Source organism: Parvimonas parva (assembly GCF_045866535.1).
Lineage (GTDB): Bacteria > Bacillota > Clostridia > Tissierellales > Peptoniphilaceae > Parvimonas > Parvimonas parva.
This window is the reverse complement of record NZ_AP038371.1, coordinates 749,728-865,070: the sequence shown is the minus strand read 5'-3', so window position 1 is coordinate 865,070 and position 115,343 is coordinate 749,728. Positions and strand designations below refer to the sequence as shown.

Below are 115,343 nucleotides of genomic sequence, written 5' to 3'. Positions count from 1 at the left end.
CTTTTATTTTCTGTATTAATAGGATTTATAGTAGGGTCTATTGTTATTATGGTAGCAGGTTTTAACCCTATTAAATATTATAAAATAATGATAGAAACAACTTTTTCAAGACCAAAATTCTTTGCAAGAACTTTGGTAGATGCAGTACCACTTATCATAGGTAGTATTGGGGTTTCATTGGCATTTAAGACAGGAGCTTTCAATATTGGTGCTGAAGGACAATTTATAATCGGTTCTTTAACTGCTGCATTTTTTGGGTACTTTTTAAAATTACCACCAATAATTCACCCGATAGTTTGTATCTTATTAGCCGCTTTAGCTGGAATGGCTTGGGGTGGATTTGCAGGTTGGGTTAAATCAAAATTTGGTGTTCACGAAGTAATTACTACAATTATGTTGAACTGGATAGCGCTTTATTTTTCAAATTTAGTTGTAACTTTTGGTAAATTTTACAACGAAACAGGACAAACATCAAACGATATTCAATCAACTGCTAGCATAAAAATGTTTGGAGGATTGAGAAATTCTTCAATTCCATTTGTTAAAGATTTCTTTTCAGCTGATATAAACTTTGGTATTATTCTTGCTATTGTTTTAGCATTTGCAGTTTATTATTTATTAAATAAAACTTCAAAAGGTTATGAATTAAAAGCAGTAGGACTAAATCCTTATGCTGCCGAATTTGGTGGAATAAATGTTGGAAGTAATTTAGTTTTATCTATGGGATTGTCAGGTGCTTTATGTGCTGTTGCTGGTGCTGTTAAAGTTCTTGGATTTGCAGGAAATGTTGCAAGACTTACTGTTGCTGAAGGTAATGGTTTTGACTCAATGTCTGTTGCGCTTTTAGCAAATAGCCATCCAATAGGCTCAATATTCTCAGGTTTCTTCTTTAGTGTTCTAAAAAGAGGAGGATTTAGAGTTCAACAATTATTAGGCGTTCCTTACGAAGTTGTACAAATTATTATAGGTATTATAGTTTTATTCATTTCAATGCCTTTAGTTATAAAAATTATTTCAAAAAAATTCAAAAAAGTTGGAGGTAAAAAGTAATGAGTTTATTAAAAATAGCTTTATTTATATCTGATACATTATTATTTGCAACTCCATTATTATTTGCTGCTTTGGGTGGTATGTTCACAGAAAAAGCAGGTGTTACAAATATCGGTTTAGAAGGAATGATGACAATAGGAGCTTTCTTTGGCGCTGCTGTTGGATATTTTACAAAGAGTGCATTGTTAGGATTTTTAGCAGGTGGATTGGCAGCATCTTTAGTTGCTCTTATTCACGCGATTGTTAGTATAACATTTGGTGCAGACCAAATTGTTTCCGGTATAGCTATAAACTTTATAGGACCTGGTGTTTCATTGTTTGTATGTTCATTATTCTTTGACGGTGCAAAACAAACAATACCTGTATCATCTGGTGCCGGTAAAATGGCTAAAATTTTTGATAATTTAACAGGTGTTGAAATTATTGATAAAATTTTAGGACAATATGTTACTACTTATGTAGCGATAGCTTTTGTAGTATTGATGTCAATATATTTATATAAAACTAAATTTGGATTAAGACTAATTGCTGTTGGAGAACATCCAAAGGCTGCTGAAACATTAAATGTTAATATATATTTATATAGATATTTTGCAGTTGTAGTTTCAGGATTATTAGCTGGATTTGGTGGAGCTACTATGAGTTTAGCGACAGTTTCCAACTTTTCACAATCACTTGTTTCAGGACATGGTTTCATAGCTTTGGTTGCTGTAATCTTTGGTAAGTGGAAACCTTACGGAGTTTTAGGAGCTTGTTTATTCTTTGGAGCTGCACAAGAATTGGCGATTTTATTACCTGGATTGGGTGTTAATATACCAGAATCTATATTACCAATGGTTCCATATATTAGTACATTGTTAGTACTTATTTTCTTTGTTGGAAAATCAAAAGGACCTTCTTCAGCAGGAGTTCCATATATAAAATTGGAAGATTAAATGAAAAAGGCATACTATTTTGGTATGTCTTTTTGTTGAATATTTTGAAATTTGGAGGGGATAATATGATAACTATAAAAAGTAAAAAAGAAATTGAAGGAATGAAAAAATCTGCAGAGATTTTATCAAAAATTCATATAGGATTGAGAGATTTTATAAAACCCGGAGTTACTACTTTAGAAGTAAATAAATTTTGTCATGACTTTATGTTAAAGCATGGAGCTACACCTAAGCAAATAGGATATCATGGATATCCTTATGCAACTTGTACTTCTGTAAATGATGTAATTTGCCATGGCTTTCCGAGTAAACAAAAATTAAAATCCGGAGATTTAATTACAGTTGATATGGTTGTAGATTTAGATGGATATTTATCAGATAGTGCTTGGAGTTATGCAGTAGGTGAAGTTTCAGATGAAGTTAAAAATCTTATGGAAGTAACAAAAGAGGCTATGTATAAGGGAATAGAGGCAGCGGTTATTGGAAACAGAATTGTTGATATTGGAAAGGCGATTCAAAATTTTGTTGAGCCAAAAGGCTATTCAATAGTTAGAGATTTTTGTGGTCATGGGATTGGTGTTGAAATGCATGAAGACCCACAAGTTCCACATTATATTACTGCAACAAGAGGTGTTAGACTTGTTGAAGGTATGGTAATAACTGTTGAACCTATGATAAATACAGGAGATTGGAGATGTACTATTGATGATGACGGTTGGACTGCAAGAACAATAGATGGGGGACTTTCATGTCAATACGAACATACATTTGTAATTACAAAAGATGGTCCTTTGATTTTAACAGACCAATCATTATATGAATAAAAATAGGTTGATTTTTAACTAACATTGAAGTATAATCTAGGTATGTGATTTTTTTAATAATTTTTTATTATTTAATTAATCTATTTTAAAAAAATTCTTTTATAAAAATTTAAGGAGGAATCAAGATGAGAGTTGCGATTAATGGATTCGGAAGAATAGGTAGATTGGCATTTAGATTAATGCATGATTTAGAAGGAGTTGAAGTAGTTGCTATAAATGACTTAACAGATGCAAATATGTTAGCTCATTTGTTAAAATATGATTCAACTCAAGGAAGATTTGAAAAGGAAGTTATCGTAAATGAAGGTAGCTTTGTAATCGACGGAAGAGAAGTTAAAGTATTTTCTGATGCAGACCCTAAAAATTTGCCTTGGAAAGAATTAGATATAGATGTTGTATTAGAATGTACTGGTTTCTTTGTAGCAAAAGAAAAAGCACAATTTCATATAGATGCTGGAGCTAAGAGAGTTATTATTTCTGCGCCGGGAAAAGGAGATATGAAAACTGTCGTTTATGGAGTAAACCATGATATACTAGACGGTTCTGAACAAATTTTATCAGGTGCTTCTTGTACTACTAACTGTTTAGCTCCAATGGCTAAAGTTTTACAAGATAAATTTGGTATTGTTCAAGGTATAATGACTACTATTCACGCTTATACAGGAGATCAAAACACTTTAGATGCACCACATAGAAAAGGTGATATGAGAAGAGCTAGATCAGCTGCTATAAATATTGTTCCAAATACAACAGGAGCTGCTAAAGCTATCGGTCTTGTTATTCCTGAATTAAAAGGGAAATTAGATGGTTCTGCTCAAAGAGTTCCGGTTGCTACCGGCTCATTAACAGAATTAGTAACAGTTTTAGAAAAGAATGTTACAGTTGAAGAAATTAATAATGCGATGAAAGAGGCATCAAGTGAATCTTTCGGATATACTGAAGACCCAATTGTTTCAACAGATGTAATTGGAATTAAATATGGTTCTTTATTTGATGCTACTCAAACTAGAATTGTTGAAGTTGATGGAAAACAATTAGTTAAAACAGTTGCTTGGTATGATAATGAAATGTCATATACTGCAAATTTAATCCGTACTTTCCAATATTTAGTTAATCTTTCAAAATAGTATGCAAATAGATGATATGAGGTGAAGATTTTCACCTCATATTGTATAGTAAGGAGTAATTATGAATAAAAAAGTTATTACTGATTTAGATGTTAGCTCAAAAAGAGTTATTGTAAGAGTTGATTTTAATGTTCCCATGTCAAAAACTGAAATGGGAAAAATTACAGATAATGCTAGGATTGTAGCAGCTTTACCTACAATAAAGTATTTAATTGAAAACAATGCAAAAGTAATTTTATTATCTCACTTAGGCAGACCAAAGGGAGAGGCTAAAAAAGAATTTTCTTTAGAACCTGTTGCTAAAGAATTGTCAACTCTTTTAAATAAAGAAGTTAAATTTTTACAAAGCGATATAGTTGTAGATGAAAATGTTAAAAATGAAGTTTTAAATCTAAAAGATGGAGAAGTTGTTTTATTAGAAAATACAAGATTTAGAGCTGAAGAAACTAAGAATATTGATGAATTTTCTAAAGAATTAGCAGAACTTGGAGAAGTATATATTAATGATGCTTTTGGAACAAGTCATAGAGCACATTGTTCAAACGCAGGTCTTTGTAAATTTTTACCATCAGCAGTTGGATTTTTAGTTGAAAAAGAGATTTCTATTATGGGAAAAGCTCTTTCTAATCCTGAAAGACCTTTTGTTGCAATTTTAGGTGGAGCAAAAGTTTCTGATAAGATTACTGTAATTGAAAATTTAATAGAAAAAGTTGATACTATTATAATCGGTGGTGGAATGGCATTTACTTTCTTGAAATCTCAAGGATATTCAGTAGGTAAAAGTTTATTGGAAGAAGATAAAATTGATTTAGCTAAGGAATTATTGGAAAAAGCTAAATCTAAAAATGTTAAGATGTTGTTACCTGTTGATGTAGTTATAAGTAAAGAGTTCTCTAATGATTCTGAATTTAAAACTGTTAATGTGAATTCAATTCCAAAAGATTATATGGGACTTGATATTGGAGAAGAAACTGTTAAATTGTTTGAAACTGAAATAGCAAATGCTAAAACTGTTGTTTGGAATGGACCTATGGGAGTTTTTGAAATGTCAAACTTTGCAAAAGGTACATTTGCAATGGCAAAAGCAATTGCAGAAACTGATGCTATAAGTATCATAGGTGGTGGAGATAGTGCATCTGCAGCTGAAAAATCAGGTTATAAAGATAAAATAACTCATATTTCAACTGGTGGAGGTGCATCTTTAGAATTTTTAGAAGGAAAAATTTTACCTGGAATTGATGCTATAGATAATAAATAATGGAGGTAATATGAGAAAACCTGTTATTATTGGAAATTGGAAAATGAATAAGAGTTTAGATGATGCTAAACTTTTAATTAAAAATATTTCATCAGAAAATTTGGATATTAATGTAGAAAAAGTTGTATGTGTTCCTTTTGTATATGTTACTGAAGTAAAAAAACTTTTAGAAGAAACTGATATAGGACTTGGTGTTCAAAATATGTATTTTGAAAATAGTGGTGCATTTACCGGAGAAATTTCTCCAATGATGTTAAAAAGTTGTGGGGTTTCTTATGTCATATTAGGACACTCAGAAAGAAGAACTATTTTTAAAGAAACTGATGAAATGATAAATAAAAAAGTTAAATCTGCATTACAAAATGATTTGATTCCTATATTATGTTGTGGAGAAACACTTGAAGAAAGAAATTCTAAAGTTGAAAAAGAAATCGTTGAAAAACAAATAAGAAGTGCTTTAGAGGAAATTGACAAAAATGATATTGAAAAAGTTATTATTGCCTATGAGCCTATTTGGGCAATTGGAACTGGTCTTACTGCATCTTCTGATGATGCTGAAGATATGATTAAATTCATAAGAAATATACTAAATGATATTTATGGTGATTTATCTCAAAAAGTAAGAATTCAATATGGTGGAAGTGTTAAACCGAATAATATAAAAGAATTGATGGGAAAAGAAAATGTAGATGGAGCTTTGGTTGGTGGAGCTTGTTTAGAAAGTACAAGTTTTTGTGCTTTAGTAAATTATAATTTATAAGGAGAATGTTATGAGCTTAATAGTTGATATTTATGCAAGAGAAGTTTTAGATTCAAGGGGAAATCCTACTGTTGAAGTTGAAGTTACAACTGAAGAAGGTACAATGGGTAGTGCTATTGTTCCATCAGGAGCATCAACTGGTATTCATGAGGCTGTTGAACTTAGAGATGGAGATAAGAGTAGATATCTAGGAAAAGGAACTTTAACTGCTGTTAATAATGTTAATGAAATTATTTCTGAGGCATTAATCGGATTTGATGTTTTTGACCAAGTTGGTATTGATAAAGCATTAATTCAATTAGACGGAACAGAAAATAAATCTAAATTAGGAGCTAATGCTATTTTAGGGGTTTCAATGGCTGTTGCTAGAACTGCGTCAATAGAATCATGCACACCACTTTATGAGTATATAGGAGGAGTGAATGCAAAAACTTTACCTGTTCCTATGATGAATATTTTAAATGGTGGAGAACATGCAGATAACAATGTAGATATTCAAGAATTTATGGTTATGCCTGCAGGAGCGTGTTCATTTAAAGAGGCTCTTAGAATGGGAACAGAAGTTTTCCATAATTTAAAGGCTGTTTTAAAATCAAAGGGATATAATACTGCAGTTGGAGATGAAGGTGGTTTTGCACCTAATTTGAACTCTAACGAAGAGGCGTTACAAACAATTATGGAGGCGATTGAAAAAGCTGGTTATGTAGCTGGAAAAGATATTTTCTTAGCGCTAGATGTTGCATCAAGTGAAATGTATGAAAACGGAAAATATAATTTCAAAGGTGAAGGAAAAGTATATTCTTCAGAAGAATTAGTAAATTATTATTGTGAATTAGTAGAAAAATATCCAATTATTTCTATTGAAGATGGATTGGCAGAAGATGATTGGGACGGTTGGAAACTTATAACTGAAAAAATCGGAAATAAAGTTCAATTAGTTGGAGATGATTTATTTGTTACTAACTATTCAAGATTAGCTATGGGAATTGAAAAGGGTATTGCTAATTCAATTTTGATAAAACTAAACCAAATTGGAACAATTACAGAAACTTTAGATGCGATAGAACTTGCTAAAACTCATGGATATACTTGTGTAATTTCACATAGATCAGGAGAAACAGAAGATACAACTATTGCCGATTTAGCAGTTGCAGTAAATGCCGGACAAATCAAAACTGGTTCTGCATCAAGAACAGATAGAATTTGTAAATACAATCAATTACTAAGAATAGAAGATAGATTATGTGAAGATTCAAAATTTTTAGGATTATCAGCATTCTACAATATAGACAAAAAATAAAAATAAAAAATTAAATTTTTGTTAGCCCATTTTTCGTGTGAGCAAAAATATTATAAAAATTATTTTAAATTAATTAAACATTTTATTTAAAATATGATATAATAATAGTGTATGGCTTATATGAATATATGGGCTAATCTTTTAATTATTTTTGAATGATTTTGGAGGCATTATGTCAATCATTATTTCGGTTTTAGGTGGATTAGGTTTGTTTTTATACGGAATGAATCTAATGGGGGCAGGACTTCAAAAGTCTTGTGGAGAAAAATTAAAAGGAATAATCGCTGCAATAACTAAAAATAGAATCTATGCAGTTTTAGTAGGTATATTTGTTACTATGATTATCCAATCAAGTTCAGCTACTACTGTAATGGCTATCGGTTTTGTAAATGCCGGATTTATGACTTTAGCACAATCAGTTGGAATAATAATAGGAGCTAATGTTGGTACTACTGTTACAGCTCAGATTATTGCGTTTGATATTTCAAAATATGCTCCATTGGTTATATCAGTCGGAGTTTTTTTATGGATGAGAGCTAAAAATGATAGGAAGAAAGATATTGCTGAAATTTTAATCGGTTTTGGTATTTTATTTTTAGGTATGTCCATTATGAGTAATGGTTTAGCACCATTATCTAAAGAACAATGGTTTAAAGATATACTTATAAAATTAAATAATCCTTTTGTAGGAGTTTTAGCCGGTATTTTCTTAACAACTATTTTACAATCATCATCAGCCTCAATAGGTTTGTTAGAGGCGCTTGGAGTGCAAGGTGCAATTAATATAAATCAAGCATTTGGTATTTTGTTTGGTGATAATATAGGAACAACTACAACAGCTATGATTTCAAGTATAGGTGCAAGTAAAAATGCAAAGAGAGCTGCGTTTATACATTTCTTATTTAACTTAATTGGTACTATATTATTTATGACTATATTGAGAGTACCTGTTCAATATTTGGTAGAGTACATATCTCCGGGAAATGTTCAAAGACAAATTGCGAATGCTCATACATTATTTAATGTAATTAATGTTTTTGTTCAGTTACCATTTGCTAATTTCTTAGTAAAAATTTCTCAAGCGGTTATTAAAGGAGAAGATAATCTTGAAGAACGTTATTCTGAACATTTAGATAAGAGAATTTTGGAAACTCCAAGTATAGCTATTATTCAAGCTCAAAAAGAGGTTATCAGAATGGGTGAGGTAGTAATTGAATCTCTTGAAAAGACAATAGAAGCATTCAAAACAAAGAGTAGTAAAAATATATCATTTGTATTTGAAAGAGAAAAAATGATTAACGGTTTGGAAAAAGAAATAATTGATTATTTAGTTCCTTTAGCTGATAAAAATTTATCTGATGAAGAAAAACATAAGGTCTTTGTAATGATGTATTCTATAAATGATTATGAAAGAATAGGAGACCATTGTGAAAATATAATTGAGTTAATTCAAGAAATAAAGGATGAAAACTCTGTTTTTAGTAAGACAGCTTTTGATGAATACGAAAAAATTTCATCAGATATTATAAAAATTGTTAGAGATACAACTAATGCATATAAAAATAATGACTTGGATTTGGCCAAGAATTGTATTAGCATTGAAGAGGAAGTTGACATTTTAGAAGAAACATATAGAAGAAATCACATGGATAGAATTAACAGAGGAATTTGTGAAACAAATGCCGGAGTTAAATTCTTAGATATTATTTCTAATTTTGAAAGAATTGCTGACCATAGCGTAAACATTGCAAATTACACATTGGGAAAGGAATTGTAAAACATTGTTAATTTAATATACAAATACTTAAAGTTATAAAAAAGTTTTATTAGGAATTTATCAAAAAAGACTTTACAATTGGGTAAACTTAAGATATAATAATAAACGGTTAATGATTTGGTACAGTTTATTATTCTAATATTGTAATTGGAGGTAAATTATGTACGATTGTATAATAATTGGAGCTGGCCCTGCCGGTATAAGTGCAGGGATATATGCTGCAAGATCAAGTATGAAAACTATAATAATTGAAAAAGGAACACCGGGTGGATTGATTGCTAAGACTGATGAAATAGCAAACTATCCTGGAGCAGAAGATGTTCCAACTGGTCCTGCATTAATAGAAAGAATGGTTAAACAAGCAAAATCATTTGGTGCGGAATTTATTACGGATACTGTTGTTGATGTAGATTTTTCAAATGCTACAAAAGTAGTTGTTGGAGAAAATAATACTTATGAAGGAAAATCAGTTATTATAGCTACAGGATCAAATCCAAGATTATTAGACGTTCCGGGAGAAAAGGAATTTACAGGTAAAGGAATAGCTTATTGTGCCACTTGTGATGCACCATTTTTCCAAGGTTTGGATATTTATGTTGTAGGTTCTGGAGAGGCTGCAGTTGAAGAGGCTATGTATCTTACTAAATTTGGTAGAAGTGTAACACTATTAGTTAGAAAAGATAAGTTATCAGTTGCTAAATCAATAGAAGAAAAGGCATTTAAATGTGAAAACTTAAATATTATGTGGAATGTCGAAGTTGAAAGTTTTGAAGGAGCAGGAATATTAGGTGCTATGAATATAGTAAATAATAAAACTGGAGAAAAAACTAAAATTGTTCCAAGAGAAGGAGATATGATATTTGGAGTATTTATCTTTATAGGATATGTTCCGGAAAGTAGTATCTTTGAAGGAAAGATTGAAACAAATAGAAATTATGTTGTTTCAGATGGATCTATGAAAACTAATGTTGAAGGTGTATTTGTTGCTGGAGATGTTAGAGTAAAAGAACTAAGACAAGTTGTTACAGCTGTTAATGACGGTGCGATTGCTGCTGTTAATGCTGGAAAATATGTTGAAAGTTTAAATTAATTGAATTTAATTCTGAAAGGATTAAATATATAAATTTTAAGGAGGTGAGTATATGCGTCTAGAATTAGGAAAAATCTTAATTAACGATGTTCAATTTTGTTCAGAAACAAAAGTTGACAAAGGTGTTTTATACATTAATAAAGAAGAATTAATCGCTCATTTAATGGATGATGAACACTTAAAATCAGTAGACGTAGATCTTGCAAAACCAGGTGAAAGTGTAAGAATTACTCCAATTAAGGATGTTGTAGAACCAAGAGTAAAGGTTAATGGACAAGGTGGAGTATTCCCTGGAATGATTTCAAAAGTTGATGTAGTTGGTTCAGGAAGAACTCATGTTCTTAAGGGAGCTGCAGTAATGACAGTTGGTAAAATAGTAGGTTTCCAAGAAGGTATTGTTGATATGCAAGGACCAGGAGCTGAATATACTCCATTCTCAAAAACTAATAACATAGTTTTAATCGTGGAACCAGCTGAAGGAGTTGCAACTCATGCTTATGAAAAGGCTGTTAGAATGGCTGGCTTAAAAGCTGCTACTTATTTAGGATTAGCTGGTAAAGAAGTTGAACCAGATGAAGTAGAAGTATTCGAAACTAAACCATTATTCGAACAAGCTGAAGAATTAAAACATTTACCAAAAGTAGCTTATGTACAAATGTTACAATCTCAAGGATTATTACATGATACATATGTATATGGTGTAGATGCTAAACAAATAGTTCCAACACTATTATATCCAACTGAATTAATGGACGGAGCTATCTTAAGTGGTAACTGTGTATCTTCTTGTGATAAGAATACAACTTACCATCACTTAAACAACCCAGTTGTTAGAGCAATGTACGAACAACACGGAAAAGAAATCAACTTTGTTGGTGTTATTATCACTAACGAAAATGTATACTTAGCAGATAAAGAAAGATCATCAAACTGGACTGCTAAATTATGTGAATTCTTAAATCTTGACGGAGCTATCGTATCACAAGAAGGATTCGGTAACCCAGATACAGACTTAATAATGAACTGTAAGAAAATCGAAGGTAAAGGCGTTAAAACAGTTATCATCACTGATGAATATGCTGGTAGAGACGGTGCGAGCCAATCTTTAGCAGATGCTGACGTTGCTGCAAATGCAGTAGTAACTGGTGGTAATGCTAACGAAACTATCGTATTACCTAAGATGGATAAAGTTATTGGAACTTTAGATTATGTTGACATTATTGCAGGTGGATTCGACGGATCATTAAGAGAAGATGGTTCAATTATGGTTGAATTACAAGCAATCACTGGAGCAACTAACGAATTAGGATTTAATAGATTATCAGCTACTGGCTATTAGAATTTATTAATCAAACGGAATATTATATAAAATAAAACGAAAATAAAAATTAAAGAAAGGAAGTGTAAGCGATATGGCACTTTTTACAGAAAACACAAAAGTAATCATAATCGGCGATAGAGATGGTATACCAGGACCAGCTATGGAAGAATGTGTCGCTACAACTCCTGCAGAAATAGTATTTTCAGCAACTGAATGTTTTGTCTGAACTGCAGCAGGAGCAATGGACTTAGAAAATCAAAGAAGGGTAAAAGAATTAGCAGAAAAATACGGAGTAGAAAACTGTGTAGTTCTTTTAGGAGCATCTGAAGCAGAATCAGCAGCATTAGCTGGTGAAACTGTTACAACAGGAGACCCTACTTATGCAGGTCCATTAGCAGGAGTTCAGTTAGGACTTAAAGTTTATCACGCAGTTGAACCTGAATTTAAAGCAGAAGTTGATGAATCAGTTTACGATGACCAAATTGGTATGATGGAAATGGTTCTTGACTGTGATGCTATCATTGAAGCTGTAAGTGAAATTAGAAACTCATTATAATTAATTAAGATAAAATCATATATAAATATATGATAGAGAGGTGATTAGTGTGGAAAAATTAAGAGTAGTTCACTATATAAACCAATTCTTTGCTGGTATCGGTGGAGAAGAAAAAGCAGATTACAAACCAGAAGTTAGAGAAGAAAAAATTGGACCTGGTTTAGCATTAAACGCTGGTTTTAAGGGTGAAGCTGAAATAGTTGCTACAGTTATCTGTGGAGATAGCTATTTTGGTGAAAATATGGACCAAGCTAAAGCAGAAGTTTTAGAAATGGTTAAAAAATACAATCCAGATTTATTCATAGCAGGACCTGCATTCAATGCTGGACGTTATGGAGTTGCTGCTGGTACAATTACTGAAGCTGTTCAAAACGAATTAGGAATTCCAGCTTTAACTGGTATGTATATTGAAAACCCAGGTGCAGATATGTTCAAGAAGAGCGTATATGTAGTTTCAACTAAAAATAGCGCTGCGGGTATGAAAGATGCTGTAAGCAAAATGGTTCCACTTGCAATGAAACTTGTTAGAGGAGAAGAAATTGGTTCTCCGGCTGAAGAAGGATACATTGAAAGAGGAGTTAGAAAAAATATATTTAGAGAAGATTTCGGTGGTAAGAGAGCTGTAACTATGATGATCAAAAAGTTAAAGGGTGAAGAATTCGAAACTGAATTCCCAATGCCAAACTTTGACAGAGTAGATCCAAATCCAGCTGTTAAGGACATTAAGAAGGCTAAAATTGCTTTAGTAACTTCAGGTGGTATAGTTCCTCATGGCAACCCAGATCATATTGAATCATCTTCTGCTTCAAAATATGGAAAATATGACATTGAAGGTGTTATGGATCTTAAAGAAGGCGAATGGGAAACAGCTCACGGTGGTTATGACCCAGTTTATGCTAACCAAGATTCAGACAGAGTTTTACCAGTTGACGTTTTAAGAGAATTAGAAAAAGCTGGCGAAATCGGAAGTCTTCATAGATATTTCTATACAACAGTAGGAAATGGTACAGCAGTAGCTTCTGCAAAAGCATTTGCTGAAGAATACAGTAAAGAATTAGTAGCTGATGGTGTAGATGCAGTTATATTAACATCTACTTGAGGTACTTGTACACGTTGCGGAGCAACGATGGTTAAAGAAATTGAAAGAGCTGGAATTCCAGTAGTACACGTATGTACTGTAACTCCAATTTCAATGACAGTAGGAGCTAACAGAATTGTTCCTGCTATAGCAATTCCTCACCCATTAGGAAATCCTAAATTAACTGCTGAAGAAGAATATGCATTAAGAATGAAAATTGTTAAAAAAGCATTAAATGCTTTAGCAACTGAAGTTGAAGGACAAACAATATTCGAATAATTTTTAAATAAAAAGGGTGTCAGGTATTGACACCTTTTTAATTTAATGGTATTCTATTACATAAGGGTAGTTGGCTTATATGGAATACATACTATGCTATCTGTTTTTTATATTAAAGGAGGTAATTAAGATGAATTTTCCTGTATTAAAAGGAACTTCTTACGTATTAGTTCATGCACCAGACATGATAATCCAAAATGGAACAACTCAAACTACTGAAAAGGCTTTAAATCCTGATTCAGAATATTTAAAGGAAATACCAAATCATATTAGAAAATATGAAGAAGTATTAAATTATTTACCAAATCAAGTTTACATTGGAAACAAAAGACCAGAAGATTTAAAAGCTGTACCACAACCATGGTCAGATGCTGATAAATATTTATCAGGAGCTCCAAGAGATGGTAAATATGGTGAAATAATGCCAGAACATGAATTCATTGGACTTATGAAAATCTGTGACGCTTTTGATTTAGTTTCACTTAATAAAGAATTTACTGAATCTGTTAAAGCTGATTTAGAAAAACACCCATTAATTAGTGATGCATTAGTTGCTAGATTAAAAGAAGGTGTTGAACAATCTGTTCTTGAAGGACATATGGAAAACCATGCTGAAGGTTTATATTTTGAAGATAAATTAGTAGGGGTTGTTACTAGAGCTCATGATGTTGATGTTAACTTATCAGCTCATGTTATGTTAGAAAACTTAGTTACTAAAGCATCAGGATTATTAGCTGCTTTACATTTAGTTGCTAAAAATGATTTAAATCCTAATGATGTTGAATATGTTATTGAATGTTCAGAAGAAGCTTGTGGAGATATGAACCAAAGAGGTGGTGGTAACTTCGCTAAATCTATCGCTGAATTAGCTGGATTTGACAATGCTTCAGGATCTGACTTAAGAGGATTCTGTGCTGCTCCAACTCATACATTAATTGCTGCATCTTCTCATGTTCATTCTGGAACTTTTAAACATGTTGTTATAGTTGCAGGTGGATGTACTGCTAAATTAGGTATGAATGGTAAAGACCACTTAAAGAAAGGCTTACCAATATTAGAAGATTGTATCGGTGGATTTGCTGCATTAATTTCTGAAAATGATGGAGTTAACCCAGTATTAAGAACTGATATAGTTGGAAGACATACAGTAGGAACTGGTTCTTCACCACAAGCTGTAATGTCAGCATTAGTTACTGCTCCATTAGAAAAAGCTAATTTAACAGTTAAAGATGTTGATAAATATTCAGCTGAAATGCAAAACCCAGATATTACTAAACCAGCTGGAGCTGGAGATGTTCCAAATGCAAACTTCAAGATGATTGGTGCATTAGGAGTAATGAAAAAACAATTAGAAAAAGCTGAAATTGCAAGCTTTATTGAAGATCATGGTATGGAAGGTTGGGCTCCAACTCAAGGACATATTCCTTCAGGTGTTCCTTACTTAGGATTCTGTCGTGAAGATTTAACTTCTGGAGAATTAAATAGAGCTATGATTATTGGTAAAGGTTCTTTATTCTTAGGAAGAATGACTAACTTATTCGACGGTGTATCAATTGTTTTAGAAAGAAATTCAGGTAAAGTTGAAGAAAATTCTGGAGTTTCTAAGGAAGAAGTTAAGAAATTAGTTGCTGAAGCAATGAGAAATTTTGCATCTTCTTTAATTGAAGAATAGAGGTGATTTCATGTCTGATATAAAAAACGTAATTGGTAATATCTTCGAAGAAATCGCTACTGGATTAGAAACAGGTGCTTTTACATCAAGACCAAGAATTGCTGTTACAACTTTAGGCAGTGAACACGGACTAGAAAATGTTGTTAAAGGGGCAGAACTTGCTCAATCAAGAGATAAGAGTGTTGAATATTGTATAATTGGACCGGAAGTAAATACTTCTTTAAAACAATATGTTGTTGAAAATGAAGAAGAAGGCTATAAGAAAATGGAACAACTTTTGGACAGTGGAGAAATTGATGGTTGTGTAACAATGCATTACAGTTTCCCAATTGGAGTTTCTACTGTAGGTAGAGTTGTAACTCCTGCTGCTGCAAAAGAAATGATTATAGCTACAACTACTGGAACTTCTTCTGCACATAGAGTAGAAGGTATGGTTAAAAACGGTATCTATGGTGTTATCGTTGCTAAAGCATTAGGAATTGAAAATCCAACTGTTGGTATTTTAAATGTTGATAATGCAGTTTCTGTTGAAAGAGCATTTAAAGAATTAAAAGAAAATGGATATGATATGAACTTTGCTGAATCAAATAGAGCTGATGGTGGAGTATTAATGAGAGGAAATGACTTATTACAAGGTGTTCCTGATGTTATGGTTAATGATACTTTAACAGGAAATCTTTTAATGAAAGTATTCTCATCATACACTACTGGTGGTGGATTTGAAGCAATGGGTTATGGATATGGTCCTGGAATTGGCGAAGGATATGATAGATTAGTTCTTATCGTATCAAGAGCATCAGGATTCCCTGTAATAGCTAATGCTATGACTTATGCTGGACAATTAGTTAAAGGAAATATTAAAGAAGTTTCTAAGAAAGAATTTGAAAAAGCTAATAAAGCTGGATTAAAAGCTATTTTAGAAAAAATCACTTCTGCTGGAGCTAAAAAAGCTGAACCGGAAGAAGAAATTAAATGTCCTGCTGAAGAACAAGCTACTGCTACTATTGGTGGAATTGATATTCTTGAACTTGAAGATGCTAAGGTTGCTTTATGGAAAAACAATATATTTGCTAAGACTGGAATGGGTTGTACTGGACCTGTTGTAATGGTTAACGATGCAAATCTTGAAAAATCTAAAGAAATTTTAGCTAAAGAAGGATATATTGGTTAATATAAAAAATTAAAGAGAGCTTTTGCTCTCTTTTTTGTTTAGACTTTTTAAAAAGTGGTATAAATATATTGTCTTAATAGAAAGGCAAATATAGGAGGTAAAGAATATGAGTTTAATCGGAAAGAAAATTGAAGAATTTAATGTTCCTGCATATTATGATGGGGATTTAATAACTGTAACAGACAAAGATTTAGAAGGTAAATGGAGTGTTTTCTTCTTCTATCCAGGAGATTTTACATTTGTATGTCCAACTGAATTAGAAGATTTAGCATTAAGCTATGATAAATTTAAAGCAATTGGTTGTGAAATTTATTCAGTATCTACTGACTCTGAATTTGTTCACAAAGCATGGTGGGATGCATCTGAAACTATCAGAAAAATCCAATATCCAATGATTTCAGATAGAGCATTAGCTTTATCAGAACAATTTGGTGTTTTAATTGAAGGAGAAGGACAAGCATTAAGGGGAACTTTCGTAATAAATCCTCAAGGTGAAATAGTTCTTTATGAAGTAAATGCTAACGGAATTGGTAGAAATGCTAAAGAATTATTAAGAAAAGTTCAAGCAGCTCAATTCGTTGCTAAACATGGTGATAAAGTTTGTCCAGCAAGATGGGAACCAGGCGATGACACTTTAACTCCAGGATTAGATTTAGTTGGTAAAATTTAATTAAAGATATTTAGACTAGAAAGAAATTTCTAGTCTTTTTTATAACAAAAGGCTATATTATCATTTTCTAATGAAAATATAGCCTTTTATCTTAAAAGAGCTCTCTTATTGCTTATTTAAAAATTTCTTTACCTTTATCGTTTATATATTTTGAATTTTCACAACCGAAAACATCTAATTGTTGTTGAGCTATTTGTTTTCGTTGTTTTTCTTCAAATAGTTGTTTATCTCTCATGCCTTTAACATACATTTCTAAAAAACATATACATAAAAACGCACAAAAGTAAGAAATATAAAGCAAAGTTTTCTTTTGATTTTTTGTTATTCTATCGTTTTTGATTTAAATTTTGAACGATAAACTAAAAATAATATTATCGCAACAACAAAATAAAATACAGATCCGCAAATGTTATCGGTGTAATTTTCCATAATTAAATCCCCCTAAATTTATTATTATTATGGTATAATTATTTTAATAGTATTTTTAAGGAGTGATTATAATGCCAAGACCAACTGTTAAAAAAGATTTAATTGAACTTGCTAATTCAAATTATGAAAAATTAAATTTATTAATTTCAAATTTAACTGATGAGGAATTAAATACGATTTTTGATTTTTCAAAAGAAGAAAAAAAGAAAGAGGCTCATTGGAAAAGAGATAAAAATCTTAGAGATGTTTTAATTCATCTTTATGAATGGCATAAACTTGTTTTAGACTGGGTTAAATCTAATTTAAATGGAATAGAAAAAACATTTATTCCTGCCCCATATAATTGGAAAACTTATGGAGATATGAATATTGAATTTTGGGAAAAGCATCAAAATACTTCGTTAAAAGATGCAAAGGATATGTTAGATAATTCTCATAAGAAAGTAATTAAATTAGTAGAAAATTTTACCGATGAAGAGTTATTTTATAAAGGCGTGTATAAATGGGTTGGTGGAAGTACACTTGGTTCATATTTTATTAGTTCAACTTCAAGTCATTATGATTGGGCTATTAAGAAATTAAAAGCTCATATAAAAATTTGTAAAAACAAATAATTTCAAGTTGAAAAAGCAATCTTTTTTATTGATATTTAATTGTTTTCGTGATATAATATACCTAATATTTTTATGTAAGTATAAAATTAAATATAGGCGTAGAAAAGAGGAGTAACTTAAAAGAAATTTTTAGAGAGAATTTGTTTGGTGAAAAAATTCAATTTGTTTTTTGTGAAGGTAGCTTTTTAGTTTTGAAAAACGGGTAATTTCGTTATAAATTTAGAGAGTCATTTTTATGAAAATTAGGTGGTACCGCGATAACTTCGTCCTATATGTTGGACGAAGTTTTTTTATAATTAAATTGCTTAGATATATTTAATTTTTACATTATTTTTAGGAGGTTTTATGAAAAATTTAGAAAAAACTTATAATCCAAAAGATTTTGAAAAGAAAATTTATGATAATTGGATAAAAGATGAAGATTTTACTGCAAGAATAAATCCGGATAAAAAACCATATACTATTGTTATGCCACCTCCAAATGTAACTGGAAATTTACATTTAGGACATGCTCTTAACAATACTATTCAAGATATTTTGATTCGTTGGAAGAGAATGAGTGGATATGAATCACTTTGGGTTCCGGGAACTGACCATGCGTCTATTTCAACTGAGGCAAAAGTTGTTGAAAAAATTAAAAAAGATGGAAATTCCAAAGAAAAATTAGGAAGAGATGGTTTCTTAAAAGAGGCTTGGGATTGGACTGAAAAATATGGTGGAAATATTAAGAACCAATTAAAAACTTTAGGTGTTTCTTGTGATTGGTCAAGAGATGCATTCACTCTAGATGATAATTTATCAAAGGCTGTTGAAGAAGTTTTTATAAAAATGTATGATGCAGGATTGATTTATAGAGGAGATAGAATTGTAAACTGGTGTTGTAATTGTGGAACTGCCATTTCAGATGCTGAGGTTGAACATGTTGATGAAGATGGACATTTTTATCATATTAAATATTTCTTTAAGGATAGTGATGAATATTTAACTATTGCTACTACAAGACCTGAAACTATGCTTGGAGACCTTGCCGTTGCAGTTCATCCTGATGATGAAAGATATAAGGATAAAGTTGGTAAGACTTTAATTTTACCTATTTTAAATATAGAAATTCCTTTGATTGCAGATGAATATGTTGATATGGAATTTGGAACTGGTTGTGTAAAGATTACTCCTTCTCATGACCCTAATGACTTTGAAGTTGGTAGTAGGCATAATTTAGGACAAAAACTTATAATGGACTATGACGGAAAGATTGCTCAAGGTTTTGGAAAATTTTCCGGTATGGAAAGAAAGCTTGCAAGAAAAGAAATTGTAAAAGAACTTGAAGAACGAGGATATTTAATTAAAATAGAGCCACATAATCATGCTGTTGGGCATTGTGAAAGATGTAAAACTACTATTGAACCGATTATCTCAAAGCAATGGTTTGTCAAAATGGAAGAATTGGCAAAGCCAGCTAAACAAGCATATTTAGACGGAAAATTAAATATAATTCCTGAGAGATTTGGAAAAGTTTATATAAATTGGTTAGATAATATCAAAGATTGGTGTATTTCTCGTCAATTGTGGTGGGGACATAGACTTCCTGTGTATTATTGTAAGGAAAGTGGAGATGTTGTTGTAAGTAGAACTGAACCGAAAGAAGAAGGAAAAACTTTTGTTAGAGATGAAGATACTTTAGATACTTGGTTTTCATCAGCGTTATGGCCATTTTCAACTTTGGGTTGGCCTAATGAAACTGAGGACTTAAAATATTTCTTCCCAACAAATACTTTAGTTACCGGTTATGATATTTTATTCTTCTGGGTTATTAGAATGGTGTTCTCAAGTTTATATAATCTTGATGAAGTTCCATTTGAAAATGTGTATTTCACAGGATTGATTAGAGATGAGCTTGGAAGAAAGATGAGCAAGTCTTTAGGTAATGGAATTGACCCACTTGAAATAATTGATAAATATGGTGCTGACGCTTTAAGATTTACATTGGTTGGTGGTAATACTCCGGGTAATGATATGAGATTCTACGAAAAGAGAGTTGAGGCTAATAGAAATTTTGCTAATAAACTTTGGAATGCATCAAGATTTGTTCTTATGAATCTAAATGATGATGAAGAATACAGTATTGATTTTGAAAAATTAGAAATTGAAGATAAATGGATTTTAACAAGATTAAATAGAGCTGTTAAAGAACTAACTGAAAATCTTGAAAAATTTGAATTTGGGTTGGCATCAGCTAAAATTTACGATTTTATATGGAATGAATTCTGTGATTGGTATATTGAATTTTCTAAGACTAGATTATATGGAGATAATGTTGATAAAAAACTTGTTGCTAAATCAGTTTTAGTATATGTTTTAAGTAATATTTTAAAATTATTACACCCATTTATGCCATTTATAACTGAAGAAATTTATTCATTTATGCCTAATGTAAATGAAAAATTAATCAATGCAAGTTTTCCTGTATATGATGAAAAAAGTATGTTTGTACAAGAAGAAACAGAAATCGAAAATTTAATTGAAACAGTTACAGCTATTAGAAATAAGAGAAGTGAAAAGAATATTCCACCTTCAAAGAAATCTGATTTATATTTTGTTTCAAGTAATGAACTTACTAAAGAATACACTAATTCTTTGGAACATTTATATAGATTTTTAGCATCTTGTTCTAAAGTTATAGTAATGGATAAAGATGAAGAAATTGCAAACTCTATGGTTGTAATTTGTAATAATCAAAAGATTTATATTCCTTTAGACGGACTTGTAGATTATGAAAAAGAATTGGAAAAACTAACTGCTGATTTACAAAAATATGAATCTGAAATAAAAAGAGCATCTTCTAAACTTTCAAATGAAAAATTTGTAAATAATGCTCCTGAAAAAGTTGTAAATGAAGAAAAGGAAAAACTTAAAAAGTATCAAAATATATATGATGAAATAAAATCAAGTATTGAAAAAATAAAGAATAATTAGGTGATTTTATGAATATAGATTTTAATGTTATATTTATGACATTTTTAATTGTAATACTCGTTAGTATTCAATACACTTTAAATAAAATATTAATAATTTTAAAAGAAATTAAAGACTCTGAAAAGAAAAAAATCGAATTTGAAAAAAATAATAAAAAAATTCCAAAGGAGGACTATTTTGATGAACAAAAGAGAGGTTACTAGATTTACAAGAGAAGAAATTGCAAGTAAAGTAAAAGAACTTGGAAAACAAATTACAAAAGACTATGAGGGAAAAGAACTTGTTGCTATTGGACTTTTAAGAGGTAGTTTTGTATTTCTTGCAGATTTAGTTAGAGAGATAGATAGACCTATTGTGGTTGATTTTCTAACAACTTCTTCTTATGAAAATTCCGAAATTTCAAGTGGTACAGTTAATATTATTTCAGATATTAGAGAGAATATTGAAGGAAAAGATGTCCTTCTTGTAGATGATATTATGGATTCAGGAAATACTTTAAAAAATGTTAGGGAATATATTTTGACTAAAAAACCGAATAGTGTTAAAACTTGTGTTATGTTGGACAAACCTTGCAGAAGAGAAGTAGATATAGTACCTGATTATTTTGGATATCAAATAGAAGATTGGTTTATAGTTGGATATGGACTTAATTACGGAGATAAGTATAGAAATATTCCATACATTTTTTCTTATGAGGACTAATATGTACGATAAATTTTCTTATATTTATGATGAACTTATGAAAAGGCAAGTGGATTACAATCTACTTGCCTCTAATGTTATCCAAATATGTGATAAGCATAATGTAGAAGTGAAAAATATTTTAGAATGTGGAATGGGTAGTGGGAATTTAACTGAAAAATTTTTAGAAAAAAAAATCTCCGTTGACGGTTTCGATATTTCTGACAATATGTTATCTATTGCTTATGACAAATTGGTTGATTATGAAAATGTTAATATTTTAAAAGGAGATATTAGAACTTTTGTATCAAATAAAAAATATGATTTGATATGTTGCTTTTTTGATGTTTTAAATTATATAAAATCTTTAGATGAAATTGAAATGTTTTTACAAAATTCTAAAAAACAAATGACTGAAGATTCAATTTTAATGTTTGATGTAAATTCAGAATACAAACTAAAAGAATATTTAGCAGATAATACTTTTGTTGTTGAAGAAGATAATGTTTTTTATACTTGGAGAAATTATTTATACAAAAAACATATAGATTTTGAAATAGACTTTTTTGTTAAAAATGAAAAAAATACTTATGAAAGAATAACAGAAAGGCAAAGACAATATATACACTCGGAAAATGATATATCTGAATTAATTAAAAAATGTGGATATGAAATTTTAGAAATTATTGACTTTGAAACTTTTAAAGATATACGTAAAACTTCATATAGAATATTATATGTCTTAAAATTGAAAGATAATGTTAAAAAGTAAGATTTGACAAATAAAACAAATAGGTATATAATGTAGAAGAATGTGAAAAGCATTCCATATATTTTTAAGGAGGTATTTTTATGAGTTTATTCGCTCAAGAAGTGGCAAAACAAAAATATTGGTCACTTATCAAAATCGATAATACTTTAGTATTATTAGCTATTCTATGTGCAATAGCAGCGTTCAGTATTTATCTTGAACAAACTTATAGCTGGGCAGGCAAAATTACAGGTTGTATTTTAGCTTTAGCTTTTACAATGGTTTTATCAAATGCGAAAATTATTCCGGCAGAAGACACAAAGGCATATGATATAGTATGGGGTTGGGTAGTTCCACTTGCTATTCCTATGTTGCTTTTCAAAGCCGATTTAAAGAAGGTTTGGAAAGAGTCTGGTAAAGTATTAGGAATTTATTTACTTAGTGGTCTTGGTACAATCGCTGGTGCATTTGTTGCATTTTTCTTATTAAGGAATTTTATTCCTGAACTTTATAAATTAAGTGCAATGATGGTTGGTACTTATACTGGAGGAAGTCTTAATTTAACTGCTATGGCAGATGCGTTCCCACTAGATGATAAAGGTTTATTAGGTTCTGCAGTTGTAGCTGATAACTTGTTTATGGGAATTTACTTTGTAAGTTTAACAATTATTCCTACAATGAAATTCTTTAGAAAACATTATTCTCACCCTTATGAAGATGAAATGGAAAAATTAGGTACTGCTGGTGAAAATAAAGCTGCTCAATTCTGGGCTAAAAAAGACGTTTCTTTATTAGATGTTGCCAAAGTTATTTCTATTGCATTTGTAATCGTTGCAATTTCAACAGAATTAGGTAATTATATTTCAAGTTTTAAACCTGATACTAAAGAAATGGGAACAGCTATGAAATTCTTTATGGATTTATTCTTTGGTTTGTTAGGAAGTAAATATTTATTAATGACTACAATTACAGTTATTTTAGCAACTTATACTAAGTTTTTAACTAAAGTTTCCGGAGCTGAAGAAATAGGAACATTCTTAATTCACATTTTCTTTGGAGCAATTGGGGCACCTGCATCAATTGAAATTATCTTAAAGAAAGCTCCATGGTTATTAGTATTCTGCGTTATTATCGTAGTTATAAATATGATTATTTCATTTATTTTTGGTAAGATTTTCAGATATTCAATCGAAGAAGTTTGTATTGCTTCAAATGCTAACATAGGTGGACCAACAACAGCTGCCGCACTTGCAATCGCAAGAGGTTGGAATCAATTAGTTGTACCTGCAATGTTAGTTGGTATTTTAGGATATGTTATTGGTAACTACTATGGAGTATTTATCGGTAATATATTAAAATTATTCTAATTATGATTTGTAGTATAAAACTTGAAAAAAATGGAGAAATGATTTTATCTAACAATGGACAAGAGATTATAACTCATAGTACAAAATGTAAAGAAGTAAATTCCGGATATATGACTCCGGGTGCTATGTTTATGGGTGCTCTTGCAGGTTGTAAGGTTTTAACTTTTTCAAAATCTGCAAAATATTATAAAATTGATTTTGAAGATTTGAGCATAGAAGTTGAGGCTGATGTGATAAATACAGATAATATTGGTGATACTCCGTTTAAAAATCAAGAGTATTCAGAAATAAGAACAAAATATTCTTTAAAGACAAAAGCAAGTGTAGAGGAAATTAATAAAGTAATTGAACTTGCTAGTAAGTTCTGTACGGTTAATATTGCAGTAGATAGTAATATTAAACAAACATATACAATAGAATTAAAATAATGTTTAAAAATCACAGATAAAATGTCTGTGATTTTTTTGTGTGTAAAAACTTTACAATAATATCACAAAATGATATAATGATTTATATATACACTGGAGGAAATTATGAAAAATAAATTTTTACTCACATTAACATTATGTAGTTTTTTGCTTGGAAGTACATATAAGGTTAGAGCAGAAGAAAATAATTTGACAGATAATTATAGAATATATGAACCTTTTAATTTATCCGATACAAAAAACTTAGAATTAACCGGAGAATCTACAATAGATTTTTCAAAATCAACGGCGAATGAAAATAAAATAGACGGAATATATAAAGCTAATTATAATTTAAAGAGTACTAACAATGGAAATTCTACTTTAAAAATGGGAATAACTTTTAGTAGTAGTATTGAAAAGTTAAGTAATTTTTCAATTAAATTGGACGGAGCTGATGTTCCATATTCATTTAAGTTCTTGAATGATAAGTTTAAAGCTCCTACGGGAAGTGAGTTTTATAAAGAAATTATTTCAAATATTGATTCACCGATTTATGAACCGGTTAATTTTAAAAAAGAAGATGTTGGAACTCTTAGAAAATTTAACTTAGAGGCAGATAAGGTTGATAATTTAAAATATGAAATTACTATAAAATATTCCACAGATAAGACAAAGTTATTTTTATCAGGTGGTAAAGATATAAAAATTGATGAAAATAAAAATAATAAGACTATAGTATTAACTCATGAACTAAGTGGAAAAAGTAAAACACCTATTTTATATACAATAGGTGATGATGTAAATATAACGACTAAAATATTTTTAGGCGAAAAGGAAATAAATTCAGGATATAAAGAAAATATTGAAAAAGCGTCAGTCAATGTTAAGGACTTTTTGAAAAATATATTTTTAGGTGAAGTTCCTGAAAATGTTCGTCAAAGATTTTCTGAAGATAATTTATATGAAATTTTTGTTGAAAATTTTGATAAAATTTTGGGTGGAAGTGGTTATGATACTTTAGGAATTTTAAAGCCGTTTTCTGATAAACAAATTGTTGCGACTTTTGAATTTCCTATTGAGCCGAAAGTTGAGAAAAAGTTAAATATTAATTATCCAATTTCTGCAACTCTTACTACTGTAAATGATGTGAATATTATGAAATTAAATTTAGAAGCATCTCCTTTTTCAACTTTTGATAATTTTAAAAATTTTAAATATACATTTGTTGGAAATGATGATTATAAATTTATTATAAATTCAAATACAAAGTATAAAAATACTAAAAACGGTTCAGAGATTACATTAACAAAAGCACCTGTTGAGCTTATAACAAATTTAGTTCATAAAGAAAGCTATGTTAAAGGAATTAGTAAAAAAGAGGCAAAATCTTATACTAATTATGCACTTATTGTGTTAGGTATTGCTGAAGTTGTAGGAGTTTTGTATTTAAAAAATGTTTACTTTAAAGGTAAAAAAAGAAATATAAGAAGATAGAAACTAGAATTTTATTCTACTAGAATTTTATTCTAGTTTTTTCTTTTTCTTTTATTTTATTGCATTTGCAACAGAAATATTTTGAAAATTATTATAAAATTAATATACTGTTAGGAGGTAATTATGAGTAAAATAAATTTTGATGATAAATTATATAATATTTTAAATGGAAATGAAAAACTTTTACAGTTTTTTATAAATAATGGTTTTGACCAATTAAAAAATGAAAAAATGCTAAAAACAATGGGTAAAATGGTTTCTTTAAATATGGCTTTAAAAGTTAGAGGAATAAATAAATCTGCTTTTGAAGAAAAATTAGATTTATTTTTAAATGATGAGCATACTTCAGTTGACAAATCTTTAGAAGAAGAAAAAGAAATTACAGGTGATGTCATTGTTAAAGGGGTTTTACCTTGTCCGTTGAAAATTCCTATTTTAGAGGCTTTTGACAAATTTGTTGAGGAAGAAAAAACTAAAGGAATAAATATAGGTTATGAATTAAAATCTGCTAATTTAGGTGTTGATTGGATTGAAAATGATATTAATTCAGGCGATATTGATAAAGTTTCTGATATTATGATTTCAGCCGGTTTTGAATTATTCTTCGATAAAGAGAAATTCGGTAAATTTTTTGAAGAAGAAAAATTTTATATTGAAAATAAGAAAATGAATAAAGATTTTGATAATGAAGAAATTTGTTTGAGAGACCCTAAAAATATTTACAATATTGTTGGAGTAGTGCCTTGTGTATTTTTAGTAAACGAAAATAATTTAAATGGTAAAGAAGTTCCAACTTCTTGGGAAAATTTACTTTTTAGTGGAGATTATACAGATAGTGTTGCAATTCCTTTAGCTGATTTAGATATGTTTAATGCATTAGTTGTAACAATTTATTCAAAATGGGGAGTTGAAGGAATAAAGGCTCTTGCCAGAGTTTATAAAAAAAGTTTACACCCTGCTGAAATGGTTAAGAAAAAAGGAGATTCAAAAAATAATCCGATAGTTAGTATAACTCCATATTTCTTTACGCAAATGGTATCAAGAAGTTCAGCTCTTAAAGTTGTATGGCCAAAAGATGGTTCAATTATCAGTCCGATATTTGTAATGGCTAAGAAAGATAACGAAAAAGCACAAAAAGTTGTTGAATTTTTTAGAGATGAAAATGTTGGAAAATTGCTTTCTTCAAATGGGAAATTCCCTACAACAATTTTTGGGGTTGACAATATGTTAGATGAAAATTCTAAATTTATGTTCTGTGGTTGGGACTATATCCATAACAATGATATAGTGAAGATTATGAAAGAATCAGAAAAGATTTTTAATGAAGAAATTTTAAAATAGAGGTTTATATGAATTTGGTAGTAGTTTCTGGTCCTCCTTCATCGGGAAAGACCAGTGTTATAGTTAAGACAATTGAAAATTTGAAAAAAAGAGGTATTAAAGCAGGAGTTGTAAAGTTTGACTGTTTATATACAGATGATGATTTAATATACAAAAAAAATAATATTTTAGTTAGAAAGGGATTATCCGGTGCTTTGTGTCCTGACCATTTCTTTGTTTCAAACATAGAAGAGGTTGTTCAATGGGGCGTTAGTAATGAATTGGATATTTTAATTACAGAGTCAGCAGGACTTTGTAATAGATGTTCTCCCTACATTAAAGATATAAAAGCTGTATGTGTTATAGATAATTTATCAGGAATAAATACACCTAAAAAGATAGGGCCGATGTTAAAAAGTGCAGATTATGTAGTTATTACAAAGGGGGATATTGTTTCACAAGCTGAAAGAGAAGTTTTTTCTTCAAGAGTTGCATCTGTTAATCCAAGCGCCATTGTAATGAATATAAACGGACTTACAGGACAGGGAACTTTTGAGTTAAGTACATTGTTATATGATGAAAGTAAATCAATCAATACAGTAAATGGTATGGAATTAAAATTTGCTATGCCGACAGCTCTTTGTTCTTATTGTTTAGGAGAAAAGAAAATAGGAGCAAAATATCAAATGGGAAATATTAAAAAGATGAAGTTGGAGGATAAAAATGCGTAATTTAAAAATTGGTAAATTAATTGAAAAATATCCTTTTGCTGAAATGTTTTTTGAAGAAAATAATTTTGATATTTCAAATGTTTTTGATTTATCTTTTGTAGAATTTTTAAATTCTTTTTCAGAAGAAGAAAAAGAGGAGCTTGCAATAGATGAAAATTTGCTTTGTGAATCTTTAGAAATTTATATTGAGCAGATGAAAAATTTCTTTGGAGTTGAAGATAATGAAGTTAATTCGATAACTTTACTTGCAGGGACAGATAAATTTGGCAATAAAGAAAATTACGATGAACTACAAGTAAATAAGTCTGAAATAATTTCAATCGTGGGACCTACCGGAAGTGGAAAGTCAAGACTTTTAGGGGATATTGAATGGGTCGCAGATAGGGATACTCCAACAAATAGAAAAATTTTAATTAATGGAAAAGATGCAGATAAAAAATGGAGATTAAGCGCAAATAACAAATTAGTTTCACAACTTTCTCAAAATATGAATTTTGTTATGGACTTAACTGCTTATGAATTTATAGAACTTCATGCAAAGAGCAGAATGGTTCAAAATGAAGAAGAAGTTATAAATAAAATAATTACAGAGGCAAATAAACTTGCAGGAGAAAAATTTGACCTTTCAACGCCGATTACTTCTTTGAGTGGTGGACAATCAAGAGCGCTTATGATTGCTGATACTGCAATTTTAAGTTCATCACCAATTGTTTTGATTGATGAAATCGAAAATGCAGGAATTGATAGAAAAAAAGCATTAGATTTGTTGGTTAGTGAAAATAAAATAGTTTTAATGGCAACACATGACCCTATACTTGCATTAATTGCCGATAAGAGAATTGTAATAAATAATGGAGCAATAGTTGCGATTCATGAAACAACAGAAAAAGAAAAAGAATTACTTGTAGAACTTGAAAAAATGGATAATGTTATGCAAGACTTAAGAAAAGAATTAAGATATGGTAATTCATTAGACAATTTTGAAATATAATGATATAATAAATATATTAAGTAGGCTACTTCGGTAGCCTTTGTTATTGTGAAACAACAAGGTTTCCGGGTACCCACCCGATGCAAAGCATCGTGGAAGAGTGGAGGTCCTATGTTTAAGGAGAATTTATGCAAAAATTTGAACTTTTGTCTCCTGCCGGGTCTATGGAGGCTTTGAAAGCAGGAATTCAAAATGGTGCAGATGCTATTTACTTAGGTGGTAGCAGTTTTGGGGCAAGAGCCTCTGCAACAAATTTTGATAATGATGAATTGATAGAGGCTGTAAGATATGCAAGTCTTAGAAATGTAAATATTTTTGTTACGGTTAATACTTCTGTAAAGGAAACTGAAATTGAAGAATTAATTTCTTATACAGATTTTTTATATAAAATTGGAGTTAGTGCGATAATTCTTTCTGATATTGGAATGGCAAGTCTTTTAAGAAGTCGTTATCCAAATATGGAATTTCACGCATCAACTCAAATATCTGCTCATTCTTTAAATGATGTTTTAGAATTGAAAAAAGTAGGTTTTGATAGAGTTGTTGTTGCAAGAGAGTTAAGTGTAGAAGAAATTAAAAAAATTTGTGATACTGTAGATATAGATATTGAAGTTTTCATTCATGGGGCAATTTGTGTTAGTTACTCAGGACAATGCCTTATGAGTTCTATGCTTGGGGAACGTTCAGGAAATAGAGGACGTTGTGCTCAACCTTGTAGGCAAAGCTACAAGTTAATAAATAAAACAACTGGAAAAATTATTGATGTAAATGGAAATTATCTTTTAAGTCCGAAAGATTTGTGCAGTATTGATAATATCGAAAAAATTTTGGATACAGGTGTTAAGTCTTTAAAGATTGAAGGAAGAATGAAAAGACCTGAATATGTTGCGGTTGTTACTTCAAGATATAGAAAAGCAATAGATAATTACATCGAAAATAAAGTTACAACGAACAAAAAAGAATTAAAAGATGATTTGGAGGCTATTTTTAATAGAAAATTCACTTCAGGTTATCTTATGAGTAAAAATGGCTCGGATATAATTAATTTAGATAAACCTAATAATATAGGTGTAAAGGTTGGAGAAGTTTTAAGTTTCAATCAAAAGAAAAATAAATTAAAAATAAAATTATGTGGTAAATTGTCTAAGGGAGATGGAATCAATTTAGGTGGAGGAAATATTGGTAGAATAATCAAAAATGGAGAAATTTTTGACTTTGGAGTTTCCGGAGATATTATAGAAATTGATTTTATTAAAAGTGTAAAGCCTAAGACAATAGTTTATAAAACTTCCGATAAGTCATTGGTTGATGATGCTAATAAATCTTTTAGAGAAGGAATCGAGAATAAAAAAATTGACTTAAATTGTGAAATTTTTATTTCCGTTGGAGAAAAAGCGAAATTTACTTTAGAAAATATTGAAGTTTATTCTGATGAAATAATCGAAAAGTCAAATAATAAAAAAATTGAAATTAAAAATGTTTTGGAAAAATTATCTAAAACTGGCAAAACTCCTTTTAATTTTATTTTCAAAAATGTTTTTGTCGATGAAAATGCTTTTGTTCCTGTTTCCGTTTTGAATAATCTTAGAAGATGCGCAATAGAAAAATATGAAAAAGAAAAATTAGATTTTTCAAAAGAAAGAATTATATGTTCCTCTAATGATTTATCATCTTCAAAAACAAAAAAATTTGATAATGGAAAAATTACTTTAAAGGTGCATAAAAATTCTCAGATTGATAATCTTTTAGAAGATTGTAGCATATTAGAATATGTAAAAGAAATTTATACCGAAGATTTTAGTTTGATTGAAAAGTATTATGATAGACTAAAAAGTAAAGGTATAGATTTAATTTATAGTGCTTTAGGGGTTATCAGAAATGAAGAGTATGATACTGTAAAAAAATATTTATCGAAAATAAATAGGGAAATTTTGAAAAAAGTTCAAATATCAACTTGGGGTTCAAAAAACTTTTTTGAATCAAATTTTGGTACTGAAAAATTTAATATAGATACATATTTTAATATATATAACTCTTATTCTGTAAGATTTTTTGAAAAATATTTTAATGCAGAGGATATAACCATTTCTCAGGAGATAAATAAATTTGAAATAAAAAATTTAGTTGAAAACTTAAAAGAAAAAAATATTAACATAGATATGATTGTATATGGACATACAAGGTCAATGCTTACAGAATATTGTGCAATGGGAGTTTTGACAAAAGATTGCCATAAAGATAGACGTTGTGCCGAATGTGCAAGAAGTGATTATGCTTTGAAAGATATGGAAAATAGAGAATTTAGACTTTTTCAAGATATTTTTTGTAGAACGGAAATAAGAAATCACATTCCTCTTGATTTGAGAGAAGATATGAAAGAGATTTTTGACTTGGGTATTGATAGGGTAAGACTTGATTTTACTTATGAAGATAGCGAAAAAGTTTATGAAATTTTAAAAGAATGTATTGATTATCTAAAAAATTCAAAGAGAATAAATTCTCCAAATGCCTTTAAGGGACATTTCATTACTTCAGTTAATTAATTTTTATAAAGCCTTAGGGCTTTATTTTTTTGAAAAAATTTATAAAACATTGAAAAACAAATAATTTTTTGATAAAATTAAAGTTGAATAAAAATGGAGAAGTGTGTATGAAAAAGGGAGATTTTATTTTAATATTTACTTTACTTGTTATTTTTTGTTTTTCTTTTGTTTATATAAACAAGAGTTTTGTATCGACAGAAGATAAATATATAAGTGTTCAAGTGAATGGAGAAGAGATTAAGCAAATAACTTTTGGAAATGAAAAAAAAATTTATCCGATAAGAACGTCTTTTGGACTTAATATTTTAGAAGTTGATAAAGACGGAGTCAGGGTTATTGAGGCAAGCTGTCCTGATAAACTTGATGTTAAGTTTGGAAAAATTAGTAAAGTTGGACAAGCTATTATCTGTATGCCAAATAGACTTGTTATACAGATAAAATCAAGACAAAATAATGATTTGGACGTGGTAAACTAATGAGTGCTAAAAAGACTATGTTGATTTCGTTATTTGTTTCTGTTGCTTTAATTGTATCTCTTTTAGAATATTATATCCCAATACCTATTCCTAATGTTCGATTGGGTTTATCCAATGTTATAATCATAAATGCGATTTTAATTTTTGGTTTTAAAGAAACATTTTTTATTTCATTTTTAAAGGCGATTTTACTGGTAATTATTCTGGGAAATCCAATAAGTTTTATATATAATTTTTCAGCAGGGTTTGCCAGTATAGTTGTTATGTATATAGTAAATAAGTTTTGTAGTAAATTTTTAAGTTTAGTGGGGGTTAGTGTTTTAGGGTCAGTTTCTCATATAATGGTTCAAATATTAATTTCAATGATACTTTTAAATACAAAAACTTTAGTTAATTTTATTCCGTTTTTAGGAATAATAGGGATATTTACAGGAATTTTAGTTGGTATTCTTGCTAATTATATGTATAAAATTTTAAGAGGTAATTATGTCAAATAATGATTATGATGATTTTTTAAAAGAATTACAGATTTATTTAGATAAAAATTATAATGATAATGTTGAAAATAATAAAATCTTTGAAAAAGAATCTAGAGAAGAAAATATATCTTTAGAAGATAAAACGATAAAAGAAGTAAATAGTGTAAAAAATATTGGATATAGAGATGTTGAAATATTTACTACTTCAATAAAAGATTTAAATGATAATGATAAGCCCAGAGAAAAGTTATACAAATTTGGTGCTGATAAATTGAGTGAATATGAGCTTATAGCAATTTTACTTGGAAGTGGTTCAAGAAACGAAGATGTTTTAACACTTTCAAAAAAATTGTGGCAATATATGAATAAATTTCATAGGATAAGTGAACTTGCAATAGATGATTTGATGGAAATAGAAGGTATCGGATTATCTAAAGCTTGTTCAATAATTTCTGCATTGGAGCTTTCTAAGAGAATAAATATTAGAGAGTGTGTTGATAATTTTTCAGTCGGCTCACCTAAGAGTGTTGCAGATATTTTTATGAATATATTAAGAGATGAAATGAAGGAGCATTTTTATGTTCTTCTGTTGGATACAAAGAATAAAATAATTTCTTGGGACGAAATTTCAAAAGGTGATTTAAATTCATCTATCGTTCATCCTAGAGAAGTTTTTAAATATGCTTTAAAATATAGTGCAAATAGTATTATTTGTTTGCACAATCATCCAAGTGGAGACCCGACACCAAGTATGCAGGATATAGAAATTACTAAAAGATTACAAGAAGTTGGAAATTTAGTTGGAATAAAATTGTTAGACCATATTATAATCGGATACAATAAATATATTAGTTTAAGAGAAAAAGGAATAATGAATTAAGAGAGGTAGAAAAAATGAGTTTTTCGTGGATTTTTGGGGAAGATTTAGCCTTAGATTTAGGAACGTCTAATACTTTAATATACTCAAATAAAAAAGACGGTAAGATTATTGAGCCTTCTGTTGTTGCAGTTGATTTGAATAATTATGAGATTGTTGCCGTTGGAGAAAAAGCAAAAAGTATGGAGGGAAAAACTCCAGATAATATAATAACATTGGCACCTATAAAGGGAGGTAAAATTATAAATTTTGAAATTGCTCAAGTAATGTTGACAAATTTATTTAAAAAAGCAAAATCAAGTTTTTCAATTTTTAATCCTAAGGTTTATATTACAATATCAAGTGGAATTTCCGAAGTGGATAAAAGAGCAATAGAAGATTGTGTAATTTATTCCGGAGCAAGAAGTGTTGAATTTATACCAACTGCAGTTGCATCAGCTGTTGGAATGGGACTTCCTGTTTTGGAGCCTTCAGGTAGTATTGTAGTTAATATTGGTGGAGGAACTGTTGATGTTTCTTTGGTAAGTCTTGGAGGAGTTGTTGCCTCTAAATTTGTTGATATTGGTGGAGATTCAATTGATTATGATATTGTAAATATCGTTAAAAACAAATATGATTTGATGATTGACAAGGAAACGGCAGAATATATAAAAATAAATTTGGCATCATTTATTACAAGTAATATCACAAATAATCTTTCTATATTTGGTAGAGATATAAATAGTGGTATGCCTAGAAATGCAATAATCTATGGAAAAGATATAACTTCATCACTATTTCCACTTTTTAATGCAGTTACAGATGCAATAAAAGTAATATTAGAAAAGACACCACCTTCAATGACAGGTAATATTTTAAGAAATGGAATCTTTTTAACAGGGGGCTGTTCTAAGATTAACGGTTGTGTTGAATATTTAGAAAATGAAATAGGGATAGCTGTAAATGTTGTTGAAAATCCATTAACTTGCACATGCGAAGGTGCTAGTAAATTGATTAATAAGATTAAGATTAAAAACAATAGGAGAAAGAATAATGAATAGATTTAGAAATATTAAGTCCCGTAAAAAGAAAATTTCTTTTTTTATGACTGTTATAATTTTAAGTTCTATAATTTTTTTCAGTGCTACTTCTTCTATTATGAATATTGGAGAAAATGCAATTGGAACAGTTACAAGTTCTGTTTCAAGATTAGTTTATTCTTCAATAGCAAGTTCTAAAGAAGTTTTTACAAATATTTTCGGCTCCAAATCTATTAGAGAAGAAAATGAAAAATTGAAGATTGAAAATGCAGAACTTAAAGAAAAAAATATTAATATGGAAAATATAATAGCCAAAGAAGATTTTTTGAAAAATGAATATAATTTATATTTACAAAATAAGGAAAGTCTTATAAGTGCTAATGTTATTGCATTAGATAACAATAATTTATTCATAAGATTTAATATAAATAAGGGAAGTAAAGACGGCGTAAAAGTCGGAGATATTATCGTTCAAGGAACTGCTGGAGATAAAGAAAATACTTATATTAAAGCTGTTGTTGGTAAGGTAATAGAAGTTGGATATAATTGGAGCAAGGTTTCAAGTTTAGTTGACTCTACAAGTAATATTTCATTTAATATAGTTAGAAGTCAATCTTATGGAGCTATAAGTGGACAAGAAAACAATCTTCTTTCAGGTTTTATGTATAAGTCTGATGCTGACGTTGTTGTTGGTGATAGGTTAGTTACTTCAGGTAGAGGTGGAATTTTTCCCAGAGATTTATATATAGGAGAGGTTACAGAAGTTAAGTCTTCAGATAATAATCTTGAAAAGAAAATTAGTGTTAAATCTCCTGTTGATTTTACAACTTTATTTAGAGTTTTTGTATTAAAAGGAAATGGTGGTAGTAATGAATAGATTAAAGGTTGTGTTAATGTTTTTTGCAAGTATAATGATACAAACAGCAATATTACCTAATTTTAGTATATTTAACTCTAAGGCTAATCTAAGTTTGGCTCTTGTAGTTGCAATAGCTATGAATTTTGGTTCTTATCCTGGCGGATATTCTGGAATTGTACTTGGTTTTTTTGAAGATATTTTATTTTCAAGAATAATAGGTGTAAGAGCTCTTATATACTACATTATAGGTTTTATAGTTGGATATAGCGAGGACTCCATAAACAAAGGAGATATACGTTCAGGCTCTATAATTACAGTTGTAGCAACTTTATTTTATTGGGTTATGAATACAATAATTTATATGTTCTTGGAAAGTTCATCATCTTCTGCTCTTTTAAAGTATTTAAAAGGGTCGATAATTATTGAATTGATTTTAAATGTTTTATTGTACTTGGTATGTCATTATACTTTGAAGAAGATGTTTAAAAAGAAAAAATTTAGATTTTAGTAGGTAAGTTTATGAAAATTTTTGATAAAAATAAATTAGAAAAAATTAAAGATAGACAATTAAGATATAAAATAGTTTATTCTGTTTTATTTGTTTTGATGTCATTACTTGTTATAAAATTATTTCATTTAACAATTATAACTGGAGATGATTACAGAAATAAGGCTGATAACAACAGACTTAAAGATGTTAAAATAACAGCTCCAAGGGGAAATATTTATGATAAAAATGGAAATTTGTTAGCAGGGGTTAAGACAAGTCCTGCCGTTCAGATTTTAAAAGATGAATTTAATAGATTAACTAAAGAAGAAAAGATTAAAAAGGTTGATGAATTAATAACTATACTTAATAAAGACGGCGCAAGTTGGGATACCGATGATTATTTTATAGGGGTTAATTACTTTGTATATTCTTCAAAAGTTGATTATTTTACTGAATTAAAAACTCCAAAAGAAAAAGTTTTAGATATAATTATGGAAAATAAATTAGTTGAAGATATTTTGAAATTGAAAATAGAAAAAAATTCCTCTTCAAATTTTTCATACTATATAATAAAAAATGTTATAAGAGATTTGCAACTTAAAGGAATATATATACCTAGTGATTTTTTCGATGTTGATAGTGGAGAAATTGATTTTACTAAAGGAAAAGAATATGATGAATATGCAAAAGATAAAGACCTTTCAAAAGGGATATATTCACATATTGCAGATTTAATAAAAGATGATAAGTCAATTATAAGAAAGATTTTAGAACAACCTCTTTCAAGAAAATTGATTTTTGATGAATTGAAAAGTAAAAATCTTTTAGGAAATATTGAATTAAGTCCTTTAGAAGACTTGAATAATTATAACTTTTTATTGATAAAAGCTGAATTAAATAAACAAAATTCTAAGGTTACATTGGAAACAAGTGCTAAAGATGATTTTTATAATATGGTTAGAAAATTTACTTTGGATAAGTTGTTGTCTTATGTAAAAGTTGATAAAGACGGGAAAAAAATAATTCCTGCCGAAATTTTGCTTAAAAAATTAGAAGAAAAAAAACTTAATGCAAATGTTGAATACACTTTAGTTAAAGATGAAAATGATAAAGAAAAAGTTCAATTTTCTTACAAAAATGAGGGAAATGAAGATGTTGAACCTTTAACATATCTTATTTCCATTGCAGAAGAAAATAATCTACTTTATGATTTTGTTCTATCCGATGATATAAAATTTGTTGCTCAGGAAGTAAATACAGAAAATAATATTATTTTAAAAATTTCTATTACTAAAAAAGATTTTGATTATGTATATAATATTAACAAAAAAGATATAAAAAACAGATACCAAATAAAAGATGATTATACTGCTGAAAGTTTATTTACACTTTTAAAGAAACTTTATTCAATAGAAGAATTGAATGATTATAGTGCATATAGTTATTTGGTATTGAGTAGAAAGGTTGAGTTGCAAGGAGATAAGGCATATATTCCAATTACTCTTACTTATGGAATATCTGAGCCTTGTATATCTAACATAAAAGAAAAATTTGCAAATAATAACGGTATTACTGTTTCAATGGAACCGATAAGATATTATCCTAATGGAGAGTTAGCGTCTCATATATTGGGATATATTGGAAAAATTTCTCAACAAGATGAAATTGAAAAGTATAATAAAGAAAAAGGATATTCTTCTGATAGCTTTATAGGTAAGACAGGAGTAGAGGAAAGTCAAGAAGTTTCTTTAAAAGGAAAAGATGGCTTTAAAAAGGTTATGGTTGATAACAGAGGAAATAGAACAGAAACTATTTCTGAAACTTCAGCAGTTCCAGGAAAAAATGTATATTTATCTTTAGATTTAAATTTACAAAAAACTGCAGAAGAATCTTTAAAGCGTACTTTGGAATCAATTAGAGGTGCTAGTGAATATAAAAGCAAGTGGGGAAGTTATACTCCTCATCAAAGCTATCCTAATGCAACAAGTGGTGCAGTAGTTGTACTTGATGTTAAGACTGGAAAAGTTTTAGCTCTTGCAAGTTATCCTGCTTATGACCCAAATCTTTTTGTAACAGGGATTTCTAATAGTGATTGGATAAGTTTATTTCCTGAAGACCCTAGAGATTTTTTAGCGCCAAGACCATTGTATAATATTGCAACACAAAGTGTTTCACAACCAGGTTCTACTTTTAAATTAGCCACTTCATTGTCAGCGCTTGAAAAGGGATTGGACCCAAGTGAAAATATTAATTGTCAAGGTGTAATGGACGTTGGTGATACAAAGTTTGGTTGTTGGATATGGAATCAATATAAACAAGTTCATGGAAATGAAAATCTTAGAACAGCTTTAAGAGATAGTTGTAACTATTATTTTTATGCCTTAGCTTTAGGAAAAGACCCTAAGTCAAATAAGAAGACGGGTGTTAAAGTTGAGATTGAAGATTTGGTTAAAACTGTTAGTGAATTAGGACTTGGAGAAAGAACTGGAATTGAAATAAACATTCCAAGAGAAAGTAAGGGTGTTATTCCTGATTCAAATACAAAAAAATCTTTAACAAAAATTATGCTTAAACAAAGATTGGAAAAAGAAATTGAAAAATATATTTTAGCTGGAAAAAATAAAGATGATTATGATTTTGCTAAAATAATTGATACAATTGTAAATTGGACTGAAGAAGAAAAAGTTCCATCAAGAACAGAGGTTATTAACAGATTAAAAGAAATGCAATTAAATGCTGAAGAACCTGTTGCAAATTCAAAAGTATCTTTAGCAGATATGATAAAGTTTGACTATTTAAATCAAGCATCTTGGTCTAATGCAGACTCACTAAATACTGTAATCGGACAAGGACAAAATGCATATACTCCTATACAAATGGCAAGATATATGGCGATGATTGCAAATGGTGGACAAAAGTTAAAAACTTCTGTAATTGAAAAAATTGTTAGCTATGATAACAAAATAACTTCATTTCAAAATAACCCTGAAACTGAAAAATCAAGTTTTAATCCTAGAAATTTAAAATATATTTTAGAAGGAATGAATATGGCATCAAAGACTTCTGAAAATGGTAAAATCTTCAAAAATTTACCAATAGAAATTGGTACAAAGACAGGAACTGCACAAAAGAGCGGAGTCAATCCAGTTACCGGTCAAGCTTATGATAACTATGCTTGGAATGTTTCATTTGCACCTTATAATAATCCCGAAATTGCAATAGCAACAGTAATTTTCCAAGGAGGTGCGGGTGCGTTTTGTGGACCTATTGTTAGAGATATAGTTGGTCAATATATTGATAATAAAACAGAATCCGGAGAAAATATACAGTCTGACAAAAAAAATGACGATAATTCAGGAAATGGTGGAAATTTAGTTGGAGATTAGCAAAAAGTATTGAAAATTTAATTATTTTGATATATAATGTAATAGATTAAATAATTTAGGAGGTTTCGTATGAAATTCAAAAAGACTTTCGCAGCGCTTTTAGTTGGTGCTATGATTTTGACAGGTTGTTCTTCTAAACCTGAAGGAAAAAAAGAAACAAAAACAGAAGAAAAGAAAGAAAATACTGGAAAGAAAATTAAGTATGCTATGGTAACTGATACTGGTGGTGTTAATGACCAATCTTTCAACCAATCTGCTTATGAAGGCTTAAAAGATTTAGAAAAAGAAGGATTAGCTACTATTAGCTATGTTGAAAGTAAACAAGCATCTGATTACAAAGGAAACTTAGAAACTTTACTTGACTCTAAAAATGATTTAATTGCAGGTATCGGTTTTGCATTAGCAAAAGATATGGAAGCTGCAGCAAAAGCTAACCCAGACCAAAAATATGTAATTATTGACTCAGCTTTTGAAAACACTCCAAAGAATCTTATCGGAACAATTTTCGCAGATAATGAAAACTCATTCTTAGTTGGATATATCGCTGGAACATTAACTACTTCAAACAAAGTTGGATTTGTTGGTGGAGTTACTTCTCCATTAATCAAAAAATTTGAAGCTGGTTTTAGAGCAGGTGTTGAACTTGCAGCAAAAGATAACAAAAAAACAGTAGAAGTTGTTGCTCAATATGCTGAAAGTTTCGGAGATGCTACAAAAGGTAAAGCAATTGCTAACAGTATGTACACATCTGGAGTTGATATGATTTTCCACGCAGCTGGTGGTACTGGTAATGGTGTTATTGAATCAGCAAAAGAAAATCAAAAATTCGTATTTGGTGTAGATAGAGACCAATCTTACTTAGCTCCTGAATATGTTATAGCTTCTACAATCAAAAAAGTAAATGAAGCCATTAAGAGTGTTGGTAAAGAATTAGCTGAAGGAAAATTCAGAGGTGGAGAAACTATCGAATTTTCATTAAAGACTAATGGTGTTGACGTTGCTTACGGAAAAGAAGACCAATTAAAAATCAAGATTCCTAATGAATTAAAACAAAAAATTGAAGAATTAAAGAAGAGTATTGCTGAAGGTAAAGTTACAGTACCAACAGAAGTAAAATAAATGATTTTATTAGAAGGAAGCGAAAGCTTCCTTTTTTAATTAATTTTATTTGAAATGATATTTACCTTTTTGTGTTAATATTATATAATATTATTAAATATTATTAAATATATTTAAGGAGAGTATTAGATGAAAAACGAATTAGTTCTTGTAGTTGATTTTGGTGGACAATATAATCAGTTAATAGCTAGAAGAGTAAGAGATTTAAATGTATATTGTGAAGTTATACCTTATAACAAGGCTGTTAACGAAGTAAAAAATAAAAAACCTATCGGAATAATTTTTACAGGCGGCCCAAATAGTGTTTATGAGGAAAATGCACCAAAAATTGAAAAAGAAATTTTTGAACTTAATATACCTATTTTAGGATTATGTTATGGGATGCAATTAATATCTCAAACTTTTGGTGGAGTTGTAGAAAAAGCAGATAAAAAAGAATTTGGAAAAACTTTATGTATAAAAGATAAAAATTCAAAATTAGTTTCAAGTATGAAAAATGAAACAATAGTTTGGATGAGTCATCAAGATCAAGTTGTAAAACTACCAGAAGGATTTGATTGTATTCAACATACATCTACTTGTCCTTATGCCGGAATAGAAAATGAAGAAAAGAAAATTTATGCAGTTCAATATCATCCAGAAGTAAATCATTCAGAAGAAGGAAAAGAACTAATAAAATCTTTCTTATATGATATATGTAATGCAAGTGGCGATTGGACAATGCAAAACTTTATGAATGAACAAATATTAAAAATAAGACAAACAGTTGGAGATAAAAAAGTATTGTTAGCTCTTTCAGGTGGAGTAGATTCTTCAGTTTGTGCCAGCTTATTGTCAAAAGCTATTGGAAATCAACTGACTTGTGTTTTCGTAGATACAGGACTTATGAGAAAAAATGAAGGTGATGAAGTAGAAGAAGCCTTCAAAAATGAAGAACTAAATTTTGTTAGAGTAAATGCTAAAGATAGATTTTTAGGTAAATTAAAAGGCGTTACTGACCCTGAACAAAAAAGAAAAATAATCGGAGAAGAATTTATTAGAGTATTCGAAGATGAAGCAAAGAAAATTGGAGCAGTTGACTACTTAGGACAAGGAACAATTTACCCTGACGTAATAGAATCAGGACTTGGCGATGCAAAAGTTATAAAATCACATCATAATGTAGGAGGACTTCCTGACGTAGTAGATTTTAAAGACTTAATCGAACCATTAAGAGATTTATTCAAAGATGAAGTAAGAAGATTAGGACTTGAACTTAAAATGCCTGAATATTTAGTTTATAGACAACCATTCCCTGGTCCAGGACTTGGAATAAGAGTAATGGGCGAAGTAACAGAAGAAAAATTAGAAATCTTAAGAGAGGCAGATGCAATCTTCAGAGAAGAAATTGCAAAAGCCGGAGAAGACAAAAATATAAGCCAATATTTCGCTGTTATAACAAATAACAGAACAGTTGGAGTAATGGGAGACTTTAGAACTTACGATTATACACTAGCCCTAAGAGGAGTTACAACAACCGACTTTATGACAGCCGATTGGGCAAGAATCCCATACGAAGTACTAGACAGAGTTTCAGTAAGAATAGTAAACGAAGTAGGACACATCAACAGAATCGTATATGACATAACAAGCAAACCACCAGCAACGATCGAATGGGAATAATCGCAAAAATTTATAAAACCTTGTAAAATCAATGGTTACAGAAAATGAAAAACTGTAACTGGGATTAAAATGGGAACATTTGTAAAAAAGAATAAACTGAATAATAGTTCCAAGTGGTTTACATTTGGGCAAAAAAAGGCCGTAGTTAAAAGCTGCGGTCTTTTTTCGTTCAATTTATTATTCTTTTTCTCTAGAGAGAGTCAAATTAACTTATTTTCATTTAATTAAAATTTTTAAAGCTAAATGTATATTGCAATAGGTATTACCATTATAACAGGTGCACTTATTACAGTTTTAATTCCGCCTTCACCAACGAATTGAGCTAAAGATGGATCAGAAAAAAACTCTTGAAATTCTTTCATTTTATCTAATTGGAGCTTAGAAAAAACTGTATTTCTAAGTAGGCTTATCTCCCCATCATCCATACAAACTTTAATAACCTTTCCTAATATTTTATAGTTTCCATCGGTAACTTCACTCATATTATTATTTAAAAAGTAATTTTCATTTGTTGGAAGGATGATATTAATTTTATCTGCTTCACAAATTATATCTTTTTTTCCATCTGCTTGAAGCCCTTTAATTAAACCATCTATTTGGGAGTTTAGCCTTTTATCTGTCAACACATTTTCTTTTCTGTTTTTATTATTTTTAGGATTGTTATCAGTAAATAAGTTTGCTAAAGTTATAATTTCTTTGAATCCAGATAACATATCAATAACTGGATTGTTTTTCAGAGTTCCTTGAACTTCAACAAAATCTCCAATATTTAAGTTATTAATGTCACGATTAATAAACTTTGCATTCTCCAATTGTTCTTTTAGTTGCTGGAACAAAGAAACTGGAGTGTGGGTTCTTTCTTCAATAATAGTTTCACCATCATTTGACGTACCTTTATGATTTCCACGAACTCCTATATTCAAAAACGCAAATAGATTGTTAGTGCCTATATTTGATTCTATATCATTTACTTGATTTTTATTTTTTGAAGTTTGAACATTTTTAACATCTGCAAAGCCATCCTCAATTGTAGCTAACATATCAAAAACTATTTTAGTATTAAGATAGATTGGTATTGTAAGCTTATTCTTTTCTATTTTATTCACTACTTTAAATCACCTTTCCTATAAATTGTATGGTTTTCATGTTATTTATCTTATATTCTAGATTTATTATTTTTATTTTAAAAATCTTGATTTTTTAGGGTAAGATAGCTTCCAATCTTCAAATTCTTCGTCTGTTATCTCATCGTTGTAATGCTTTTTTCTCATCTCATTCCATTCTATAAGAAAATTATTGAAGTCTACATCATTTGATAAAAGTCCAGTAATTTCTCCATCATCTGCCAACGGTCTAAACTTCATGTCTTTTTCATAATCAAAAATAATATGCATTATTTCAAAAATAGAATTAGGTTCATGATTAATTAATGCTGATATATCACAATCAAGTGCTTCAGATATTTTTTGTAATTGTTCTTTACTTGGAGATCTATTTCCAAGTTCATAATTTCTTATAGCAGCATCTGTCAAACCAGACTTAATGGCAAGTTCTTTTTGAGTTAAGTTTCTCATAAGTCTTAACTTTTTTAATTTTTCTCCAGAAATCAAACTTACTCCTCCTTATTTCACAATAACTATAAATATTTTATCACAAAATGAACAAAAGCTCAACAAAACTATTCTGTTACAAATATCTGCAAGCATCAGAATATTTTAGAAAAGAATAAATAGAAAAAACTTGGCAGAACAAATATGAACTGTTATTATATATACATACAGTCGATAATGAACGGAAAATGTAAGATATAAAAATTAATGCTCGCCCTTTTGTGGATGTAGAACCTTACAAACTGTAAAAGGAGGACATTATGAAAGGTATTTTTATGAATGCAAAAGATGTACAAGAATTTCTTGATGTAAGCAGGACAACAGCATATCAGATAATAAACGATATGAATCAAGATCTACTTAAATTAGGTTATCGTGTACAAAGAGGAAAGGTAAATAGAGAATACTTTATGGAAAAGTATTGCTATAAACCAACAAATACAAAGGAGGTTTAAAGTGCCGGCATACAGAGATGAAAGTGGAAATAAAACTTGGTATTGCAGGTTTTATTATACCAACTGGAAAGGAGAAAAATTAACTAAGAAAAAACGTGGATTTTCAACAAAAAAAGAAGCTTTAAAATGGGAACAAGAATTTTTAAATCAACATTCTGAATCAATTGAGATGAGCTTTAGGGAGTTTTTTGAACTTTACAAGAGGGATAGAAAACCAAGAATAAGAGAAAATACTTGGAGGACAAAAGAAGCAATTGTAAATCAAAAAATACTTCCCTATATTGGTGATCTAATGCTTAATGAGATTAATAATGTAACCATCATTCAATGGTAAAATGAGCTTATGAAGATTAAGGATAAGAATGGAAAAAACTATTCTCCTACTTATTTGAGAACTATTCATGCCCAGTTATCTAGTATCTTAAATCATGCTTGTAGGTACTACAATTTAAAAACTAATGTTGCTCGTGATGTTGGTTCTATGGGAGAAAAAGAAGCTGATGAAATGCTATTTTGGACTCAAGATGAATATGAGAGATTTATAGAAGCTATTAAAGATAAACCTGAATCATTCTATGCTTTTGAACTTTTATATTGGTGTGGTCTTAGAATGGGAGAATTATTAGCCTTAACAAAAGAGAAATTTGATTTTGAAAGGCATACATTAAAAATTGATGAATCTTTACAAAGGATTGATGGGAAAAATGTAATAACAGCCCCTAAGACTAAAAAAAGCATTAGGACAATAGTTATGCCTGAATTTTTAACGGATGAGATTAAAGAGTATATAGACAGCTTTTATAAGTTAAAACCAAAAGACTTAATATTTAATTTTTCTAAGAGCTACCTCCACCATGAAATGGATAGGGGATCTAAGAAATCTCAAGTAAAAAGAATTAGAATACATGATTTAAGGCATTCTCACGTTTCTCTCTTGATTGAACTTGGATTTTCTGCAACTGCAATAGCTGATAGGGTTGGACATGAATCGATTGACATCACATATAGATATGCTCATCTCTTTCCTAGCAAGCAAAAAGAAATGGCTCTGTCTTTAACACAAGTGAGAAATAATAAGGCAAATGATTGGAAAGATTTATTAGAAGAGGACGATTAAGATGTTTAGAAGACATTCATTAGATGAAATTTCACAAAAAACTAGAAATACAGAGAAAAATAGAAAAAGAAATCGCATTTTAAATTTTAGAGTATCTGAAGAAGAATATGACTTAATAAACAAAAAGATTGAAATAAGCGGACTTAAAAAACAAGATTATTTTCTACAAATGTTATTAAATCACGAAGTTAAGTTAGTAAGTGATTACAGACTTTCTGATAATATAGCCAAGGAAATATTTCAACTAGCAAAAGTTATTAAAAAGTTCGGAAAAATCAATGACAATGAAGCTGATATTTTAATCTATATTTTAGAAATATATGAAGAAATCAAAAAAGAAAAAAGCCCCTACTACAAAGAGTAAAGGCATACACTCCTGTGAGAAGTGTTCTCTAGACAAGTTCATTTTACCACAGGAGTCTTATTTATACCAGACAGGAGGATAAAATGGAAAACAAATATAAAACAAAAAAGAGATTAAATGGTTATAAAAAGAAAAGGAGTGAGACTTATGACAGATATTAAATTAAAATTCCCAGAAATAGATCAGACTTACGCCTTTTTAGACTTACAAACTACGGATAAGGGGACGGTTAGACAAATTACTGGAAATATTGTAACAGCTATTTTAAATCCAAAATATTGTCAAAATCAAAAAATCATTGATGGACAAATATTCTTTGATAAATTTACTAATGAAATAAAATTCCAGGGGAAAATTATCGGAGAAAGAAATATAAAGGAAAATCAAATACGACTTTGGGATGATTCTTTAAATAATAGATTAGGCTTAGAGATAGAAAAACACTTTGGAATTAATTATAATGCCAATAAAATGTGGGAAGCTATTCGTTTTGTAGCTCACCAATATGAAGTGAGTCCGCCAAAGCAATATCTTCAAAATTTAAAATGGAATGGAGATAAAAATGCCATTAGAAAACTATTACCAAAGTATTTGGGAGCAGATGATACAGAGCTTAACAATTGGATAATGGAACATATGATATTGGGCATGATAAAAAGAATTTTTAATCCAGGAGCTAAGTTTGATGAGATGATTGTTTTAGTTGGTGGACAAGGCATAGGCAAATCGACTTTTGCAAGATACTTGTCCATAACAGATGATTGGTTTTGCACAATTGAAAACATTCAAGGCAAGGATGCCGTCATGAACCTTATGGGTAAAACTGTCGTTGAAATCGAAGAATTCGTTGCTTTAAGAAATGCAAAATCGGCTAATGAAGCTAAATCTTTTTTATCAAAATTAAGCGATAGGATAAGAATACCCTACGAAAAATATGCAACAGACGTGCCAAGAACTTGCATCTTTATAGGGACATTAAACGAAAGAACTTTTCTTAATGATCATACTGGAGAAAGAAGATATTTACCTGTTGAATGTAATTCGAATAAAAGAGTAAGGACTATTTTTCCAGATAAAAACAATAAAGAAAAACTTTCAGACAAAGGATATATATCTAGTATAAGAGAAGATTTTAATCAGGCTTTAGCCTTGGGATATGAAATCTTTAAAAACAAGACTCACGCATGGACTATACCAAAAAATCTTTTAAAAGACTTGTATAAGGAACAAGAAAAATTCAAATATCTAAACCCAGATGTGGAAGACATAAGGTATTTCTTAGAAGAATATAAGCCAAAAAGTGCAGATCCTAGTATAACTTGTTTCAAAGAACTAACCATGCAAGGCTACCAAATAAAATCAAAATCTTTTTCAGAGATTATGGATAATTATTTTCAAGAATGGATTCCAGTTAGGTCATCAAAGACCAAGAGAATATCTCCAAGTGGGGTTTCAATTCCAGTAAAACTATATTATGAAAAGAAAACAGAAAACGAAATTGACTTTATAGAAGTTGATAAGAATTTGTTGCCAGAAGAATGGAAAATAGAAAATCAATTAGAAATAGATACAGCAAATCAAGTAAAGATACAAATGTAACTTTGTAACCTGTAACCAATCGTTATAAATCTTCTTAAATTAGGATTACATAATTTAATGGCTTGATAATATGGGATTGACATAGACTCTTAAAACAAGCTCGCCTAATTTTGGAAGTTTTTATTTTGTAAGTTACAGTTACACTTATTAATTCCTATTTAAAAAATATTAAAAAATAAATTTTAGACTTGTTAATAATAGCAAGCACAGTAAGTGAGTACCCACTTACGAAAAAATCAAAAAATCAATAGCTTATAAGGCTATATAATTTTATGATTTTTACCTTGTTAGGGAGAACCCTAAGACCCCAAAAGATATGAGTAAAGGAGAAAAATATGGATAATAGAACAAGAAAAAATCAACTAAAAATATATTTAACAGATGAAGAAAAAGAAATTTTTGAAAAGAAAATGAAACTGGCAAATTGCAAAACAATGTCCCATTTTCTTAGAAAATGTGTATTAGAAAAAGAAATTTATATTGTAGACCTAGAACCATTTAGAGATCTCCAATGGCTACTTTCAAATGCGACAAATAATATAAATCAGATCGCAAAAGCTACTAATACAACTGGTGTTATTTACAAAAATGAAATTGAATCTATGAATAAACAAATAGAAAAATTATCAAAAGAAATATGGCAGATTCATTCACTGTTATTAAGAAAAACGAAATAGAATTTATCCAAAACAAATCTTAGACCTGTAAGAAGTTTTCAAAATATGATATAATATATACAAATGAACTGCCGATTTTTAAAATGACAAGGGAGAGAAATTTATGCAAAACTTTGGGAAAATTATTTTTAAAATAGACCAGGTTTTAGAAGAAAAAAATATAAGCAAAAATAAATTAGAAAAAGAAGCAAATCTTCAAAGGACGCAACTTAATTCTTATTGTAATAACAAAGTTAAAAGAATTGATTTGGAAACTATAGCAAAGATTTGTTGTGTTCTTGAGTGTAAGGTTGAAGATATTATGGATTATGTGAGGTAGCTATGAAATTTTTAGATGAATTAAAAAAGTTTTGAGTTCAGATGAGCGATTTATTGGTGAAAATAACCAGATAATAAAAATAAAAGTATCAGATGCTGCAAGAGCTAACGATGAGAAATTATTAAAGGACTTGATAAATAATGATTTGTTAAAAGAATCTTTTTTTACTAAGGTTGATGACATATATGTTTTTGATAAAAATAAATTTGTATGGGTCCTAGAATCAAAAGAATTTCTTCCGGATTCTTTTACTATGTATAAAAATAAGATAGGACTTGTAGGTTCTAACAATAATTTAATTAGTCAAAAACAAGAAGTTTCTTTGGTGTGGCCTTACAAAGACTGTGTCCTTGAAGGTGGACAAACCAAAGAAGATCAAAAAAGAGAAGAGATTTTTTATAATGAAATTCTTGCTCCAGATGAAATAAATAGATTATTAGCACCTAAGGTATTAGGAAATGCAAAAAGATATGGTGTCAATGGTGTTGAAGAAGATGTTGAGTTTGATAAAAATGATAACTTAATAATTAAGGGGAATAATTTACTTGGTCTTACTTCATTATTGGAAAAATATGAAAACCAAATTCAATTAATTTATATAGATCCGCCTTTTAACACAGGAAAAGACTCTTTTGAGTATAACGACAGATTTAACCATTCAACTTGGCTAACATTTATGAAAAATCGTTTAGTTATAGCTAAACGATTACTAAAACAAGATGGCTCCATTCTTGTACATCTTGACTTTAATGAATCACATTATGCAAAAGTACTTTTAGATGAAGTTTTTGGAAATGAGTGTTTCAAGAATAATATAGTATGGTGCTATACAGGGCCTTCAGGAAGTACAAGGTTTCTACCTAGAAAGCATGATGACATTCTTTTTTATGGAAATAGCGAGAATATAAAATTCAATCAGCCTTATGTTAAACATAAAAGTGGAGTACATAACACTGGACAAGTATTTGGAAAAACAGATTCTTCGGATGATTTTAAAGAAAAGGCGGAGGAGCAAGGGAAAAAATTAGAAGATTGGTGGGATGATATTTACTCTACTGATAGATATCGATCTGAATTACTTGATTTTAGTGGGCAAAAGCCCGAGAAATTACTTCAAAGAATTATAGAAATGACGACAGATGAAGGTGATATAGTATTAGATTATCATCTTGGCTCCGGAACTACTGCAGCTGTTGCTCACAAACTTGGAAGAAGGTATATAGGCATTGAACAAATGGAGGGACAAATAGATATTGAGTTAGATAGATTGCAGAAAGTTATAGATGGATATGAATTCGGGATCTCAAAGGATGTTAATTGGCAAGGAGGAGGTTCTTTTGTCTACTGTGAACTTTTAGAAGACAATGGAAATCTTGTTAATGAATTAGAAAATGCTAAGAACTCAGATTCCGTTAAAAAAATTTTAAATAAGGCCATTGATAATGGAAAATTAATTCCTTCTGTCCTTCATAGTGATTTAAAAGAAAATGAAGATGATTTTGATAAGCTTAGTCTTGATGAGCAAAAGAATCTTGTGATCGAGCTTTTAAATAAAAACCAACTTTATGTAAATTTATCAGATATAGATGATGAAGATTATAAGGTGAGTGAGGCTGACAAGGAATTTACTAGAAGCTTCTATGGCAAGGAGTGATATTATGGCTGACCAATATTTATATCAAGAATTAGATGTTATTAAAAAAATAGGAGCTCTTAAAGAATTACCTTCCTATATAGAGTCGAACCTAAATCCAAATATAATATTGCGTGATTACCAAGATGAGGCTTTCAGGTATTTTATAACCTATGTTGAAAGTGATTTGATTAAAAATAAACAAATCCATAATTTGTTTCATATGGCAACTGGTTCTGGTAAGACTGTTATCATGGCAGGACTTATTCTATATTTATATACCAAGGGATATAGGAAATTCTTGTTTTTTGTAAATCAGAATAATATTATCGAAAAGACTAAAGAAAATTTCCTCAATCAATCTTCTATTAAGTATCTTTTTGCAGACAATATCGAATTGATGGGAGATCAAGTTCAAGTAAAAGAAGTAAACAATTTTGCCTTTTACGATAAAAATTCTATAAACATTTGTTTTACTTCCACACAAAAACTTCACATGGACATGAATTTTCCAAAGGAGAATTCGCCTACTATTGAAGATTTTGAGGATGATAAGATTGTTTTAATATCAGATGAATCCCACCATATAAATACTATTACTAAGGGACTTACAAAGATTGAGAAAATAAACTTAGAAGAAAATGCCAAAAGCTGGGAATATACAATTGAAAAAATATTTAGAGCAAATAGAGATAATGCTTTGTTAGAATTTACGGCAACTGCTGACATGAAAGATCCTAATGTTGAGAAAAAATATTTGGATAAAATCGTATATGATTATACCTTATCTAAATTTAGAGAAAGTGGATACACCAAAGATTTTAATAATATGCAAGGTGATTATGACAGGTGGACAAGAACCTTGCTTGCGCTTGTTATAAGTGAATATAGGAGACATTTGTTTGGGGACAATGGTCAAAATATAAAGCCAGTTGTTTTATTGAAGTCAAAAACTATTAAAGAGTCAAAAGAATTTTATGATGAATTTTATCAAAAATTAAATAATCTTAAGGCTGATGAAATTTTAAAGTATAAGGATTCTGATAATGAGTATTTGACAAATGCAATAGAATATTTTCTTAAAAAAGACCAAAGTTTGAATGCTCTAGTAACTGATATAAAATTAGGATTTTCTGTTGCGAATTCTATACTTTTAGATTCGAAAACAATATCTGAGGATAAACAAATTTATGTAAACTCTCTTGAAGCAAAGGATAATCCATATAGAATAATTTTTACAGTTGATATGTTAAATGAGGGCTGGGATGTATTAAATCTTTTTGATATTGTAAGATTGTATGAAACACGAGATGGAAAAAATGGGAAGCCAGGAAAAACAACTATTAGCGAAGCTCAACTAATTGGTCGTGGAGCCAGGTATTGTCCATTTGAAATTGAAGATGATCAGACAAGAAATAAGCGTAAATATGATTATGATTTAAGTAATCAAAATAGGATATTAGAAACACTCTTATATCACTCAATGCAGGATTCACGATATATTGGTGAGTTGAGGTATGCTCTAAAACAGACAGGTTTATTAGCAGATGCTCCTATGGAAATAAATTATATATTGAAAGATGAATTTAAAAAAACAGATTTTTTCAGAGAAGCCTATGTATTTTCAAATAAAAAAGTTGAAAAGTCAAGAAAGTCAGTTACAGGAATAGATAAAAAAATACGAAATGGCTTTTACCAACATAAAGTATCCACAGGCAGTTCTTTTATATATGGTTTGTTTGATGAGGGAAAAGTAAAGGTTAATGGGATGACCAATACTTTTCAATGTGAATTTAAAAATATACCTTTAAATATTGCTGAAGGTGCAATGTCAAATTTTGAGATTTTAAAATTTAATACACTAAAATCATATTTTCCTAATTTAAAATCAAAGAAAGAGTTTTTACAATCTGAAAATTACTTAGGAAATATAATGTTGCAAATAGAAAGTCCATATGAAAAATTGCAAGCTAAAGATCTTTATGATGGAACAATGAAAGTACTTAAAGAAATATCATTATATCTACAAAAAATAGAGACTGAGTATGAAGGCACTAAGGAATTCTACGCTAAGAGGATTTATGAGGTTATAAAAGATAAAAAAATATATATATCTAATCCTCATGGTGAAGGAGTAGGAGTATCTCAATCCATGATTGCAAATGAAGATGTTTTGGATTTATCATACGAGCCATGGTATGTCTATAATGATAATTATGGAACAGGTGAAGAAAAAGCATTTGTGAAATACTTTAAAGGGATAGTTAAGGATTTAAGAAGTAAATATGATGAAATTTATTTGGTAAGAAATGAGAGAATTCCGTCCTTGGCTATTTATGAATTTGATACAGGAGAAAGATTTGAGCCTGACTTCTTGTTATTCCTACAAAAAAAAGGCACAGATGGATATCTGCAAGAGCAAATCTATATTGAGCCTAAGGGAAGCCATTTACTAGAAAAAGACAAGTGGAAAGAAGATTTTCTGTTGAAAATTGAGGAGCAAGGAATACCAAATAAAACGTATGTGGACGATAATAAATATAGGATAGTAGGACTTCCATTCTTTAATAAGGAATATAAGATGGGAGAGTTTGAAAATGCAGTGTTCGAAAAAATAATTGATTTTTAGGGAGTATAAATTGACAATAACTATTGAAAAAATTAGATTGATAAATTTCAAACGATTTAAGGATTATACAATATGTCCAAACGAAAGATTAAATATATTAGTAGGCGATAATGAAGTCGGAAAAAGTTCCGTGTTAGAAGCTATTGAATTAGTATCATCTGGGAATGTAAGAAGAGTTGAAAATATAGGATTAGATAAACTAATGAATGTTGAATCGATATTGTGCTTCAATAAAAATAGAAAATATGAAAATTTGCCTGAAATGATAATAGAATTATTTTTAAAAGGAAAATTTGATCACACTATGAATGGAAGAAACAATTCATTAGGTGTTATTTCAGACGGTATAAGATTAGTATGTTCTCCGAATGACGATTATAGAAATGAAATAAACGAATTTTTAAAAGAAGAAACTTTGGTATTTCCTTTTGAATACTATAAGATAAGATTTTCTACTTTTTCAGATGAAACTTATAGTGGCTACAAGAAGAAACTTAAAACTGTTTTAATTAATAGCAGTAATGTGGATTCTGAATATGCAACAAATAATTTCATAGAAAAAATGTATCAACGTTATACCGAAGAAAACGAGTTAGAGAGAATAGAACACAGAAGTAAGTTTAGACAAATGAAGTTTAAATTTTGTGAAGAGAATCTTAAACTATTAAATTCAAGAGTTCCTTCCGACAAAAAATATAAATTTGCATTGCAAAACAATTATTCTAAAATATTTAGTAACGAGTTAATGATTTATGAAGACTCAATTGCTTTAAATAATAGAGGAACAGGAGAACAGGTATTAATTAAAACTGATTTCGCTTTAGAGAAAGCGGGTGAAAATATTGATGTTATCTTGTTTGAAGAACCAGAAAATCATTTGAGTCATACAAATTTAAAGAAACTAATATCAAATATAGAGAATAAGCAGACTGGACAAATTTTCGTTACTACACATAGTAGTTTGATAAGTACAGGATTAGATTTATTTAATTTGATTATTTTATAACACAAAAAAAATGATGTTCCACTTTATCTGAAAACTCTAAATAAAGATACTTCAAATTATTTTTTAAAAGCGCCACCAGCAGGTATCTTAGAATTTATATTATCTTCAAAAGTAATTCTAGTGGAAGGCCCGTCAGAGTATATACTTTTTGATAGATTCTATAAAGATATTACAGGCAGACATCTAAACGAAGATAGAATTTATGTTTTAGCTATTAGAGGCTTGAGCTTTAAGAGGTATTTGGATATAGCGAAAATAACAGGATCCAGGGTTGCCGTTATCACTGATAACGACTCAGATTACGAACAAAAGTGTATTAAAAAATATGAGAATTACAATTACGATAATATAGAAATATTTTTTGAAAATGATAATGATAAGCCAACGTTTGAATATTATATATATGATAAAAATAGATCTCTTTGTGAAACTAAATTTGGTGTAAATGCATTAGATCATATGCTGAAAAACAAAACGAATTCTGCTCTTATGTTAGCTGAAAGTGAAAACATAACAACACCAAAGTATATAGAAAGGGCGATTAATTGGATAAGAAAGTAATTTTTGCAGTGGCGGGTTCAGGAAAAACTAGCCATATAGTTGAAAATTTATCGTTAAATAAAAGAAGCTTAATTATAACATATACAACAGCTAATTATGACAACATAAAAGCAAAAATATTAAAGAAGTTCAATAATGAATTTCCAAGTAGTATAACTCTTATGACATATTTTCAGTTTTTATATTCATTTTGTTACAAACCTTTTTTATCCGATAGAATAAAAGCAAAAGGTATCATTTTTGAAAGCAATAAATATAAGTACTCAAAAAAAGAAAACCAGACCTATTATATGACGGATTCAGGATATTTTTATAGTAATAGACTTGCTTTTAGTTTTGAATTTTTTGGGATTCTTGATGATATAAAACAAAGAATAGAAAAATACTTTGATGAATTAGTTATTGATGAAATTCAAGATATATCAGGTAGAGATTTTAATTTTCTATTAAATATAATGAATTCTAGGATCAACATGCTTTTTGTTGGAGATTTTTTTCAGCATACTTTTGACACTAGCAGAGATGGTTCTGTTAATAAAAATTTATTTAATAATTATGAAAGTTACAAAAATAAATTTCTAATTAATGGCTTTACTGTTGATGAAACTACTCTAGATAAAAGTTGGAGATGCAATAATCTTACTTGCGATTTTATTAGAAAGAACTTAAATATAAATATCTTTTCCCATAGTAATTCAAGTGACAATATTAAAATTTCATATATAGATGAAAATAAAGAAATCAAAGAAATTTTAAATAATGACAAAATTATAAAGTTACATTATGAAAATTCTAAAAAGCACGGATATAGTCATAAAAACTGGGGAGAAACCAAAGGGGAAGATCAATACAATGATATTTGTATAATTTTGAATAAAACTACGGAAGAACTATTTTTAAATAATTCACTTAATAAATTAGCTCCATCAACAAAAAATAAATTATATGTAGCCCTCACCAGGGCTAGAAGGAATATATTTTTTATAAGCTATAAAAAATTACAAGATATTTAAAAAAACTGGAACTGGACGGGACTAAAAATTTGAAAACGTCCTATAATTAGGTGGATTTAGTGATATTAGAAAAAATAGAATATAGTATTTTGAATGTTTTTGAATACAGCTAACATTATAAAAAGAAAAGTGGGAGTAGGACTAGTAAATAGAAGAAACTTAGTAAAAAATTATCACCAGTATTTTTATAAAATTGATGGAAATGAAGAGAATAGGAGGATAAAGTTTGAATGTGTATGAACCTTGTGAATGTATGATTTGTAAAAATAATAAAAATTTTGATATGCCTGAAGAGATTATTGAGTCTGTTTTGAAAAATAATTTAGTTCTTTTTTGTGGTGCAGGTATAAGCACAGAGTCAAAATCCGTTTTTCCTGAATCATTTTACACCAATGTTTTACGTGAGATAGAAGATAAGACAAATAAGAAAGTTGATTTAGACACCAGTTTTTCTAGGCTAATGAGTTTATATATTGATACATTTCCCAATGGTCGTAGGAAATTGCTAAATAAAATCAAAGAAAAATTTGATTTTATAGATTCTTTTCCTCAATTATTAAATGCAGCTACTAGTTTTCATAGAGAAGTTGCTGCAAATCCTTTCATTCAAACGATAATTACAACAAATTGGGATACATATTTTGAAGATTATTGTGATTGTACGCCCGTAATTAATGATACTGATGCTACTTTATGGAATGTGTTTAAAAAAAGAGTGTTTAAAATACACGGATCAATTCATAATGTTGGATCAATAGTAGCTACTGAAAAGGATTATCTAGAATCATATAATAGACTTTCTAAGGATTTAATAGGAGATAGACTAAAAACTATTCTGGCGAGTAATACTGTTGTCTTTATTGGTTTTTCCTTTGGAGATGAGGATCTTAATAGGTTGTTAGATATATTGTCTGAAAAAATGGGGGATTTTAGCAATCAATTTTATTTAGTCACAATTGATGAAAAATGGAAAGAAAACGCAGACTCAAGATTAATCCCCATTATTACAGATGGAACTTATTTTATTCACCAATTAAACAATATATTAATAGCAGAAGGAAGGCTTGTTTCAAGTGATATTTATGATTATGCAGAAGAACTTTTGTATTTTATCAAAGAAGAGCATATGAAGCTTTTTGAATCAAATACATATAGAGATGAGATTAAAGCTTTTCCTGAATTACTATTATCAATAGCTTATCAAGATGCATTTATTCATGCTTTAGAAAGATGTGTTGCACATAGAAGCAATGGAGAATATTTGATTCCTGGTTACTTTGAGCCTAGGATTCAATCATACAAGAGTTATTATGATAAGCGTATATTAGAAGAAAATTATGCTCAAGCGTTCTATGATTTGGGATATTGTGATGGCTTAATCTCGCTATTATTATATGCAAATGATCCTGAAGAAGCAGGGATACCTGGATTATTTATATATGAAGAAAACTACTTTGAAACAAAAGATGATTTGTTTAAATATATATCAGAGAATAGAAATAAAAAACAATTTGAATATTGTTCAGACAAAGTGCAAAACATGAATGATGTAGTTCCTCATTTTATGCCTTGGTTTATTTAGCTGAAGATTATTTCAATCATTCTATTCACACCTAAAGGGTGTTGTCGGTATATTAGTGGGGTAAGAATTTTCTTCCGGTACTGGGACTGGGACGGGACTAAAAATTTGAAAATGTTCTATAATTAGGTGGATTTACTGATATAAGAAAAAATAGAATCTAGTATTTTGAATGATCTGGGATATATCGGACGTTTGGAAAAGAAGAATGGGAGTAATCGCAAAATTTTCTAAAATGGCTTAATTACAAACTATATAGAGAATGAAAAATGGCTACTGGTACTTAAATGGTACTGGAATCTAAAAAGAAAAAAGAAGAAAAATAATAATTAGTAATTTTCTTCAAAAACTCTTTAGAAAATAGTTTTTATAAAGAGTTTCGAGAAATCAAAAAGGAGTCAGAAAATTAATTCTGACTCCTTTTAAGTGCATATTTTTACAATAAAATATAGCAAACACGTAAAAAAAAACAATAAACATAGAGTAATAATAACAAGTATAAAGCAGTAACAACAAAACTCATAATAATAATTCATATATATATATATATATAGGTTTCAAATTTACTAAATTAATTTTGTTTAACTTGTAAAATGTGTTATAATAAATATGAATTTACGTTTCTTGTGTAAAAGAATATTTATTTCATCATATTTACCTTTTTAAATTTATTAAAATGGAAATATGTTATAATAACTATGTGAAAAAATAAAAACTTGATTTTAGATTTTAATAAAGCTGAATTTTTATGAACATAACAAGGGAGATGGACAAATGAATAAAAAATTGATGACTATTTTTGTTTCTTTAGTGCTAATATTTACTTTTTTTATGCCTAAAAGTATTTTAGCTAATTCAAACGAAACAATGATAAATCCAGAAACGGATAAAATTCAATTAGAAGAATTATCAGAAAACCATGAAGAAAGTAATGAAGCAAATAATGAAAAAAACGATGAAGTAAGCACCTACAATGATGATAGTGAAAAAACTGCTTGGATAGAATTAGTAGAAAAAATTGCTTCTTCACAAGCTGATGCTTCTATAAATATTGATAAAAATATAGATGCGGATCCAGCTAAGGATAAACAAACAATTTTAATAAAAAACGGACAAAACATAGCCTTAAAGGGAAATGGAAGTCTAAAGGGTTTTGGATTTAATAGTATTAAAATTGAAAAAGGAGGAAGCTTGACTATAGATGGACCTTCTATTTCAAATGCTCAAATTATAGTTGAAGGTAAATTAAATATTAAAAGTGGGAAAATTTCAGATACAAAACTTGAAGGCCCAAACATACTTGTAAAAGGTGGAGACTTCACAATGTCAGGTGGAGAGTTTAGTGGAAATGAAGCGGTTGATAGTCAAAATCCACAACCCGATAATTTGAGAAAGACTGGAAAGTGGTATAGTTATGCTCCTATAACTTTATATGGTGGAGGTTTGAATATTTCAGGAGGAAAAATTTCAAATAATAAAGGTTTCTATAATGGTGGAGCTATAGGTGCTTGGGGAACAGACACATCTAAAATAAATGTAAAAATCTCAGGTGGAGAAATTACAGAAAATGTTGCAAGTCACAATAGTACAAATGCTTGGGGTGGCGCCATTTTTATGGAAAACGCTGAATTTGAAATGACTGCAGGAACGATTTCTAAAAATACTGCCGAATATGGTGGAGGGCTCTTATTGAGTAGATCAAATGCTAAAATTTCAGGTGGGTCTATAAGCGAAAACTCAAACGGTGAATATTCCGGTTTGGGTGGAGGAGTTTTTGGATTAAATTCTGATATCATAATAGAAGCTGGAGATTTCACAAAGAATAAAGCAAATGGTCATGGTGGTGGCCTATTTTTAGATACTTGTAACTTTACAATAAATGGTGGACATTTTGTAGAAAACTCTTCTCTAAAAAGTGGCGGAGCCATAGCAACAGTTGGTACAAGTAAAGGACAAATTAATGCTGGACTATTTGAAAGTAATAATTCAAATGGATTCTGGGGTGGTGGAGCCATTTATAATGATACAAAATGTGAATTGACTATTAACAGAGCCCTAATAAAAAATAATGAAAGTAAGGGACGCTTATTAATTGGAGCTGGCAATAAACCAATATCTCGCCAAGGTGGTGGAGTATGGAACTGTCCGACAGGACATACAATAATTAATATAACCAATGGTGTGGCACTCTTTGATAACATAGCTTCAAACTTGGAATATAGTACTGCGGCTAAAGGTTCAGGAGATGACTTTGAAAATATAACAAAATATGAATTTGGAGAAGCTGTAGGAAGTTCTTCTGTAAAGCTCGCTTCAAGAATGTTAGGTGGTGGTTATAGATTATGGTATCAAGATGGTTCATTCCAAGGTATTCATAATAACTGGCCTGAAGATCAACAAACCCCAAGATATAATCCGGAAAACCCTGGCAAACCACTTCCTTACAATACTGTAATAGAGGAGAAAAAAGGAGCTCAACTTGCTTACAAGTCAGTTCCTACGCAAGAATCAAAAAACCTAGCAGAACAAGTGGCAACTACAATATTTAAAAATAATTTTGCCCAAGGAACCGGCATAAGTGGCGGAGCTATTACAAACAACGGTAAGCTTATATTTGGTGAAGATAAACCATACAAGATACAAATTACAAAGTCTTGGTTTGGGGATGATGAAAAAACAAGACCAGAAGAAATAGTTTTACAAATGTATGTAGGTGAACATTACATACAAGATATTAAACTAACAAAAGAGGGTAACTGGACTGCTACAATTGAAGATTTTCCAGATCCAGATACCTTAATCGACAACAAAACCGGTAAGCTTTTACCTATAAACTTTAAAGAAAAAGATAGTGGTAAATATATCCTATCTGAAGTGAAAAGAGAAAAAGATAGTAAAGAAAGTATTTATACTATTCATTTAGAAAACTCATTAAAAATATCTATCAAGGTTAATAAAATTTGGAATGACAATAATAACCAAGCTGGCTTACGACCAGACAGTATTACTGTAGCCCTACTTGCAAATGGTAAAGAAACTGGAAAAACTATTGAGTTAAATAAAGGCAATGATTGGAAAGGTGAATTTAATGATTTACCATCTCATAATAATGGCGAATTAATTAAATACACTATCAAAGAAGTGAATGTCGCTAATGGTTACACTTCAACTATAGAAGGGGATATTACAAAAGGATATACTATCAAAAATAGCTATATTCCACCACAAACTCCACCAGAAAAGACCGAAGTAGGAGTAGAAAAAATCTGGAAAGACGAAAATAATGCAGACGGCAAGAGACCAGAGGAAATTACAGTCCACTTATATAAAAATGGCAAACTATTCCAAACAAGAAAAATAAGTGGAAAAGATGGTTGGAAAGTGGTATTTAAGGATCTTGACAAGTATGAAGATGGCAAGGAAATTCTTTATACCATAAAAGAAGAAAATGTCGAAGGCTATACAGAGGAAGTAAGTGGAAATGTTAAAGAAGGTTTTGTGTTAACCAACACAAGAAAGCCAGAGATTCCACCACAAACCCCACCAGAAAAGACCGAAGTAGGAGTAGAAAAAATCTGGAAAGATGAAAATAATGCAGACGGCAAGAGACCAGAGGAAATTACAGTCCACTTATATAAAAATGGCAAACTATTCCAAACAAGAAAAATAAGTGGAAAAGATGGTTGGAAAGTGGTATTTAAGGATCTTGACAAGTATGAAGATGGCAAGAAAATTCTTTATACCATAAAAGAAGAAAAGGTCGAAGGTTATACAGGGGAAGTAAGTGGAAATGTTAAAGAAGGTTTTGTGTTAACCAACACAAGAAAGCCAGAAACTCCGCCGGAAGAACCAAAGAAACCAAAAATCCCAAGTACAGGTGATAACATTTCACTTATTCATTATGAAATGTTGGTTTTATCTATAATTAGTCTTGCGTATATTTTTAGAAAAAGAAAAATAAATAGGGACTAAGAAGAGAAAATATATATAAATTAAAAATTTAGCATTAAAGCTGGAGATGATTAAAATAATTATCTCTGGCTTTTTGTTTCCATTAAGCAATTTACTAATTTCTTCGATTTTGCTATTATATTCTCATAAAACAAAACAATTATATAATAGGAGAAAGACTTGAGAATTATATTTTTAATAATAGGAATTATAGGTATTTAATTGCCTCTTATGCCCACAACACCTTTTTTATTAGTGGCTGCATATTGCTTTTCTAAAAGTTCGAAAAAATTTAATGATTATTTTATGTCAACAAAATTATATAAAGAAAATATTCTTCTAATAAAAAATAGAAAGGGAATTACTAAGAAAAAGAAGATTAAGATATTAACTATAATCACAATTTTCATATCAGTTTCATTTTACTTAGTGAATAATCTTCAGGGAAGGATTGCTTTAGTAGTTTTGTTGGTCCACTATTTATATTTTATTTTTAAAGTAAAGACTTTATAGGGTTAAAGATATTCAACAAAAAATTATTTAATGAATTAAAAAACGAAAAAATTTTGCTGGTAATATATATGCAAATGAACTGATATCAATTAAAAATGCTGACAATATAATATTGTGGGAAGATTAAGCTATTAAACAATTAGAAGAAAGTGAACACATGTTCAATATAAGGAGAAACATATAGAATTAATAATGATGAAATTCAAAGTAGATAGAAGTGAAAATAATGAAACTGTTAAATTTTTAATACCAGATTTGGAAAATAGCTCAGTTAATATAACTGACAGCAATACGCAAGATATTTAAAATTTATTTAATTTAATCTTTCAGGAAGTAATTAAAAGAAAAAAACTTATAGAATTTGAGCCGGATGATTCAAACAACGATTTATTTAATGAAGTGGCAAATGATATAGTGCTACAAATAAATAGTGAAATCAAAAATGCAGAATCTGATTTTAAAAAAATAATAGAATTAGATAATGCTTAGAAAAGTTTTGTGCTTGCAATATGCTTGCAAAAAATCAGATAAACAGAAATAAAACGGATAATAAGGCTAAATCTGATAATAAAAACCTTGATTTTATGCCGTTTATATAAAATTATATCAATGGACATATCGGGTTTGAATAGAGCGAAAAAACATAGAAATGGCTTTAAATAAAGCTTTTGAGTCTGTTGAAATGAGTAACTGGGACGAATTTGGTTAAAGATTTCAAAAAGAATAATCTTAATAATTGTTCAAAGTGGTTTACATTTGGACAAAAAATTAGACCGTAGCTTAAGTGTTACGGTCTTTTTGTGCTTCATTAGGAGTATATATAGGGATTAAATTTCTGATAGAACTATATTCATCCAAAAATTCTTTTAATTCTTCTGAGACTGTGTAAAATTTTGTGTATAGAAACCTCCTGATTAGGGTAAAGAAAAACTAATCAGGAGGAATTTTTATGCCAAGAAAGAGATCAGAAACAAAATTAAACAAAATTTCTAAGATGTTAATCGAAGAATATCAACCGGAAACAGTTCAAGATCTACAAGATGCTTTAAAAGACCTTTTAGGTGATACAATGGAGCAATTATTAAAAGCAGAATTAGATGAGCATTTAGATTATGAATATGGAGAAAAACCACTATCATTAAATACTAGAAATGGTTCAAGTAAAAAAACAGTTAAATCATCATATGGAAATATAGATTTAAATATTCCTAGAGATAGAGAAGGATCCTTTGAGCCTCAGGCATTAAAAAAATACGAAAAAGACATATCAAACATAGAAAATCAAATAATATCAATGTATGGAAAAGGTATGACAACAAGAGATATATCAAGTCACATAAAAGATATTTATGGTTTTGGGATATCAGAAACAATGGTGTCAAAAATAACAAATAAAATTCTACCAACAATAGAAGAGTGGCAAAATAGACCATTAGAAAAAGTCTATCCTATGGTGTTCTTAGACGCTATACACTATCATGTAAGAGAAAACAACATAGTAGTCAAAAAGGCAGTATACATTGCCCTAGGCTACAATCTAGAAGGCTTTAAAGAAATACTAGGAATGTGGGTAGGAGAAAATGAATCAAGCAAATACTGGCTCTTAGTATTAAATCAACTAAAAGAAAGAGGTCTTGAAGATATCCTAATAGTTTCAACAGATAACCTACCAGGATTTAGCCAGGCTATAGAAGCAGTATACCCAAAAGCAGAAATTCAAAAATGTATAATCCACCAAATAAGAAACTCAACTAAATATGTGTCATACAAAGACATCAAAGAGCTGATGAAAGACCTAAAAGCAGTATACAAAGCACCAACCGAAGACTTAGCATTAACAAATCTAGGAATCTTTGAAGAAAAATGGGGTAAAAAATACCCAATGTGTGTAAGTTCTTGGAAAAACAACTGGACAGAATTATCAACATATTTCAAGTATCCAGAAGGAATAAGAAAGCTAATATACACAACAAACGCCATGGAAAACTTCAATAGGCAACTAAGAAAAGTAACGAAAAATAAAACCATATTTCCAAATGACTATGCCCTACAAAAAAGTCTGTATTTGGCAATGGTAGATGCCTCAAGCAAGTGGACAAGTAGAATTCGTGGTTGGGATCAAATCTTATCGCAATTATCAATATTTTTTGAGGGGAGGTTTTAGATAAGTTAAAAATAGAGTATAAAATTAGCTGCAAATTTTTAAAAAATTTGACAGTTTATTAAAGTTGTGTTAAATTAAGACAAGCTCCATTCCTATAGGAATGGACAAACATTGATACATATAAAAATGTATCAACCCTTACCCTTGTGTCAGGATTTAGGTTGATACACAAAATTATTTACAGACCCATTCTTCTGGTTGGTTTAGATCTATATTATCTTTATAATGCTTTTGTTTAATAATATACTCATTAGATATAAACGTTGAGTTGTATCCTAACGAATATTATTGAGCCATCTTCTTTTCTTCTAAACTTTCTACTTTTTTCATTCCTTGAATCTTTATCAAAAGCATATAACTCTAGAACATAAATTCCTAGAAAAGAATACAATACATCTGTATATTGCTAACTAAGTTTGTCAGTTATATTTCTAAATAAATATTCTATATTCTTTTTCTTTTCTATAAAATCAATAACTTCCATACTTCTCCTAAACCATCTTAATATTCAAATTTGCTAAATAATAATATTGTACTAATCTGCTTTTTCTAATGTTATATAATCTACGTTTGAAATTATTAATTTCATTCCTTTTTCTAGTTTTATGTTATGAGTTTCTTTTAAATTTATAACTTCAATTTTGTTTTCTTTTGATATTGTTTTTATGATTGTGTTTACTGTTGTGTTGGTTATTTTGTAATTACCTTGTGCTATGTCTTCATTTATACTAAATATACCACTTGGCAGATTTTGGAATTTGTTATAATTTATATTGTCTTTAAAGATAATTCCAATTATATTTCCGTTGAATTCTATGTTTGAATTTTTTGTGATGTTAATTCTAACATATCTTGGTTTTTCGTTTTCAGCTAAAACTTCTTCTACTATTTTTGTGTTGTCTATATAATATGAAAAGATTCCTTTTCCGGTTATTTTTACCAGATAGTTATTGTAATTAAAGTCTTTTTTTGATAATTCTATTTTTGAGTTTTGTTGTAATAATTTTTCTTCAATTTTTACCTCTTTTGAGGATTCATTTTTGAAGTTTATATATTTTTTATCATAGAACGATTCTATTTCTTCCAATTTTTTTAATATTTTTCTTTCAAACGCTATATCTTCTGATGAATTATTTTTAAATTCATTATATTTAACTAAGATTTTATCAAATAATTTTTTGTCATCATCTGTAAAGTCTGAGTAGGGTTTTTCAAGTAAGCTGATTTCTTCTGAATTTAAAGAAAATTGATTTGTAGAATTTTTAAGTTCATTATTTATTTTATCTACATTTTTTTCTCCACTTTTACCACAAGATGATAGTAAAAGTATATATACTAAAATTAAAAAAAGTTTTTTTGATTTTTTAAACATATATTACTCCTTAAATTTATAATTACATTATGTATTATACTATATTTTTGGCTAATATTTCAAATTTTTATTTTGTTTATATTACATTAATCTAGTAATCAAAAAGGAACTATGGTATAATAAATATAATTTCGCTATTCCTGTGCGAAATAATATTTAATTCACCATATTCACCTTTGAAAAAATATCTATATAGGGAATATTGTATAATATGTATTAATTATAAATAAAAATAATTATAAATAAAAATAATTATAAAGAAAAAATAAAGGAGAAAAGATGTATAATTTAGGAGAATTTCAAAAGCTAGTTATAAAGCGTTTTAAAAATAATGGTGCTTATATTGGTATTAAAGAAATTAAAAATGAAAAACTTGATATTTTATTGCCTAAAAAAGAAGTTTTAGAAACTGACAGCGTTGGAGATGAAATTGAAGTTTTTATTTATAAAGACAATCAAGCTAGGTTTGTAGCTACAAGAAAAGTTCCAAAAATTTCTATGGGAAGACTTGAAACTTTAGAGGTAATGGACATTTCAAAGATTGGTGCTTTTTTAGATTGGGGACTTGAAAAGGAATTATTTTTACCTTTTAAAGAACAATCTATGAAACTTGAAAAGGGAAGAAAGTATCTTGTTGCTCTTTATATAGATAAGTCTGAAAGACTTTGTGCTACGATGAAGATAAGAGATTATTTAACTTCTGATTCACCATATAAAGAGGGTGAATGGGTTGATGGTATAATCTATTCAATTCATAAAGATTACGGTGCTTTTGTTGCTGTTGATAAGAAATATGATGCAATGATTGAAAATAAGGATATTGTTGGAGTTTTAGAAATTGGGGAGCCGATTAATTTTAGAATTTCAAAGGTTAAAAAAGACGGTCGTTTGAATTTGGTTTTAAAGAATCTTTCACATTTAGAAATAAATGATAATGCTGATATTCTTTTCAATATCATAAAAGATAAAGGTGGATTTTTAGATTTAAACGATAGAAGTAATCCTGATAAAATTAAAGAGATTTGTGGAATGAGTAAATCATCTTTTAAAAAGGCAGTTGGACGACTTTTAAAAACTAAAAAAATTCAATTTGAAGGAAATGGAATAAAATTAATATAGGGGGAAATTATTATGGAAAAAAATGTAATGGCAGTTGTAAATGGAGTTGAGATTTTAGAAAGTGATGTAGATAGATTTATCGAATTGATGGGAAATAGAGCGTTACCTTATAAATCTCCTGAAGGCAAGAAACAATTATGTGAAGAACTTGTAAAACAGGAGCTTATAATTCAAGATTGCTACAATAGAAAATTAGATGAAAGTGAAGCTTTTGTTAAGGAAATAATTGAAATTAAACGTTCAATTTTAGCAAAACATTTCTTAAGTGAATTGTTTGACGATATTAAGGCTTCTGATGAAGAAATTAAAGAATATTATGAAGAAAACAAAAATTTATTTATGAGTAAATATAGCTTTAAAGCTAAACATATTTTAGTTGAAAGTGAAGAAAAAGCTAATGAATTAAAAAATCTTTGTGAAAATGGTGAATCTTTTGAAGAATTAGCTATGAAACATTCTATGTGTCCATCTAAGGAAGTTGGAGGAGATTTAGGAGAATTTTCACAAGGTCAAATGGTATTAGAGTTTGAAAATGCTTGTATAGATGCAGAGGTTGGAAAAGTTACTGAACCTGTAAAAACACAATTTGGTTATCATTTAATTAAATTAGAATCAAAGACAGATCCTAAAGAATTATCTTTAGAAGAAGTTAGAGATGAAATAGAAAAAACTATTATAAAAGCTAAGGAACAAATAGCTTATGTTCAAAAAATGGACGCTTTAATGAAAGATAGCAAAATAGAAAGAGCATATTAATATGTATTTATTAGGTGGAATATTTAGTATTTTTCTTTTTGTATTTGTTTCATTAATGGATTTGGAAACTTTAAGAAAAGAAGAAAAAATTAAAATTTCATTAAAAAGTTTAAAAAATTATTATAATTTATTACATTTTATATTAATAACTTTTATAAATATGTACTTAATGACTGTATTTTTTGATAATGGCACATTATATACAATAAGTTTATTATGCTTTATGTGTACTTATATTTGTTCTATTACAGATATTTGTTGTAAAAATATATTTTTAAATATAGTTTTTATTTTTGCAATTCTAATTTTCTTTCTTAATATTTATGGAAATTATATTAAAATTTCTGCATTAGGGTTAATTGCTGGTATGCTTTTATATGGTATTATTTATATCTTATCCAGATATTTTTACGGAGCTGAAGTTTTTGGAGTGGGAGATATTTATATTCTTGCTTTGATTGGCTTTTCAACTGATTTGGTTACAGTTTTATATATAGGATTATTCACTTTTGTGGTTGCTGGAATTTTTTATTTTATAAAATTTGTATTTGTTAGAGATTTGGAAAGTTTTAGAAAAGAGGAGATACCATTAGTTCCGTTTATATTAGTTAGTTATTTAGCTTTAATTTATTTTTAAAATCAACTTAAAAATCAACATTTTAAGTTGATTTTTGATTGTAAATGTGTTATTATTAATCGTAGGTTAATTATAAATGTTCGGAGGTGTGTTATGCAAACTTTTATGGAAATAATTTTATTTATTGCTAGTATAGTGATAATAGTGGCAGTTCTTATGCAAGAATCTAAGTCTGACGGTGTGGCATCTTTAACTGGAGAAACTAATATCGCTGGGAAAGGTGGTAAAAAAACTAAAGACGCTTATTTAAGTCAAATTACTATTATAGCATCAGTTGTGTTTTTTATAGTAGCTATTGCTATGGCTGCGATTAAATAAAAAAATTTTAGGAGGAAAAAATGGATACTAATTTAGTTTTTTATTGTGCAATTGCCGTTGGTTTAGTTGCACTAGTATTTGCTTACATTAAATATTTAAGCATTACAAAAATTCAACCTGGTAATGAAAGAATGAAAGAAATATCAGGTTATATTGAAGAAGGAGCGATGGCGTTCTTAGTTCGTGAATATAAGTATTTAGCTATATTCATTGTTGTTGTTGCAATTATTTTAGGTGTAGCCATTAATCCACTTACAGCAGTTTGTTTCTTAGCTGGTTCAATTTGTTCAATTTTAGCTGGATTCTTCGGAATGAAAGCTGCTACAAAAGCAAATGTAAGAACAGCTAATGCTGCTAAAGAATATGGAATGGGAAAAGCCCTTCAAACAGCATTTTCAGGTGGAGCTGTAATGGGACTTTCAGTAGTAGGTTTAGGTATCTTAGGGATGACAGTTTGCTACTTCTTAGTTGGAGATGTTAATATCGTAACTGGATTTAGTTTTGGTGCATCATCTATAGCTTTATTCGGAAGAGTTGGTGGTGGTATCTATACTAAAGCAGCAGACGTAGGTGCTGACCTTGTAGGTAAAGTTGAAGCTGGTATTCCTGAAGACGACCCAAGAAACCCAGCAGTTATTGCTGATAACGTAGGAGATAACGTAGGGGACGTTGCTGGTATGGGAGCTGACCTTTTTGAATCTTATGTAGGTTCAATCCTTTCAGGTATCACTTTAGGTTCACTTGCTTTTGGTAAAGAAGGTATTATTTTTGCTTTAGCTCTTGCTGCAACAGGTATTATAGCATCATTAGTAGGTTTATTCTGTGTTAAAGGAGACAAAGACCCACAAAAATCATTAAATATGGGAACTATTGTAAGTTCAGTTTTAACTATAATAGCAACATATTTCTTAAGTACAAAGATTTTAGGAAACAATTCAGCTTTTATTTCATCAGTTGCTGGTATTTTAGTTGGATTGATTATTTCACAATTTACTGAATATTATACTTCAGGAGATAAAAAACCGGTTCAACATATTGCTGAAGAATCTGAAACAGGTTCATCAACAAATATTATTTCAGGTTTAGCAGTTGGGATGAAATCTACAACTGGTCCAATTGTTATTATAGCTATTGGTATTTTAGTATCATATATGGCATCAAACGGTTTTGCAAATGCAGGACAAGGATTATATGGTATTTCAGTTGCGGCTATTGGTATGCTTTCAACTTGTGGTATGACTATCGCAGTTGATGCTTATGGTCCAATCGCTGATAATGCAGGTGGTATTGCAGAAATGTGTGAATTACCTCATGAAGTTAGAAATATTACTGATAAATTAGATGCAGTTGGTAATACAACAGCAGCTATTGGTAAAGGATTTGCAATTGGTTCAGCAGCTTTAACTGCTTTAGCATTATTTGCATCATATACTCAAGCTGTTGGATTAAAATCAATTGACGTTACTAAGCCACAAGTAGTAGCTGGTATGTTCATTGGTGGTATGTTACCTTTCTTATTCTCAGCTTTAACTATGGAAGCAGTAGGAAATGCAGCAAACGAAATGATTCAAGAAGTTAGAAGACAATTCAAAACAATTCCTGGAATTATGGAAGGAACTGGAACTCCTGACTATAGAAAATGCGTTGACATTTCAACTATGGCAGCATTAAAACAAATGATAGTTCCTGGTTTATTAGCAGTAGCTGTTCCTGTATTAGTTGGTCTTTTAATCGGAGCTGAGGCTCTTGGTGGATTATTAGCAGGTTCATTAGTAACTGGTGTATTAATGGCAATCTTTATGTCTAATGCCGGTGGTGCTTGGGATAATGCTAAGAAGTACATTGAAGAAGGACATCATGGTGGAAAAGGTTCAGATCCACATAAAGCAGCAGTTGTTGGAGATACAGTAGGTGACCCATTCAAAGATACATCAGGACCATCACTTAATATCTTAATTAAATTAATGACAGTTGTAGCTTTAGTATTTGCACAAGTAATATTGAACTATGGTGGAATGTTAATTAAATAGTTAATAAATTTAAATTTAAAAGAAGTCTTAGGACTTCTTTTTTTATGTAATTTATTTGGGAAATATTTATATTTTTGAAAAATTTGCAAAAAATTTTTGTATTTGGTATAATACATTATGATAATTTAAAGAAAATTTTATTTTAATATATTATTGGAATATTTTTTATATTTTAGGAGGCGTATTTATGGATAGTGGACCCGAGGTCTATTTTCAGATTATCATTTTAATTTTATTGACTTTGATTAATGCTTTTTTTGCAGCATCAGAGATGGCAATTGTTTCTATGGATAAGAAAAAATTGTTAACATTATCAGAGCAAGGAGATAAGAGGGCGATTAAGGTTGAAAAACTTTTAAAAGAACCATCTAGATTTTTATCCACAATTCAAGTTGGTATCACTTTTGCAGGTTTTTTTACATCAGCATCTGCTGCTGTTGGACTTTCAGCTAAATTTGGGAACTTTTTAGAAGATTTATCTATTCCTTTTGCACATAGGGTATCTTTTGTATTAATAACTATAATTTTAGCATTTTTTAGTTTGGTTTTTGGGGAGCTTGTTCCTAAAAGAATCGCTTTACAAAATGCAGAAAGATTTGCTTTGTTTTCAGTTGGAACTATAAATTTTGTATATAAAATCATGAGTCCATTTGTTTATTTGCTATCTTTATCTACAAATATTGTTTTAAAAATTTTTTCAATACCTACAACAGGAGTTGAGGCTAAAGTTACTCTTGAAGAGATTAAATCAATTGTAGAAGTTGGGCAAGAGCAAGGGATAATAAATCCAACTGAACGTGAAATGATTGACGGAGTTATTTCTTTTGATGATATTTTAGCAGAAGAAGTTATGACGGCAAGAACAGAAGTATTTATGATTGATATTGACAACCCAGATGAAGATTTTAAAACTTTAATGGAAATGAGATATTCAAGAATTCCTGTTTATGAAGATGATATTGACAATATAATTGGTATTTTATATATTAAAGATTTCTTTTTAGAGGCATATAGGGTTGGTTTTAAAAATGTTAATATAAGAAATATTTTAAGACCTGCATATTTTATTCCTGAAAGAAAAAATATAAATGATTTGTTTATCGAACTTAAAAATTCTAGAAATCAAATGGCTGTATTAATTGATGAATATGGTGGTTTTACCGGTATAGTTACTATGGAAGACTTGATTGAAGAAGTTATGGGCGAGATAGATGATGAATATGATAAAAAAACAAATCCGGCTATTAAGAAAATAGATGATAGACATTTTATTGCAACCGGAGCTTGTGATATTGAAGAGGTTAATGATGTTTGTAATCTAAAGCTTGATGAAAATACTGAAGATTATGATACTTTGGGTGGAATGCTTATGTATCTTTTGGGATACATTCCTAATGATGGAGAAAAACTTACTGTTGAAGATAATGGTGTAGTTTATAATATTTTATCAATTCACGAGCATAGAGTTAAAAAAGTTAGAATAACTCTTCCTAAAGAAGAAGTTGTTGAAACTGATGAAGATGAAGAATAAATTTTTAAAGTAACTTTTAGAAATAGAAGTTGCTTTTTTTATGAAATTAAGTTTTCAATTTGCATTTTTAATCAAATAGTGTATAATAATTATATTAGTATATATAAGGAGAGGGTTATGGATTTTAAAGAAAAATTACAAAAGTATTCAAAAACTGTTATTAGAGTTGGTGCTAATGTTCAAGAAGGACAATTAGTAGTTATAAGAGCAAATATAGATGCAAAGGATTTAGTTCGCAATTTAACTGAAGAGGCATATAAGGCTGGTGCAGGTGATGTTAATGTTGTTTGGAGAGATGATATTATAACAAGACATAAGTTAAAATATGCAAGTGTTGAAACTTTATCTGAAGTGAAACGATGGACTATTGACCAATATGCTGATTATATTGACAGTGATGCTGTTTTTATTTCTGTTGTAGGAAATGACCCAAATAATTTAGAAGGATTAGATATTGAAAAAATTAAAGCAAGTAGTGTTGCAAATTCAAAAGCGATGAAATATTTTTCTACTTCTCTTATGTCAGATAGAAATTCTTGGTGTGTTATTGGTGCATCAACTCCTGCATGGGCAAAAGTTGTATTTCCTGAGCTTGATGAAGAAGATGCTGTTAATAAACTTTGGGAATTAATTTTCTATACTTCAAGAATTGGAGAAGGAGATTCTATTCAAGGTTGGAGAGAACATATTGATGAATTGAGTAGAAGGTCTAATTATTTGAATGAGAAACAATTTAAATATTTAAAATATTCAAGTCAAAAAGGTACTGATTTAACTATTGAGTTGCCAGAAGGACATATTTGGAATGCAGCCGGTAGCGGATTTAATGCTAAGGGTGTAAGTTTTACTGCAAATATGCCAACGGAAGAAGTTTTTACACTTCCACATAAAGATGGTGTAAATGGTGTAATTTATAGTACAAAGGCTTTAAATTATAACGGAAATATAATAGATGAATTTAAGTTAGAATTTGAAAATGGAAAAGTTGTTAATTATGATGCAAAAAAAGGTTATGAAGTTTTAAAATCTTTATTAGAAACTGATGAAGGAGCTTTATCTTTAGGAGAAGTTGCTTTAGTACCTTTTGATTCTCCAATTTCAAATACAAATACAATGTTTTTTGAAACTCTTTATGATGAAAATGCGTCATGCCATTTAGCTTTTGGTAAAGCTTATCCAACTTGTTTGGAAGGTGGAGAAAAAATGACTAATGAAGAGCTTAAAGAAAAAGGAGCTAATGATAGTTTAGTTCATGTTGACTTTATGGTTGGAGATGAAACATTAAATATAGTTGGAATAACTAAAGATGGAGAAGAAATTCCTGTATTTACTAACGGAAATTGGTCAAATTAGAAATTAATTGCAGGGATTTTATCTGCAATTTTTTTATACATATTTATTTTATTTAGGAGGATTTGAAATGAAAAAATTAAAGAAAAAAGCATTTACACTTATCGAACTTTTAGTTGTTATAGCTATACTTGCTATTTTAATTTTAATAGCTGTTCCTAGATATAACAATTCAAGAGTTAAGGCTGATAAAACAGCACATTCTGCAAATGTTAGAGTATTAGAGGTAGCAGGGCTTAGATATTTAACTGAAGAAAAAGTTGAAGGAGATGTTGATATAACTGAAGAATTGGTAAGTAAAAAATATATAAAAGAAATTCCTAAGTTACCTAAATCTATAAAAGGAACAGCTTATAGCGTTCAAGTTAAAAATGGTGATATAGTAGTAACGCCAACAGTTGAAAAAGATGATTAAGAAGAAAGCATTTACTCTTATAGAATTAATAGTATGTTTGGCTATCATATCAGTTATGGTTTTGGTTATTAAGGTTAATTTTGTTAATAATAAAAAAACAATAGCTATTGAGGAGTTGAATTTAATAGCAGAAAGTATTGAAAATGCAAAAGTCTTTTCTATAGAAACAGGCAAAGTTGTTACTTTAAAGACTGATGCTAAAAATGAAGTTTTTAATATTTATTCAAAAGATTATGTTTTTAAAGAAATACATTGTAAAAATTTAAATATATTAAATAGTATTGAATTAAATTTTAATATAAACGGAGTTCCTAGTGAGGGAAAGACTTTTAAATTTTCTTATGAAAAAGAAAATTATGAAATAAGGATAAGGCCTGCAACGGGTTTTGTAAATGTAGTTAAAGATGAAAATTAAATTTTTAAAAAACAGAGCTTTTACTTTAATTGAATGCGTCTTTTCAATTTTAATTTTAGCTATAATTAGCATATATATAATAGCTGGAATTAATAATTTTTTAAATATTCAAAATAAAAATAATAAAGATTTTTTACAATTAACAGATGTTGAAAATACAGTAATACAATTAAAAAGTAATATTAGTGGAAATAAAGATATTTTAACTAACATAGATATAAAAAAGTATGATATTAAAGTTTCAGATTTAGGAGAGTTGTATCATATAAAAATTGTTTTAAAGGATAATATGGAGAAATTTTATGAATTTTATATATCTAAAAAAAGTTAAATCTTTCACTTTGCTAGAACTTTTAATAACTATTGTAATTTCTAGTATAATTATAGTTTGTTGTATGCAAATTTTCTTCGGAACTTATTTTATAAATTTGAATCAAAGAAAAAATTATTCGAAATTAGAACAAATAAATTATGCTATGAGTTATATGGAAAATGAAATTTCTAATTCTATTGATATTAAGGTTAGCTCTGATGAAATAAAGATAAAAAAATATAGTTATAATTCTTTTTTAAGTGAAAATCCTAATCATAGTATCTCAAAAGTAAATGAGATAACATATAAAAAGAAAAAATATAAAGATAAATATTCAATAGATAGAATATCTAAAGACATTTTAAATTCAATTCATTCTGGTAGTAATAAATTGATTGATGATTTAGATTTTTTTGACGTTGAATTTTTTAATGATTGTTTAATTTTAAAAATGTCTTTTAAGAGAAAAGAGTATGTTAAATATATATTTTTGAAAAATTTAGATAAATTTTATTATTTGAGTGAGGAAAATTGATATGAAAAGAAAGTCTTATGTTATGCCAATTGTTTTGTTGATATTTGCTTTGCTAATAATTGCATTTTTTTCTATTTATCATAGAACTATTTCTACTCATAATCATAAAAATTCAAAAGAATTGGAATTTTCTAAAAAAATCGAAAAAATAAATTTTGAGGAAATTTTAAGTACAAAAGCTACTATTAATTTTATTAATAGTAAATTGATTAAGAGAGAAAATTTTAGTTTAAATATAGATATTTATGAGCTGTTAAAATTAAATAATATAACTGATTTTTCTAAAAATTTTGATAAATATAAATTGACTTTGAATAGTCAAAAATCAAAACGAGACATAAATTTTTTTACTAAAAAAAGTAAAAAGCCTAAATTTGTTCGTAAATATGAAATTTTTTTAAAATTAAGTAAAAATGGAGAAACTTTAGAATATAGAATCGTAGATAAAAAAAGAATTGAAAATTATTTACTTGACTTACAACTTAAAAATTTCATTGATAGAAAAGCTAAATTTTTGGGAGATGATTTCTATTTTAGTTTGGATAAAGATTTTTCAAAATTATATGATAGAATTTTTAGTGATGAGATACAAGATACTTACTCGGGTGATTTTAGAATTTATGACTTTAAAGGAAATATTTATTTTATAGATAATTCTCAATATTTAAAATTACAAAAATTTTATTTTTCTAATAAAAAAATAGAGCTTGAAGATTTTGATTTAGATTTATGTGATATTGATAGATTTGTTAAAGAAAATGATTTAAAAGATTTGTCAAGAGATGATTTTATAGAAAAATTATTGTTACAAAGTTCAAAATGTATAAGAGATTATAAAAATTATCTTGTAAATATTGAAGTCGAAGATAAATTGTATTTTGATTTAAATATTTATACAGAAATTTATACAAATTTAAAAATCGGTGGAGATTTAGTTGAAATTATTACTACAAATAAGGTTCCAAAACTTCAAGGGGTATTTGTAAATAATTCTTTAAAAGATAATTTTGATTTTGTTTTTGAAGGTGTTTTATTTTCTAAAAATAAATTAAAAAGTAAATATAAATTTTTACCTGATGTTCTTGATATAACTTCACGTTTTGTCAAAATTAGTGATGATTTTTACTTGGAAAAGATTGAAAAAGGAGATATTAAATAATTTTATTCATTTTTAAAGATTGCTTAAATTATACAAATTTGATATACTATAACTATTGAAATTATTATATCGGAGGATATTATGGATATTAAAATTATAAATAAAAGTAAGAACGAAAATCCTAGTTATGCAACAAAAGGAGCATCTGGATTTGATTTAAGAGCTAATTTAGATGAAGATTTAATTATTAAACCATTTGAAAGAATAGCTGTTCCAACTGGTCTATTTATTGAAATTCCTATGGGGTATGAAGGACAAATTAGAGCTAGAAGCGGAATGAGTTTAAAACATGGAATCACTATGGCAAACGGTGTTGGAACAATAGATAGTGATTATAGAGGAGAAATAAAGGTTTTAATTGTAAATATTTCTGATAAAGAATATGTTATAAAAAATAATGATAGAATTGCTCAGATGATAATTGCAAAATATGAAAAAGTTGATTTTAAACTTGTAGAAGAACTTTCTGATACCGACAGAGATGAAGGTGGATTTGGACATACAGGTTATTAAATTTAGGGGAAAATATGGAAAAAAAGAGAAAAACTAGAACAGGAACTAATAAGAGAAAGCAGGTTAAAGAAGATAAATTTTTAAAGAATACTATTTTAGGATTGTTTTTTTTGAATTCTTTTTTTATTGTATTTTCTTTTTTTGGTAATACAGGTTTTTTAGGAAATTTTATTAAAAATACTTTTCAAAGATTTTTTGGAAATACATATTTTTTATTTTTACTTATAATGGAAATAATTTATCTAGTTGTATTGTTTAATAAAATGAATAAAAAAAATAAAAATCGCTGTATTATGTCTTTGCTATTATTTTTTAATTATATGGCGATAGTAGATTTATCAAACAATTCTTCCAATAATTTATCAATAAAATTGGCAATATCAAAAACATTGTCAGCTGAAGGAAGTGGAAGTGGATATATAGGAGCTATTTTAGGATATTTTTATAATATTATGATTGGAACTATAGGTCTTTATATTTTTACTTTTATGATTGGTCTATTTTTAATTTTATCTTTTTTAGATGTTACATTTATGGACTTTTTAAAAATTATAAAAGGTTATATATTAAAACTTTTTGTTATTATTAATGAAAAATATTCAAAATATAAGGAAAAAAAGGCATTAAAAAAAGAACAAAAGAACGATGAAGAAGTTGAAGTTTTAAATCTTGTTGAAAATGAGGAATTTGTTGAAAAAGTTGATGATTTTGAAGAAAGAGAGATAATTGTTTCAAATCATAATGACAATTTTATAGAAGAAAAGGAAATTGAAAATGAAAAATTAGAAAAAGAAGAACTTTTAGATAGCTTTAACTTATTTCCTGATGATGATATTAAAGAAGATACTAAATTGTCTAACAAAATTTCTAATGAAAAAGAAGAAATTCTGGATATAAAGACAACTACCGAAAAAAAGAAGATAGAATATAAAATTCCATCTTTAAATTTACTTAAAGGTAGTGAAACAAAAGAAACTGAATCAGAATCAACTTTAAAACAAAGAGCAAAAAAAATAGAAACTACTTTAAAAAGTTTTGGAGTAGGAGCTAAGGTTGTTAGGATAAATAAAGGTCCAACAGTTACTTGCTTTGAATTGCAACCGGATATGGGCGTTAAGGTAAATAAAATTGTAAATCTTACAGATGATTTATCTCTTGCTTTAGCCTCACCGGATATAAGAATTGAGGCGCCGATTCCAGGAAAATCTGTAATAGGAATTGAAGTTGCTAATACATTAAAAGAAAATGTATCATTAAAAGAAATATTGTCTTCAAAAGAATATCAAAATTCTGAATCTAAAATGCCAATGGCTTTAGGAAAGACAATTTCAGGAGAAATAATTGTTTCTTCAATAGATAAAATGCCACATATATTAATTGCAGGAGCAACGGGCTCTGGAAAATCTGTTTGTATTAACACGCTTATAATGAGTATTTTATATAAATCTTCTCCTGAAGATGTAAAAATGATTTTAATCGACCCAAAAGTTGTAGAGTTGAAGATATATAATAAAATTCCTCATCTTGCAATACCTGTTGTTACAGATTCTAAAAAGGCAAGTGCTGCTTTAAATTGGGCAGTTAGGGAAATGGAAAGACGTTATACTTTATTCTCCGACAATCAAGTTAGAGATATTAAAGGATATAATGAAAAGCAAAAAACAAATGAATTGGAAAAATTACCATACCTAGTTATAATAATAGACGAGTTATCAGACTTAATGATGGTAAGTGCAAATGAAGTTGAATCATATATTTGCAGACTTGCACAAATGGCAAGAGCTTGTGGTATTCATCTTGTAGTTGCAACACAAAGACCTTCTGTTGATGTTATTACAGGAACTATAAAGGCAAATATTCCGTCAAGAATATCTTTCCAAGTTTCTTCACAAATCGACTCAAGGACTATTTTAGATGCATCAGGCGCAGAAACATTACTTGGGAAAGGCGATATGTTATTTAATCCTTCCGGAGTTTCTAAACCTATTAGAATACAAGGTTGCTTTGTTTCTGATAGTGAAGTTGAAGATGTTGTTGACAGCATTAAAGAGCAAATGCAAGAAGTATTTTATGATGAAGAAATCATAAAAAATATTGAGTCAGAAGTGGCAAATACTGTTGATGAAGAAGACGATGTTGATGATTTATTTTACGATGCAGTTAGAATTGTTTTAGAAGAAAATTCAGCATCAATTTCATTGTTGCAACGTAAAATGAAAATTGGCTATGCTAGAGCAGGTAGAATAATCGATGAAATGGAAAGCAGAATGATTGTTGGAAAACAAGAGGGAAGTAAACCTAGAAAGATTTTAATAGGTTTTGATTATTTTGACAAGCTGAAAGGAGATAATAATGAATATAGCGAATAAATTAACTTTATTTAGAATATTTTTAGTACCAATTTTTATTGCTAGTTTATTAATTTTAGGAATAAATAATATTTTAGGATTTTTAATTTTTGTAGTTGCATCTTTAACGGATATGTTAGATGGACATTTAGCTAGAAGTAGAAATTTAGTTACCACTTTTGGTAAATTTATGGATCCACTTGCCGATAAAATTTTGGCTTGTTCTGCACTTGTTATGTTAGTTCAATTTGGAAAAGTTGAGGCGTGGATGGTTTGCATTGTTTTAGCAAGAGAGTTTATAATCTCCGGATTTAGGTTAGTTGCTGCATCAAATGGAATAGTTATATCAGCAAGTATTTATGGAAAAGTTAAAACTATAACTCAACTTTTTGCTATAAGTTTTATACTTTTAAATTCAACACAAATAATTAAAATTCCGTTTAATATTGATATGATTTTGTGGTATATATCTGTTGTGTTTACAATTATTTCAGCAGTAGATTATATTTGGAAAAATATAAAAGTTTTAGATTTAAAAAATATTTAATTAAAGGAGGAATTTATGGCTACTAAAAAAACTGAAAAGTTTGAAAGAATAGAAGATAAGGACGAAAGAAAAAAAGCATTATCCGTTGCCCTTGAAAAAATTGAAAAAGATTTTGGAAAAGGAATCATAATGAGAATGGGTGATGCCCCAAAAATAAATATAGAATCAATAAGCACTGGTGCTATGAACTTAGACATTGCATTAGGAATTGGTGGGATACCTAAAGGAAGAATTGTAGAAATTTATGGTCCTGAATCTTCCGGTAAAACTACTTTGACTTTACACATAATAGCAGAGGCACAAAAAACTGGTGGAGTTGCTGCATTCATCGATGCAGAACATGCATTAGACCCTGAATATGCAAGAAAATTAGGAGTAGATGTAGATAATTTACTTATATCACAACCTGATACAGGAGAGCAAGCTCTTGCTATTGTTGAGGCATTGGTTAGAAGTTCAGGAATTGATTTAGTTATAGTTGACTCTGTTGCCGCTCTTGTTCCAAGAGCAGAAATTGAAGGAAATATGGGAGATTCTCATATGGGTTTACATGCAAGACTTATGAGTCAAGCATTAAGAAAATTAGCTGGTATAATTTCAAAATCAAACACAACAGTAGTTTTCATCAACCAATTAAGGTCAAATATTTCAACTAATCCTTATGCAGGTGGTGGTCCGGCTGAAACTACAACTGGTGGTAGAGCTTTAAAATTCTATGCAAGTGTTAGAATTGATATAAGACGTGCTGAACAATTAAAACAAGGAGATAATGAACCTTATGGAGCAAAGACAAAGGTAAAAGTTGTTAAAAATAAAATGGCTCCTCCATTTAAAACTTGTGAATTTGATATAATATTTGGCGAAGGAATATCAAAACTTGGAATAATAGTTGATATGGCAGCAGATAAAAATATAATCAAAAAATCAGGTGCTTGGTACAGCTGTGGAGATATAAAACTTGGACAAGGAAAAGAAAAAGCTAAAGTTTATTTAGAAGAACACCCTGCATTTTTAGAAGAAGTAAAAGAAAAAATTTATGCATCTTATGGAATTGATTACGAAAAGAAAGATGTTCCAAAAGAAGTTGAAACAGAAACTTTAGAAGATGAAGAAATAGAAGATGCTGAAGAATTATTATTAGATGATTTAATAATCGAATAATATTTTGAAAAGATGAGATTTTATTCTCATCTTTTTTAGTTTAAATATGTTTGTTGAATGCTATATTATGTGATGTAAATTAAAGGAGAAAATTAGTATGAAATAATTAATTAAAATAATTATGTTTTATTTATGGAGATAAAGATAATTTTATATTACCATCTAATAGCATTGAAATGTTGAAAATTCATTACGAATATAGTCAATGCCATATAATAAAAGGAGCAGGACATGCAGAATCCAGACAAATTTTAGGAAAAGAAAAATATCAAGATATTATAAAAAATTTTTTGAAAGAAATTAATAAATAATATATAACAAAAGGATAGCAATTAGTAGCTATCCTTTTTTCGTATATTATTCTATTCCTAATTTTTCTATTGTTTGAACTAATATGTTACAGTCAACATATCTGAAATCTCTTAATACTCTATCAATCCATAGTGGAGTTTTCATATTGTTTTGGAATTTTTTGTATGTTTCAATTGCCTCGTCAATTATTATAATTCCATTAACGTCTAATTCTTTTGTTTTTGTTATTAATATTGACCTATAAGGTGTTTCATTAGGTTTTATACTTCCACAAAGTGGGTGAGTAGAAAGTTCATATCCGTCTTGTAATTTCTTTTTAACTATGTCTAAAATATCTCCGTATGTATATTTTTCGTCAAATATTATGTCTAAATCATTTTTGTGTTTTACTTTTTCATACAAGTCAATGTTGTTAGTTATTAATGTAAATCTCATATCATTTCTCCCTTCGTACTATAAGATTGTAACATAAAAACATAAAAATATAAAGAGCTTAGATAAATATATTTAAAAAATATTGAAAATATGGTAAAATCTTAGTAGAGGTGATGATTTTGGCTAATGATTTTGTACATTTGAATGTTCATACGGAATATAGTTTGTTAAATAATTATAATCCAATGGAAAAGTTAATAGATAAGGCTAAAAAATTAAATTTTAAAGCTATGGCTATTACTGATTACAATAATATGTATGGTGTTATAGATTTTTATATGAGATGTAAAAAAAATTCTATAAAGCCCATTATTGGTTGTGAGATTACTTTGTCATATCCAAATAATGAATTTTATAATGTGATTTTATTGGCTAAAAATAGTCAAGGATATAAGAATTTATGTAAATTAGTTTCTAATTTATATATTGTTGAAAATAGAAATCGGGAATTTATAACTTTTGATGAGTTAGAAAAATTTTCAAAAAATTTAATTTTAATTGTTGGTTCAAAGAGAAGTTTCATTCGTAAATGTTTATACTCCGGAGATATGTTGAGTGCTAAAAATGAAATGTTAAATTTCAAGAGTATGTTTAACAAAGAAGATTTATTTTTAGAGCTTAATTTTCATTTCGAAGAAAATGATGAATTAATGATTAATAAATATTTAGAATTTGCAAATGAAATTGATGTTAATACCGTTGTAACAAATGATGTTCATTACTTGGAAAATACGGATTTTAATTTGTTTAAAATCGCAAGATGTATTTCTAAGGGTATTTTGTTATCCGAATTGAAAGAAGATGTTTTTGTAGGCGCTGAATATTATTTAAAGAGTGAGGAAGAGATGTTAAAAATATTTTCTTCTTTACAAGATTCAATTTACAATACAAAGATGATTGCTGAGAGATGTAATGTTGAATTTGATTTTTCAACATATCATTTGCCTGAATATAAAATTCCTGATGGATTTAGTACAAAGGAAGATTATTTGTATAGTATAATCATCGAGGGAATGAAAAAAAGATATGAAAATATAACTGATGAGATAAAAAAAAGAGTCGATTATGAATTTTCGGTTATAAATAAAATGGGTTTTACTGATTATTTTCTTATAGTTTGGGACTTTGTAAACTTTGCTAAGAAAAATAAAATTCCGGTAGGTCCAGGAAGAGGTTCGGGTGCCAACTCTATTATCGCATATTGCTTAGAGATTACGGATATTGACCCTATTGAATATGAATTAATTTTTGAAAGATTTTTAAATCCCGAAAGAATTTCTATGCCTGACTTTGATATAGACTTTTGTAATGAAAGACGTGAAGAGGTTATAGATTATGTAATTCAAAAGTATGGTAAAAATCATGTTTCACAAATCGTAACTTTTGGTACAATGAAACCAAGGGCAGGTGTTAGAGATATTGGTAGAGTTTTAGGTTATAAGTTATCACTTGTAGATAAGGTTGCAAAACTTATTCCGAATAATTTAGACGTTACTTTTGAATCTGCGTTAAGAGATAGTGTTGAATTAAAGAGATTGTATGATGAAGATGTCGATATAAAGAAATTGATAAATACTTCTGAAAAATTTGAAAAATTTCATAGACATATTTCAATTCATGCAGCCGGAATTGTAATTACAAAAGAAGAATTAACTGAGTATATTCCACTTTCTAAAAGTGGAGAAAATATTGTAACACAATTTAATATGACAGAACTTGAAAAGTTAGGCCTTTTAAAAATGGATTTTTTAGGTCTTAGAACTCTTACTGTAATTGATGATACTATAAAACTGGTTAAAAAAAATTATAATGTAGATATTGATATTGAAAAAATAAGTTTAAAAGATAAAAATGTTTTAAATTTATTTAGAACGGCTGATACTATTGGTGTGTTCCAGTTTGAAAGTGTTGGAATGAGGCTATTTTTAAAGGATTTAAAAGCTGATAATTTTGATGAATTAGTTGCTGCTAACTCTCTTTTTAGACCGGGTCCTATGAATCAGATACCGAATTATATAAAAAATAAGAAAAATCCTAGAGAAATTAGATATTTAGATAGACGTTTAGAAAAATATTTAAAATCTACTTATGGAATTATTGTTTATCAAGAACAAGTTATGCAAATTGCAAGAGAGCTTGCTGGTTATACTTGGGGGCAAGCCGACAATTTAAGAAAAGCAATCGGAAAAAAACATATGGATATTATGGAGCATAATCGTCAAACATTTATTTATGGTATGGATAATTTAGACGGAAGTGTAAAAATCAAAGGATGTATTAGAAATGGTGTTGATGAAAAACTTGCAAAAAATATTTTTGATTTGATTGTTGAGTTTGGAAATTATGCTTTTAATAAATCACATAGTGCTTGCTATTCTTTAAATGCGTATAGAACTGCCTATTTAAAATATTATTATCCACTTGAGTATATGATTTGCCTACTTAATTCTGTTATAAATTATGAAAAACAATTTTTTACTTATTTTCAAGAAGTAAAACGAATGGGAATAAAAATTTTACTCCCAAGTGTTAATTCAAGTTTTTATAAGATTAGTACGGAAAAAAAATGTATGCTAATAGGCTTTTCACAAATAAAAGGTTTCAATAGACTTTTAGCAAAAGATATTATAGAAGAAAGAAAAAATGGTGCTTTTAAAAGTTTTAAAGAATTTTTAGAAAGATTAAAAGAATCAAAAAATATGAATTTAATGTCTATTGAGAATTTAATAAAAGCTGGTGGCTTTGATGAAATTGAAAAGGATAGAATTGAAATTTTAAATTCTTGCGAAACTTTGTTTACACAAATAGTTTCAAAAAGTAAAAATGAATTGTCGGGTCAGCTTTCGCTAATAGGTTCAGATTTTATGCAAGAAAAATTTGTTAAGTCTGAAAAATTTTCAAAAGATGATATTTTAGAATTTGAAAAAGAAATTTTAGGTTTTTATATTTCTTCACATCCATTAGATGACTATAAAGAATATATAAAGTCTAAAAATTATATGAAGTTAGATGATTTAAAGGTTTTAGATAAAGGTATTTATAAGATAATAACTTATGTAAATTCTGTAAAGACAAGAAGAAATAAGAAAAATAAGATGTTAAAAACTGTAAATGTAGAAGACTTTTCAAGTAGCATCGAGCTTTTAGATGTAAAAGATTTAAATATTTATAAAGGAAATATTTATGAAATATCGGTTAAAGTTAGTGTAAATTCATTTGGTAATACTAATTTTACGATAATCGATGCGAATAAAATTGATGAAATTTATAGTAAAAAGTTGTATATAAAATTGGATAGTTTAGATGATGAATCAAAAAGAAAGCTTGGAGAATTTTCTTTAAAATACAAAGGAATAAATCCTGTTATTATATATATTTCATCTACTAATAAAACTTTAAAATTAGAAAATAGATTTGATTTAAAAAATGAAAGATTAATTGTTGATTTGGAAAATAATTTTGGGAAAGATTGTTTTCGAATTAATTAGGAGGTATATTTTGAAAAAAATTGCTATTCTTACAAGTGGAGGAGATTCTCCGGGAATGAATCCTGTAATAAGAGCTGTCGTAAGAACTTGCATATATCATAATATTAGAATTTATGGTGTAAAGTTTGGTTATGATGGACTTATAAAAGGGGATATTTTTGAAATGAATGTCTCTAGTGTTGCCGATATTATTCAAAAGGGTGGAACAATGTTAGGTAGTGCCAGAAGTAAAGAATTTATGACTGAAGAAGGTCAAGAAAAGGCTATTAAAAATCTATATGATAATGGAATAGAAGGACTTGTTGTACTTGGTGGAGACGGTACTTTTAGAGGAGCTAATATTTTAAGTAAAAGAGGAATAAAGACAATTGCAATACCTTGTACGATTGACAATGATATGGGATATACAGATTATACAATAGGATTTTTTACTTCTGTAAATACTGTTATAGATGCTATTTCAAAACTTCGTGATACTTCTTCTTCTCATGGTAGGGCAAATATTTTGGAAGTTATGGGAAGAAAATGTGGAGATATTGCTTTACATTCAGGACTTGCAGGTGGAGCTGAAAGTATAATTGTTCCTGAAGTTGATTTTGATTTGGATAAAGTTTGTAATAAAATAATTTGTGGTAGAAAAAGAGGAAAACTGCATCATATAATTGTTTTAACTGAAGGAATTTTAAGTCCTTATGAGCTTAAAAGACAAATTCAAGAAAAGACAAATATAGATACAAGAGTAACTGTTCTAGGGCATATCCAAAGGGGTGGAACACCGAGTTCGTTTGATAGAATTATTGCAAGTCAAATGGGAAGTGTTGCTGTTAAATTATTATTAGAAGATAAAACAAATTTAGCATTGGCAGTTAAAAATAATAAGATAGAATATGTTTCTATTGAAGAGGCAGTTGAAAATAAAAAGACATTTAACAAAGATTTATATGATATAGTTGATGAATTATCTATTTAGGAGAAGAGAGATTATGAAAAAGACAAAAATAATATGTACAATTGGACCTGCATCAGATTCAGTTGAAAGTTTAAAAGAATTAATGCTTAATGGAATGAATGTTTGTAGATTAAACTTTTCACATGGAAGTCATGAAGAACATCAAATTAGAATTAATAATATTAAAGAGGCTAGAACACAATTAGATTTACCTATCGCCATAATGCTTGATACTAAAGGTCCTGAGATAAGACTTGGAAAATTTAGTGTTGATGAAGTTAATTTAAAAGCAGGGGATACTTATACTTTTACAACAGAAGAAGTTTTAGGTAATCAAGAAATTTGTTCAGTTTCATATAAACTATTACCTGACGATGTTAAAGTTGGAGGAACAATTTTAGTTGATGACGGTTTAGTTGAAATGGAAGTTATCTCTAAAACAGATAAAGAAATAAAATGTTTAGTAAAAAATAATGGTGTAATTAAAAGCAATAAGGGTGTAAATGTTCCTAATGAAGTAATAAATTTACCATCAATTACAGAAAAAGATAAATCAGATATTTTATTTGCGATACAAAATGATTTAGACTTTATCGCAGCATCTTTTGTTAGAAAACCGGAAGATGTATATGAAATTAGAAAAATTTTAGATGAAAATAATTCTGAAATAAAAATTATTTCAAAAATAGAAAATCAAGAGGGTGTAGAAAATATTGATAAAATTATTGATGCATCTGATGGAATAATGGTAGCAAGAGGAGATTTAGGAGTTGAAATTAAAACAGAATTTATCCCTAAAATTCAAAAAGAAATAATTAGAAAATGTAATTTAATTGGAAAGCCTGTAATAACAGCCACTCAAATGTTAGATTCTATGATTAGAAATCCTAGACCAACTAGAGCAGAAGTTACTGATGTTGCTAATGCAATTATTGACGGAAGTGATTGCGTAATGCTTTCAGGAGAAACTGCCGCGGGTAAATATCCAAAAGATGCAGTTAAAGTTATGAATAATATAGCTATAACAACAGAAAACTCTTTCGATTTTCAAAATAGTATAAAAAATAAAGACAGAGATGATTCATTAAATACAATGAATTCTATTAGTTTATCTACAAAAGAAATTGCTGAAAATTTGAGAGCAAAAGCAATTATATGTGCTACTGCATCAGGAATTACACCAATTTCAATTTCAAAATTTAGACCATTTGTAGATATTATTGCTGTTACTTATTCTGAAAAAGTTAGAAGAAAATTACAGATTTTCTGGGGAGTTTCTACACTTCTTTCTGAAAAATCTGAACATACAGACGAAGTTATTGAACGTTCTATTTCTGCTACATTAAAAGCAAATTATATTAGCGATGGAGATACTGTTGTATTAACAGCCGGAATACCTGTTGGTGTTGCCGGAACAACCAATTTAATTAAGGTTCATACGGTTGGAAAAGTTTTAATAAAAGGATTTGGAATTGGAAAAGAATCTATAACTGCAAAAACTTGTGTAATAAGAACAGAAGAAGATTTAAAAAATAAATTTAAAGATGGAGATATAATTGTTGCTAAATTTACTGATAGAGAATTTGTTGAATATTTAGATAGAGCATCAGGTATTATAGTTGAAACAGGAGGCCTTACTTCTCACGCTGCTATAATTGCATTACATTTTAATATTCCAACAATTATTGGAGCTGAAAATGCAACAAATATAATAAAAGACGAACAACTCGTAACAATAGATACAGCTGGTGGATTAGTATATGATGGAGATGTTAAAGTTCTTTAATTTTACTTTATTTTAAATATATGTTATTATATTACAGATGTTTAATTAAGGAGAAAATATTTTGATAAAATACGAAAATTTACCTACAGAATTTCAAAATGATTCTGTAAAAAAATATTATGAAATAGTTTCAAAAAAAAGTTGTAGTTTGATTTTTAAAAGAATATCAGATATTATTCTTTCTGTTATAATTTTGATAATTTTGTTTATTCCAATAGTTATAATTTCAATTGCGATAAAACTTGATTCAAAAGGAACTGTGTTTTATAGACAGGAAAGAGTTACAACTTATGGTAAAAAGTTTAGAATTTTTAAATTTAGAACAATGGTTTCAAATGCTGACAAAATGGGAACACTTGTAACTGTTAAATCTGATTCAAGAATAACTAAAGTTGGAAAATTTTTAAGAAAATATAGATTAGATGAATTTCCTCAAATTTTTAATATATTTTTAGGAGATATGAGTTTTGTAGGAACAAGACCGGAGGTTACAAAGTATGTTGAAAAGTATTCAGACTATATGTATGCTACATTACTTTTACCTGCAGGACTTACGTCATATTCTAGCATAAATTATAAAGATGAAGATGAAATCATATCAGAGCATTTAAATGAAAATATAAGTGTTGATGATATTTATATAAATTATATTTTGCCGGATAAAATGAAATACAATATAGAATATATTGAAAAATTTTCCTTTTGGTATGATATAAAAATTATGTTTAAAACATTTTTATCTGTATTTTTGGGGAGGTCTAAATAATGAAAGTTAGTATAGGTGTTGTTGCCTTAAATGAAGAAAAAACTTTACCTTCTCTTTTTGAAGATTTTAAATTACAAACATATCCACATAATGAGATTGAAATAATTTTGGTTGACGGTTTATCAACTGATAACACAAAAAATGTTATGCAAGAATTTAAAGAAAACAATGATTTTTTAGATGTTAAAATTTTTGATAATCCTAAAAAAATTCAATCTGCTGGTTGGAATGTTGTTATAAAAAATTTTACTGGAGATGTATTAGTTAGAATTGATGCACATTCTTCCATTCCTAAAGATTTTATTGAAAAAAATGTTAAAAATATAGAATCGGGTGAGGACGTTTCTGGAGGAAGAAGGCCGAATATAATTGATGAAGATACTGCTTATAAAAAAATGCTTTTAGAGGCAGAATCATCAATGTTTGGTAGTGGAATTGCACCTTTTAGAAATGCATCAGGGAAAAAGTATGTAAAATCTATGTTCCATGCTATGTATAAAAGAGAAGTTTTAGAAAAAGTTGGATTTTTTAATGAAAAGCTATTAAGAACAGAGGACAATGAGTTTCATTATAGAATTAGAAAAGCAGGTTATAAACTTTGCTATGATGATAACATTGTTTCATATCAACATACTAGAAATTCACTTTCTAAAATGATTAAGCAAAAAAAGGCTAATGGAATGTGGATAGGACTTACAACAGCTGTTTGTCCGGAATGTTTGAATTTATATCATTATATTCCTTTTGCTTTTTTAGTTTCACTTTTTGTATCAGTTATATCACTATTTTTTACCAAATATTTATTTTTATTAGTATTCGGTTCATATCTTATAGTGAATGTTTTGATGGCTTTATGTTCAATTTTTAGAGGGAAATTCAATGTATATAATTTATTACTTCCAATTGTATTTTTCCTTTTACATATTAGTTATGGATATGGTACATTGATAGGATTTTTGAAAATCCCATCATTTTTAAAAACATATAATAAGGAGGACTAGAAAATGATTTATGCAGGAATTCTTGCAGGTGGAATAGGTAGTAGAATGAATATTTCAAATATGCCAAAACAATTTTTGAATATTGGAGATAAACCTATAATAATTCATACGATTGAAAAATTTTTGTTATGTAATAAAATAGATAAAATTTATGTAGGAGTAAATCCGGACTGGAATTCTTATTTAGTTGATATAATAGAAAAAGATTATAACTATTTGGTTGATAAGATTGTTATTGTTGACGGTGGTAAGGATAGAAATTCTACAATTTTAAATGTAATTTCTGCTATTAATGATGATAACAAAATTACAGATGATGATATTCTTATAACTCATGATGCTGTTAGACCTTTTGTTTCAATCAAGATGATAGAAGAAAATATAGAAAATTGTAAACAATATAATATTGTGGATACAGTTGTTCCTGCGTTTGATACAATTGTTACGTCTGAAGATGGAAAATTTATTTCATCAATTCCAGATAGAAAAACAATGTTTCAGGGACAAACTCCACAAACTTTTAAAATCAATAAATTTATGGAATATTATAGTAAACTAACTGAAGAAGAAAAAAATATTTTGACAGATGCTTGTAAAATATTTGTATTGAATGGAGAAAAAGTATTTTTAGTTAATGGAGATTTTTCAAATATTAAGATTACTACTGTAACAGATTTGAAGATAGCTAAAGCAATGCTTATGGAGAATTAAAATGATAAATAGAATTTTTCAATTAATTAAACCCGGTTTCATTTCAGTAAAATATGTTGATGAAAGTTTTTTAGGAGATAAAGTAATTGTAAAGCCTTTGTATGTGTCCTTATGCCATGCTGACCAAAGATATTATTTAGGAAAAAGAGACCCGAAAGTTTTAGCAAAGAAACTTCCAATGGCTCCAATTCATGAATCATGTGGAGAAGTTGTTTTTGACCCAACGAATATATTTAAAGTAGGGGATAAGGTGTCAATGATACCAAATACTCCACCTTGTAAATTTGACGATAATATATATGAAAACTATGTAAAGGGAGCATACTTCTTATCTAGTGGACATGACGGATTTATGAGAGAATTTGTAAAAATTTCTCCTGATAGACTTGTTAAATTTAATGATATTGAATTGTCAGTTGCATCTATTTTAGAGTTTATTTCAGTTGGTTTTCATGCTTATGATAGATTTGTGAAAAATTCACTTGAAAACAAAGAAACTATAACTATTTTTGGAAATGGAAGTCTAGGTTTTGTTATGGCTAATGTTTTAAAATACAAATTTCCAAAAAGTAAAATAGTTGTAATAGGAAGAAATTTAGAAAAATTAAAAATCTTTTCATTTGTTGATAAAATTTATTCTATCGATGATATACCGGAAGATTTTTCAACTGACCATGCATTTGAATGCGCAGGTGGACTAGGAAGTGAAGATGCAATTAATAATATAATTAAGTATATTAAACCGCAAGGGTCAATTATGCTTATGGGTGTTAGTGAAAATAAGGTTGCTATTAATACAAGAGATATATTAGAGAAAGGATTGACATTAGTTGGTTGTTCCAGATCCGGTAGAATGGATTTTGAAGAAGCAGTTAAAATGCTTGAAAATAAAAAAATTCAAAATAGATTTAAGTCAATAGTTTTTGAAGATGATGAAATAAACAATGTTGATGATATTCATAGATTCTTTAAAACTGATTTGAATACACCATTTAAAACTGTTGCAAAATGGAATATTTAATTAATGTAAATTTTAATATGGAAGAAATAAATTTAAGAGAATTACAACTTAAAAGTTTAGAAATGGGTAGATACTTTGTTTCATTCTGTGAAGAAAATAATTTATTATGTTATCTTTGTGGTGGTGGAGCAATAGGTAGTTTAAGACATTCAGGTTTTATTCCTTGGGATGATGACTTAGACTTTTTTATGCCTAGAGAAGATTATGAAAAATTAGTTTTGTTATGGAATGAAAAAGCAGATACAAAAAAATATTCACTTGTAAAAGCAAATGAAGATTTAGTTGACCACAATCTTTTTATTACTATTAGAGATAATGAAACAACAGCTGTAAAACCATATCAAAAAGGATTAAATATTAGTCATGGAATAGCACTTGATATTTTACCGCTAGATGGTTGTCCAAGTGGAAAAATGCAAAGAAAATTTCAAATAATGTGGGGGCTTATTTATTCTTTATTCTGTGCACAAGTTTTACCGGAAAAGCACGGGGGATTAAAGAAAAAAGTTTCCAAAATATTATTATCAATTTTTAAATCTAAAAAAGTTAGATATAAAATTTGGAAATTAGCTGAAAAGAAAATGACTAAATATAAAATAAAAGATTCAGAATATATAACAGAACTTTGCTCAGGACCATACTATATGAAAAAAGTATATAAAAAAGAGTGGTTTGTAGATAAAAAATATTTTGATTTTGAAGATACAAAAATGCCAATTCCTATTGGATATGACGGCTATTTAAAAACTGCATTTGGAGATTATATGAAATTACCTCCAAAAGAAAAACAAGTACCACATCATGACTTGCTGTTCTTAGATTTGAAAAATAGCTATACAAATTATGAGGAAATTTGGAAATAGGGTGATTATTTGAAAAAAAAGAAAATATTATTTTTTTTGTGGTCTTTTTCTTTAGGAGGAGGGGCAGAAAAAATATTATCAACAATTGTAAATAATCTTGATAGAGAGAAATATGATATTGATATAATTGAGATTGAGCATTTCGATAAGGGTTACGAACCTGTTAATGATAATATAAAAATATTAAAATCATGGCAAGATTATAGACAATCTAAAATAACGAGAGCTATTTTGTGGAGAATAAGAAAATTTTTTCCAAATTTAGTAAGAAAAATAATGGTTAAAGAAAAATATGATATAGAAATTTCATTTACTATAATGAACCCTCCTTTTGAATTTTCAAGAGATGAGAGTGTAAAAAAAATTGCTTGGATTCATGGAAGTATTGAAGATTTTATGAATGATTCTCAAAAGAGAAATAATCATCGAAAGCATTTAGAAGTGGTTGACAAGATAATTTCTGTATCAGAAAAAACGAAAGAGTCCATAATTTCAGTTTATCCTGAATACGAAGACAAAGTCTTAACTATTTATAACGGATATGATTTTGATAGTATTTTGGAAAAATCAAATGAATGGACAGATATTAACATTGAAAAAAATTCAATTTGTGTAATTGGCAGAATTGAAAACTTAAAAGGGTCACTGGAAGTTTATGAAACAATTAAAAAATTACACAAAAATTTAAATAAAAAATATCATTTATATTTTTTAGGTGCCGGAGAATTAGAAAATCATATAAAAGAGTTGGTACAAAAAGACAATTTGCAAGATTATGTTCATTTTTTAGGATATCAAAAAAATCCATATAAATATATCAAAAAAATGGACTTGATGTTTTCAATGTCAAAACAAGAAGGATTTTCCGGTGCCATTGTTGAAGGATTAGCTTTAGGAATTCCTTTTATTTCTACAGACGTTGGAGGAGTAAAGGAACTCTCAAATAATGGTAAATTTGGAAGAGTTATAAACTCTACCGATGAAGCTTGTAAATATATTGTTGATTATTTTGGCAATTCTAGATTAGTGGATAAATCAGAAATGAAAAAATTTATAACAAAATTTACAATTCCTGAACAAATAAAAAATATAAATGAAATATTAAAATAATGGAGATAATTATATGAATATTACTTTTAAAAGATTTTATTCTTTAATTACAGCATTATCTTTTATTTTCACACTATCACTTGGAGTGAAATATATATATACAGAGAGATTGGATATATTACTTTTTACACTATTATCCTTTTTCATTAGCTTGATAATATTTTGTTTTACTGATATAAAATATTATATAATACATTTATTTTTTTATATAACTATTTTTATATTTTTAGTTTCAAGACCTACAATAGATTATTTAAGAAATTATAGTTTTAATACTTATCAAAAAGATGCTTATGTTTTTGCTTTTATTATAGTTATGATTTCACTTTCCGGATTGTTTATTGGAGGAATAATTTCAAAAGCACTATTAAAAACTAAAAATAAGGAAAACTTAGAAAATAAAAGTAATATAATAGAAAATTCTGTTTGGTTAAAAAATGTAAGGATTATTTCGCTTACAGTATATGTATTGACATATCCGTTTTATACTTTAAGGCTTATAGAAAGGTTGATATTTAAGTTAAATACATCATATTACACTTATTATGCATCTTTTAAGAGTAGTTTACCTTACTTTACATATATACTATCAGTTTTTACAGTTTATTCTATGTGTATATATTTGGCTTCTAAACCAAATAAAAGAAATGCTACTATAGTCTTAATCAGTAACTTATTTGCAAATGCTATATATTTAGTTATTGGGACAAGAAATCCATTTATTTTAACTTTAATATTTTCTTTTATATATTACTTTATAAGAGACCAGGAAGATATTAAAAATAAATGGATAGGATTAAAAGAAAGAATTTTAATTTATACCAGCCTTCCAATAATAATAGTTGGAATGGGACTTTTAAATTATGTTAGAGATAATGTTGAGGTTTCGAATTTTAAAATATTTGATATATTCGTTGATTTTATATATAAACAAGGGACAAGTTTTGGTGTTTTAGCAAGAGGTTTTTTGTATAATAGTAATATTGCTGTAAGAAGTTTTACAAATTTTACTTTTGGACCAATTATTGAATACTTTACTCATGGAAATTTTGGTAAGTTTCTATTTGATACAAAGCCATTTACAGCTACAACAAATAGTATTGAGTTAGCAATAAAAAGTAATAGCTACGCTCATAACATTTCTTATATATCAATAAAAGGTGATTATTTAAAAGGACATGGATTAGGAAGTAGTTTTATAATGGAAAATTATACTGATTTTGGATACTTAGGTGTGTTTTTATTTAGTATATTTTTAGGTTTTTTATTTATAAGAATGCTTAATGTTTCTTATAATAATAAAACTTTACCTTTTATTTGTACATTAATAATATTAAATAATTTGTTTTTTATGCCTAGAAGTAGTTTTTCAGAAAGCTTTTCAATATTATTTACATTCCAATTTTGGTTTATAGCGATATTAATATTTGTATCAGCAAAATTAATATCAAAAGATAATTCTTATACAATTTTTAAAACGAAGGAGATATGATATGTTTGAAAATTATTCATTTGGAGATTTATTATCCAATATATATAAAAAGAGAGTTTTAAATTTAGTAGCATTTTTAATACTAAGTGTTGCTTTAGTTTGTCCGTTGGTTTTACAAACGATAAATAAAAAAACAGTAGTAAAAGAAGGAGTGCAATATTCAACTTATGTAGCTTATAAAATAACTGCTCCTGAGAGTGACAATGTAAATGCCTTATACAGTAGAAGAGGATATTCTGATTTTTACGAAAAGTTGTTAATATCTAATTTAAATGGAGCTTATCTATTTAATGATGTGAGTGATAAAGATTTATCACAAATGGCTAAAGAATTGGATACATCAGCTGTTACTTTAAAAAATTCAAATTCAGATTACTGGGATAAGAAAGTAGTAGTAAATTATATTTCAACTAATTTAGGAGTTTCTGCAAAAATATTGACACCAAGTAAATTGGTAAATGATTTGATTGAAAAGAAATTTGATGAATTAATAAATAAATATAAATCAGTTTATAATAATGTTACTATTGAAAAAGTTGAATCTAATTATTCTAAAGAACTTAGTTCTAAAGAAAATATTAATACTGGCTATAGTATGAAAAAATTATTAGTAAAAATTTTTGCAATTGAAATAGCCTTAATAATTTTAGTTGCTATTATAAATTTTATAATGTATATATTTAATCCAACTGTGAATAGAGAGGGAGATTATAGAAAATATAATATAAAATTTGTTCAAGAAATAAAAAATGATAATGATTTGTTTGAAGTTTTGAAATATAAAATTAATAATGAAAATATTGAAGAATTAAGTATACTTAGCTCTAATTCAAATATTATTAAGAAGTTAAATGATTGTAAGATAGATAAAGTTAATATATTAAAAGCAAATGACTTAAATAATATAATGAATTTAAAAAATGTTATATTAGTTGAAGAATATGGAATAACTAGATACTCATCTTTCGAAAAATTATTACAAAATTTAAAAAATTATGAAAAGAATATAATTGGAGTATTATCATATAAATTATAATTTAAAGTTAAAACCGGCTGGAATGAGCCGGTTTTTTAGCTTTTATATATTTATTACTTTTCCTGCATTAAATAGTGTTTCGTAGATTGTGTACATATTACTTATTTCGCCAACTAAAAGTTTTTCTTTAAGTTCATAGTAGTCAAGACAAGTTCCGCAAGAAATAATTTCTACACCTTTTTCTTCCAACTTTTTCAAATCATCAATACAAGGAGAGCCTTCAGAAGTTAATTTAACTCCGGCATTGAAGAACACCATTGTCTTTGGTAATTTTTCATATTCACTAGAAGTGTAAACGAAACCTTTAATTAATAATTTTCCTAATTCTTCTGAACCATTTCCCATAAAGTCTTTTGAAATTGCAATTACTACATCAGATGAGTTTTCAACAGAGCAAAAAGCACTTGGTTCTTGTAAAGAAGTATTTGTATTTTTTGATACAAAAATATTAAATTCATTATCAGATATTTTTTCAAATCTAAAATCTAAATTACTACTCTTAGCAAATTTTTCTAAGTTTTTAACGGCTGTGTCATTATCTACTATAACTAAAAAATCTTTTTCTTCTGAGCTTTCAACAGCTTTTTTAGTTAAAATTAAAGGTTGTGGACAAACTAAACCTTTAGCGTTTATTTCTTTCATAATATACCTCCAAAAAATATAATTTATACAATCTAATTATACAATATTAGAAATATTAATACAATAGTAAAATTGTAAATGTTATTTAAAAAAACTTTTTTAAATAAAAAATATTGTTTATTTTTCATATATGGGGTATAATAAAATTAAAGGTCAAAGAAAGTCAAATTAGTGGAGGGTTTTATGGAATATAAAGATTATTATAAAATTTTAGGTGTAGATAAAAATGCAACTGATGCAGAAATAAAAAAAGAATATAGAAAATTAGCAAAGAAATATCATCCTGATGTTAATCAAAATGATGAAATTGCCGGAAATAAATTTAAAGAAATAAATGAGGCTTATGAAGTTTTATCCGATAAAGAAAAAAGAAAGCAATATGATATGTTCGGTTCAAATTATAATTTTAGTGGTGGGGATAATTTTGACCCTAGAAATTATGGTTTCAGTGGTTCATTTAACGGAAGTAATATGGGTGGATTTTCTGATTTCTTTAATATGTTTTTCGGTGGAGAAAGTTCATCTTCCGGATTTGGAGGCTTTTCTGGATTTGATAGTTTTTCTAATGCCAATTCATATTCAGGATTTAATAGACAGCAACAAAGAAAAAAATATGAAACAAGTTTGAATTTATCGGTTAAAGAGGCGTATTTAGGAGTTGAAAGAGAACTTTATGTTAATATAAATAATTCTCCTAAAAAAATAACTGTAAAAATTCCAAAAGGAATAACGAGTGGTAAAAAAGTTAAAGTTAATGGAGATAAATATTCTATTGACGGAGATATACTTGTTAAAATTAATGTTATAAATGATGAGTATAGACTTGAGGATTTAGATTTGATAAAAACTGTAAGTCTATATCCTTGGGAGGCATATTTTGGAACTACAAAGGTTGTTGAAACATTAAATGGAAATATTAGAGTTAAAATTCCGGAAAAAATAGAAAGTATGAAAAAAATTAGAATATCAAATAAAGGATATACTGATTTAAAAGGAAAGACAGGGGATTTATATCTTGAAATAGTTATAAATAATCCTAAAAATTTATCAAATGATAAATTAGAATTATATAAAAAATTAATGGAGAATTAAAATGAAATGGACAATAACTAAATTGTGATGAATTTGATATTTTAGTAAAGAGTAAGTTTTAGAAAGGAGAAATATTATGAATTTAGATAAATTTAGTAATGATGCAATGAAAATAGTTGAAGAATCTCAAAGTTTAGCAATAAAAAATGCAAATGTAGAAATTTCAGATATACATTTACACAAGGCTTTGATAGATAGCGACAATATAATAATTAAAATTTTAAATATAATGAATGTAAATATAGACAGTTATAGGAATGATGTTAAATCAGCATTTGAAAGTTTGCCTTCTCAATATGGTGCTTCTAATATATATCCGAATACTGTTTATCAAAGAATTTTACTTAATTCAGAAGATGAAATTAAAGAAACCGGCGATACAAATATTTTAGTAGAGCATATATATCTTGCACTTTTAAAAGAAAAAAATGTAAAATCTTCTGATATTTTTAGAAAATATAATATAACATATAATTCATTTAAGTATGCTTTGATGGGAATTAAGAATATGAAAAACGAACATAAAGAAGGAAGTACAAGTGAAGAATTATTAAAATATGGTAGAAATTTAACTGAAGAAGCTAAAAATGGTAAACTTGACCCTGTAATCGGTAGGGATGAGGAAATAAGGCATTCAATTAGAATTTTATCAAGAAGAACTAAAAACAATCCTGTTTTAATAGGAGAACCCGGTGTTGGTAAGACTGCAATCGTTGAAGGTTTAGCTCAAAGAATTGTAAATAATGATGTACCTGAAGGATTGAAGAATAAAATAATTTTTTCATTAGATATGGGAAGTCTTATAGCAGGTGCGAAGTTTAGAGGAGAGTTTGAAGAAAGATTAAAAGCTGTTCTTGAAGAAATAAAAAATTCAGACGGAGAAATAATTTTATTCATAGATGAAATTCATACTCTAGTAGGTGCAGGTAAAACTGACGGTGCATTAGATGCGTCAAATATGTTAAAACCAATGCTTGCAAGAGGAGAATTGCATACAATAGGTGCCACAACTCTTGATGAATATAGAAAATATATTGAAAAAGACGGTGCATTGGAAAGAAGATTTCAAAAGGTTTTAGTAAAAGAGCCGACAGTTGAGGACACAATTTCAATTTTAAGAGGAATAAAAGAAAAATACGAAATACATCATGGGATAAAAATTACAGATTCAGCAGTTATTGCTTGTGTAACTTTAAGTGATAGATACATTACAGATAGATTCTTACCTGACAAGGCTATTGATTTAATGGACGAGGCATCTTCTATGATAAGAACTGAAATTGATTCAATGCCACAAGAGATTGACGACTTGAGAAGAAAAGTTTTACAGTTAGAAATTGAAAAAGCCACACTTGTTAAAGAAAGTGACGAAATCAGTAAAAAAAGATTACAAGACTTGGAAGAAGAATTATCAAATATTAAAAATAAATATAATGTAGAACTTGCAAGATGGGAAAGTGATAAAAAAGATATTAATGAAATAAAATCTGTTAAAGCTGAAATTGATGCTGTTAGAATTGATATTGAAAAGGCTGAAAGAGAATATGATTTTGAAAAACTTTCTGAATTAAAATACGGTAAGCTTGCAAATTTAGAATTGAAATTAGCTGAACTTAACGAAAAGAAAAAAGAAAAAGAAAGTTACTTAAAAGAAGAAGTAACAGAGGAAACAATCGCTGAAGTTATTTCAAAATGGACAAATATCCCAATTAAAAAATTAGTTGAAGGTGAAAAAGAAAAATTATTACATCTTGGAGAAATTTTACACAAGAGAGTTGTTGGACAGGACGAGGCCATTGATTTAGTTAGAGATTGTATTTTAAGGTCAAGAAGTGGATTAAAAGATGAAAATAAACCAATCGGTTCATTTATCTTCTTAGGACCTACCGGAGTCGGTAAGACAGAACTAGCTAAAACATTGTGTGAAAGTATGTTTGATGATGAAAAAAATCTTGTTAGAATTGATATGAGTGAGTATATGGAAAAACATTCAGTTTCAAGATTAATAGGAGCTCCTCCAGGATATGTTGGATATGATGAAGGTGGACAACTTACCGAAAAAGTTAGAAGAAATCCATATTGTGTAATTTTATTTGACGAAATAGAAAAAGCACATCCAGACGTTTTTAATATACTTTTACAAGTTTTGGATGATGGACGACTTACTGATAATCAAGGAAGAGTTGTCGATTTCAAAAATACAATTATAATTATGACTTCAAATATTGGTTCCATTTATTTGTTAGACGGAATTGATAAAAATGGTAAAATCACAAAAACTGCTGAAGATGAAGTTATGAAAGAATTAAAAAATTCTTTTAGACCTGAATTTTTAAATAGAGTTGACGATATTGTTTTATTCAAACCGTTACAAAAAGAAGAACTTTACAAAATAATTGATATGACTATTTCAGAAATTGAAAATAGATTAAAAGATATTGATGTAAAAATCAATTTAGACGAAGAATGTAAAAATTTAATTTTAGATTCAACTTATTCATACAATTATGGAGCAAGAATTATAAAAAGATACATTCAAAAAAATATAGAAACTGAAATAGCAACAAAAATAATTGAAGGGAAAATAGTTCCAAATACTACAATTAATTTCAAAAATATAAACGGAAAAATTTGTATTGCATAACAAATAAACGCTGAGATTTTTAGTCTTAGCGTTTTTTATATCTTTTTGTAAAATTATGATAAATTTACTATTATAATTTCATTTTTAATATTGGGTTTAGTGTTTGTAATAGTTGGTTTTTCATTGAAAAAATATTTAAAACTTAATTTTATTAAGCTAAACTAATTTAGTAATTGTAATTAGGGAAGTGGAATAAAAATCTACTTCCCTTTTAATTGAAAAAAGTATGTTATTAATTTTTTAAAATATTTGAATTATAAGAGATTTTGTGTTAAAATATACTCATATATTAATAATTAGGAGGAATATTATGGATCAATTAACTATGCAATTGGTTATGATAGGTGGTTTTATGGCGATTGCTTATTTTCTTTTAATTAAACCTCAAAAGAAAAGACAAAAAGCTATGATGGACATGAGAGAAAGTTTAAAAAAAGGTGATGATGTAGTTACAATTGGTGGAATTAAAGGTACAGTTGTTAAGGTAACTGATACTGATGTTGTAATTGAAACATCTAGTGATAGAACAAAAATGGAATTTGTTAAATCTGCTATTCATTCTATTGTTAGCAAATCTGAAGAATCTTATGAAGAAGTTGAAGAAGATATGGAAGAAGAAAATGGTGAAGAAAATTAATTTTGCTTAAATAGACGGATTTCGTCTATTTTTTTCTTTATGTTTAATAAGATAAATAAAAAAATATAAGATAAGGAGGTATTTATGAAAAAGTGGTTTATTAAATCGGATAATGGATTGACAAAAGAAAATTTTAAAAATAATAGTGAATTTTCTTATATAACTTGTCAACTTTTGGCAAATAGAAAAATTGATTATAAAAATGTAAAAAACTTTTTATATCCAGATTATAAATACCTTCATAATCCTTTTTTGATGAAAGATTTAGATACTGCAATAGAGATACTTGTTGATGCAATAGACAATAATTTACATATACAAATTGTTGGAGATTATGACCAAGATGGTAATTCAGCAACAGTTGTTTTGATGAAAGGAATAGGTTTTTTTACTGATAATATTAGTTTTGCTATTCCTCATAGAATGGAAGATGGTTATGGTATTTCAAAAGGAATTGTAGATAGCGCAAAGAAAAATAATGTAGATTTAATTATAACTTGTGATAATGGAATATCTGCTTTTGAAGTTGTTGAATATTGCAATTCTTTAAATATTCCAATAATCGTAACAGACCATCATCAAGTAGTTATTGATGATGAGGGAAATCAAATATTACCAAAAGCAAATGCAGTTGTAAATCCTCATAGATTAGATTGTGAGTATCCGTTTAAAGAATTATGTGGTGCAGGAGTTGCATTTAAGTTAATGCAGGCATTGTATGATGAACTTGGTGGAGATGAGGACTATTTAATTGATTTATTACAATTTGTCGCTATGGGAACTGTTTGCGATGTTGTGGATTTAGTTGATGAAAATAGATTTTTCGTGAAAAAAGGATTGGAAATTTTAAATTCAAGTGATAATGTTGGTATAAATAAGTTACAAAGAGAAAATGAGGTTGGAAAAATAACAACTACTTCTTTGGGTTTTAAACTTGGACCATGTATAAATGCTGCAGGAAGATTAGATTCTGCAAGTATTGGTGTTGAATTATTTTTAGAAGAAGATGAGTCAATGGCAACAGATTATGCTAAAAGATTAGTTGAGCTAAATGAGGAAAGAAAATCTTTAACAAATGATGCATATTCAAGAATAAATGCAAAAGTTAGAGAATCAGGATATTTTAATGATGATATTATAGTTATGTATGATGATGAACTTCATGAGTCAATTGCCGGAATTGTTGCAGGTAGAATAAAAGATTATTATTATAGACCTACTTTGATTTTTTCAAACGCAAAGGAAGATGGAATTTTAAAAGGAAGTGCCAGAAGTATTGAAGATTATGATATTATTTCAAAACTTAGAGAATTTTCTAATCTTTTTGAAAAATTGGGTGGTCACGCTATGGCTGCAGGTTTTTCTATAAAAAAAGAAAATTTAGATATTTTAAGGAAGTCTTTAAATCAAAATTCTAATTTAACTTCCGAAAATTTTGTTGAGAAAATAAAAATAGATTGTTCTTTAGATTTTAAATTAATAAGTTATAATATTGTTGACGAATTAAAATTACTAGAGCCTTATGGAAAAGCAAATTCTGAACCTTTGTTTGGTACAAAAAATGTGGAAATAAAATTTATATCTGTTATAGGTAAAAATAAAAATGTTATAAAATTAGTTTTAAGTCAAGATGATATAGAATTTAGTGGAATTATTTTTAGTAATTTTGATAAGTATATTTCGTATTTCAATAAAAAGTTTGAAACTGAAGATATTATTTTAGAACAAAATAATATAAAAAATAAATTTATAGATATTTTATATACTCCAGTTATAAATGAGTATATGAATAATAAATCTATTCAATTATTGATAAAAGATATAAGATAGGAGGTGGAAGAAATGTTAGATGAATTATTATCAAAAATTAGAAGTTATAATCCTAATTCAGATGTTGAAAAAATTACAAAGGCTTATAATTTTACAAAAGAGTGTCATGAAGGACAATTTAGAAATTCTGGGGAACCTTATTTTATTCATCCAGTGGCTGTTGCTAATATTTTAGCTGATTTATATATGGATGATGCAACTATAATTGCGGGGCTTATGCATGATATACTTGAAGATACAGAAGTTACTTTTGAAGAAATGGCAGAAATGTTTGATGAAGAAATTGCTAATCTTGTGGATGGTGTCACTAAACTAAAAAAGATAAAATATCAAAGTAAACAGGAATCTCAAGCTGATAATTTAAGAAAAATGCTTTTAGCTATGAACTCTGATATTAGAGTTATAATAATTAAGATTGCAGATAGACTTCATAATATCAGAACTTTGGAATATATGAAGAAAGCTAAACAACTTGAAAAAGCAAAGGAAACTCTAGAAATTTATGCTCCTTTGGCTTATAGATTAGGTATGAGTAATGTTAAATGGGAGCTTGAAGATTTATCTTTAAGATATTTAGAGCCTGAAATATATTATGATTTAGCTGAAAGAGTTAAGAAAAAGAGAAGTGAAAGAGAAAAGATTATAAATGATATAATCGAAGAAATTAGCATAAGTTTGAAAGAACATAATATTCAAGGGGAAATTAGTGGTAGGCCAAAGAGTTTATACAGTATTTACAAAAAAATGTATAAACAAAATAAGAGTTTTGATGAAATTTTTGATTTGACTGCTGTTAGAATTATTGTTCCGACTATTAGTGATTGTTATGCAGTTTTAGGGATAGTTCATTCTAAATGGAAACCAATTCCTTCAAGGTTTAAGGATTATATTGCAGTTCCAAAACCAAATTTATATCAATCTTTACACAATACACTTATTAGTAATTCCGGTGATGTTTTTGAAGTTCAAATAAGGACTTTTGAGATGCATAAAACTGCTGAATATGGTATCGCAGCTCACTGGAAATATAAAGCCGGTGTTGATAGGAGTACAAGTTTTGACGATAAATTAACTTGGCTTAGACAACTTATGGATTGGCAAAGAGAAGTTAATGACAACAGAGAGTTCATCACTTCTTTCAAAGAAGATTTCGTTTCTGATGAAGTATTTGTTTTTTCTCCAAAAGGAGATGTTATAAATTTAGTTTCAGGAGCAACTCCAATAGACTTTGCTTACAAGGTTCATACTGCAGTAGGAAATAATTGTGTAGGCGCCAAGGTTGACGGAAGAATTGTTCCTTTAAGTTTTAAGTTAAAAAACGGAAATATTGTTGAGATATTAACAAATCCAAATTCATCCGGTCCAAGTAAAGATTGGTTAAAAATAGTAAAATCTTCTCAGGCAAGAACTAAAATAAAGCAATGGTTTAAGAAAGAAAATAAAGCACTAAACATTGTTCAAGGTAGAGATATGCTTGAAAAGGAAGTTAGACGATTGGGCTTTACTTATAGTAAAATTTTAAAGGAAGACTGGCTTTTACAAATTGCTAAAAGATTGAGTTTTAATACTATTGATGAAATGTATGCCGGTATTGGATTTGGAAGTATCAATTTAAGACAGGTTATATCTAAATTAAAAGAATTTTATACTGATTATTATCAAGAATCTGCTGATGATATAATAAACAGAGTGAAAAATGAAAAATCAGGAAATAAAAACAATTCAAAAGGTGTAATTGTAAAGGGTATTGATAATATAGAAGTTAGTTTTGCAAAATGCTGTAATCCTCTTCCAGGAGATGAGATTGTTGGATATATTACAAAAGGTAGAGGGATTTCGGTTCATAGTTGTGAGTGTGCAAATATAAAAAATGTTACTAATCCTGATAGGCTTATAGGGGTAGAATGGACAAATGCTAAGAATTTATTTTATAAGGTTGAAGTTGCAGTTATTTCTTTAGACCAAGTTGGAGCCTTAGCTGATGTTGCACATATTATTTCTGAATCAAAATTAAATTTAGTGGGTATAACAGCAAAGACAGGAAAAGATAAAACTTTTATTACAAATATTATAGTTGAAATAAAAAGTATTGATGAACTTGATAGACTCATAAATAAAATAAAATCTTTGAAAGGAATACTTGATGTATATAGGGTGAGAGCGTAATGAGAGCTATATTACAGAGGGTTAATTTTGCAAGTGTAAAAGTTGATAAGAAAGAAGTCTCTAGAATTAATAAGGGACTTCTCCTTTTTGTTGGGTTTGGTAAAGAAGATACTGAAGAAGATTTAAAATATATTTTTAAAAAAGTTGTAAATCTTAGAATTTTTGAAGATGAAAATTTTAAAATGAATTTATCTGTTTTAGATAAAAATTATGAGATTTTAGTCGTATCACAATTTACTCTTTATGGAGATTGCAGAAAGGGTAATAGACCTAGTTTTGATTTATCGATGTCTAGTGTAGATGCAAGAGAAAAATATGAGGAATTTTTAAAATTATTTTATGCAAATAATATTTCAATTAAAACAGGTATTTTTCAAGCTGATATGAAAGTTTCTTTAGAAAATGACGGCCCTGTTACAATTCAATTAGATTCAAAAAGAACATATTAGGAGATAATTATGAATATAAAAAGAATAGTTGTTGGAGTATATGCAGTAAATTGTTATATAGTATATAATGATGATAAAAAGGGTTTTATAATAGACCCGGGCGGAGATAGTGATGATATTTTTAAATTTGTTGATGAGGAAAAAATAGATTTAGAATTTATTTTGCTAACTCATGGACATGGCGACCATATTGGAGCAGTTAAACTTGTAAAGGAAAAATATGATTTGCCAATTTATGCTAGTATAAAAGAAAAAAATTTATTAAAAGACCCAATTGTTAATTTATCAAAATCAATTCCACCTTTTAAGCAAATTGAATTGGTTGCTGATAAATGGCTTTCTGATGAAGAAATTATTGATTTTTATGGAGAAAGTTTAGAGATAATTGAAACGCCCGGTCATACCGTTGGAAGTATTTGTATCCTTATGGGAGATGTTATGTTCTCCGGTGATACATTGTTTAGAATGAGTATAGGAAGAAGTGATTTAGCAACCGGTAGTTTCGAAGAAATACACAATTCAATGAAAAAGTTATATTCTTTGAAAAAAGATTATAGAGTATTGCCAGGCCATGGTGCAGAGAGTAATTTAGATTTTGAAAAAGAAAATAATCCTTTTATGAAAAATATAAAAAATAGCTAGGAGATATAGAAATGTATGATATTATAGTTGTAGGTTGTGGAGTAGTAGGCTCTAATGTTGCTTATGAATTATCAAAATACAATCTAAAAGTTTTAGTTTTAGAGAAAGAAATAGATGTAGCTGATGGAACAACAAAAGCCAACAGTGGAATTTTACATTCAGGTTATGACCCTGAACCGGGAACATTAATGGCTAAATTAAATGTTGAAGGATCAAAAAGAATTAAAGAGTTAGTAAAGAAATTAGATGTTCAATATAATGAATGTGGTTCTTTGGTATTGGCTTTTAATGAAGATGATGAAAAAACTTTAGAAAAATTATTTGATAACGGAATAAAAAGCGGAGTTGAAAATTTAAAAATAATTGATAAAGAAGAAGTTGAAAAAATTGAACCGAATATAAATAAAACAGTTACTAAAGCATTGTATTCTCCAGGTGCTGGAGTTATTGACCCTTGGGAATTATGTATAGCTATGTCACAAGTTGCTGTTTCAAATGGTGTAGAAATAAAATTGAATAGTGAAGTTGTAAGCATTACTAAAGAAGATGATAATTTCATAGTAAGTACTAAAGATAATACATATACATCTAAATATGTAATAAATGCAGCTGGAGTTAATTCAGATAAAGTTCATAATATGGTTTGTGAAAAAGAATTTGAAATTAAACCTTCAAAAGGTCAATATTTCATTTTAGATAAAAGTCAAAAAAATCTTGTTAAGCATGTATTATTTCAATGTCCATCAAAGGTTGGTAAGGGTGTTTTAATTGCGCCAACAGCACATAATAATATTATTATTGGACCTAATGCAGAAAGTAATTCAGAAATCACAGATAAATCTACAACATTTGAAGGTCTAGCAGAAGTAAAAGAAAAAGTTGCAAAGACTATTTCCAATGTTCCTTATTGGGAAAATATAAATAATTTTTCGGGATTAAGAGCGAATAGTACAGAAAATGACTTTATAATTAGAGAATCTAAAAGTTGTAAAAATTTTGTTGATTTAGCAGGAATAAAATCTCCGGGTTTAGCATCTTGTGCAGGAATTGGATTGATGTGTTTAGATATCTTAAAAGATATTGGAGTTAATTTTGTAAAAAAAGAAAATTATATAGACAATAGAAAAGTTATTAGAATTAAACATTTATCTCCGGAAGAAAGAGCAGAAAAAATTAAAGAAAATCCTCTTTATGGAAATATAATTTGTAGATGTATTACTGTTTCTGAAGGCGAAATTATTGATTCTTTAAAAATGCCATTGCCACCAAGAACTCTTGGAGCTGTTAAAAAAAGAACCGGAGCAGGTATGGGACGTTGTTTAGGTGGTTTTTGTGGACCAAAAATATTAGATATTATTTCAAGGGAATTAAATATTCCACCGGAAGAAGTTTATAATACTAATTTTGGTAGTTATATTATAACAGGAAAAACAAAAGAAGAAGGTGGAACAAATGTCTAATATAGAAAATTATGATTTGGTTGTTATTGGTGGAGGACCTGCTGGACTTGCTGCTGCTTGTGAGGCTAAGAAAAATGGAATTGATAAAGTTGTAGTTTTAGAAAGAGATAAAGAGGCTGGTGGTATTTTAAATCAATGTATTCATAACGGATTTGGATTACATTACTTTAAAGAAGAATTAACTGGCCCTGAATACGCTCAAAGATTTATTAATTTATCAAAAGAGTATAATGTTGAAATAAGATTAAATTCAATGGTACTTAATTTTGATGAAAATAAAATTGTTCATGCAATAAGTAAGGACTATGGGTATCAAATGATTCAAGCAAAGAGTATAATACTTGCTATGGGTTGTAGAGAAAGAACAAGAGGTGCTATTTCTATTCCGGGAGATAGACCATCTGGAGTTTTAACTGCAGGTTCTGCACAAATGTATGTTAATATGCAAGGTCTTATGTGTGGTAAAAAAGTTGTTATTTTAGGTTCAGGTGATATAGGTTTAATTATGGCAAGAAGAATGGCGCTAGAAGGTGCAGAAGTTTTAGCTTGTGTTGAACTTATGCCTTATTCTAATGGACTTGCAAGAAATATCGTTCAATGTTTAAATGACTATAATATTCCTTTATTACTTTCACATACAGTTACAAATATAATAGGGAAAGAAAGACTTGAAAAAGTTGTTATAAGTAAAGTTGATGAAAATAGAATGCCTATCAAGGGTACTGAAATAGAATTAGAATGTGATACATTGTTATTATCTATCGGATTAATTCCTGAAAATGAAATTACTCGTGAAGTTGGAATTAATATTGACTCAAGGACTAAAGGTGCTTTTGTTTTTGAAAATATGGAAACAAGTATGGACGGAGTTTTTGCTTGTGGTAATGTATGTCATGTTCATGATTTAGTAGATTTTGTTACTGGAGAAAGTCAAAAAGCAGGAAGGTCAGCTGCAAAATATATTTTAGAAAATTCTAAAGTAGATTCTAAAAAAATTGAAATTTTAAATGGGGAAGGTATTTTCTATACTGTTCCACAAAATATAAGAGTTGAAAATATGGAAAATAGATTAGAAATATTTTTCAGAGTTAAGAGTGTTGAAAAAAATGTTGTAATATCTGTAACAGATGAAAATGGAAATGTTATAAAAGATTTTAAAAAGTCTCATGTTGCTCCTGCTGAAATGGAAAAGATAGCTTTAACTAAAAAACAAATTGAATCTGTTACAACTGATAAAATAGTTATATCTATGAAAAAAGGAGATGAATAATAATGAAAGATATGATTTGTATTGTTTGTCCGGTTGGTTGTAGAATATCTGTTGACGAAGAAAATGATTATAAAGTAATTGGTAATAAATGTCCTAAAGGTTCAAGTTATGGTAAAAAGGAATTAACATTTCCAACTAGAACAATAACTTCTACTGTAAAAATAAAAAATGCAGTTCACAATAGATTGCCTGTAAAAACTTCATCAGAAATTCCTAAAAATATGATTTTCGATATTATGAATGAATTAAATAAAGTTGAAGTTATTTCACCAATCAAAGTAGGCGATATTGTTTTGAAAAATGTATTGGATACCGGTGTAGATATTATTGCAAGTAGAGATATGTAATTTATTATTAAATTACTTGTAAATTTTAAAAATTTATGTTATAATAATTAAAAATATTCTTTTAAAGGAAGAGTGGGTTGTCCCACTCTTTCGTTTTAGTTTAATTAATGGTCGAAAGGAGAAAATTTTGAAAAGAGAAAATGAATTATTAAAAACTATTGAAGAAACTTTTAAAAATGTTTTTTTAGAAAATGGGATTTATTTTGTTTATACAGAATATGTAAAGGAACCGAAAGGAAATGTTCTAAGAATTTTTATTGACAAAGACGGAGGTGTTGATTTAGATTCTTGCGAATTTGCCAGTAATTTAGTTAGTGATTGGTTAGATGAGGTTGACCCGATAGATGATTCATATTTTTTAGAAGTTTCATCTCCCGGAGCTGAAAGAGAAATAAAAGATGATGAGCAATTAGAAACTTTTATTGAAAAAAAAGTTCTAGTTAAATGTTATAAAAAAATAAATGGTGAAAAAGAATTTATTGGATATTTAAAATCTTTTGATGAGGAAAGTTTAACTTTAGAAAATGGAAAATCAAGCATTAATTTTTCTAGAAAAGATATTGCAATAATAAAATCACAAATTGAAATTTAAGGAGAAGATGATGAAAGGAACAACAGATTTTTTAAGGGCATTAGATGAAATTGAACGTGAAAAAGGTGTTTCTAAAGAAATAATATTTGATTCTTTAGAAAAAGCACTTTTAAAAAGTTATGAAAAGAACTTCGGAGAACATGAAAATGTAAAGATTAATATTAACAGAACAAATGGTAAAGTTGAACTTTTTGCTGTTAAAACGGTTGTAGAAGTTGTTGAGGATAATATAACAGAGATTTCTTTAGATGATGCAAAAGCTATAAGTACAAAATATGCACTTGGTGATGAAGTTTCTATAAAACTTAAAACTATGGATTTTGGTAGAGTTGCAGCACAAACTGCTAGAAATATCGTTATTCAAAAGATTAAAGATGCTGAAAGAGAAGTAATATATAATGATTTCCAAGATAAAGAAAGAGAACTTATTTCAGGACAAATACAAAGAATTGACAGAAATAACTTGTTCATAGATTTAGGGAAATTAGAGGCTATTGTAACTCCTGCTGAACAAATAAAAAATGAAGTTTATAGAGTAGGAGAAAGATTAAAATTTTACGTTAAGGAAGTTAAAAATACAACTAAAGGTGCTCAAGTATTACTTTCAAGAGCTGATACAAATTTTGTTTTAAGACTATTTGAGTTAGAAGTTCCGGAAATTTTAGATGGAACTGTTGAGATTCAATCAATAGCAAGAGAACCAGGAAGTAGAACAAAAATTTCTGTTTTCTCTAAAAATGATGATGTTGACCCAGTTGGAGCTTGTGTTGGCTACAAGAGGTCAAGAGTTAGTTCAATCATTAAAGAGTTAAAAGGAGAAAAAATAGATATTATCGTTTATAGTAAAAATGTAAAAGAGTATTTATCTAATGCTCTTAGTCCATCAGATGTAATTGCTGTATTCACGAATGAAACTGAAAATAGAGCAAGAATAATCGTTCCGGATTCACAATTATCATTAGCTATCGGTAAAGAAGGTCAAAACGCAAGACTTGCAGCTAAACTTACAAACTGGAGAATAGACATTAAAGGTTTGGAAAGATACAAAGAAGATATTGAAAATGGTGTAATAGAACCTAATTTTGATGGAGAGCAGGAATTTATAAATAATGGTTTTGAATTATAGGTGATTGTATGAAAGTTAAAAAAGTTCCTATGAGAAAATGTGTTGCTTGTGGAGAACAAAGAGAAAAAAAAGATTTATTGAGAATTGTAAATAATAAAGAAGAAGGAATTTTATTTGATACAACCGGAAAGAAAAATGGCAGAGGTGCTTATATTTGTATTTCTAGTAAATGTGTCGATAAAGCTAAGAAAAATAAGAGATTAAGTGTAGCATTAGAATCAGAGATTAGTAGTGATTTTTATGAAGAATTGAAAAAATATGTGGATTCTATTGAATAGCAAAGGGGTGCTAGTATGAGTAAAGTTAGAGTACATGAACTTGCAAAAGGTTTAAATCTTCAAAGCAAGGAATTGATTAATATAATTAGTGGATTAGGTGTAGAGGTTAAGAGCCATATGTCTATTCTTGAGGGAAAAGATTTAGAAACAGTTATTGGACATTTTAGAAAAATGGAAAATAAAAAGAATGAAAATATAAAAAATGAATCTTCAAAAGAAGAAAAGAAAGTTGATAAATCTGAAAAATTAGAAGATAAGAAAAATAATTTTAAGGATAACAAAAACTTCAATAAAGACAAAAAAGAAGGCTTTAATAGAGATAATAAGCCTTTTAATAAAGATAGAAAAGAAGGTTTTAACAAAGACAACAGAAACTCAAATAGAGATTCAAAAGATGGATTCAATAAAGATAATAGAAACTTTAATAAAGACAAAAAAGAAGGTTTTAATAGAGATAATAGACCTTTTAACAAAGATAGAAAAGAAGGTTTTAATAAAGACAATAGAAACTCAAATAGAGATTCAAAAGATGGATTCAATAAAGATAATAGAAACTTTAATAAAGACAAAAAAGAGGGTTTCAATAGAGATAATAAGCCTTTTAACAAAGATAAGAAACCGGGATTTAATAAAGATAATAAAAACTTTAATAAAGACGGTAGAAATTCAAAAGATGGATTTAATAAAGATAGAAATTTCGGAAAAGATAAAAAAGATTTTGGAAGAAAATTTGATGATAGAAAGAAAGACTTTTTAGATGATGTTGTAGAAGTAGTTGACCCAGCTATCGAAAAAAGAGATGCTAGAAAAACTCATTTACAAGGTCAGGAAAAAAATAAAAAGAATAAATCATTAAATGAACATAAAATGAGAGAAGATAGAAATCCAAATCTTATTTTAAAACCGGCCAAAAAGAAAAATAAAGCTAACCATAAAACTAAGAGCGATAGCGATTTAGAATTTGAAAGTAAGGTAGAAAATGTTGGAGAAATTAAAATTCCAGAAAGTATTACTGTAAAAGACTTTTCAGAAAGCTTAGGAGTAAATAGTGCTCAAGTTATTTCAAAATTAATTGCTCTTGGAATAATGGCAGGATTGAATCAAGAAATTGATTTTGACTGTGCAAGTTTAATTGCTGAAGAATTTGGAAAGACAGTTGTTTTAGAAACACCGGAAATTACTGATGAAAATGAAATTTTATCTTTAGATTATGAAGATAAAGCAGAAGACTTAGTTACTAGACCACCGGTTGTAACTGTAATGGGGCATGTTGACCATGGTAAAACTTCTCTACTAGACTATATTAGAAAATCTAAAGTAACAAGTCAAGAAGCTGGTGGTATTACCCAACATATTGGTGCTTATACTGTAAATATTAATAGTAATAAAATTGTATTTTTAGATACTCCGGGACACGAAGCATTTACTGCTATGCGTTCAAGAGGAGCAAAAGTTACAGATATTTCTATTCTTGTTGTTGCAGCCGATGACGGGGTTATGCCACAAACTATTGAGGCCATTAACCACTCAAAAGCAGCAGGAGTTCCAATTATCGTTGCTATAAATAAAATAGATAAAGACGGTGCAAATCCTGAAAGAGTTAAAACAGAACTTGCTGATAATGGATTATTACCTGAAGATTGGGGTGGCGATGTAATTACAATGCCTGTATCAGCTAAAACAGGTGAAGGAATTGATGATTTACTTGAAATGGTACTTATGGTTGCCGAAGTTGAAGAATTAAAAGCAAATCCAAATAGAATGGCTATTGGTACTGTAATTGAAGCACAACTTGATAAAGGTAGAGGTCCTGTTGCTACAATATTAGTACAAAAGGGAACTCTTAATTCAGGAGATATGGTTATTTCAGGTACATCAACCGGTAGAATCAGAGCAATGTTTGATGATAAAGGAAAGAAAATTAAAAAGGCAACACCTTCAATGCCTGCTGTTATATTAGGACTTTCAGAAGTTCCGGAAGCAGGAAGTTTCATTTATGCAGTTAAAGACGAAAAAACTGCAAGAGGATATGCTCAAAGAATTATAAATGTTCAAAAAGAAAATATGATTGCATCCGGAAATAAAGTTTCTCTTGATGATTTATTTAATAAAATTCAAGATGGTAACTTAAAAGAAATTAAAATTATTGTTAAGACAGATGTTAGAGGAACAGTTGATGCAGTTAAAAACTCCCTTGAAAAATTAAGTAACGAAGAAGTTAAAGTTAATATAATTCATGGTGCAGTTGGTGGAATTAATGAATCAGATGTAATGCTTGCAGCTGCAAGTAATGCAATAATAATCGGATTTAATGTAAGACCTTCACAAGGCGCTATTGACTTATCAAGACATGAAAATGTTGACGTAAGAACATATAGAGTAATTTACGATGCTATTGAGGACATTAAATTAGCTGTAAAGGGAATGTTGGCTCCTACTTTTGTTGAAGAAGTTATTGGTAGAGCTGAAGTTAGGGCAACATTTAAAGTTCCTGGAATTGGTACTGTTGCAGGGGTTTATGTACTAAATGGTAAGGTAACAAGAAATGCAAAAGTAAGACTTCTTAGAGATGGAATAATTTTACATGAAGGTGAAATTTCATCATTAAAGAGATTTAAAGATGATGCTAAAGAACTTTTAACTGGATATGAAGGTGGACTTGGAATCGCAAATTATAACGATTTAAAAGAATCAGATATAATTGAAGCATACATTGATAAGGAAGTTGAAAGATAGAGGTTTTTTATGAATGCAAAAAGACTTGGAAGAATAGAATCTGAAATAAATAGAGTTTTATCAGATGCTATTTACAATGGAATAAAGGATAATAGAATAAATCCGTCAATTACAAACATAACTAAAGTTAGCGTAACAAATGATTTAGGCATTTGTTACGTTAGCATAAGTGTTTTTGGAGATGAAAAAGTTAAGGAAAGAACTATAAAAGGACTTGAAAATGCAACAGGGTATATGAAAAAAAGAATTTCCGAAACTTTAGATTTAAGACATACTCCAAAATTAATTTTTAAACTCGATGAATCTTTTGAAAAAGGTGTTTTAATGAATGAATTAATTATAAAAGTTTCAAAAGAAGATAGAGAAAAGAGGAAAATTTATGGAAATGTTGATGACGAAGAAGAATAACACGCCAAAAGAAATTTTAGATTTGATAAAATCTTCAGAAAAAATTGGAGTAATTTCTCATAAAAATCCTGATGGAGATAATATTGGCTCTACAATAGCAACAGTTCTTGGAATTAGAGAAAATTTAAATAAAAATATATTTGGAATTAAAGTAGATTATTTTCCAAAAGATTTGATGTTTTTAGACACTCTTAAAAATATCGAAGAAATTGATGAACAAGATTTAGATTTATTAATTTACGTTGACTGTGGAGGAGTTGATAGACCCGGAGATATAGGAGAAGTTTTTAGAAAAAGAGCTAAAAAAACTATAAATATTGACCACCACAAGACAAACGAACACTTTGCAGATTTTAATTATGTATTTCCAAATATGAGTTCAACTTGTGAGATAGTATTTAATTTATTTAAGGAATTTAATTTTGAAATCTCAAAAGAGGTTGCAGATGCTTTATTGGTTGGAATAAATACAGATACTTATAGATTTTTATATCAATCATCAGGAGCATCAACTTTGAGAGTTTGTGCTGAGCTTTATGACTTAGGTGCCGACAAAGATTTCATTTACCAAAAACTTTATCAAAATAAAAATTTTGAAGTTGAAATGTTTAAAAATAAATTAATAAATAGAGCAAAATTATATTTCAACAATAAAGTTGCAATAATCGGAATGTTTAAAGCAGATTTTGAAGGAACGGACTTAACAATGGATATGGTTGATGACATTGTGAACTATTATAGAGATATAAATGGATTTGAAGTTTCTGTACTATTTAAAGAACTTGAGGTTAACTTATTCAAAGGAAGTGTTAGAAGTAAAGAATTTGTTGATGTTTCAAAAATTTGCAAATACTTTAACGGTGGTGGACATACAAGGTCATCAGGTTGTGTTATAGATGGAGATTTCGATTTTGCTGTTAATTCATTTTTAGAAAAATTAAAAAGTGAGTATCCTAATGAATTTTAACGGAATATTAAATGTATATAAACCGAAAGGATTTACAAGTAGAGATATTGTAAATATAGTTAGAAAAATTTATAAAACAAAGAAAGTTGGACACGCAGGAACTCTTGACCCTAATGCAACCGGAGTTTTGCCCATTGCTATTGGAAGTGCAACAAAACTTGTTGATTATATTCAAACTATGGGAAAGAGTTATATTGGAGAAATGGCTTTAGGAATAAATACCGATACTTTGGATATATGGGGTAAAAGTATTGAGTCTAAAGAAATTTCTTTAGATAAAAATAAATTTTTTGAAGTTATAAAAAAATATGATAATAAAAAAATTATGCAATTACCACCGATGTATTCTGCTTTAAAGAAAGACGGAAAAAGATTATATGAATACGCAAGAGCAGGAATAGAAGTTGAAAGAGAAGAAAGAGAAGTAGAAATATATTCTTTAATAATTCTTAACTTTTATGAAAATAAAATACGTTTTGAAGTTAGTTGTTCAAAAGGAACATATATTCGTACTTTATTTAATGATATTGCATCAGATACAAATAATTTATCATATATGAGCTCTCTTTGTAGAAATAAATACGGAATGTTTAAGATTGAAGATTCATATTCATTGGAAAGGCTTAAAACTTTTAACGAAGATGAACTTCAAAAAACTTTAACAAAGATAGAAGATATTTTTCAATATGAAAGAATAGATTTTGATAAAAAATATTTCAAACACATTTCAAATGGACTTAGAAAGACTTTTGATATAGATAGAGAGGGAATTTTTAAAATCTATTGCAACAATATTTTTATTGGAATTGGGGAACTAATTTCAGCAGAAGATAAAAAACTTTTAAAAATGAAAAATATATTTTATAAATCAAATGAATAATCAAGGCTGTGAATTTTCACAGCTTTTTTTGTTGACAAAAATTACTGTATTTGATATATATATATATATATTAGGGGAGGAAGATTTATGAAAAATCTAAAGAAAAATATTTATCTTTATTCAATATTAATTCTAATATTTAGCATTTTTACAGTTTATTCAAATGCAAATATGCCTATGATTGTAAAGGAAATTACAGATAGTATTTCAGTTAAAAATTTTGATGGCATTTTTAATTACTTTGTAAAGTATGCTTTATTAATCCTATTAGTTTTGAGTTCGGAATTTATCACTAAATTTTTAAACAGCAAATATAAAAAATGTTTGTATCTAAAACTTAGAAATTTTTTTGTTCGAGGAATTTTAAATTCCGGTAAAAAGTGCGAAAATCCACAAGAACTTTATTCGATTTATAATAATGAAATAGAATCAGTAGTTGAGGAATACTATTTAACTATTCCACATATTTTATTTCAAGGAATATCAATTATTTGGTATATGTACTTGTTGTTTTCTTTAAATATTACTGCATCATTTATAATTCTAGCAACAAATATTATTTCAATTTTAATTCCTTACGCATTTGAAGGAAGTATGCAAAAAACTAGAGAAAAAGGCGTTTTAGGACTTAGACAACTAAACACAGCTTTTTACGATATTGTTGAGGGAATAGGCACCATAAAAAGATATTCTATAGAGGAAAATATAAATAACAAAATGGAAAATATTTCATCTGATGAACAAAAATATTCTTATATTTATGGAATTAAAAATGCTCTACTTGAAATTAGTATGGGGGCTATTTCATTTGCATCACAATTTTTAATTTACTATGTTATCATAAACTCAATTATAAACGGAAAAGAAACAATCGGTACATTTATAGCAATTTTACAATTATCTGACTTGTTGATATATCCGATTAATAGTATTTCAAGTTCTTTAATAACAGTATTTTC

At 28.3% G+C, this 115,343-nt stretch carries 100 protein-coding genes, 1 pseudogene and 1 other annotated feature (2 of these 102 only partly in view); of the genes and pseudogenes, 96 read left to right on the top strand and 5 right to left on the bottom strand.

What is annotated here, in order from left to right; genetic code table 11:
* The 36 genes from ACKTSI_RS04330 to guaA all read left to right on the top strand — a co-directional run.
* Window positions 1–1,050, top strand: partial view of an ABC transporter permease gene (locus ACKTSI_RS04330; protein WP_288979790.1) — the 3' portion only. Its footprint begins 27 nt before the window's first position; 1,050 of the gene's 1,077 nt are visible here — the last part of the coding sequence; its start codon lies off the left edge, out of view; it ends in the stop codon at window positions 1,048–1,050.
* Window positions 1,050–1,985 (top strand): ABC transporter permease, encoded by a 936-nt coding sequence (locus ACKTSI_RS04325; RefSeq protein ID WP_068472139.1) that lies wholly within the window; start codon window positions 1,050–1,052, stop codon window positions 1,983–1,985. Before ACKTSI_RS04330 ends, ACKTSI_RS04325 begins: the two co-directional genes overlap by 1 nt.
* 65 nt (window positions 1,986–2,050) lie before the next feature.
* Window positions 2,051–2,809: a type I methionyl aminopeptidase gene (gene map / locus ACKTSI_RS04320; protein WP_308577031.1), complete on the top strand. Its 759-nt coding sequence runs from the start codon at window positions 2,051–2,053 to the stop codon at window positions 2,807–2,809.
* Window positions 2,810–2,934: 125 nt separating this feature from the next.
* Complete coding sequence (gap, locus tag ACKTSI_RS04315) at window positions 2,935–3,936, top strand: type I glyceraldehyde-3-phosphate dehydrogenase (RefSeq protein ID WP_068472143.1); 1,002 nt, start codon at window positions 2,935–2,937, stop codon at window positions 3,934–3,936.
* Window positions 3,937–3,997: 61 nt separating this feature from the next.
* A complete protein-coding gene (locus ACKTSI_RS04310; protein WP_308577029.1) occupies window positions 3,998–5,194 on the top strand; it encodes a phosphoglycerate kinase in 1,197 nt (398 codons plus the stop codon).
* A 10-nt stretch (window positions 5,195–5,204) separates the two neighbouring features.
* Window positions 5,205–5,954 carry a triose-phosphate isomerase gene (gene tpiA, locus ACKTSI_RS04305; RefSeq protein WP_068472147.1) on the top strand — a complete coding sequence of 250 codons (750 nt, stop codon included), beginning with the start codon at window positions 5,205–5,207 and terminating at the stop codon, window positions 5,952–5,954.
* A 10-nt stretch (window positions 5,955–5,964) separates the two neighbouring features.
* A complete protein-coding gene (eno, locus tag ACKTSI_RS04300; protein ID WP_288979786.1) occupies window positions 5,965–7,254 on the top strand; it encodes a phosphopyruvate hydratase in 1,290 nt (429 codons plus the stop codon).
* 172 nt (window positions 7,255–7,426) lie between these two features.
* Window positions 7,427–9,031: a Na/Pi cotransporter family protein gene (locus ACKTSI_RS04295; RefSeq protein ID WP_288979784.1), complete on the top strand. Its 1,605-nt coding sequence runs from the start codon at window positions 7,427–7,429 to the stop codon at window positions 9,029–9,031.
* A 160-nt stretch (window positions 9,032–9,191) separates the two neighbouring features.
* Window positions 9,192–10,121, top strand: coding sequence for an NAD(P)/FAD-dependent oxidoreductase (locus ACKTSI_RS04290; protein WP_288979782.1), 930 nt, complete (start codon window positions 9,192–9,194; stop codon window positions 10,119–10,121).
* A gap of 52 nt (window positions 10,122–10,173) precedes the next feature.
* Entirely contained in the window at window positions 10,174–11,460 is a 1,287-nt protein-coding gene (locus ACKTSI_RS04285) for a glycine/sarcosine/betaine reductase component B subunit (protein ID WP_068472155.1), read from the top strand.
* Between the two features lie 73 nt (window positions 11,461–11,533).
* Window positions 11,534–11,998 carry a glycine/sarcosine/betaine reductase complex selenoprotein A gene (gene grdA / locus ACKTSI_RS04280; RefSeq protein ID WP_269902524.1) on the top strand — a complete coding sequence of 155 codons (465 nt, stop codon included), beginning with the start codon at window positions 11,534–11,536 and terminating at the stop codon, window positions 11,996–11,998.
* 49 nt (window positions 11,999–12,047) lie between these two features.
* Entirely contained in the window at window positions 12,048–13,355 is a 1,308-nt protein-coding gene (gene grdB / locus ACKTSI_RS04275; RefSeq protein ID WP_288867813.1) for a glycine reductase complex selenoprotein B, read from the top strand.
* A 130-nt stretch (window positions 13,356–13,485) separates the two neighbouring features.
* Entirely contained in the window at window positions 13,486–15,027 is a 1,542-nt protein-coding gene (gene grdC / locus ACKTSI_RS04270) for a glycine/sarcosine/betaine reductase complex component C subunit beta (protein ID WP_068472163.1), read from the top strand.
* Between the two features lie 10 nt (window positions 15,028–15,037).
* Window positions 15,038–16,198 (top strand): glycine/sarcosine/betaine reductase complex component C subunit alpha, encoded by a 1,161-nt coding sequence (grdD, locus tag ACKTSI_RS04265; RefSeq protein ID WP_068472165.1) that lies wholly within the window; start codon window positions 15,038–15,040, stop codon window positions 16,196–16,198.
* 106 nt (window positions 16,199–16,304) lie between these two features.
* Entirely contained in the window at window positions 16,305–16,868 is a 564-nt protein-coding gene (gene ahpC, locus ACKTSI_RS04260; protein WP_201275703.1) for an alkyl hydroperoxide reductase subunit C, read from the top strand.
* 500 nt (window positions 16,869–17,368) lie between these two features.
* Window positions 17,369–17,911, top strand: a complete 543-nt coding sequence (locus ACKTSI_RS04255) for a ClbS/DfsB family four-helix bundle protein (protein WP_407862572.1) — start codon at window positions 17,369–17,371, stop codon at window positions 17,909–17,911.
* Between the two features lie 90 nt (window positions 17,912–18,001).
* Window positions 18,002–18,185, top strand: a binding site (T-box leader).
* A gap of 71 nt (window positions 18,186–18,256) precedes the next feature.
* On the top strand, window positions 18,257–20,884 hold the full coding sequence (locus ACKTSI_RS04250; protein ID WP_407862571.1) for a valine--tRNA ligase: 2,628 nt from the start codon (window positions 18,257–18,259) through the stop codon (window positions 20,882–20,884).
* A gap of 8 nt (window positions 20,885–20,892) precedes the next feature.
* The gene (locus tag ACKTSI_RS04245; RefSeq protein WP_068472172.1) at window positions 20,893–21,087 is read left to right on the top strand and encodes a hypothetical protein; all 195 of its coding nucleotides are present in this window, start codon (window positions 20,893–20,895) and stop codon (window positions 21,085–21,087) included.
* Window positions 21,065–21,586 (top strand): hypoxanthine phosphoribosyltransferase, encoded by a 522-nt coding sequence (hpt, locus tag ACKTSI_RS04240; protein WP_068472174.1) that lies wholly within the window; start codon window positions 21,065–21,067, stop codon window positions 21,584–21,586. Before ACKTSI_RS04245 ends, hpt begins: the two co-directional genes overlap by 23 nt.
* Window position 21,587: 1 nt before the next feature.
* Window positions 21,588–22,337, top strand: a complete 750-nt coding sequence (locus ACKTSI_RS04235; protein WP_407862570.1) for a class I SAM-dependent DNA methyltransferase — start codon at window positions 21,588–21,590, stop codon at window positions 22,335–22,337.
* Between the two features lie 80 nt (window positions 22,338–22,417).
* Entirely contained in the window at window positions 22,418–23,683 is a 1,266-nt protein-coding gene (locus ACKTSI_RS04230; RefSeq protein WP_201275708.1) for a DUF819 domain-containing protein, read from the top strand.
* Window positions 23,684–23,721: 38 nt separating this feature from the next.
* On the top strand, window positions 23,722–24,111 hold the full coding sequence (locus ACKTSI_RS04225; protein WP_231723239.1) for an OsmC family protein: 390 nt from the start codon (window positions 23,722–23,724) through the stop codon (window positions 24,109–24,111).
* Window positions 24,112–24,216: 105 nt separating this feature from the next.
* Window positions 24,217–25,587: a hypothetical protein gene (locus ACKTSI_RS04220; protein ID WP_068472181.1), complete on the top strand. Its 1,371-nt coding sequence runs from the start codon at window positions 24,217–24,219 to the stop codon at window positions 25,585–25,587.
* 123 nt (window positions 25,588–25,710) lie between these two features.
* Entirely contained in the window at window positions 25,711–26,928 is a 1,218-nt protein-coding gene (locus ACKTSI_RS04215; RefSeq protein ID WP_308577013.1) for an ABC transporter substrate-binding protein, read from the top strand.
* A gap of 8 nt (window positions 26,929–26,936) precedes the next feature.
* A complete protein-coding gene (locus ACKTSI_RS04210; RefSeq protein ID WP_288868926.1) occupies window positions 26,937–27,638 on the top strand; it encodes a GTP-binding protein in 702 nt (233 codons plus the stop codon).
* Window positions 27,631–28,629 (top strand): ATP-binding cassette domain-containing protein, encoded by a 999-nt coding sequence (locus tag ACKTSI_RS04205; RefSeq protein ID WP_407862569.1) that lies wholly within the window; start codon window positions 27,631–27,633, stop codon window positions 28,627–28,629. Before ACKTSI_RS04210 ends, ACKTSI_RS04205 begins: the two co-directional genes overlap by 8 nt.
* Before the next feature lie 128 nt (window positions 28,630–28,757).
* Complete coding sequence (locus tag ACKTSI_RS04200; protein WP_407862568.1) at window positions 28,758–31,172, top strand: DUF3656 domain-containing protein; 2,415 nt, start codon at window positions 28,758–28,760, stop codon at window positions 31,170–31,172.
* Between the two features lie 107 nt (window positions 31,173–31,279).
* Entirely contained in the window at window positions 31,280–31,648 is a 369-nt protein-coding gene (locus tag ACKTSI_RS04195) for a NusG domain II-containing protein (RefSeq protein ID WP_288980415.1), read from the top strand.
* Window positions 31,648–32,145 (top strand): Gx transporter family protein, encoded by a 498-nt coding sequence (locus ACKTSI_RS04190; RefSeq protein ID WP_068472194.1) that lies wholly within the window; start codon window positions 31,648–31,650, stop codon window positions 32,143–32,145. The genes ACKTSI_RS04195 and ACKTSI_RS04190 overlap by 1 nt, the downstream gene beginning before the upstream one ends.
* Window positions 32,135–33,007, top strand: coding sequence for a DNA repair protein RadC (gene radC / locus ACKTSI_RS04185; RefSeq protein ID WP_407862567.1), 873 nt, complete (start codon window positions 32,135–32,137; stop codon window positions 33,005–33,007). The genes ACKTSI_RS04190 and radC overlap by 11 nt, the downstream gene beginning before the upstream one ends.
* Before the next feature lie 14 nt (window positions 33,008–33,021).
* Window positions 33,022–34,044 (top strand): rod shape-determining protein, encoded by a 1,023-nt coding sequence (locus ACKTSI_RS04180; RefSeq protein ID WP_288980414.1) that lies wholly within the window; start codon window positions 33,022–33,024, stop codon window positions 34,042–34,044.
* Window positions 34,037–34,900: a rod shape-determining protein MreC gene (gene mreC, locus ACKTSI_RS04175; RefSeq protein WP_068472200.1), complete on the top strand. Its 864-nt coding sequence runs from the start codon at window positions 34,037–34,039 to the stop codon at window positions 34,898–34,900. The genes ACKTSI_RS04180 and mreC overlap by 8 nt, the downstream gene beginning before the upstream one ends.
* Complete coding sequence (gene mreD, locus ACKTSI_RS04170; protein ID WP_407862566.1) at window positions 34,893–35,390, top strand: rod shape-determining protein MreD; 498 nt, start codon at window positions 34,893–34,895, stop codon at window positions 35,388–35,390. The genes mreC and mreD overlap by 8 nt, the downstream gene beginning before the upstream one ends.
* A gap of 11 nt (window positions 35,391–35,401) precedes the next feature.
* Window positions 35,402–38,758 (top strand): penicillin-binding transpeptidase domain-containing protein, encoded by a 3,357-nt coding sequence (locus tag ACKTSI_RS04165; protein ID WP_407862565.1) that lies wholly within the window; start codon window positions 35,402–35,404, stop codon window positions 38,756–38,758.
* A 69-nt stretch (window positions 38,759–38,827) separates the two neighbouring features.
* On the top strand, window positions 38,828–39,877 hold the full coding sequence (locus ACKTSI_RS04160; protein ID WP_068472206.1) for a BMP family ABC transporter substrate-binding protein: 1,050 nt from the start codon (window positions 38,828–38,830) through the stop codon (window positions 39,875–39,877).
* Window positions 39,878–40,006: 129 nt separating this feature from the next.
* Window positions 40,007–41,539, top strand: coding sequence for a glutamine-hydrolyzing GMP synthase (guaA, locus tag ACKTSI_RS04155; RefSeq protein WP_407862564.1), 1,533 nt, complete (start codon window positions 40,007–40,009; stop codon window positions 41,537–41,539).
* 239 nt (window positions 41,540–41,778) lie between these two features.
* Here the strand turns inward: guaA and ACKTSI_RS04150 are convergent, their stop codons facing one another.
* Entirely contained in the window at window positions 41,779–42,645 is an 867-nt protein-coding gene (locus tag ACKTSI_RS04150) for a hypothetical protein (RefSeq protein WP_070640731.1), read from the bottom strand.
* Between the two features lie 72 nt (window positions 42,646–42,717).
* Window positions 42,718–43,149 (bottom strand): helix-turn-helix domain-containing protein, encoded by a 432-nt coding sequence (locus ACKTSI_RS04145; protein ID WP_019118467.1) that lies wholly within the window; start codon window positions 43,147–43,149, stop codon window positions 42,718–42,720.
* Window positions 43,150–43,409: 260 nt separating this feature from the next.
* Between ACKTSI_RS04145 and ACKTSI_RS04140 the strand changes: the two genes are divergently transcribed.
* The 15 genes and pseudogenes from ACKTSI_RS04140 (at window position 43,410) to ACKTSI_RS04070 (ending at window position 62,729) form a co-directional block, all read left to right on the top strand.
* Window positions 43,410–43,604, top strand: coding sequence for a hypothetical protein (locus tag ACKTSI_RS04140; RefSeq protein WP_004835545.1), 195 nt, complete (start codon window positions 43,410–43,412; stop codon window positions 43,602–43,604).
* A gap of 1 nt (window position 43,605) precedes the next feature.
* Window positions 43,606–44,721 (top strand): annotated as a pseudogene (locus ACKTSI_RS04135) (site-specific integrase).
* Window position 44,722: 1 nt separating this feature from the next.
* Window positions 44,723–45,085 (top strand): plasmid mobilization protein, encoded by a 363-nt coding sequence (locus tag ACKTSI_RS04130; RefSeq protein ID WP_288980402.1) that lies wholly within the window; start codon window positions 44,723–44,725, stop codon window positions 45,083–45,085.
* 117 nt (window positions 45,086–45,202) lie between these two features.
* Window positions 45,203–46,684 (top strand): VapE domain-containing protein, encoded by a 1,482-nt coding sequence (locus ACKTSI_RS04125; RefSeq protein ID WP_407862563.1) that lies wholly within the window; start codon window positions 45,203–45,205, stop codon window positions 46,682–46,684.
* A gap of 335 nt (window positions 46,685–47,019) precedes the next feature.
* Window positions 47,020–47,361, top strand: a complete 342-nt coding sequence (locus ACKTSI_RS04120; RefSeq protein ID WP_407862562.1) for a plasmid mobilization protein — start codon at window positions 47,020–47,022, stop codon at window positions 47,359–47,361.
* A 103-nt stretch (window positions 47,362–47,464) separates the two neighbouring features.
* Window positions 47,465–47,680 carry a helix-turn-helix transcriptional regulator gene (locus tag ACKTSI_RS04115; protein WP_049689898.1) on the top strand — a complete coding sequence of 72 codons (216 nt, stop codon included), beginning with the start codon at window positions 47,465–47,467 and terminating at the stop codon, window positions 47,678–47,680.
* Between the two features lie 31 nt (window positions 47,681–47,711).
* Complete coding sequence (locus ACKTSI_RS04110; RefSeq protein ID WP_407862561.1) at window positions 47,712–49,334, top strand: DNA methyltransferase; 1,623 nt, start codon at window positions 47,712–47,714, stop codon at window positions 49,332–49,334.
* 4 nt (window positions 49,335–49,338) lie between these two features.
* Window positions 49,339–51,942 carry a DEAD/DEAH box helicase family protein gene (locus tag ACKTSI_RS04105; RefSeq protein WP_407862560.1) on the top strand — a complete coding sequence of 868 codons (2,604 nt, stop codon included), beginning with the start codon at window positions 49,339–49,341 and terminating at the stop codon, window positions 51,940–51,942.
* 10 nt (window positions 51,943–51,952) lie between these two features.
* A complete protein-coding gene (locus ACKTSI_RS04100; protein ID WP_407862559.1) occupies window positions 51,953–52,948 on the top strand; it encodes an ATP-dependent nuclease in 996 nt (331 codons plus the stop codon).
* Between the two features lie 27 nt (window positions 52,949–52,975).
* The gene (locus ACKTSI_RS04095; RefSeq protein ID WP_407863124.1) at window positions 52,976–53,509 is read left to right on the top strand and encodes an ATP-dependent endonuclease; all 534 of its coding nucleotides are present in this window, start codon (window positions 52,976–52,978) and stop codon (window positions 53,507–53,509) included.
* Complete coding sequence (locus ACKTSI_RS04090) at window positions 53,494–54,522, top strand: AAA family ATPase (RefSeq protein ID WP_002840587.1); 1,029 nt, start codon at window positions 53,494–53,496, stop codon at window positions 54,520–54,522. The genes ACKTSI_RS04095 and ACKTSI_RS04090 overlap by 16 nt, the downstream gene beginning before the upstream one ends.
* Before the next feature lie 232 nt (window positions 54,523–54,754).
* Complete coding sequence (locus ACKTSI_RS04085; RefSeq protein ID WP_242618470.1) at window positions 54,755–56,104, top strand: SIR2 family protein; 1,350 nt, start codon at window positions 54,755–54,757, stop codon at window positions 56,102–56,104.
* A gap of 771 nt (window positions 56,105–56,875) precedes the next feature.
* The gene (locus ACKTSI_RS04080) at window positions 56,876–60,073 is read left to right on the top strand and encodes a Cna B-type domain-containing protein (RefSeq protein ID WP_407862558.1); all 3,198 of its coding nucleotides are present in this window, start codon (window positions 56,876–56,878) and stop codon (window positions 60,071–60,073) included.
* A 210-nt stretch (window positions 60,074–60,283) separates the two neighbouring features.
* Window positions 60,284–60,565, top strand: coding sequence for a DUF454 family protein (locus ACKTSI_RS04075; protein ID WP_407862557.1), 282 nt, complete (start codon window positions 60,284–60,286; stop codon window positions 60,563–60,565).
* A gap of 949 nt (window positions 60,566–61,514) precedes the next feature.
* Window positions 61,515–62,729, top strand: coding sequence for an IS256 family transposase (locus tag ACKTSI_RS04070; protein WP_407862556.1), 1,215 nt, complete (start codon window positions 61,515–61,517; stop codon window positions 62,727–62,729).
* Window positions 62,730–63,264: 535 nt separating this feature from the next.
* Here ACKTSI_RS04070 and ACKTSI_RS04065 read toward each other — a convergent pair.
* Window positions 63,265–64,101 carry a hypothetical protein gene (locus ACKTSI_RS04065; protein ID WP_407862555.1) on the bottom strand — a complete coding sequence of 279 codons (837 nt, stop codon included), beginning with the start codon at window positions 64,099–64,101 and terminating at the stop codon, window positions 63,265–63,267.
* 279 nt (window positions 64,102–64,380) lie between these two features.
* Between ACKTSI_RS04065 and ACKTSI_RS04060 the strand changes: the two genes are divergently transcribed.
* The 16 genes from ACKTSI_RS04060 to recA all read left to right on the top strand — a co-directional run bounded on the left by ACKTSI_RS04060 (window position 64,381) and on the right by recA (window position 79,248).
* Entirely contained in the window at window positions 64,381–65,220 is an 840-nt protein-coding gene (locus ACKTSI_RS04060) for a S1 RNA-binding domain-containing protein (protein WP_407862554.1), read from the top strand.
* A gap of 12 nt (window positions 65,221–65,232) precedes the next feature.
* On the top strand, window positions 65,233–65,976 hold the full coding sequence (locus tag ACKTSI_RS04055; RefSeq protein ID WP_311526008.1) for a peptidylprolyl isomerase: 744 nt from the start codon (window positions 65,233–65,235) through the stop codon (window positions 65,974–65,976).
* Window position 65,977: 1 nt separating this feature from the next.
* The gene (locus ACKTSI_RS04050; RefSeq protein WP_288867656.1) at window positions 65,978–66,613 is read left to right on the top strand and encodes a hypothetical protein; all 636 of its coding nucleotides are present in this window, start codon (window positions 65,978–65,980) and stop codon (window positions 66,611–66,613) included.
* A gap of 93 nt (window positions 66,614–66,706) precedes the next feature.
* Entirely contained in the window at window positions 66,707–66,931 is a 225-nt protein-coding gene (secG, locus tag ACKTSI_RS04045) for a preprotein translocase subunit SecG (protein WP_068472237.1), read from the top strand.
* Between the two features lie 20 nt (window positions 66,932–66,951).
* Entirely contained in the window at window positions 66,952–68,961 is a 2,010-nt protein-coding gene (locus ACKTSI_RS04040) for a sodium-translocating pyrophosphatase (RefSeq protein WP_407862553.1), read from the top strand.
* A gap of 187 nt (window positions 68,962–69,148) precedes the next feature.
* Window positions 69,149–70,492 carry a hemolysin family protein gene (locus ACKTSI_RS04035; RefSeq protein ID WP_407862552.1) on the top strand — a complete coding sequence of 448 codons (1,344 nt, stop codon included), beginning with the start codon at window positions 69,149–69,151 and terminating at the stop codon, window positions 70,490–70,492.
* A gap of 117 nt (window positions 70,493–70,609) precedes the next feature.
* Window positions 70,610–71,845 carry an aminopeptidase gene (locus ACKTSI_RS04030; protein WP_407862551.1) on the top strand — a complete coding sequence of 412 codons (1,236 nt, stop codon included), beginning with the start codon at window positions 70,610–70,612 and terminating at the stop codon, window positions 71,843–71,845.
* 67 nt (window positions 71,846–71,912) lie between these two features.
* Window positions 71,913–72,257, top strand: a complete 345-nt coding sequence (locus ACKTSI_RS04025; RefSeq protein WP_288867650.1) for a prepilin-type N-terminal cleavage/methylation domain-containing protein — start codon at window positions 71,913–71,915, stop codon at window positions 72,255–72,257.
* Entirely contained in the window at window positions 72,250–72,672 is a 423-nt protein-coding gene (locus ACKTSI_RS04020) for a type II secretion system protein (RefSeq protein ID WP_407862550.1), read from the top strand. Before ACKTSI_RS04025 ends, ACKTSI_RS04020 begins: the two co-directional genes overlap by 8 nt.
* On the top strand, window positions 72,662–73,003 hold the full coding sequence (locus tag ACKTSI_RS04015) for a prepilin-type N-terminal cleavage/methylation domain-containing protein (protein WP_407862549.1): 342 nt from the start codon (window positions 72,662–72,664) through the stop codon (window positions 73,001–73,003). Before ACKTSI_RS04020 ends, ACKTSI_RS04015 begins: the two co-directional genes overlap by 11 nt.
* Window positions 72,975–73,520, top strand: a complete 546-nt coding sequence (locus ACKTSI_RS04010) for a prepilin-type N-terminal cleavage/methylation domain-containing protein (RefSeq protein WP_407862548.1) — start codon at window positions 72,975–72,977, stop codon at window positions 73,518–73,520. The genes ACKTSI_RS04015 and ACKTSI_RS04010 overlap by 29 nt, the downstream gene beginning before the upstream one ends.
* 1 nt (window position 73,521) lies before the next feature.
* A complete protein-coding gene (locus ACKTSI_RS04005) occupies window positions 73,522–74,679 on the top strand; it encodes a hypothetical protein (protein ID WP_407862547.1) in 1,158 nt (385 codons plus the stop codon).
* Between the two features lie 81 nt (window positions 74,680–74,760).
* Complete coding sequence (gene dut, locus ACKTSI_RS04000) at window positions 74,761–75,192, top strand: dUTP diphosphatase (protein WP_068472256.1); 432 nt, start codon at window positions 74,761–74,763, stop codon at window positions 75,190–75,192.
* 14 nt (window positions 75,193–75,206) lie between these two features.
* On the top strand, window positions 75,207–77,561 hold the full coding sequence (locus tag ACKTSI_RS03995; RefSeq protein ID WP_407862546.1) for a DNA translocase FtsK: 2,355 nt from the start codon (window positions 75,207–75,209) through the stop codon (window positions 77,559–77,561).
* The gene (gene pgsA, locus ACKTSI_RS03990; RefSeq protein WP_068472260.1) at window positions 77,545–78,087 is read left to right on the top strand and encodes a CDP-diacylglycerol--glycerol-3-phosphate 3-phosphatidyltransferase; all 543 of its coding nucleotides are present in this window, start codon (window positions 77,545–77,547) and stop codon (window positions 78,085–78,087) included. Before ACKTSI_RS03995 ends, pgsA begins: the two co-directional genes overlap by 17 nt.
* 15 nt (window positions 78,088–78,102) lie before the next feature.
* Window positions 78,103–79,248: a recombinase RecA gene (gene recA, locus ACKTSI_RS03985; RefSeq protein ID WP_068472262.1), complete on the top strand. Its 1,146-nt coding sequence runs from the start codon at window positions 78,103–78,105 to the stop codon at window positions 79,246–79,248.
* Between the two features lie 357 nt (window positions 79,249–79,605).
* On the opposite strand, the gene ACKTSI_RS03980 is transcribed toward recA, so the two are convergent.
* Window positions 79,606–79,995 carry a GrdX family protein gene (locus tag ACKTSI_RS03980; protein ID WP_068472264.1) on the bottom strand — a complete coding sequence of 130 codons (390 nt, stop codon included), beginning with the start codon at window positions 79,993–79,995 and terminating at the stop codon, window positions 79,606–79,608.
* A gap of 119 nt (window positions 79,996–80,114) precedes the next feature.
* On the opposite strand from ACKTSI_RS03980, the gene dnaE reads away from it, so the two are divergent.
* From dnaE to ACKTSI_RS03925, 11 genes are all read left to right on the top strand, one after another.
* Entirely contained in the window at window positions 80,115–83,483 is a 3,369-nt protein-coding gene (gene dnaE / locus ACKTSI_RS03975; protein ID WP_407862545.1) for a DNA polymerase III subunit alpha, read from the top strand.
* Window positions 83,484–83,493: 10 nt separating this feature from the next.
* Window positions 83,494–84,453, top strand: a complete 960-nt coding sequence (gene pfkA / locus ACKTSI_RS03970) for a 6-phosphofructokinase (protein WP_407862544.1) — start codon at window positions 83,494–83,496, stop codon at window positions 84,451–84,453.
* A 13-nt stretch (window positions 84,454–84,466) separates the two neighbouring features.
* On the top strand, window positions 84,467–86,218 hold the full coding sequence (gene pyk, locus ACKTSI_RS03965) for a pyruvate kinase (protein WP_197415904.1): 1,752 nt from the start codon (window positions 84,467–84,469) through the stop codon (window positions 86,216–86,218).
* 61 nt (window positions 86,219–86,279) lie between these two features.
* On the top strand, window positions 86,280–86,984 hold the full coding sequence (locus ACKTSI_RS03960; protein WP_311526163.1) for a sugar transferase: 705 nt from the start codon (window positions 86,280–86,282) through the stop codon (window positions 86,982–86,984).
* Complete coding sequence (locus ACKTSI_RS03955; protein ID WP_068472271.1) at window positions 86,984–87,985, top strand: glycosyltransferase family 2 protein; 1,002 nt, start codon at window positions 86,984–86,986, stop codon at window positions 87,983–87,985. The genes ACKTSI_RS03960 and ACKTSI_RS03955 overlap by 1 nt, the downstream gene beginning before the upstream one ends.
* 3 nt (window positions 87,986–87,988) lie before the next feature.
* Window positions 87,989–88,696 carry a 2-C-methyl-D-erythritol 4-phosphate cytidylyltransferase gene (locus tag ACKTSI_RS03950; RefSeq protein ID WP_068472273.1) on the top strand — a complete coding sequence of 236 codons (708 nt, stop codon included), beginning with the start codon at window positions 87,989–87,991 and terminating at the stop codon, window positions 88,694–88,696.
* A gap of 1 nt (window position 88,697) precedes the next feature.
* Entirely contained in the window at window positions 88,698–89,717 is a 1,020-nt protein-coding gene (locus ACKTSI_RS03945; RefSeq protein WP_068472275.1) for a zinc-binding dehydrogenase, read from the top strand.
* Window positions 89,705–90,580, top strand: coding sequence for a LicD family protein (locus ACKTSI_RS03940; protein WP_311526162.1), 876 nt, complete (start codon window positions 89,705–89,707; stop codon window positions 90,578–90,580). The genes ACKTSI_RS03945 and ACKTSI_RS03940 overlap by 13 nt, the downstream gene beginning before the upstream one ends.
* A 9-nt stretch (window positions 90,581–90,589) precedes the next feature.
* Window positions 90,590–91,690 (top strand): glycosyltransferase, encoded by a 1,101-nt coding sequence (locus tag ACKTSI_RS03935; RefSeq protein WP_407862543.1) that lies wholly within the window; start codon window positions 90,590–90,592, stop codon window positions 91,688–91,690.
* A gap of 13 nt (window positions 91,691–91,703) precedes the next feature.
* Window positions 91,704–93,182: an O-antigen polysaccharide polymerase Wzy family protein gene (locus tag ACKTSI_RS03930; protein WP_311526160.1), complete on the top strand. Its 1,479-nt coding sequence runs from the start codon at window positions 91,704–91,706 to the stop codon at window positions 93,180–93,182.
* Window position 93,183: 1 nt separating this feature from the next.
* Entirely contained in the window at window positions 93,184–94,218 is a 1,035-nt protein-coding gene (locus ACKTSI_RS03925) for a hypothetical protein (protein ID WP_068472280.1), read from the top strand.
* A 42-nt stretch (window positions 94,219–94,260) separates the two neighbouring features.
* Here ACKTSI_RS03925 and yedF read toward each other — a convergent pair whose 3' ends face one another.
* Window positions 94,261–94,860, bottom strand: a complete 600-nt coding sequence (yedF, locus tag ACKTSI_RS03920) for a sulfurtransferase-like selenium metabolism protein YedF (protein WP_311526234.1) — start codon at window positions 94,858–94,860, stop codon at window positions 94,261–94,263.
* A 183-nt stretch (window positions 94,861–95,043) separates the two neighbouring features.
* Here yedF and ACKTSI_RS03915 point away from each other — a divergent pair, with 183 nt between their 5' ends.
* The 18 genes from ACKTSI_RS03915 to ACKTSI_RS03830 form a co-directional block, all read left to right on the top strand.
* On the top strand, window positions 95,044–95,952 hold the full coding sequence (locus tag ACKTSI_RS03915) for a J domain-containing protein (protein ID WP_311526233.1): 909 nt from the start codon (window positions 95,044–95,046) through the stop codon (window positions 95,950–95,952).
* A gap of 76 nt (window positions 95,953–96,028) precedes the next feature.
* Window positions 96,029–98,596 carry an ATP-dependent chaperone ClpB gene (gene clpB / locus ACKTSI_RS03910; RefSeq protein WP_311526232.1) on the top strand — a complete coding sequence of 856 codons (2,568 nt, stop codon included), beginning with the start codon at window positions 96,029–96,031 and terminating at the stop codon, window positions 98,594–98,596.
* Between the two features lie 310 nt (window positions 98,597–98,906).
* Window positions 98,907–99,233 carry a preprotein translocase subunit YajC gene (gene yajC / locus ACKTSI_RS03905; RefSeq protein WP_407862542.1) on the top strand — a complete coding sequence of 109 codons (327 nt, stop codon included), beginning with the start codon at window positions 98,907–98,909 and terminating at the stop codon, window positions 99,231–99,233.
* Window positions 99,234–99,317: 84 nt separating this feature from the next.
* Window positions 99,318–101,063: a single-stranded-DNA-specific exonuclease RecJ gene (recJ, locus tag ACKTSI_RS03900; RefSeq protein ID WP_311526231.1), complete on the top strand. Its 1,746-nt coding sequence runs from the start codon at window positions 99,318–99,320 to the stop codon at window positions 101,061–101,063.
* 12 nt (window positions 101,064–101,075) lie between these two features.
* Complete coding sequence (locus tag ACKTSI_RS03895) at window positions 101,076–103,229, top strand: bifunctional (p)ppGpp synthetase/guanosine-3',5'-bis(diphosphate) 3'-pyrophosphohydrolase (protein ID WP_311526230.1); 2,154 nt, start codon at window positions 101,076–101,078, stop codon at window positions 103,227–103,229.
* Entirely contained in the window at window positions 103,229–103,678 is a 450-nt protein-coding gene (gene dtd, locus ACKTSI_RS03890) for a D-aminoacyl-tRNA deacylase (RefSeq protein WP_311526229.1), read from the top strand. Before ACKTSI_RS03895 ends, dtd begins: the two co-directional genes overlap by 1 nt.
* A 9-nt stretch (window positions 103,679–103,687) precedes the next feature.
* A complete protein-coding gene (locus ACKTSI_RS03885) occupies window positions 103,688–104,320 on the top strand; it encodes an MBL fold metallo-hydrolase (protein ID WP_068472295.1) in 633 nt (210 codons plus the stop codon).
* Window positions 104,321–104,331: 11 nt separating this feature from the next.
* Window positions 104,332–105,780: an NAD(P)/FAD-dependent oxidoreductase gene (locus tag ACKTSI_RS03880; RefSeq protein WP_407862541.1), complete on the top strand. Its 1,449-nt coding sequence runs from the start codon at window positions 104,332–104,334 to the stop codon at window positions 105,778–105,780.
* On the top strand, window positions 105,773–107,050 hold the full coding sequence (locus ACKTSI_RS03875) for an FAD-dependent oxidoreductase (protein WP_311526310.1): 1,278 nt from the start codon (window positions 105,773–105,775) through the stop codon (window positions 107,048–107,050). The genes ACKTSI_RS03880 and ACKTSI_RS03875 overlap by 8 nt, the downstream gene beginning before the upstream one ends.
* Before the next feature lie 2 nt (window positions 107,051–107,052).
* The gene (locus tag ACKTSI_RS03870; RefSeq protein WP_068472302.1) at window positions 107,053–107,397 is read left to right on the top strand and encodes a DUF1667 domain-containing protein; all 345 of its coding nucleotides are present in this window, start codon (window positions 107,053–107,055) and stop codon (window positions 107,395–107,397) included.
* 127 nt (window positions 107,398–107,524) lie between these two features.
* Window positions 107,525–107,989, top strand: coding sequence for a ribosome maturation factor RimP (gene rimP, locus ACKTSI_RS03865; RefSeq protein WP_311526311.1), 465 nt, complete (start codon window positions 107,525–107,527; stop codon window positions 107,987–107,989).
* Window positions 107,990–107,999: 10 nt separating this feature from the next.
* Window positions 108,000–109,115 (top strand): transcription termination factor NusA, encoded by a 1,116-nt coding sequence (nusA, locus tag ACKTSI_RS03860; protein WP_068472304.1) that lies wholly within the window; start codon window positions 108,000–108,002, stop codon window positions 109,113–109,115.
* 8 nt (window positions 109,116–109,123) lie between these two features.
* Complete coding sequence (gene rnpM / locus ACKTSI_RS03855) at window positions 109,124–109,393, top strand: RNase P modulator RnpM (protein ID WP_068472306.1); 270 nt, start codon at window positions 109,124–109,126, stop codon at window positions 109,391–109,393.
* A gap of 15 nt (window positions 109,394–109,408) precedes the next feature.
* Window positions 109,409–112,129: a translation initiation factor IF-2 gene (infB, locus tag ACKTSI_RS03850; protein WP_353887917.1), complete on the top strand. Its 2,721-nt coding sequence runs from the start codon at window positions 109,409–109,411 to the stop codon at window positions 112,127–112,129.
* 9 nt (window positions 112,130–112,138) lie between these two features.
* The gene (gene rbfA / locus ACKTSI_RS03845) at window positions 112,139–112,537 is read left to right on the top strand and encodes a 30S ribosome-binding factor RbfA (RefSeq protein WP_068472308.1); all 399 of its coding nucleotides are present in this window, start codon (window positions 112,139–112,141) and stop codon (window positions 112,535–112,537) included.
* Window positions 112,509–113,504 carry a DHH family phosphoesterase gene (locus ACKTSI_RS03840; protein WP_407862540.1) on the top strand — a complete coding sequence of 332 codons (996 nt, stop codon included), beginning with the start codon at window positions 112,509–112,511 and terminating at the stop codon, window positions 113,502–113,504. Before rbfA ends, ACKTSI_RS03840 begins: the two co-directional genes overlap by 29 nt.
* Window positions 113,494–114,384, top strand: a complete 891-nt coding sequence (truB, locus tag ACKTSI_RS03835; RefSeq protein WP_068472312.1) for a tRNA pseudouridine(55) synthase TruB — start codon at window positions 113,494–113,496, stop codon at window positions 114,382–114,384. The genes ACKTSI_RS03840 and truB overlap by 11 nt, the downstream gene beginning before the upstream one ends.
* A gap of 87 nt (window positions 114,385–114,471) precedes the next feature.
* Window positions 114,472–115,343, top strand: the 5' portion of a protein-coding gene (locus ACKTSI_RS03830; RefSeq protein WP_407862539.1) for an ATP-binding cassette domain-containing protein. 733 nt of this gene lie beyond the right edge of the window; 872 of the gene's 1,605 nt are visible here — the first part of the coding sequence; its start codon is at window positions 114,472–114,474; its stop codon lies beyond the right edge, outside the window.

Bases quoted from the DNA above. Each gene is read 5' to 3' on its own strand.
- ACKTSI_RS04130 (WP_288980402.1), top strand. From the start codon at position 44,723: ATGTTTAGAAGACATTCATTAGATGAAATTTCACAAAAAACTAGAAAT.
- ACKTSI_RS04310 (WP_308577029.1), top strand. From the start codon at position 3,998: ATGAATAAAAAAGTTATTACTGATTTAGATGTTAGCTCAAAAAGAGTT.
- ACKTSI_RS03885 (WP_068472295.1), top strand. From the start codon at position 103,688: ATGAATATAAAAAGAATAGTTGTTGGAGTATATGCAGTAAATTGTTAT.
- map (WP_308577031.1), top strand. From the start codon at position 2,051: ATGATAACTATAAAAAGTAAAAAAGAAATTGAAGGAATGAAAAAATCT.
- ACKTSI_RS04030 (WP_407862551.1), top strand. From the start codon at position 70,610: ATGGATTTTAAAGAAAAATTACAAAAGTATTCAAAAACTGTTATTAGA.
- dtd (WP_311526229.1), top strand. From the start codon at position 103,229: ATGAGAGCTATATTACAGAGGGTTAATTTTGCAAGTGTAAAAGTTGAT.
- infB (WP_353887917.1), top strand. From the start codon at position 109,409: ATGAGTAAAGTTAGAGTACATGAACTTGCAAAAGGTTTAAATCTTCAA.
- ACKTSI_RS04015 (WP_407862549.1), top strand. From the start codon at position 72,662: ATGAAAATTAAATTTTTAAAAAACAGAGCTTTTACTTTAATTGAATGC.
- yajC (WP_407862542.1), top strand. From the start codon at position 98,907: ATGGATCAATTAACTATGCAATTGGTTATGATAGGTGGTTTTATGGCG.
- mreD (WP_407862566.1), top strand. From the start codon at position 34,893: ATGAATAGATTAAAGGTTGTGTTAATGTTTTTTGCAAGTATAATGATA.
- ACKTSI_RS04295 (WP_288979784.1), top strand. From the start codon at position 7,427: ATGTCAATCATTATTTCGGTTTTAGGTGGATTAGGTTTGTTTTTATAC.
- ACKTSI_RS04010 (WP_407862548.1), top strand. From the start codon at position 72,975: ATGAATTTTATATATCTAAAAAAAGTTAAATCTTTCACTTTGCTAGAA.
- secG (WP_068472237.1), top strand. From the start codon at position 66,707: ATGCAAACTTTTATGGAAATAATTTTATTTATTGCTAGTATAGTGATA.
- ACKTSI_RS04220 (WP_068472181.1), top strand. From the start codon at position 24,217: ATGAAAAATAAATTTTTACTCACATTAACATTATGTAGTTTTTTGCTT.
- ACKTSI_RS04140 (WP_004835545.1), top strand. From the start codon at position 43,410: ATGAAAGGTATTTTTATGAATGCAAAAGATGTACAAGAATTTCTTGAT.
- ACKTSI_RS04005 (WP_407862547.1), top strand. From the start codon at position 73,522: ATGAAAAGAAAGTCTTATGTTATGCCAATTGTTTTGTTGATATTTGCT.
- ACKTSI_RS04105 (WP_407862560.1), top strand. From the start codon at position 49,339: ATGGCTGACCAATATTTATATCAAGAATTAGATGTTATTAAAAAAATA.
- grdD (WP_068472165.1), top strand. From the start codon at position 15,038: ATGTCTGATATAAAAAACGTAATTGGTAATATCTTCGAAGAAATCGCT.
- ACKTSI_RS04160 (WP_068472206.1), top strand. From the start codon at position 38,828: ATGAAATTCAAAAAGACTTTCGCAGCGCTTTTAGTTGGTGCTATGATT.
- ACKTSI_RS04075 (WP_407862557.1), top strand. From the start codon at position 60,284: ATGCCCACAACACCTTTTTTATTAGTGGCTGCATATTGCTTTTCTAAA.
- ACKTSI_RS03930 (WP_311526160.1), top strand. From the start codon at position 91,704: ATGAATATTACTTTTAAAAGATTTTATTCTTTAATTACAGCATTATCT.
- ACKTSI_RS04290 (WP_288979782.1), top strand. From the start codon at position 9,192: ATGTACGATTGTATAATAATTGGAGCTGGCCCTGCCGGTATAAGTGCA.
- ACKTSI_RS03950 (WP_068472273.1), top strand. From the start codon at position 87,989: ATGATTTATGCAGGAATTCTTGCAGGTGGAATAGGTAGTAGAATGAAT.
- radC (WP_407862567.1), top strand. From the start codon at position 32,135: ATGTCAAATAATGATTATGATGATTTTTTAAAAGAATTACAGATTTAT.
- ACKTSI_RS04125 (WP_407862563.1), top strand. From the start codon at position 45,203: ATGGTTATAAAAAGAAAAGGAGTGAGACTTATGACAGATATTAAATTA.
- ACKTSI_RS03945 (WP_068472275.1), top strand. From the start codon at position 88,698: ATGATAAATAGAATTTTTCAATTAATTAAACCCGGTTTCATTTCAGTA.
- ACKTSI_RS03895 (WP_311526230.1), top strand. From the start codon at position 101,076: ATGTTAGATGAATTATTATCAAAAATTAGAAGTTATAATCCTAATTCA.
- ACKTSI_RS03875 (WP_311526310.1), top strand. From the start codon at position 105,773: ATGTCTAATATAGAAAATTATGATTTGGTTGTTATTGGTGGAGGACCT.
- rnpM (WP_068472306.1), top strand. From the start codon at position 109,124: ATGAAAGTTAAAAAAGTTCCTATGAGAAAATGTGTTGCTTGTGGAGAA.
- ACKTSI_RS03995 (WP_407862546.1), top strand. From the start codon at position 75,207: ATGGAAAAAAAGAGAAAAACTAGAACAGGAACTAATAAGAGAAAGCAG.
- ACKTSI_RS04225 (WP_231723239.1), top strand. From the start codon at position 23,722: ATGATTTTATCTAACAATGGACAAGAGATTATAACTCATAGTACAAAA.
- ACKTSI_RS04205 (WP_407862569.1), top strand. From the start codon at position 27,631: ATGCGTAATTTAAAAATTGGTAAATTAATTGAAAAATATCCTTTTGCT.
- ACKTSI_RS04165 (WP_407862565.1), top strand. From the start codon at position 35,402: ATGAAAATTTTTGATAAAAATAAATTAGAAAAAATTAAAGATAGACAA.
- ACKTSI_RS04040 (WP_407862553.1), top strand. From the start codon at position 66,952: ATGGATACTAATTTAGTTTTTTATTGTGCAATTGCCGTTGGTTTAGTT.
- ACKTSI_RS03925 (WP_068472280.1), top strand. From the start codon at position 93,184: ATGTTTGAAAATTATTCATTTGGAGATTTATTATCCAATATATATAAA.
- recA (WP_068472262.1), top strand. From the start codon at position 78,103: ATGGCTACTAAAAAAACTGAAAAGTTTGAAAGAATAGAAGATAAGGAC.
- ACKTSI_RS03940 (WP_311526162.1), top strand. From the start codon at position 89,705: ATGGAATATTTAATTAATGTAAATTTTAATATGGAAGAAATAAATTTA.
- ACKTSI_RS04080 (WP_407862558.1), top strand. From the start codon at position 56,876: ATGAATAAAAAATTGATGACTATTTTTGTTTCTTTAGTGCTAATATTT.
- ACKTSI_RS04325 (WP_068472139.1), top strand. From the start codon at position 1,050: ATGAGTTTATTAAAAATAGCTTTATTTATATCTGATACATTATTATTT.
- ACKTSI_RS03915 (WP_311526233.1), top strand. From the start codon at position 95,044: ATGGAATATAAAGATTATTATAAAATTTTAGGTGTAGATAAAAATGCA.
- tpiA (WP_068472147.1), top strand. From the start codon at position 5,205: ATGAGAAAACCTGTTATTATTGGAAATTGGAAAATGAATAAGAGTTTA.
- ACKTSI_RS04180 (WP_288980414.1), top strand. From the start codon at position 33,022: ATGAGTTTTTCGTGGATTTTTGGGGAAGATTTAGCCTTAGATTTAGGA.
- ACKTSI_RS03840 (WP_407862540.1), top strand. From the start codon at position 112,509: ATGGAAATGTTGATGACGAAGAAGAATAACACGCCAAAAGAAATTTTA.
- pyk (WP_197415904.1), top strand. From the start codon at position 84,467: ATGAAAAAGACAAAAATAATATGTACAATTGGACCTGCATCAGATTCA.
- ACKTSI_RS04020 (WP_407862550.1), top strand. From the start codon at position 72,250: ATGATTAAGAAGAAAGCATTTACTCTTATAGAATTAATAGTATGTTTG.
- ACKTSI_RS04255 (WP_407862572.1), top strand. From the start codon at position 17,369: ATGCCAAGACCAACTGTTAAAAAAGATTTAATTGAACTTGCTAATTCA.
- ACKTSI_RS04035 (WP_407862552.1), top strand. From the start codon at position 69,149: ATGGATAGTGGACCCGAGGTCTATTTTCAGATTATCATTTTAATTTTA.
- grdC (WP_068472163.1), top strand. From the start codon at position 13,486: ATGAATTTTCCTGTATTAAAAGGAACTTCTTACGTATTAGTTCATGCA.
- pgsA (WP_068472260.1), top strand. From the start codon at position 77,545: ATGAATATAGCGAATAAATTAACTTTATTTAGAATATTTTTAGTACCA.
- ACKTSI_RS04230 (WP_201275708.1), top strand. From the start codon at position 22,418: ATGAGTTTATTCGCTCAAGAAGTGGCAAAACAAAAATATTGGTCACTT.
- clpB (WP_311526232.1), top strand. From the start codon at position 96,029: ATGAATTTAGATAAATTTAGTAATGATGCAATGAAAATAGTTGAAGAA.
- ACKTSI_RS04200 (WP_407862568.1), top strand. From the start codon at position 28,758: ATGCAAAAATTTGAACTTTTGTCTCCTGCCGGGTCTATGGAGGCTTTG.
- ACKTSI_RS04050 (WP_288867656.1), top strand. From the start codon at position 65,978: ATGTATTTATTAGGTGGAATATTTAGTATTTTTCTTTTTGTATTTGTT.
- yedF (WP_311526234.1), bottom strand. From the start codon at position 94,860: ATGAAAGAAATAAACGCTAAAGGTTTAGTTTGTCCACAACCTTTAATT.
- recJ (WP_311526231.1), top strand. From the start codon at position 99,318: ATGAAAAAGTGGTTTATTAAATCGGATAATGGATTGACAAAAGAAAAT.
- ACKTSI_RS03980 (WP_068472264.1), bottom strand. From the start codon at position 79,995: ATGAGATTTACATTAATAACTAACAACATTGACTTGTATGAAAAAGTA.
- hpt (WP_068472174.1), top strand. From the start codon at position 21,065: ATGAACAAAAGAGAGGTTACTAGATTTACAAGAGAAGAAATTGCAAGT.
- mreC (WP_068472200.1), top strand. From the start codon at position 34,037: ATGAATAGATTTAGAAATATTAAGTCCCGTAAAAAGAAAATTTCTTTT.
- ACKTSI_RS04245 (WP_068472172.1), top strand. From the start codon at position 20,893: ATGAATATAGATTTTAATGTTATATTTATGACATTTTTAATTGTAATA.
- ACKTSI_RS04070 (WP_407862556.1), top strand. From the start codon at position 61,515: ATGCCAAGAAAGAGATCAGAAACAAAATTAAACAAAATTTCTAAGATG.
- truB (WP_068472312.1), top strand. From the start codon at position 113,494: ATGAATTTTAACGGAATATTAAATGTATATAAACCGAAAGGATTTACA.
- ACKTSI_RS04055 (WP_311526008.1), top strand. From the start codon at position 65,233: ATGGAAAAAAATGTAATGGCAGTTGTAAATGGAGTTGAGATTTTAGAA.
- ACKTSI_RS04250 (WP_407862571.1), top strand. From the start codon at position 18,257: ATGAAAAATTTAGAAAAAACTTATAATCCAAAAGATTTTGAAAAGAAA.
- ACKTSI_RS04190 (WP_068472194.1), top strand. From the start codon at position 31,648: ATGAGTGCTAAAAAGACTATGTTGATTTCGTTATTTGTTTCTGTTGCT.
- dut (WP_068472256.1), top strand. From the start codon at position 74,761: ATGGATATTAAAATTATAAATAAAAGTAAGAACGAAAATCCTAGTTAT.
- ACKTSI_RS04285 (WP_068472155.1), top strand. From the start codon at position 10,174: ATGCGTCTAGAATTAGGAAAAATCTTAATTAACGATGTTCAATTTTGT.
- ACKTSI_RS04195 (WP_288980415.1), top strand. From the start codon at position 31,280: ATGAAAAAGGGAGATTTTATTTTAATATTTACTTTACTTGTTATTTTT.
- ACKTSI_RS04025 (WP_288867650.1), top strand. From the start codon at position 71,913: ATGAAAAAATTAAAGAAAAAAGCATTTACACTTATCGAACTTTTAGTT.
- eno (WP_288979786.1), top strand. From the start codon at position 5,965: ATGAGCTTAATAGTTGATATTTATGCAAGAGAAGTTTTAGATTCAAGG.
- gap (WP_068472143.1), top strand. From the start codon at position 2,935: ATGAGAGTTGCGATTAATGGATTCGGAAGAATAGGTAGATTGGCATTT.
- ACKTSI_RS04215 (WP_308577013.1), top strand. From the start codon at position 25,711: ATGAGTAAAATAAATTTTGATGATAAATTATATAATATTTTAAATGGA.
- ACKTSI_RS03955 (WP_068472271.1), top strand. From the start codon at position 86,984: ATGAAAGTTAGTATAGGTGTTGTTGCCTTAAATGAAGAAAAAACTTTA.
- ACKTSI_RS04235 (WP_407862570.1), top strand. From the start codon at position 21,588: ATGTACGATAAATTTTCTTATATTTATGATGAACTTATGAAAAGGCAA.
- ACKTSI_RS04210 (WP_288868926.1), top strand. From the start codon at position 26,937: ATGAATTTGGTAGTAGTTTCTGGTCCTCCTTCATCGGGAAAGACCAGT.
- guaA (WP_407862564.1), top strand. From the start codon at position 40,007: ATGAAAAACGAATTAGTTCTTGTAGTTGATTTTGGTGGACAATATAAT.
- rbfA (WP_068472308.1), top strand. From the start codon at position 112,139: ATGAATGCAAAAAGACTTGGAAGAATAGAATCTGAAATAAATAGAGTT.
- ACKTSI_RS04120 (WP_407862562.1), top strand. From the start codon at position 47,020: ATGGATAATAGAACAAGAAAAAATCAACTAAAAATATATTTAACAGAT.
- ahpC (WP_201275703.1), top strand. From the start codon at position 16,305: ATGAGTTTAATCGGAAAGAAAATTGAAGAATTTAATGTTCCTGCATAT.
- ACKTSI_RS04115 (WP_049689898.1), top strand. From the start codon at position 47,465: ATGCAAAACTTTGGGAAAATTATTTTTAAAATAGACCAGGTTTTAGAA.
- nusA (WP_068472304.1), top strand. From the start codon at position 108,000: ATGAAAGGAACAACAGATTTTTTAAGGGCATTAGATGAAATTGAACGT.
- ACKTSI_RS04065 (WP_407862555.1), bottom strand. From the start codon at position 64,101: ATGTTTAAAAAATCAAAAAAACTTTTTTTAATTTTAGTATATATACTT.
- ACKTSI_RS03870 (WP_068472302.1), top strand. From the start codon at position 107,053: ATGAAAGATATGATTTGTATTGTTTGTCCGGTTGGTTGTAGAATATCT.
- ACKTSI_RS03880 (WP_407862541.1), top strand. From the start codon at position 104,332: ATGTATGATATTATAGTTGTAGGTTGTGGAGTAGTAGGCTCTAATGTT.
- ACKTSI_RS04060 (WP_407862554.1), top strand. From the start codon at position 64,381: ATGTATAATTTAGGAGAATTTCAAAAGCTAGTTATAAAGCGTTTTAAA.